The following is a 115,343-nucleotide window of genomic DNA, read 5'->3' on the forward strand; positions in this document are numbered from 1 at the left end:
TGAAAGTTTAAGAAGAGAGTGCAAAATACGTGGTATATCTTACGAAGTGCTTAGCGATGCAAAAACAGAAAGTATTCTCGCAGAAATTGATAGTCCGTCTCAAAATATGGAAGCTGTTGTTCTAGAGAAAGCTCCTAAAATTGCGGTCTATACTCCAGATGGTTCGGTGCCCTGGGATGATGCGGTTACTATGGTTTTAGAATATGCAGAAATACCCTATACTAAAATTTATGACAAAGAAGTTCTGGGAGACGAGTTGGTACTTTACGACTGGTTGCATTTGCATCATGAGGATTTTACAGGACAATACGGTAAATTTTATGGTACCTATAGAGCCACACCCTGGTATATAACCGAAAAGCAAAATGCCGAGGCCTTAGCGACAGAGCTAGGTTTTAATAAAGTTTCTCAAGAGAAGCTTGCTGTTGCAAATAAGATAAGTGATTATGTGATAGGCGGTGGTTTTATGTTTGCGATGTGCAGTGCTACAGATAGTTTTGATATTGCACTTTCTGCAGCTGGTGTAGATATTTGCGAACCTATGTTTGATGGTGATGCTTCTGATGCTAATTATCAGACATTGATAGATTATGAGCGCACGTTTGCTTTTAAAGATTTCACCTTAGAGCGCTCTCCCATTAAATATGAATTTTCGAGTATAGATACCACTCCTGTACGTAATGTAAATCCTGATACCGATTATTTTGGTTTAAAAAGTTTCTCAGCAAAATGGGATCCTGTTCCTACCATGTTATGTCAAAACCATACTGCTTTAGTAAAGGGTTTTATGGGACAAACCACGGCTTTTAATCCTTCAGAGATTAAGGCTACCGTTTTAATTTTAGGAGAAAATAAGGCAAACGGCGAGGCGCGATACATACACGGCATTAAAGGCAAAGGTTTCTTTACATTTTACGGTGGTCACGACCCAGAAGATTACCAGCATAGGGTAGGAGATCCTAAAACCGAATTAGAGTTACACCCTACAAGTCCCGGATATCGTCTAATCTTAAATAATGTCTTATTTCCGGCTGCAAAGAAGAAAAAACAAAAGACCTAAATGCTTCGATTATTTTATTTGATAGTTTGCGCTGGTATATTTATTTCGGTACAAAAGAAAGAATATCGTTTTGCCTGGAATGCAAATAAGCCTCTAGAATGGTCAGATTTTAAAGCTACTCCAGATCGAGGAAGCGCTTACGCTGCAACTGCAAATTCAGGTTTGAGTCATAAATATACCATTAATAGTAAAGGCTATCTGGTTAAAAAAGCTTCTATAATTTCGGCAAATTTTTACCCTAATTTATCATGGTATAAGCCCAAATTGATAGATGAAAATACACTGGCGCACGAGCAAACTCACTTTGATATATCTGAATTGCACGCTCGTTTGCTTAGAAAAGCTATTGCTGAATACCAGTTTACACAAAACTCTAAAGCCGAAATTCAAAAAATTTACAAAGGTATTGAAGCGCAACGTAGAGCTATGCAAATTCGGTTTGATAAAGAGACCAATCACTCTCAAAATAAAGAGGTCGAGCAGCAATGGGAAGCTTTTATAAAGTTCAATCTTCAAAAATTAAATTCTTATAAATAATCAAATCGTATTTAGATTTTTAAGGCCTAACTCGTTAATCTTCTGTTAGAATTGCTCTGTAAAATAACGAGCTCTGTTAACTTTAGAAAAAAAACTATGATACGAGAAGGAAGTGAAGTAAAATGGAAATGGGGTAATGGGACTGCCACAGGTAAGGTTGAAAAAACCTATACTAAAAAGATTACCAGAACTATAGATGGTTCTGAAATTACCCGAGATGGGGAAGAGGGCAACAAAGCGCTTTATATTAAACAGGGCGATGGCTCTGCGGTTCTTAAACTTGAAAGCGAGGTTGAAAAAGCATAATTATGGCAGAATTTATTAAACTATATAACGATAATCCCAGCGAACGCGAAATTAAGCGTATTGTAAAGATTTTAAAAAATGATGGTGTTATCATTTACCCTACAGATACTGTTTATGGTTTAGGCTGTGATATTACGAGTACTAAAGCGTTAACCCGTGTTGCTCAACTACGAGGGATTAAACTTGAAAAGGCAAATTTTTCATTTATATGCGAAGATTTAAGCAATATTTCTGAATATGTAAAGCAGATAGACACACCTACATTTAAGCTGTTAAAGCGTGCTTTGCCTGGTCCTTATACCTTTATATTACCCGGTAACAATAACTTACCTTCAGTATTTAAAAAGAAAAAAACGGTAGGGATAAGAGTTCCTGATAATAATATTGCACGGGCAATTGTAAAAGAACTGGGTAACCCTATTATATCTACATCTATTTATGATGAAGATGAGGTTGTGGAATACACTACAGATCCCGAGCTTATTTTAGAAAAGTGGGATAAGCTTGTAGATGTTGTAATTGACGGTGGTTATGGGGATAATGTACCTTCTACCGTAATAGACCTTACCAGTGGAGAAGCTGTTTTAATACGGGAAGGTAAAGGCTCATTAACTATTTAAATCACTAAAAAATTAGTAGTTCATAATCTGAACTTTATTTAAGTCTGATTCATAACTTAAAAAGTACAGTAATAAAAAAGCTTTCAGTTATTTATTAAGTTTGTGATTTAAAAACTATAAGGCAATAAAAAACCCGGTCAATTGACCGGGTTTTTCGTTTTCTAGAATTAGAAAAACTTATTTTGCTTTTGGCATTCCGTCTTCGATCATTTTGTAGAATTGATCAAGTTTAGGAAGAACTACAATACGAGTTCTACGGTTACGAGCACGACCATCTTCTGTATCGTTGCTTGCAACAGGAACATAATAACTTCTACCTGCAGCTACCATACGCTCTGGTGGTACACCAAATTCTTTTTGTAAAATACGTACTACAGAAGTTGCACGTTTAACACTTAAATCCCAGTTATCTTCAATAACTGCAGTGCTAATAGCTTTGCTGTCTGTATGACCTTCAACCATAAACTCAATTTCTGGTTGGTTTTTTACAACTGTTGCGACTTTACCTAGTACTTGTTTAGCACGGCTAGTTACATCCCAACGTCCACTGTTAAATAATAACTTGTCTGATATAGAAACGTAAACAACACCTTTCTCAACGTTGATCTCGATATCCTCATCATTTAAGTTACCTATAGCACCTTTTAAGCTGGTAACTAAAGCTAGAGTAACAGAATCTTTCTTGTTTAAAGCGTCACGGAAAGTTTTGATCTGTAGATCTTTTTCTTTCATTTGCTCTAAAGACTTCTCTAAGTTTTCTGCTCCTTTAGTAGATAAAGTAGTTAAATTTCCTTGAGTGTCAATTAAACTATTATTTGTTTTTCTTAGATCACCTATTTGTTCGCGTAACGTTTCACTTTGAGCTAAACAAGAGTTCAATTTGACAGTTGCTGAATTTAGCATGTCTTGAGTTTCTTGTTGTTTTGCCTCTAATGCAGCATATTTTTTCTGAGATACGCAAGAGGAAAGTAGTATCAAAGCAGAAGCTGATACAAGCATTAATTTTCTCATAATTTAGTTGTTTTCTATTTAATTTATTGGACCCAAATATACCTAAAATACGATGCAAAAAGCCAAACTTAACAATACTTTAAATTTTGTTAAAAGAGTTCGTTGTAGTGCTTAATTTTCCGTATGAAATACGTCCAAACTATAGTGTTAATCTTTGAATAGTGTCTGATTTTCTTGGTGTTACGTCTTTTTTGAATAACTAAAAATAATTTTGAGTAAAAATCAAAATGAGCTTTTAAAATAGCAAAAAAGTGGTCAGATTTTCCTTCTAAAAGAAATTTTAGTGCAGCAACTCCATCTAGACACATTCTAAAAAATAGAATTATCCAGACTTTAAAACCAGATACGTTTTTGAGTAGTAGTATAAGATTATTTCTAAAGTTTAGAAACGTCTTTTGCGGGTTCATTTGTTCTAGTGTCGCACCGCCCAAATGGTATACAGCACTCGTTCCTACACTTTTTATGGTAAAACCTTCTGCCTGAATACGCCAGCATAAATCAATTTCCTCCTGATGGGCAAAAAAGAGCTCATCTAAAGCTCCTGCTTTCCAAAAGAGTTCGTTTCTCACGACTAAACAAGCGCCACTTGCCCAAAATATAGGAAGCGTGTCATTATATTGGCCGCGATCTTCTTCTACAGTATCAAAGATACGACCACGACAAAAGGGATATCCCAAAGCATCAAGAAAGCCACCGGCTGCACCGGCATATTCAAAATGTGTTTTGCGTTTTAGGTCTAGTATTTTTGGCTGTGCAGCACCTAATTGATCATCATTTATAAATTCTTGAATAATAGGTTTTAACCAGTCTTTTGTAGTGAGAATGTCACTATTCATTAAAACCAATAAATCTTCAGAAAGACCTTTAAGAGAATCATTATAACCTTTAGCGTACCCGCCATTGCTTTTGTTTACTATGCAGGTAACCTGCGGAAAGTGTTGCGTTATAAATGCAACAGAGTCATCTGTTGATGCATTATCTGCAACATATATATGAGCCGCATGTGCACTGTGCGCAATTACTGAAGGTAAATATTCTTCAAGCAGGTGTCTGCCGTTCCAGTTGAGTATAACTATGGCTACTTTCAAAAGATGTGTTTAAGGGTTATAGGTAGGAAGGTCTGGAAGAAAAATATATTTTTCTGCTTCATAATCCATCTGGCAATAGTAATGATTAATACCATTTGTTACCATAAGATACTCTGCTTTTAATGCCAGATTGTATCGCGCAATCTGATCAAAAGTATCTTGATTGATTTTAATTTTAGGTGCTTTACACTCAACGATAAGCTTTATGCTTCCGTCTGGGTTAAAAATAACAACGTCATACCGTTTAGAAAGATTATTAACCTTGAGCTCTTTTTCTACATTTATTAGAGAAATGGGATAGTTGTAAGCTTGCAGCATATGTACGACAGTATGTTGGCGCACCCATTCTTCCGGCGTTAGCCGAACAAATTTTTTGCGAATGTCGTCAAATATAAGCGGTTTATTTTCGCTATTTTTGACCCGAAATGTATACCTGGGAAAATTCAATTGCTGCATCGTTTCAAAGGTAATCAACCTTTATAATTTTTACCAAGTTTATACTGCTAAGCCTTATTAAATAGATCTTTTGTGGAAGAAGTTACCCGTATAGTTAAGGATATTAAAAATGGAAATCTAAAACCTATTTATTTTTTAATGGGGGAAGAGCCTTATTATATAGATCAGCTGGCAGATTTTATAGCAGATCAGGTTTTAACCGAAGAGGAACGCGGGTTTAATCAAATGGTCTTATACGGTCGTGATGTATCGCTAGATGATGTAGTAGCTCAAGCCAAACGCTACCCGATGATGGCTGAACATCAAGTGGTAATTGTAAAAGAGGCTCAGGATATGGCTCGTGAGATTAATGCACAGAGCGAGGATAAGAAAAACAAACTCGAGGCCTATGCCGAAAATCCGCAGCATACTACCGTGCTGGTTTTTTGCTACAAATACAAAAAGATAGATAAGCGTAAGAAGGTTTACAAAGCCTTAGTCAAAAACGGTCTCGTATTTGAAAGTAAAAAACTGTATGACAACCAGGTAAGTGACTGGATCAGGAAAGTGATGAGCAGCAAAAATTATACGGTAGAGCCTAAAGCGGCTCATATGCTTGTTGAATTTTTAGGTACAGATCTTTCTAAAATAAATAATGAACTTCAAAAATTGATGCTGATTCTGCCGGCGGGTAGTGCAATTACACCACTTGCTATTGAAGAAAATATAGGAATTAGTAAAGACTATAATAATTTTGAGTTGCGCAAAGCAATAGGTAATAAGGAGATTGTGAAAGCGCACCGAATCATTAACTATTTTTCTCAAAACCCTAAGGATAATCCTATGGTGGTTACTATAGCATTGCTTTTTCAGTATTTTCAAAAATTGTTAATGTATCACGGTTTGCCTAGTAAAGACAAAAGTTCTGTAGCAAAAGCCTTAGGTGTGAGTCCGTATTTTGTTGGGGAATATGTTGATGCGGGCCGCAATTACCCCATGAAAAAAGTAAGCTCTATAATTAATCTCTTACGTGATGCCGATATGAAAGGAAAAGGTGTGGGCGCAAATCAATTACCACAAGGTGATATTTTAAAAGAATTACTGGTTAAGATTATGGGCTAATTTTAAAGCTTATTCATTAACAAAAGCGACGCTGTGCACGGCAACTACCGCAGCGGTTTCAGTACGTAATCTACTTTCCCCAAGCATAACGGGGATAAAACCTGTTTCTAAAGCATTCTCAATTTCTGAAGTAGAAAAGTCGCCTTCGGGACCTATTAAGATGAGATTAGAACCTCCTTTTTGTAACTTTTGCTTCAGTGAGAATTTAGAAGTTTCTTCACAATGCGCAATATATTTTACACCTACATAATTTGTAGTAAGCGCAATAAATTCAGAAAAAGAAATAGCAGGATTTAATTTAGGAATATAGGCTTTTAGCGACTGCTTCATAGCGCTTTGTAAAATACGCTCGTATCTATCTTCTTTAATTACTTTACGCTCGCTGTGATCACAAATTATGGGTGTGATTTCAGTGATGCCTATCTCGGTAGCTTTTTCAAGAAACCATTCAAATCTATCATTCAGTTTAGTTGGGGCAACTGCCATATGTAACTCATAGGGAAGGGGATTTTGAGTCGTGACTTCGATGATTTTTACAATACATCCAGACGGACTTGCAGTTGTGATTTCGGCTTTAAAAAAGTTTCCTGAGCCATTAGTGATATCAAGAAGGTCTCCCGCTTTTTTCCGTAGAACTTTTACTATATGTTTACTCTCATCTTTAGGAAAGGTTGCCTGTGTTGCTTCTGCAGCAATATCTGGATTATAAAATAACTGCATACTTATATTTTAAGACGAGATTGCGCCATTACACGGGTTTCTTTAAAACCTGTATTTATAAGATTTTCTGACATGTATTTTAAATAACCTACAATTCCTATCATTGCTGCATTATCTGTAGTGTATTCAAACTTTGGGATAAACGTTTTCCAGCCGTATTTAGCTTCCGCTTTTTTAAGCGCTTCCCGAATTCCACTATTTGCAGAAACACCACCTCCTATAGCAACTTGTGTAATGCCGGTTTCTTTTACCGCTTTTTTTATTTTATCCATTAAAATCTCAACAATTGTATATTGAATGGAGGCACATATATCGTTGAGGTTTTCATCTACAAACGTAGGATTTTTAGCAATCTCCCGTTGAAAAAAATACAGAACAGCAGTTTTAAATCCGCTAAAACTAAAATCTAAACCATCAACCTTAGGCTTTGTAAATTTATAAGCTTTAGGGTTTCCTAGCTTGGCATATTTATCAATTAAGGGTCCGCCGGGATAAGGTAGGCCTAATATTTTTGCACTTTTGTCAAAAGCTTCTCCTACCGCATCATCAATAGTTTGCCCCAAAACAGTCATTTTAAAATGATCATCAACACGTACAATCTGCGTGTGACCACCAGAAATTGTCATAGCAAGAAACGGAAATGTAGGTTTGTCATACCCATCCTCATCTATAAAATGAGCCAGAATGTGTGCCTGCATATGGTTTACATCTATTAAAGGGATATTTAGTCCCATCGCAAATGATTTTGCAAAGGATGTGCCTACCAGGAGGGAGCCCATTAGACCGGGACCACTGGTAAAAGCAATCGCTGAAAGATCTTCTTTTTTTACATTTGCAACGCGTAGCGCCTCGTGAACAACGGGAACAATATTTTGTTGATGTGCTCTAGAAGCAAGTTCAGGAACTACGCCACCATATTGTTTATGCACTGCCTGGCCGGCGACAACATTTGAAAGCTTTTTGTCGTTAAGAAGCACAGCAGCGGCAGTATCATCGCAAGATGATTCAATAGCTAGGATGTAGGTATTATTTTTTGGCATAATGGAGTTAAGCATACCGATTGTTAATGTACTTTTACCCATAATAAAATCAATGCCGAAAGGCAGATCTTAAACAGGTTCAATTTATGAGCGCGCTACTTCTTAAGAGGTATTTTGAGATTTTGTAGATCGCATATTGTGCAAAGTTAAAACTTAAAAACGTATCAGAAAATTTAGAAAAATAGTTACACGTACCCTATTCTTAGTGATAGGTGTGTTTGCGTTGCTAGTCGTCATATTTTCGATACCTACTGTACAAACATTTATCGCTAATAAAGTTACTACTTCACTCAACGAAAAATATGGCACTCAAATTTCGGTAGGTAAAATTCATATAAAATATAATGGTTTTGCTTCAATTAAGGAAGTTTATATTGCAGATCACCATAATGATACTTTAATCTATTCACAGAAAGTAGAAACGAGTTTGTTAAGCTTAAAAGCTTTGATGAATAGTCAAATGAATTTAGGAGATATAGCTTTAGAAAATTCTAAGCTGTATGTGCGTAAGTATAAAGGTGAAGAAAATGACAACCTGTATGTTTTTTTTCAAAAATTTAATACAGGAGCACCACCTTCTACACCTTTTAGACTCTCATCTTCTGAGGTAGAGTTAATCAATATGCATTTTAAATTTACCGATGAAGATTTAGATACGCCTACCGTAGTAGATTATACTAATCTACAATTGCTGGCAGAAGATTTTAAACTTGACGATGTCACAGTTACCGCTCAGATAAAAGATTTACAGCTCGATGCAGCAAGAGATTATCATTTGCGCGGGCTGCAGGCAGATTTCAAATACAATCCAGAAACCATTATTTTAAAAGATCTTAGACTAACTACAGAGTATTCGGTATTGAAGGGCGATGTGGTTATGGATACTAAAGATGACGCTTTTCAGGATTTTAATAACCGGGTGATCTTTAATATCGATTTTGACGATACTCAAATATCAACGACAGATTTACAGGTTTTTTATGCGGAATTTGGAGCTGATAAAACCTTATCGCTTAACGGAAAAATGAAAGGTACACTCAATGATTTTAGACTTTCAGACTTCGATTTAAGCGGCCTGAATACAAGTCGTATACAGGGAAATGTACGTTTTAGAAATTTGTTAGGTGATAACAATACATTCACTATTGAAGGTGATTACAAGCAATTACAAACTTCATATTTAGATTTAACAGCATTATTACCTGGTGTTTTAGGAACAAATTTACCCGAAGAATTGGTGCGTTTAGGAGTCGTTGATCTTGAGGGAGTTTTAAATGTTACCGAAAATACGATATACTCTAAAACAACAATCAAAACAGATCTTGGGCTTATTGAAACCGATATCGATTTAACAAATACCAGTAATATAGACCTGGCGACTTATGTAGGTATGGTGCGTGCTGAAAATTTTAATTTAGGTAGGCTTTTACAGGTTCCTAAACTAGGTGCTGTTACTTTTAACTTTCTGATAAATGGAGAAGGTATAGAAGCAGCTACATTAGATACACACGTAGAGGGTGTAATTAATAGAATAAATTATAACAAATACAACTATCAGGCTATAACAGTATCAGGTGATTTAAGTTACCCGGTTTTTGATGGTCGCCTAAGTATTAGAGATCCTAATGCAGATCTAACTTTTAATGGTCTTATAGATGTTACCCAGGCTGTTAATACATATGATTTTACTGCAGAAATTGATCACTTAGATCTGGCGAAACTCAATTTTTTAAATGACAGTATTGCGCTCTTAAAAGGACAGGTTGTTATAGATATGCAGGGTACAAATATTGATGATGCAGCTGGTAGTATCGTGTTTAGCAAATCTAGTTTTGAGAACACTAACGATCTGTATGAGTTTGAAGATTTTGAGATCACATCTACCTTTAAAGATAGCTTACGTACAATTACCATAAACTCTCCAGACATCATATCAGGTGAGGTTTCAGGTAACTTCAGAATAGGTGATGTACAAGCTCTTTTTAGAAATGCAATAGGAAGTCTATATACAAACTATGAGCCGCAGACTATTACTACAGATCAGTTTATGGATTTTAATATTCAGATCTACAGTAAGATTGTTGAGGTTCTTGTACCAGATATAGAGTTAGAGCCTAATACTTTTGTAAGAGGGAGCGTGATTTCTGACGATTCAGACTTTAAACTTACATTTAGATCACCACGTATAAAAGCATTTGGTATTCTCGCAGAATCTATAAATGTACGGGTAGATAATAAGAATCCGCTGTTTAATACCTTTATTGAAGCAGACAGTATAGGTAGTGGTATTTATGGAGTAAGTGACTTTAATCTCATTAATGTTACATTAAAAGATACGCTATTTATGCGCTCTGAATTTAAGGGCGGTCCGCAGAAGCAAGATGTTTACGATTTGAGTTTTTACCATACGATCAATCCTGATAATAATTCGGTATTAGGATTTAAGAAGAGTAGTCTTAAATTTAAAAATAACCTTTGGTTTTTAAATGAAGCAGATAATAAAGACAATAAAATAGTCTTCAGTAATAACTTTCAAAACATAGATGTTAGAGAACTTATTCTTTCTCATGAAGAAGAGCGCATTTCTGTTGAAGGTATTTTAAGAGACAGTACTTTTAAAGACATTAAGACAAATTTTGAACAGGTACGTCTATCGCATATTACACCTTATATAGATAGTCTTAGCCTACGCGGTCTTGTAAATGGAAATCTTGATATTTTACAGAAAGAAGGAGTGTATCTGCCTAATAGTAATGTGAATATCAGCAATTTTACGATAAACGATATTCTAATGGGCGATCTCGACCTTTCAGTAAAGGGTAACGAGAGCTTAACGAGTTATAAAATTGATACTCGCTTGCGTAATGAAAATGTTGAAACACTAACCGCTTTAGGAACTATAAATTTAGAAGCTGCAAACCCTGCAATAGATTTAGATGTACAGCTTCGGAAATTAAATCTGCAAGCATTTAGTCCGTTAGGGGCGATGTGATTTCAGCAATACGAGGTCTAGCAAGTGGTAGAGCGCAAATTACCGGAGATTACCGTAATCCAGATATTGATGGGGAATTACTTCTTAGAGATGCCGGCTTATCTATACCTTATTTGAATACTAATTATGACTTTAAAGGCACTGCGCGAGTAACCTTAAGTGATCAAGAATTTAAATTTAACTCGGTCTCCTTATCTGATGTTAAATACAAGACTACGGGAACTTTAACCGGTACTATAAGTCATCAATTTTTTAGAAACTGGGATCTTGATCTTGATGTAACCACAGACCGCTTACTGGTTTTAGATACAAAACAAGATGATTTTGCTTTATATTATGGTACGGCTTTTATAAGTGGTGACGCGAGTTTAAAAGGGCCTACAGATGAGCTGGTAATAGATGTTGCGGCAACTACAGAGAAGGGAACTATTTTTAAAATTCCACTAAGTGATACAGAATCTTTTGGAGATAGTAGTAATATTTATTTTTTAAGTCCCGAAGAAAAACAGGCGCGTTTAGACGGTGAGGAGATTGTTATTAAAGAATTTAAGGGACTCGAACTTAATTTTGATTTAGAAGTTACACGTGATGCTGAAGTAGAAATTGTCGTAGACGAGACAAACGGAAGTACGCTTAAAGGCCGTGGTGCGGGTTATTTATTAATACAGATTAATACTAATGGAAAGTTTAATATGTTTGGTGACTTTACACCCTACGAAGGTTCCTATAACTTTAGATACAGTGGTGTAGTACAAAAGCAATTTGATATTATTCCAGAAGGTAAGATTAGCTGGGATGGTGAACCTACTGAAGCCTTGCTTGATATAAGTGCTGTTTACAGAACACAGGCAAACCCGTCTATACTTTTAGAAAACCCTTCAGTTAATCGAAAAATACCGGTAAATGTGATTATTAATCTCGATGGCGAATTAATGCAGCCGGAAATCACTTTTGACTTTGAGTTTCCGAATACCAGTTCTATTGTGACCTCAGAACTTAACTACAGACTAGATAACAGAGCAACCCGAGAATTGCAGGCCTTTTCACTAGTGACTCAAGGATCATTTTTTAGTCAAAATGGTATTGATGCACAATCTGCCGCCTATGGTAATTTAATAGAAACAGCATCGGGCATATTTAATGATTTATTGTCTGATGAAGATGGTAAATTTAGTGTGGGGCTTGACTATGTGCAGGCAGACAATCGGCCAGATTTGCAAACTTCAGGACGTTTTGGTTTTACACTTTCTACACAGATTTCTAACCGTGTTATAATAAATGGTAAAGTAGGTGTACCCGTAGGCGGCGTAAGTGAGCGTGCCGTTGTGGGTAATGTAGAAGTTAATTTTCTACTTAATGAAGACGGGTCTCTTCGCGCAACTATTTTTAACCGCCAGACAGATATACAATTTGTAGCCAGCGATAATGATGGTTATACGCAAGGTGCAGGAGTATCGTATTCTGTAGATTTTGATACATTCAAGCAGTTAATTCAGAAAGTATTTAAAGGAGAAGCTCGCGAAGTCGAAGAAGAAATCAAAATAATTCAATCAGATTCTGATTATCCTATCGAATAGGGATTACCTGATATCTTCATATTTTAATAAGAATATGCTATTTTGAGCCGTTCTTATTTTCTGATCCTTTAAAAACTACCCTTTTAGATTGTAAAGTCCCTAATTTGACGTCTTAAAAAAAATAAGTTGTTAACGATAACGATTGAAATTGAGGATACCTTTAAATTCATCGCTAATGCCTTAGGAAAGTGCTTAGAGATTCCTATTTTTACTGTTCATTCAATAGTAAATGGCAAAAAAAATTACAAAAATCGGAGTTCTTACTTCCGGTGGGGATTCTCCGGGAATGAATGCTGCAGTTAGATCTGTGGTGCGTACGTGTGCATATCATAAAGTTGATTGTATTGGTATATATAGAGGGTATGAAGGTTTAATTGATGGTGAGTTTGCACCCATGGATGCGCGTAGTGTACGTGATATAATAAACCGAGGTGGTACGATGCTTAAATCTGCTCGTTCAGACCGTTTTAGAACCCCTGAAGGTCGTAAAATTGCTCACGACAATCTACTCGAAAATAATATTGACGCGCTTGTTGTCATAGGTGGTGATGGTACCTTTACCGGTGGTCTTCTTTTTAATACAGAATTTGATTTTCCTGTAATAGGAATTCCGGGCACTATAGATAATGACATTAGCGGTACAGATCGTACATTAGGTTATGATACGGCATTAAATACAGCTGTAGAAGCGATAGATAAAATACGAGATACTGCAAGTTCGCATAACAGACTTTTCTTTGTTGAGGTAATGGGGCGTGATGTAGGTCACATTGCATTAAATGCAGGAGTAGGAGCGGGTGCTGAAGAAATATTGATTCCGGAAGAAAATCTAGGTCTTGAACGCTTATTAGAATCATTACTGCGCAGTAAAGCCAGTGGTAAAATGTCTAGTATTGTAGTAGTGGCTGAAGGTGATAAAACTGGTAAAAATGTTTTTGAGCTTAAAGATTATGTAGATGAGCATTTAGAAGGCTATGATGTGAGAGTCGCAGTTTTAGGTCATATGCAACGTGGTGGTTCACCAAGTTGTTATGATCGAGTTCTGGCAAGTAGAATGGGTGTAAAAGCTGTAGAATCGTTACTTGCAGGAGAAAGCAATTATATGGTAGGAATACAACATGAAAAAATGATATTGTATCCTATAGAAAAAGCGATTAAAGGAAAAACTGAAATTAACAAAGAGCTTGTGCGTGTGTCTGAAATAATGACCACATAATATTAATTCTAATTAAAAGTAATTTAAAATGGGAAATTTAAAAATAGGTATCAATGGTTTTGGCCGTATAGGTCGTATCGTATTTAGAGCAACAGTTAAACGTGATAACGTAGATGTTGTAGCTATTAATGACCTTTTAGATGTTGAACACCTTGCATACCTTTTAAAATATGATTCTGTTCACGGTAACTTTGACGGTACTGTAGAAGTAAAAGACGGTCATCTTGTTGTAGATGGTAAAACAGTACGTATCACTGCTGAGCGTGATCCTAAAAACTTGAAGTGGGACGAGGCAGGCGTAGATGTTGTTGCTGAGTGTACCGGTATATTTACTACACTAGAAACTGCAGATTACCACATTCAGGCTGGTGCTAAGAAAGTTGTTATTTCTGCACCTTCTAAAGATGTGCCTATGTTTGTAATGGGCGTTAATCATAAAGATGTTAAAGCCAGCGACAAAATTGTTTCTAATGCATCTTGTACTACAAACTGTTTAGCTCCTTTAGCTAAAGTATTAAATGATGCTTATGGTATTGATGAAGCATTAATGACAACCGTACACGCAACTACTGCTACTCAAATGACAGTAGATGGTCCTTCTAAAAAAGACTGGAGAGGTGGTCGTTCTGCATTATTAAATATTATACCTGCTAGTACAGGTGCTGCAGTTGCTGTAACTAAAGTTATTCCTGAATTAAAAGGGAAATTAACGGGTATGGCTTTCCGTGTGCCTACAGCAGATGTTTCGGTTGTAGATTTAACAGTACGTTTATCTAAAGAAACCAGCTACGAAGATATTAAGAAGACGTTTAAAGCTGCCTCAGAAGGAGAGATGAAAGGTGTTCTTGGTTACACAGATGAAGATGTGGTTTCTCAAGATTTTATAGGTGATCCTCGTACAAGTATTTTTGATGCTGGTGCAGGTATTGAATTAAATTCAAAATTCTTTAAGATCGTATCTTGGTATGATAATGAGTTTGGTTATTCAAACAAATTAGTTGACTTAGCAGAATACGTTAACACGCTATAATTGATTTATAATTTTAAGCCCTTTAATTCAACTTCTGAATTAAAGGGCTTTTTTTAACTCTTACATCAAAAAAATATGATATTATTAGTAGATAGCGGATCAACGAAAACAGATTGGATCGCATTGAATGCTGAGGGAGCTGAGATTTTTCAAACACAGACTTTTGGTTTAAATCCACAAGTATTGTCTGCTGAAATCTTAACTGAGAGAATAATCAATAACTATGAATTGTATAAACATCGTCACGAAGTGACTCACGTTTACTTTTACGGTGCAGGTTGTGGTACTACTAAACCTAAAGAATTGATTAAAGGTGTTTTTGATGAATTTTTTGACAAAGCGCAACTTATAGATATTAAAGAAGATACCTATGCTGCTCTTTATGCTACTACTAAAAAGAACGAACCCGGAATTGTTTGTATCATAGGTACAGGCTCTAACTGCAGTTTATATGATGGAGAGAATATAGAACAAAAGGTAACTTCTTTAGGTTATATTTTGATGGATGACGGTAGTGGTAATTACTTTGGACGTCAATTATTACGTGACTTTCATTTTAACAAAATCCCAAAAGAACTAGCTTACGAGTTTGCTAAGCAATTTGATCTTACTGCAGAAAGCATTAAAAATCATTTATATAAAATGCCTAATCCTAATACATATTTGGCGCAATTTGCACGTTTCTTAATTACAAATAAAGATCACGAGTATTGCAAAAAGCTAATACGTAAAGGCTTTAAATTATTTATTGAACACCAGATTCTTCAATTTAAGAATGCTAAAGAAATACCAGTTCACTTTGTAGGCTCTATTTCTTTTTATCTTCAGGATGAATTAAGAGATTTATTAAAAGAGTATGACTTGAAAATAGGAAAGGTTTTAAAGAGACCCATAGAAGGTCTTGTAGCTTACCACAAGAATTATATTATGGTTTAATAAAAACCTTAAAACTAAATTAAAAAAGCTGCTAATGAGGATAATTTCTCATTAGCAGCTTTTTTTTATGCGTGTTTCAGACTACTTAACAGCAATCATAGAAATTTCTACATTTACAAATTTTGGAAGATTTGCTACTTCTACAGTTTCACGTGCGGGTGCTGTTTGCTCATCAAAAGCTGTGGCGTAAACTGCATTTACAGCAGCAAAACTATTCATATCGCTTAAAAAAATAGAGCTTTTAACTACGTGCTCAAATGTAAGTCCTGCCTCTGTTAGTATAGCTTCTAAATTTTGCATAACCATTTTAGTTTCTTCAGCTATATCACCACTTACTAGCTCGCCAGTTTTAGGGTCTAATGGTATTTGACCGCTTATATATAAAGTGTCCCCGGCAAATACAGCTTGGTTATATGGGCCTATAGGAGCGGGAGCATTAGGGGTACTAATTATTTTTTTCATAAGTCTATATTTAAAAAAATTAAATTAAAGTCTCTGATCTGGTGAGCGACGCTTCTCATATTTTAAATCGCTCAATACACTTGATTTTATACCTATAAAGAAATTCCAGGAAGCATAGGTGCCAAAAGGAGTCCAGGCAAACGTCATATTAAAACTTTCTAGATCTCGTGCAAACCGCAATTGAGTAGGTGTAAATTTTCCGGTAGTTAAGTCAACTCCAGAAGACGCTCCTACAAACCAGCGCTCGCCTAATTCTACATCACCACTAAAATTTACAGCATGAGAGGTTATCATATTTTGGCGTGTAAGATTTCCGTAATTCACATTATAATTTACGCGTAAATTCCAGGGGATTTTATAATTAAAAAGTTCGCGTTTTACGTCATCGTCTTCTTCGCCCTCATCTTTATCATTAAATTTATTTCTTAGCTGATCACCATCTTCACCAAGCAAATTATCCCGCCTGGCGCCATTACGTGCAGTCTGGGTATCTTCTCCGTCATTGTTTTTTTCAAAACTTTTACTGCTAAAGGAATAGCCAAAGTTGGCGCTGGCATTAGTTAATCTAAATAAACTTCCACCGTTTTGAATATTCAATTTATCAATACGTCTGTTATTGTTATTTAAGGCATACGGGTCTAAAGTCATATTGAAGTTAACACTCAATTTACTTTGAATTATAGGAATCGTTCCGCGTACCGAAATAGGGCTCAGTTTTAAACTATCTGCCAGAAAATTATAATTTGTAGATATCGCAAGGTTGCTAATAAGATCTATTTTTTTAGGCTCTACAGCGGTGCTGTCTTTATCTCTAACTTTTGCCTCTACCGTGTTGTTTATACTTAAGCTGACGCCACTCGAACTAAAATTACCCGGCGCACCGTAAAAGCCACCATCAAATCTTGAATAGGTTACCTCACGCGTTAAATCTCCATTAGGATCATCTAATTCTGGTGCTAAGAACGTTTCATAATACTGATCAAAAGCCGGGTTGTAATTAAAAGAAACTGAAGGTTTAATTACGTGACGTATGGCTTGTATCTTTTTGTCTTCTCCAAAATTAAACTGGCCATATAACGTAGTACCTAAACTTGTACTGAAGTTATAGGTATTAAAACGATCAAAACCATTTATAGTATCCTCAACAATTTTTCGTTGTTCTGTGTCAAAACTCTGGTTGATGGTTTCAAAAACCCAGCTTTCCTGATAGTTTGTACTTGCAGATACGCTTAAATGCTTAAAAAGTTTAAAGTTTGTTGTAATAGGGATGCTGTGTCTTACTCCTAATTCTGCATCTCTAAACATTTGAGCTGTAAAAAACAAACTGTCTGTGGTTTCAAAACGGTTTTCCCCACTACCGGAGTAGTTGAAGTTGATGTTTTCTATAATTCCTTTTTTGGAGCCGGTCTTAGGCGCAAATGGGTAAATACGATCTACGTTTAACTGTAAGCTAGGTAAGGTCATATTAATAACCTGCGTCTGCGTATTTTGTGTATGTCTTGCTGTAAGCGCAAGATTAACTTGTGGTACGGTCTGAAAGGTTTTAGAATAGGATACCGAAGAGCTTAATGTGTTTGTAAGCCTACTGGCGACATTATCAATGTTTGTAGATTGCCTAAAATAGTTACTACTTCCTAAGTTTACAGATGCAGAAAAACGCGAATTAGGACTCGACTTGGTGTCCTGGCTATGTGACCACTGAATATTATAAGTATTTGTTTCAGAAAAATCGGGTAAACCACGCTCGCTATTGAGTAGTCTTTCATATCTGATGTTTACGTTTCCACTAAACTTGTATCGCTTTCGATAGGCACTGCTTCCGCGTAGCGCATAACTACCGTTTGTATAATAATCACCGGTAAGTGTAAGATCTGCATAATCGCTTAATGCAAAATAATATCCTCCGTTTTGAAGAAAATAACCACGCTCGTTATTTTCTCCGGGCGATGGCATTATAAACCCGGAAACACTGGTTTCTTTTTCCATTGGAAAATAAGCAAAGGGCACTCCTAAAGGAATAGGAACATCATAAACAAACATGTTAACCAGACCGGTAACAATTTTCTTTCCCGGTACAAATTTTACTTTTCGGGCATAGAAGTAATATTCGGGGTCATCCTCATTCTCGCTGGTTGTAAAACGCACATTGCGCATAAAAACAACCGAATCATTAACCCGTTTACTTACCTCATTTTTAATGTAAAACTCCTGTTGCTTTGTACGAGATCCGTAAATAAGCGCTTTTTCGGTCTTAAAATTGTATTTGATCGAGTCTGGCTCTACGGTGTTTTGCGCCTGCACAAAAACGGGACCTTGAGTGTAAACACCAGCAGAATCTAAAATACCCTTTGCAAAAACAACATTGTTTGTGTTATCTACAATAATTTGACCTGCTTTGATGTTGATGTCGGTATAGTTAATCTCTGCCTCGTTGTATAAATACAGTTTGTTAGTGCGTTTATCAAACCGAGAATAATCAGTGGCACTGTATTTGACAATATCGGTAAGCGGCTCGCGGGCAGGTTGTAAACTGTCTGTCTTTGTGCTGTCGCGTTGTGTAGGCGCAAGCATATGGGTAAGTTGACTGCCTTGAGGTTTGTTAACGGGCTGTTTGTAAGACGTATCTGCAGGTATGCTTTTAAGAGTATTTACTGATATCTCCTGAGCCTGTAAAGACCCACAGCAGATAAGGAATACGCCTAGAATTTGCAGTACGATAAGGATCTTTGTTCGCAATGGGATTAGTACTATTTTTGTAAATGAAAGGGCAAAAACCAATGTGCCAAAATTACATCTATTTTTTAGAAGCCATAAGTAATGAAGATTAAAAATGGCTTTGTAAAATTGCATGATATTAAATGACGTTCCCCAAATATGAAAACGAATATATCTTTTATAATTGTATTTACCCTGAGTTTGCTATGTAGCAATTCTTTTTCTAATGATAAACCTATTGATTTTAAGAAGTTTGTAGTTGTTATAGATGCCGGTCACGGAGGTAAAGATCCCGGGAAACCTTCAAAAACCGGTATAAAAGAGAAGGATGTAGCCTTAAAAATCGCTTTATTAATAGGAGAAGAGTTAGGGAAAAATAAAGAGATTGAAGTTTTATACACCCGTAAAACCGACGTTTTTGTAGAATTAGATCGTCGTGGTGAAATTGCTAATAAGGCAAAAGCAGATCTTTTTATCTCTATTCATTGCAATGCGCATACCTCTCAGGCTTCTGGTGCAGAAACGTATGTGCTGGGTTTACATCGAAATAATACCAATTTTGAAGTTGCAAAGGCTGAAAACGAAGTGATCTTTCTGGAAGATAACTATGAAGAAAAATATGCACAGTATAATTTAAACTCACCAGAGTCTTTAATAGGTCTTACACTTATGCAAGAAGAGTTTTTAGACCAAAGCATTCAATTAGCAAGTTTGGTTCAGGATAACTTCAGAGAAAAACTGAATCGTAAAGATCGTAGTGTTAAACAGGCGGGATTTGTTGTGTTACATCAAACAGTGATGCCCAGTGTTCTTATTGAAACGGGCTTTATTACCAATAACGAAGAAGGTAAGTATTTAAATTCTTCAACAGGACAAAAAGAAATAGCGCACGCAATAGCCACAGCGATTGAGGAATATAGAGAAAATGTAAGTGCAAATGACTTTCTGGGAATAACTAAAGTTGTCCCGGCAGTTGAGGTAAAGGATATTGTTTCAGACGGTGAGGTGTATATGGTGCAGATAGCGGCAAGTAGTAAAAGCGTTGAGCCCAAATCATATAATTTTAAAGGTTTAGGGGAGATTACCAGAGCTAAGGAAGGAAAACTGTATAAGTATTATTATGGCGATACCTCAAATTACAGTGAAATTCAACGTAAACTTTCTGAAGCAAAAGCTAAAGGGTATAAGTCTGCTTATATTGTTTCCTTTAAAAATGGGGTAAAGCGAAAGGTCAACTAAGTTATAAATAAAAGTTAGCGTAGTAAGTCCTAATAGATTTTATTCCTAAATTTGAAGCTCATCAAAAATAGTACACATTGAACATTTCTAGAGAGGTAAAAACAGGTCTGTTAGCCGTAGTGGCAATAGCTCTTTTAATTTTTGGTTATAGCTTTTTAAAAGGCAATAATCTTCTTCAAAATGACCGTACTTATTATGCGATTTACGATAACGTAGAGGGGCTTTCTCCCGGCTCTACTGTGACTATTAATGGTCTGGTAGTAGGTAAAGTATTATCTATAGATTTTGCAGACAAGCAGGGTATGCTATTAGTAACCTTTAATGTCAAAAATGATTTTCAATTCTCAAAAAGCAGTAAGGCACAAATATATGGAGGTGGTTTAATAGGTGGAAAATCTCTTTCTATTGTGCCAGATTACGAGCGCGGTGAAGTTGCTAAGTCTGGTGATACTCTAGAGGGTACTATTGATGAAGGTATTTTTGAGCTGGTAAATGAGCGTCTAACACCGCTACAGAAAAAAGTGGAGTCTGTGATAAACAGTACAGATTCTGTTTTAACCGGTGTTGCAGATGTTTTAGATCAAGATACCCGTAAAAATTTACGCACAGCTATTGCAGATATTACTGAAACAGCCGCATCGTTTAAACAAGCTTCGCAGGGATTAAATAAACTATTGTCTGATAATGATAAGAAATTAAGCCGCACATTCACGAATCTTGATGAGATGTCTGCTAATTTTAATCAGATGAGCGATAGTCTTTCTCAGGTTAACGTGGGTCAGCTAGTTACTAAAATGGAAGATATGATTGCAGAAGTAGAAAGCATCACCTCTAAGATAGATAATGGCGAAGGTAGTTTAGGGCAATTGATTAATGATAAGGATATGTATAATAACCTGGAGCGCGCTACCAAGCAGATGGAAGAGCTTATGCAAGACATAAAACTTAATCCTAAACGTTACGTACATTTTTCAGTTTTTGGTAAAAATCCGGGTCCATATAACGAACCGAAAGATTCACTTAAATAAATTAAATGCAATACCTTCCTAATATATTGTTCATAATCGCACTAGCGATTGGAGTTGTTTTTTTTGCTAAAAACGTTCAAAAGCTAATCCGCAATATAAAATTAGGCCGCGATGAAGATCGAAGCGATAATAAGCCGCAACGTTGGCGCAATATGGCTAAGATTGCTTTAGGGCAATATAAAATGGTACGTAGACCGGTTTCTGGTATAATTCACGTACTTGTATACCTGGGTTTTATAATCATTAATATTGAAGTTCTTGAGATTGTAATTGACGGGATTTTTGGTACACACCGTATATTCAGTTTTATGGGTGGTTTTTATAACTTCCTTATTGCTGTTTTTGAAATTTTTGCACTCCTTGTTTTAGTAGGCGTTATTGTTTTCTGGATACGTCGTAACATTTTACATATAAAGCGTTTTTTAAATCGAGAAATGAAAGGTTGGCCTAAGTTAGATGCCAATCTCATTTTGTATTTTGAAGTGGTACTTATGCTGTTGTTTCTAACTATGAACGCTGCAGATTATACACTTCAGCTTAAAGGAGCAGAGCATTATGCGAGTGCTTCAGGTATTCTAGGGTCGTTTCCGGTTAGTCAGTTTATAGCTCCTTTATTTGAAAATATGAGTATCTCATCATTAATACTCGTGGAACGCGCGGCCTGGTGGATTCATATTTTAGGAATACTGGTATTTTTAAATTACTTATACTATTCTAAGCATTTGCATATATTACTGGCTTTCCCAAATACATATTTTGCAAGACTAAAACCACAGGGACAGTTTGATAATTTAGATGCGGTTACACAAGAAGTAAAATTAATGATGGATCCTGATGCAGATCCTTATGCAATGCCAGAGGAAGGTGCGGCTGATGAAGTGCCGGCAAAGTTTGGTGCTAGTGAAGCGACAGATTTAAGCTGGGTTCAATTATTAAATGCATATACCTGTACAGAATGCGGTAGATGTACCAGTGAATGTCCTGCAAATCAAACCGGAAAGTTACTGTCACCACGTCGCATTATGATGGCGACACGTGATCGTCTTGAAGATATAGGAAAAAATATAGATGCTAATAAGGGAACCTTTCAGGATGATGGGAAACAATTATTAGATGATTATATTACCCGCGAAGAATTATGGGCGTGTACTACCTGTAATGCTTGTGTAGAAGCTTGCCCGGTGGGTATAAACCCACTTTCTATTATTATGGATATGAGACAGTATCTTGTAATGGAGCAGAGCGCGGCTCCTACAGATTTGAACAATGCGATGACCAATATTGAAAATAACGCAGCACCATGGCCTTTCAATCAAATGGATCGTGCAAATTGGATCAACGAACTTTAGAAACCAACCAATAAATTTTAAAATAGAAAACTCATGAAAAAAGAGGAAGTGGACAAAATGTTAAGTGAAAAGCTGCAGGATGGGGAACATGTAAGCCCGGTTCTGCCAGAAGGTGTGAAGAACTACCTCATTGATATTGATGGAACCATTACCGAAGATGTTCCTAACGAGGAGCCTGAGCGCATGGGAACTTGCGAACCTTTCCCAGATGCATTGGCAACCTTAAACAAATGGTATGACGAGGGGCATATTATATGCTTTTTTACTTCTCGTACTGAAGAACACCGTGAAGTAACTGAAAACTGGTTAGACAAGCACGGTTTTAATTACCACAGCCTTTTAATGGGTAAACCACGAGGCGGTAATTATCACTGGATAGATAATCACCTGGTACGTGCAACCCGTTACAAAGGGAAATTTACAGATCTTGTTGAAAAAGATGTAACTATAGAAGTGTTTAAAGACTAGGCATTTTAAAAAACTAATAGGAATAAAAATTAGATTATGGCAGAAGCTATCAAAGTCCCTACGATGGCAGAATTTATGGCACAAGGCAAATCTCCGGAAGTTCTCTTTTGGGTAGGCTGCGCCGGAAGTTTTGACGACAGAGCAAAAAAAATAACCAAAGCATTTGTAAAATTATTAGCAAAGGCGGGAGTAGAGTTTGCTGTATTGGGTACTGAAGAAAGCTGTACCGGTGATCCTGCAAAACGAGCCGGTAACGAATTTTTATTCCAAATGCAGGCGGTAACAAATATCGAAGTTCTTAATGGCTACGATGTAAAAAAAATAGTTACTGCGTGCCCACATTGTTTTAATACAATAGCTAATGAATACCCTGGTCTTGGGGGTAATTACGAAGTCTTACACCACACTCAATTTTTAAAATCTTTAATTGACGAAGGTAGACTCACTGTTGAAGGGGGTAAGTATAAAGGTAAGCGTATTACTTTTCACGATCCTTGCTACTTAGCTCGTGCTAACCGTATTTATGAGGCTCCGCGAGATTTACTTCGTAAGTTGGAGGTAGAGCTTGTCGAGATGAAACGCTGCAAAACGAAAGGTTTCTGTTGTGGTGCAGGAGGAGCTCAAATGTTTAAAGAACCTGAGCCGGGTACAAAAGATGTTAATATAGAGCGTACAGAAGAAGCTTTAGAAATTAAACCAGACGTTATCGCTGCAGGATGCCCTTTTTGCAATACGATGATGACAGACGGTGTTAAGAATAAAGAAAAAGAAGATTCTGTAGAAGTTTTAGATATTGCAGAGATGATTGCAAATGCAGATGATCTATAATGCGATTAAATAATAGGTTTTATAAAGCATCGGTTTTACCGATGCTTTTTTTATTTAAAATCTAAGGTACCGTTGCTTATTAGCATTAATTTGAAAGAGAAAGATCCTTTCAGTCGATTTTTGAATCTTTTATTCACTCCTTAATCGCGATTAAAATAGTGAGGGACGATTCTCAAGGTAATTTTACTTCAATTAAATTGTGATAATTACATTTTTAAAAGAATTTGAAGGCTTTTAACACTATCTTTTTTAAGGACCGCCTTTATATACATTAAGTTTGTGCTACTAATTTTTATATACGTATATGTTAATTCCTTTTCAAGATTTACCTGCTAATTCCCGACTTTGGATTTATCAAAGTGACCGCAAATTTGCTGAAGAAGAACTTGTGAAACTTCAAGAACAATTGGAAAGCTTTCTTAAAGAATGGACAGCTCATGGCGCAAGTTTGAATGCCGGTTATGAGGTGAAGTACGATCGTTTTATCGTGATAGGCCTTGACCAAAGTGCAAGTGCTGCCAGTGGGTGTTCTATAGATACACAGGTGCGATTTATACAACAACTTGAAAAAGATTTTGAAGTACAATTATTAGATAAAATGAATGTTACCTACATTCAGAATGATCGGGTTCATTTTAAGCCTTTAGCAGATTTCAAAAAGATGGCAAAAGAGGGTGCTGTAGGTAAAAAAACCATAGTATTTAATAATCTCGTAAATACTAAAGAAGAATATCTAGAATTTTGGGAAGTACCTGCAATAGAAAGCTGGCACAACCGTTTCTTTAAATAAAATATACCGCTTATGATGCGTGAACACTTACTCGTTGGAGTATTTCTTATACTTGCCTTTCAAGGCTTTTCACAATCAAAAAATCCATTACTGGCAAAACAATTAACTGAGCAACAAGCCTGGGTTGATAGCATTTACAATAAAATGACCTTAAAAGAAAAAATAGGTCAATTGTTTATGGTAGATGTTTTTTCTAGTGACCCAAAATCAAAAACAGACGCTATAAAAACGCTCATTAAAAATAACCACATAGGTGGTGTTATTTTTTCTAAAGGAGGTCCTATGCGTCAGGCAAAGCTTAATAACGAGTATCAGTCGTTGAGTAAAGTGCCTTTAATGGTGGCTATGGATGCAGAATGGGGTCTGGCAATGCGATTAGACTCTACCTATGCGTTTCCATGGAATATGACTTTAGGAGCTATTAAAGACAATAATATTGTAGAGGAAGTAGCTAAGCAAATAGGTTTACACAATAAACGAATGGGCGTTCACATTAACTTTGCTCCTGTTGTTGATATAAATGTAAATCCTGAAAATCCTATAATAGGAAACAGATCATTTGGAGAAGATCGTAATAATGTAACCGATAAAAGCGTGGCTTTTATTAAAGGAATGCAAGGAGCCGGCGTGCTAGGAAGTGCAAAACATTTTCCGGGTCACGGGGATACTAATCAGGATTCGCATAAGACGCTTCCTACGATTCCATTTAGCCGAAAGCGTTTAGATTCCATAGAAATGTATCCGTATAAAAAAGTTATTGATGCGGGTATCGCTAGCATTATGATTGCACATCTTAATGTTCCTGCCTTAGAAAGCAAACCGGGTTATCCTACGTCGTTATCTCAAAAGGTTGTAACCGGCTTGTTAAAAGATAGTTTAGGTTTTCAGGGATTGATATTTACTGATGCTTTAAATATGAAAGGCGCATCTAACTTTAAAGAACCGGGTCTTATAGATCTGGAAGCTTTTAAAGCGGGTAATGACATCTTGCTGATGAGTGAAAACGTGCCTAAAGCGATGGCTAAGTTTGAAGAAGCGTATAATGCAGGAGATATTACAGAAACCCGCCTGTCGCGATCTGTTAAGAAAATTTTATTCGCAAAATTTAAAGTTGGTCTCAATAATTATCAACCCGTAAATACTGCAAATCTTATTAAAGACCTAAACAGTGTAGAAGATGATGTAATTTACCGTAAGGCTATGGCAAATGCTTTAACGGTTCTCAAAAATGATCAAGCCATTCTACCGGTTAAAGATTTAGATCTTAAGAAAATAGCATATGTTGAGTTGGGCGATGACAGTGGAGATCCATTTTATAAATCGCTACAGAAATATGCCGAAGTGACAAAAATAAGTGCCTCTAGCAGTGCCGAATATTTAAACAAACTAGATAAATATAATTATGTCATTATAGGTTTTCATCGCTCTGATGATAACCCCTGGAAATCCTTTTCAATGACATCTGCAGATATTGCTATTATAGAAGCTATAGCCAAGTCAAAACCTACAGTTCTCGATGTTTTTGTAAGACCTTATGCACTTTTAAAACTGAATGATATACGCGCGATTAAAGGTATTGTAATGTCTTACCAAAATAGCGCAATTGCTCAGGATTTAAGTGCTCAGTTGATTTTTGGTGCTATAGGAGCCCAGGGCAAATTACCGGTTTCACTAGGAAAAAACTTTCAGATTAATACCAGTTTTGAAACGGGTACTTTGCGCAGATTACAATATGGGGTACCCGAAGAGGAGGGTATGAATTCAGAAAAACTCAAGGAAATTGATGAACTCGTAAAGGAAGGACTTACTAATGTAATGTTTCCGGGGGCGCAGGTTTTGGTGGCGCGCAATGGTAAGGTAATCTATGAGAAAGCATTTGGTCACCATACTTACACTAAAAGAGAGGATGTAAAACTCACCGATGTGTATGACCTGGCTTCAATGACTAAAATTCTTGCTACGTTACCTTTATTAATGGAGCGTTATGATGCTAACAAATTTAAACTTAATGACAAGTTAGGTAGTATTCTTCCTATTTTGAAAGGAACTAATAAAGAAGATATAACTATCAAACAGGTACTTTCTCACTATGGAAAGTTGAAACCCTGGCTTCCGTTTTACAGAGCCACTTATGATGAAACCGGTCACATATCAAAAAAATACTATCGCTCTTCTTCCGAGGGCGATTTTTCTATAAAGATTGCTGAAGATATGTATTTGCGAAAAGATTATCCTGACACTATAGTTAAGATTATTGCAGATACAGATTTATTACCATCTCGAGTCTACAAATACAGTGACTTATCTTATTTTCTGTTTAAAAAATATCTTGAAGATACTGCTTTAACTGATCTTGATACGCTTACCCAGCGCATGTACTACAAGAATCTTGGGGCTAATTATATGGGATATAAGCCTTTAAATTATACTCAAAAAAGTAATATAGTACCTTCTGAAAATGATACCTATTGGCGAATGCAACAAATACAGGGTTATGTGCATGATATGGGAGCGGCGATGACCGATAACGTGGGTGGTCACGCCGGTTTGTTTAGCAACGCTAATGATGTGGCTAAAATGATGCAGATGTATTTACAAAATGGATATTATGGCGGTAAACGCTTTTTTTCAAAAAATACAATGAGTGATTTTAATACCTGCTATTATTGTAATGAAGGTGTGCGCAGAGGTGTAGGCTTTGACAAGCCGCAGCTAGGAACTGTGGGCGGCACGTGTGGTTGTGTTTCTAAAGCTAGTTTTGGCCATTCAGGATTTACAGGAACTTTTACCTGGGCAGATCCTGAAACGCAAATCGTGTACGTTTTCTTATCAAACAGAACCTTCCCTGATGCAGAAAATCGAAAGTTAATACAGTCAGATCTTCGCAGTCGTATTCAAGAGGTAATTCAGAATGCTATAATTCCTTAGTAATTCTTCTTAAATAAAATCTAAAACCGCTTTAGAGATATCGGTGCTGGCTTAATAATTGGTAATTTTAAGCCATGAAAATAGCTATAGTTTGTTATCCCACATTTGGCGGTAGTGGTGTTGTCGCTACCGAGTTGGGTATTGCATTATCTAAAAGAGGACATGAAGTTCACTTTATTACTTACAAACAGCCGGTTAGGCTTGATTTGCTTAATGAAAAGATCTTTTTTCACGAAGTAAATGTTCCCGAATATCCACTTTTTCACTTTCAGCCTTATGAGTTGGCGCTTTCTAGTAAACTTGTAAACATCATCAAGGCTTATCATATAGATGTGTTGCACGTGCATTATGCCATACCACACGCCTACGCCGGTTATATGGCAAAAAAAATGCTTCAGCAGGATGGTATAACCATACCGATGGTAACTACTTTGCACGGTACAGATATCACGTTAGTAGGAAGTCATCCGTTTTATAAACCTGCAGTTACCTTCAGCATTAATAAAAGTGATGTGGTAACTTCAGTATCTCAAAGTCTAAAAGATGATACAAACCGTTTATTTGATATCAAACGTAAGATTCAGGTAATACCTAACTTCATAGATATAAATACGCTTAAAGACTCTTTTACAGATTGTCAACGCGGATTAATGGCTACCGAAGAAGAGCGTATTATCACCCACATTAGTAATATGCGGGAGGTAAAATGTATTCCCGATGTAATTAAAACCTTTAATGAAATTCAAAAACATATTCCTTCAAAATTAATCATGGTAGGAGAGGGACCAGAGCGTGGCCCTGCCGAGTTACTCTGTGAGCAGTTAGGAATTGCTAGCAAGGTGATATTTTTAGGAAACAGTAACGAGATTGATAAGATATTGTGTTTTTCAGACTTATTTCTGTTACCATCAAAAGCAGAGAGTTTTGGTCTGGCGGCATTAGAAGCAATGGCTCATGGTGTGCCGGTTATCTCATCTAATGCAGGAGGTCTTGCAGAGGTTAATACACACGGTTACTCGGGCTATATGAGCGATGTAGGTGATATAGATGCTATGGCAGCTAATGCCTTGAGTATTTTAAAAGAGCGTGAAACTCTTGATTTATTTAAAAAACAGGCCCGTTTACAAGCTCAGCAATTTGCTATTGAGCGCGTAGTGCCTATGTATGAAGAAGTATATTTAAAAGCTATAAATAGAATTAAACAGGTTGCTTCAAAATCAATTAGTAAATAAAGATTTGATTTTATACCGAACAAAAAAAATCCCGTTAGCGTGAGCTAACGGGATTTTTAATTTATGAGGTTGAGATTAGAATTGGTAACGCAAACCTAAAGCGATATCAAAACCTAAGTCATCATTAAAATCATTAAAGCCTATTTCTGGTCTAAAGTCTAAAGAGATTAAAAGTGGAATATCAAAATTGTACTCGATACCTATATCACCAGCTCCAAAAAGGAAAACTTCAGAATTATCATCATTGTTTCTTCCTGGAAAATCGTCATCGTAGCTTACACTACCTAAACCACCACCTAAACCGGCATACCAGTTAAAGCCACCGTCAATATTCCATACCCATTGGTAAAGACCAGCTAATTTAAAAGCATCGTATCTGTTACCATCATTGATACCTAGATCCAACTCTAAACGATTGTTGTCACCAAGGGCACGTTGATAAGAAATTTCTGCGCCAAAACCATCATTATCTCCTAGTCTAAGACCTAAAGCATTTTTTGAAATCTCCTGCGCTTGAGAAGAGAACGAAAAACCTGCTATTAAAACAAAAGCTATAAATAATTTTTTCATAATTGTATTTGAATTTGTTGTTTGTACGGCAAATGTAAGTTCACAACTCCTTATGTTTAACGAGGCTCCCGCCAATTTTTTGTTAAGCTTATCTTAGAAAATGTTAACACTCTAAAATTAATATAATTGTAACTTTAGCCTATGATTACAGACTTTACAGAAGCACTTGATGCACTTGCGAAAAATTTTGATGGAGAATTATATCTCGATGAACTACATAAAAAACTGTATGCTACAGATGCATCAGTTTACCGTAAGTTACCCTTGGCTGTGGCGTTACCAAAGTCTGAAGCTGATCTAAAAAAAATTATAGTATTTGCAAAAGAACATCAAGTAGGGGTAATACCTCGTACTGCAGGGACTTCTCTTGCAGGGCAGTGTGTGGGCGAGGGTATTGTTGTAGATGTATCAAAGCACTTCACTAAAATCGTATCCTTCGACGCAACTCAAAGAACGGTTACGGTACAACCGGGAGTGATTCGGGATGAATTGAACAGGTTTTTAGAACCCCATGGTTTATTTTTTGCACCTAATACCTCTACTTCTAACCGCTGTATGATAGGTGGAATGGTGGGTAATAATTCTTCTGGGACTACTTCAATACAATATGGAGTAACACGTGATAAAGTAATTAATCTAAAAACTATTTTAAGTGATGGTAGCACTGTTGATTTCAGCAAAATTACTGCTGAAGAGTTTGCACAAAAGCGAAATTTAGAATCTTTAGAAGGGAGTATTTATTCAGCAATATATAAGGAATTATATACTCCTAAAGCGCAACAGGAAATTCACGCTAATTTTCCGAAGCCTGAAATACATCGCAGAAACACAGGTTATGCACTAGATGCTTTGCTTGACAATAATGTCTTTAATGCTGAAAGCAACACATTGTTTAATATGTGTAAACTGCTTACCGGTAGTGAGGGTACACTTGCATTTACTACTGAAATAACCTTAAAACTCGATGAGCTACCTCCTGCGGAAGCAGTTATGGTTGCAGCACATTTTGAGAGTATAAATGCCTGTCTTGAAGCCGTTGTACCTGTTATGAAACACAATTTGTATGTGTGTGAAATGATGGATAAAGTAATACTTGACTGTACCTTAAATAACAGAGAACAACAAAAGAACAGGTTTTTTATAGAACAAGATCCTGCAGCTATTTTAATGCTCGAGGTGCGCGCAGTAACGCTAGATGAAGCACGTATAAAAGCCCTACAGCTTATTGAAACTTTAAAAGAGTCTGGTCTTAGTTATGCCTATCCTACATTAGAAGGTAACCAGATCAATCAAGCGCTAGAGTTACGTAAGGCAGGTTTGGGCTTACTGGGTAATATTGTGGGAGATCGCAAAGCAGTAGCGTGTATAGAAGATACCGCTGTCGCCTTAGAAGATCTAGCATCCTATATTAAAGAATTTACAGCCCTAATGGCACATTTTAAACAGGATGCGGTTTACTATGCACACGCAGGTGCGGGTGAAATACATTTACGACCTATTCTAAATCTTAAAAATAGTGACGATGTAACTCTTTTTAGAACCATAACTACAGCGGTCGCAGATCTTGTTAAAAAGTATAAGGGTTCTATGAGCGGTGAGCACGGTGATGGTCTCGTACGTGGAGAATTTGTGGAGTTTATGATTGGCAAAACAAATTACGCAGTTTTAAAACGCATTAAACACACATTTGATCCTGATAATATATTTAATCCCGGTAAAGTAATTAACGCTAAACCTATGGATGGGCAATTGCGGTATATACCAGACCGTAAAGAGCCTGAGATAGATACCCTGCTTAATTTTGAGGATTCTCAAGGTATCTTACGTGCTGCAGAACAATGTAATGGTAGTGGTGATTGCCGCAAGTTACCAGAGGCAGGCGGTACCATGTGTCCCAGTTACAGAGCTACCCGTGATGAAAAAGATTCTACACGAGGAAGAGCAAATACGCTGCGCGAATTTTTAACTCATTCTGAACGTAAAAACAGTTTTAATCACAAAGAACTTAAAGAAGTTTTTGATTTGTGTTTGAGCTGTAAGGCCTGTGCAAGCGAGTGCCCCAGTAATGTAGATGTGGCTACTTTAAAAGCAGAATTTGAATACCAGTATAAGAAAGAAAATGGAAGTTCGCTACGTACGCGCGCATTTGCATTTAACGCATATCTCAATAAATTTGCTTCGGTTTTACCGGGTATTACAAACGGACTCTACAAGGCAAAATTGTCTGGGAGTTTTATTCGTAAAACGCTTGAGGTTGCCCCAGAACGTAGCCTTCCGCCACTGTCTAAAAAAACATTACGCGCGCGTTTTAAGAAATTAAGAGCTTTCAATCCTAAAAAGCCTATAAAAACAGTTTATCTGTTCGTAGATGAGTTTACAAATTATCTTGATGCCCAGATAGGGGAAGACGCTGTGGTATTGTTACAACGTTTAAATTATGAAGTGCGTGTGATTACGCATGCAGAAAGCGGGCGTTCGCTAATTTCTAAAGGATTCTTAAAACAAGCCCGAAAAATTGCTCAAAAAAACATTAAAACATTTAAAGATCTTGTAGATGCAGAACATCCTTTAATAGGTATAGAGCCTTCTGCTATTTTAGGGTTTCGGGATGAATATTTGCGATTGTCTAAGAATGTGGAAGAAGCTAAAATACTCGCTAAAAACACATTTATAATTGATGAATTTTTAAATGCTGAAATTAAACTGGGTAATATAAAGTCTACCTCTTTTACTACGGACGCTAAGAAACTGAAAATACATGGGCATTGTCACCAAAAAGCTTTGAGTGGGATAGAACATACCTTTAATTTACTCAATTTGCCTGCAAATTTTAAACCTACAATTATACCTTCGGGCTGTTGTGGTATGGCAGGTTCTTTTGGTTATGAGAAAGAGCATTATGCGCTAAGTATGCAAATAGGAGAGCAGACTTTATTCCCCGCTATACGTAAAGCGGCACAGGATACCATAATTGCTGCCCCGGGAACCAGTTGCAGGCATCAGATAAAAGACGGGACACAACGCGAGGCATTGCATCCCGTAACGATTTTAAAAGAAGCTTTAGTTTAGAATCAATTCTACACTGAATTGAGCAGCAGATTCTCCTAGCGTCATAAAACCTTCGTGCAGGTTTTTTTGATCAACAGCGTAGGGGTAGAAACTTATAGGTTCTATACAAACCATATTGGTTACTTCGGTCCACAACATAAAGTTGCCAAAACCATTAGATTTTAGAGTTATAGACTTTTTATCTTTTAAAGTAATTTCTGTACAGTCTGCTACTTGATAGGCCCGGCTGCCTACAGCTAAAACTTCTTCTAAAGTAATTTCTTTGGTAGTAGTCTCTATTACCGGTTTTTTAGTTTGTAGGTTAAATGCCGGATGATAACCCAGCATAAATGGCATTCCATTTTCTCCGCTTATTATAAATGCAACTTCTAAAGCATTCTCACTTAAGGTAAATTGCTTTTTAAAATTGAAATCATACGGCCAGGAAAGCCATTCTTCAGTAGACTTATCCGGAAATTTTGAGTTCCTAACTTTTATATTTGCCGAATATTTTTTTTCAAATACAGCTGTGGTTTCCGTGGCCTCTATACAAGTATAGGTAAGTTCACGTAACAGGCCGTGTTGATCTTGAATAGCGGCTCCTTTAGGTGTTTCTACTCTAAAATTTGCCTGATCTGTAGGACCTATTACCGGAAACATTTCGGTATCTGCACTACGCCATCCAGGAGTTCCTTTTTGATGTATATATTGATAGTCGTCTTGCAGAAAACTAACAAGTTCGCCTTTATCAATAGTTACGTTAAGGTTTTTTAAATGTAGTTGAGTCATTTAGTTTAGGTTTTCTAATGCGTTATAATAATCGAGTCGCAGATCTTCGTGAAGACCTTCAACCTTCTTGGTGATATATTCCACTTGTCTCAGATAGAGATTTCGTAAGGTGTTGTTGTTGCGAATAGACGGTTCAAACGCGTCCATCTTTTCGCAGAAATAAATAAGAAGCTGTACTTCAGTTTCTTTGTTGCCTGAATATCTGATGTATTTTTTTGTTTCCTTTAAAATTTTACGAATTGCCTTTTTAAGCCAATAATAATTTTTAGTATTCGCTGCTTCAAATTGTACATCGATTAATTCTTTTACAGAATCTACGTAGCCCACCTCATAGTCAGATTCAAAAAGCAGATAGGTTAGAAGTTCTTTATTTTCCTTTTTAAAACGAGAGAGCTTAAGGCATAGTTGCAGTAATTCTTCAGTATCTTTTTCTTTAAGTTCTTTTTTAAGTTGTGTTACTGTAGCTGTCTTCATAGTTGCAATTTAGCGAAAATGCTGTTAAGGCTTGTTAATACTAGCCTTTCAAAAGCTAAAATAGATTTAAAAAGTTGTGGTTAGTGGGATTGATTGTTAGTTTTAGATATAATTAAAAAATAAAAAACAACGATATGAAATTTTCAAGAAACGCATCTGCAAACTGGAAAGGAAAAATTAAAGAAGGACAAGGTACTATCTCAACCGAGAGTACTGTTCTAGATGAAGCAAAATACGCTTTTGGTACCCGTTTTGAAGACGGAAAAGGAACCAACCCCGAGGAGCTATTGGGCGCAGCACATGCAGGTTGCTATACAATGCAGCTTTCTGCGTTTTTAGGTGAAGAGGACTATACCGCAGACAATTTACACACTGATGCGAAGGTAACTTTTGAGGATGGAGAGATCACAAAAGTACATTTGACTTTAAAAGGTAAAGTGCCTGGAATTAGCGAAGAAGAATTTGTGAAAATTGCAAATAAAGCAAAAGAAAACTGCCCGGTATCAAAACTGTTTAAAGCAGAAATTACATTAGATGCGACATTAGATTAGTCAAATTGCATTTATAAAAATATAAAGTCGCCTAAGGGCGGCTTTTTTTTTTGGAGTGTTACTGAAATACTGAAAGTGTATATTTGAGGACCAAAAGGGGTTCTCTTTAATGCAAATGATTTTATTTTTTCTACCGGCACTTCTAGCTTTTGCATTGACATTTGCATTAGGGAAATTGTTATGTAAACCCGTTTTTGCCCGGTATTTTATAGTAGAAACGGGTGGGAAAAAATTGCACAAAACAGCTGTGCCTGCATCGGGAGGTATTGCGTTATTTTTTGGTATTTTTTGTACCGCTTTCGCTTTTGAGGGAGATTATTTAATTCGCAATCATTTGTATTTAATCTTAGGAGTTTCAGCGCTCTTTGTTTTAGGACTTGTAGATGATTTGAAATCTTTAGGATGGTTGCCAAAGCTAATCTTTCAGGTATTAATCATTAGCATTGTAGTTGTTTGTGCAGATTTGCGCTTGCAATCTGTACTGTTAGAGCACAGCTTTTTTCAAATACCTTATTACGCAAGTGTAATTTTAAGTATTCTACTACTCACATTTCTTACCAATGCTTTTAATTTTATAGACGGCATAGACGGTCTTGCAACCACAGTTGCTTTACTCTTTATTTTGGGTTTGTTGTATTTTCAAATTCCATTCTCTAGTGTATTTTTAATGTGTGTAGGAGCCGCACTTTTTGGATTCAGAAGAATAAATAAAGAGCCTGCAGCTATATTTATGGGAGATAGCGGTTCGTTATTTTTAGGATTTTTGTGCGCCGCGTTTTTGATAACTTTTATTGAAGCAGATTTATCGGCTTCAAACATCAGACTTGATAGCTATCAGCAACGTTTACCTGTAGTTATAGCTTTGTTTTGGTATCCTATTTTTGATACATTACGTGTTTTAGTACTTCGTGTCATTAGTGGTGTCTCTATTTTTAAAAGAGATAAATTACACAGTTATTCCCTACTGCTACGTTTGGGGTATAGCCATAGGCAAATCGTAATTCTGGTTGTTATGTTGACCCTCGTTCAGGTAGTAGCCGTTCTATTTATAGAACCTAAAATAGGATTAGCAGTATTTTTTATCGTGCAGGTAGTATTCTGGTTAGTACTTCATTTGTTTCTCGATAATTTGATAAAAAGATTTAAGAGGAGAAATCTAAATAAGTAACTATGCCTAAACCCAAAAAAATAGCACTTTCCTTACCAAAAATTAGTGAGCAGGATGCTGCTTCAATAACTGAAGCATTAAGGGCAAATTGGGTAACTTCTGGTGGACCGTTTGTAGCTGAGTTTGAAACAAAATTAAAAGCGACTTTAAATACAAGCCGTAGTATAATAGCGTTAAACTCTGGTACTGCTGCGCTGCATCTTGCTTTGACGTTAGCAGGTGTTAAACGTGATGATTTAGTCTTATGTCAAACGATGAGTTACGTTGCAAGTGCTAACCCCATTCAATATTTAGGAGCACGACCAGTTTTTGTAGATAGTGAGCAGGACACTTTTAACTTATCACCTAACGATCTCAAAACTGCACTAGAAAGCTGTTTAGAAAAAGGCAAATTACCGGCTGCACTTATTGTGGTGCATTCTTACGGAATACCTTGTAAAATAGAGGAAATTGTTAAAATCGCAAGACAGTATAAAATACCCTTAATTGAGGATGCTGCAGAAGCATTAGGAAGCACGTATAAAAATAAGTCTTGCGCACTTTTTGGAGATTATGGTGTTCTATCTTTTAACGGGAATAAAATTATTACCACAGGAGGTGGCGGTGCATTAATTTGTAAGTCTGAAGATGATGCGCAACGTGCACGTCGTTTGGCTAGTCAGTCAAAAATAAGTCAGGCAGGTTTTGAGCACGACGCTGTGGGATTTAATTACACCATGCCGGGACTAAATGCAGCTTTAGGAATAAGTCAGTTAAAAGCACTTAATTCACATATTGAGGCAAAGCGTAACACTCATTTTTTTTATAAGGAAGTCTTTGCGCAAATTCCCGGTGTTGAGTTGTTAGAAGTACCTGATGATTCTTACTATTCAAATTATTGGTTAAGTTGTATTCAGTTAAATTCTCAACTATTAAAGAATAAGTCTTCGCAAGGTTTACGCAAGTTTCTGGAGCAACACGAAATTGAGTCTCGTTTTCTATGGAAACCGCTACATTTACAGGGTATTTATGAAAATCAGGAATACTATGGCGAAGATGTGGCAGAAAACTTATGGAAATCTGGACTTTGTCTACCTTCAGGTTCTGGTTTGACAGCATTTGATCTAAATAGAATTAAAGATGCTTTGCTTGATTATTTTTTCAATTAGATATGAATGATATCTCCTTATTAACTAACGAAACATTACTTATTACCGGAGCTGCCGGAAGTATAGGTCGTGAACTCGTTTTAGGGTTTGCTTTTAAAAAGCCTAAACGACTGATTTTAGTTGATATTTCAGAAACCGGTTTGCATAGTTTGCTTGAAGAATTAACTGTTAAGTTTTCTGAAGTCACGGTTTCTTATTTTGTAGAAAGTGTTTGCAATGCAGATTTTTTAAATCATCTTTTTGCAAATTTTAAAATTACATCTGTTTTTCACGCTGCAGCCTATAAACACGTTTCTTTAATGCAGGAAAATACCTGTGCTGCTATTACCACAAATATTTTAGGAGCACAATTACTTATTGATTATAGTATAAAACACAAGGTTAATCAAGTAGTGGTGATTTCAACAGATAAAGCGGTGAATCCTATAAATACGATGGGGAGAACAAAAAAAGTAGTTGAAGATTATTTAAAGTTCAGGCTAAAAGATTGTGTAAATACTAAGTTGATTGCATTAAGACTTTGTAACGTATATGGGTCAGCGGGATCAGTAGTGCCGGTCTTCAAAAAGCGTATAGAACAAAACTTACCTATTGAGATAAAAGATAAAAATCTTGTGCGTGATTTTATTTCATTGACACGCGTGCTTGAAATATGTGAATATTTACTCGCTAATAAAGAACTTGAGGGACTATTCATTCCGAAGAAAACTGAAAAAAAAGCCATTACGCAAATTGCCACAGAAGTACTTCATGCATTTGCTGTTGATGCTAAAAGTTACCCCATTGTATTTACTAAACTTCCTAAAATAGAAAAGTTAGAAGAAGAGCTTTGGTCTTCAACAGAATCGAGGAACTTTATAGATAATTCACCTGTAGCAGCAATTGAAAGCAGTACAGATTTTCAATTTGACTTTAAGATGCTGCTAGACTGTCTTGCAGCTGCACAAATTTATTCAGTAGAAAATGCAGAAATTAAATTAGTTGCGCTTACTTCGTTTTAGCTGCTAAAAGTAGCTATAGTATTTGAAATAATGCGATCTAACGCAAGTTCATATTTGCCCGCAAACTTTACCTTTTTCAAACCCTCAATATGTCGCATATGATGGGTGTCTGTTCCTAAAAATTCGTATTTACCATCATTTAAAAGTTGAAGCGCTACTTTTTCAATTCCCGGGCCGTAATACCCACTAATAGACAAAGCATTAAGCTGAAATTTACAAATAGCACCTAATTCAGTGTAAACATCCATAGTTTTGTGATAAAACGCATAACGCTCGGGATGTGCTAAAACCGGGATAAAACCTGCATTGCCCAACTTAAAAAGTATTTCTCTAAGATTAATAGGTGGTTGCAGATAAGACATTTCTACAAGAACATAATTATCTTTTAAAGGAAGAATATTTTTTGCATCAATTAGATCTGCAAAAGAAGAGTCCATCATATATTCTGAAGAAGCTCTTATTTTAAAATCATTTTGATTTTTTTCAACTAAAAAAGCTTCTAGCGTATGCTTAGCATCTAAAATTGTTTGAGGATTATTAGGGTAGTAATCGCTTATGGTATGGGGAGTACAGATAAGGTCTGTAATGCCTAATTCTTTAAAATGAGTTAAAAGCTGTAAAGAATCTTCCGGTGTTTTCGCTCCATCGTCAATTCCGGGTAGTATATGATTATGAATATCTGTAAATTCGCCCAGCTTAGAGGCTAAAAATTTTTTAGAATTAAATATAGAGAACATGCTTCTTTATTTTTGGCAAAAGTAAACAATAGATTGAGTTAAAGCCTACACTTAACAGAGCTTTAGAGTTAAAATACTTATGATGAAAAAAATACTGATTTTACATATATTTCTTGGTTCATTATTTCTTAATGCTCAGGATAGTATCGTTACATCTATAGAGACACGAGGAATGATTTCTAGCGGTGATACGCAGCCATTTTGGTTTTATGCCAATCAAAAAGGGCGATTGGATGCCGAAACAAACTTTATGGCATTAGCAGAATTAAAATACGCTAATCAATTTAATGAGTCAAATAGTTTAGAAATAGGTGGAGGGTTAATGTATAACGATGGTATATATAACGGTGCTAAAATTGATCAATTATATGCGACTTACAGGTGGAAGATAATAGAAGCAAGCGCAGGTTTAAAACACAGAGATGAAAAATTAAAAGGAATATCAAGCGTAGGTGGTGACATTATATGGAGCAATAATGCACGAGCGCTGCCCGGTTTATATATAGAAATGAAAGAGCCTGTAAAAATATTTAAGTGGTTTGAAGCTAAGGCAACTTTTGGACATTACTTTTTGGAAGAGGATCGTGTCGTGCAAAATGCGATGGTACATCATAAGAGTTTAGAATTAGCCTTAGTTTTTTCTCCGGGAGATCGTTTGTCTGGGAGTATGAAACATTATGTGCAGTATGGTGGAACTTCTATTAATCCACGATTTGGGAAACAGCCTAGTGGTTTTAGAGATTATATCGATGTGTTTTTTGGGCAGGGTTCTAGTAATGCTTCTTCATTTGACGGAGAACAGGTAAACTCTCTGGGTAATGGCTTAGGTTCTTATGAGTTAGCTTATGATTTAACTCGTGAAAATTATTATTTACGCCTGTATCACCAGTCTCTTTTTGAAGATACTTCAGGAATCGAATTGAGCAATTTTCCTGATGGGGTCTGGGGAGCATATTTGGAGCCTAAAAATTCTAATTTTATTGATGCTGTAATTTATGAATATGTGCAGACCGTTTCTCAAAGTGGTAGATTTGGTAATTCTAGTAACGGTGGTACATTTAGTGGTGGAGATAGTTATTTTTGGAACGGTATTTACAATACCGGCTGGCAGTATCAAAACCGTATTATAGGATTGCCTTTTATACTTCCGGGTGAATTTGGACAACGTTTCAAAAACGATCGTAGCTTTGTGCATCATCTGGGAATGACGGGTTCTGTAGGAGCTTTTAACTATAAAGCAAAAGGTACTTATGTAAAAAATCTAGGTACTTATGTAAATCCTTATCCTAAAAAAGAGCAGGCAATATATTCATTCCTAGAACTGGAGTATCCTACTCAATTTGGTTCTTTTACAGGTCTTTTTGCTGTAGATTATAGTAATCTGAGTAAAGAGAATCTTGGTTTAGGATTAAAATATAATTACAGGTTTTAAGAGCAACAGCTAATTTCATAGATTTTAGGGTAATTGAGTATATTGCTTTAAAATCTATGCTTCATTGAGATTTCTTAATTTATATATCTGTATTGTAATTGTTCTGACTTTTAATTTTTTAAATGCTCAGGAACTTCCTCCTGTACTTAATTTTTCACCAGATTACTACAATGCCGAAAATCAAAATTGGGCTTTAGCTCAGGACGATTCTGGTTATGTTTATTCAGCAAATAATAGCGGTCTATTGCAATTCGACGGTGCAAAATGGCGTTTATATCCTTCACCTAACAATACAATCATACGATCTGTAGCAACTGTAGGTAAGCGTGTTTATACAGGGAGTTATATGCAGTTTGGTTTTTGGGAAGAAGACCATACAGGAAAACTTGTTTACAATTCACTCAGCGATTCTTTAAAAATACCCATTTTAGAAGATGAGCAATTCTGGAATATAATACCACTAGACCAATGGGTAATATTTCAATCGTTAAATCGAATCTACAGCTATAATACAAAAACCAAGGCTTTTGAAGTTATAACTAATGAAGCTACTATTAGCAAATCCTTATTGCTTGACGGAAAGATTTATTTTCAAAGTACCGGAGAGGGTTTATTTTGTATTTTAAATGGAAAGAAAACCTTAGTTTCAGATTCCTCTGTTTTTAAAGATAAGCTGCTTGTAAATCTTTTTAAAGTAGCTAATTATAGTGTAGCTGTGACTCAGCATTCGGGTTTTTATAAATTAGTAGGCGACGAGATTTCTACCTGGAATACTTCCGCAGATCAAGAACTTTTAGATAAGACCATATATAGTAGTAAACAGCTTAAGGATAAAACGCTCATTGTAGGTACCATTTCTAATGGTGTTTATCATTTAAGTGAAAATGGGACTATTTTATATCAAATTAATCAAAATGCTGGTTTAATAAATAATACGGTTTTGAGTATTAATGAAGACCGCAATGCAAATGTATGGTTAGGTCTTGATCGTGGTATTGCTTTAATAAATAGTAATTCACCGTATCGGGTGTACAAAGATAATAGTGGAGAACTTGGAGCTGTATATAGTGCAGTTGTAAACGATTCAACACTATATCTGGGCACAAATCAAGGTTTGTTTTACAGAGATTTATACAAACCGGAAACCGCTTTTAAGCTCGTTCCTAATACCAAGGGGCAGGTATGGTTTTTAAAGAAATTAGGTGACGATCTATTTTGTGGTCATCACGAAGGTACTTTTTTAGTTATTGATAATCGGGTTGAACGCATCTCTTCAGTACAAGGGACTTGGCAAATACAGTGGCTTAACGAAGAAAAAAAGCTGGCCTTGCAAGGCAATTACAATGGGCTGTATGTATTAGAAAAAAAAGGTGATGATTGGAGTGTACGCAACAAAGTAGAAGGTTTCAATATTTCTAGCAGATATTTTGGTTTAGCAGATACGTATACATTATATGTAAGTCACGAGTACAAAGGAGTCTTTAAATTAGAATTTGATAAGAATTACCAGCAAATAATCAAACAAGAACTTGTTGAGAATTTAGAGAAAGGCGAGAAATCGGGTATTGTAACTTACGGTGATGCGCTTATCTATGCTTCAGATAATGGAATTTACAAATTAACCGAAGAGAATCAGGAATTTATCAGAGATTCTGTCTTAAGCCGTGGAATGCTCAAAAATGGAAATTATACCAGCGGGAAACTTACGTATGATGAGGCGAACAAAAGACTTTGGGGTTTTAATACAGAGGATATTTTTTATTTTGAACCCGGTAGTTTTGCTTTAGCACCTAAAGTAACTCATATTTCTTTTTCTGCGGAAAAAAGACGTGATGTAGCAGGTTTTGAGAACATAACTTTTCTGGAAAACAACAAATACCTTTTAGGAAATTCATCGGGATATACCATTTTAGATTTAGATAAAGATCTAGAATATGAATATGAAATACGTCTGCGATCTGTGCAGAATGGAAGTGTCGATCAGAATTTAAAAAATATTTCTTTAAATGATAATTCAACATTTAAATCAAAGGATAATAATTTTCTGTTTAATTATAGTGTAACTAATTATGATACTTTTAAAACTGTAAAATTTCAATATAGACTTCTAGGTCTTTATGAAGAATGGAGTAATTGGAGCAGTGCCTCTCAGGTTTCGTTTGAAAATTTACCCTCAGGCTCTTATACATTTGAAGTGCGTGCTCGGGTAGGCGATCAGGTTACTACTGAAGCTACCTCGTATACGTTTAATATTAAACGCCCTTGGTACTTATCAATAACCCTACTCATAATCTATGTTATACTACTGCTTATAATATTTATAACGATTCATATTTTCAACCGAAAATTCTACAAAAAACAAAAACAACGACTTATTGAGATTAATGCACGTAAAATTGAACTATCGCGTTATGAAAATGAGCGTAGAATTATGCAACTCGAGAACGAAAAACTCATTCAGGATGTAGAAAGTAAAAATCGAGAACTTGCTGCTTCTACAATGAGTATTGTAAAAAAGAATGAATTGCTTAATGCAATTAAAAAAGAATTAAAGCCATCTAATGATGATGGTGATATGAAATCTGTTATCAAAATCATAGATAAAAACTTAAACCCTAAAAAAGATTGGGAATTTTTCAGTCAGGCTTTTAATAATGCAGATAAAGACTTCTTGAAAAAGATTAAGAGCAAGCATCCAAAGCTTACTCCAAACGACTTAAAATTGTGTGCGTATTTAAGACTTAATTTATCTTCTAAAGAGATCGCACCTCTATTAAATATTTCAGTACGCAGTGTTGAAATTAAACGATACCGTTTGCGTAAGAAAATGGACTTAGAGCACGAAGAGGGGCTTGTAGAGTACATATTATCTATCTAAACGACTACAACAATTTTTAAAATTACCTATACATTACCTATACGAAAACGATAGTAGTAGTGTGTTTTAATGCTAAAACTGACTTCTTGTAAACTTTAACACAATGGCTTGACGTGGCTTTACGCATACGTTTTCGTTGAGATTTTCGCATTACCATAGATGGTTTTTTCTGTTGTATATTTTTTGTTGAGGTCTTTTTTAATAAATCTGCAAAACTCTTATATAGATTTGATTTACAAATTAAATTTATATGAAATCATTTTTATCCTTGATCTTATTTGGGTTCTTAAGCACTGCTATTTTTAGCCAGGCTACAACTACTCAGGTTCGTGTCTCTGGTACTGTTACTGATGCAACAGGAATGCCCTTACCCGGTGTCAATGTTTTAGTAAAAGGTACTAATAGAGGTACAAGTACAGATTTTGATGGTCTGTTTACTATTGATGTCACATCAGGAAACCTATTACAGTTTTCGTATTTAGGTTTTGTAACTAAAGAAGTATCGGTTACAAATGCAACAAACTTGTCTATTACGCTAGATGAAGATGCCAGCACACTTGACGAAGTAGTTGTAGTGGGTTACGGTACTCAAAAAAAGAAAGAAATTACCGGTGCAGTTAGTGTTGTAAGTTCTGAGACTATTGAAGATCAGAATCCCGTGCGTGTAGAACAAGCTTTGCAAGGTAGAGTTGCAGGTGTAAACATAAGTTCAAACTCCGGTTCTCCGGGTAGCGCATCTACGATATCAATTCGTGGTATTTCTACTAATGGAGATAACAGACCTTTAATTCTTGTTGATGGTGCCGTCATCGAAGATTTGAGTGTAATTAACCCTAACGATATAGAGAGTATAAATGTATTAAAAGATGCTACGGCAGGTATCTATGGTGTGCGTGCCGCAAACGGTGTTATTTTAATTACAACTAAAGGTGGTCGTAAAAACACAAATTTACGCGTTGATGTAGATTCTTATGTAGGTCTTCAGGAAACTACACGCAAACTTCCGGTTTTAAATGCTACTGAATATGGAGCAATTATTAACGAAGCCTATGTCGCAGGAAATCAGGCCCCACCTTTTCCAAATCTTGCTTCTTTAGGGCAGGGAACAAATTGGCAAAATGAAGTGTTTAGACAAGCTTTATTATCTGATGTAAATGCAACGGTTTATGGAGGCGGCGAGAAATCTACATATTCAGTAGGTGCAGGGTATTTAGATCAGGATGGTATAGTAGGTGGTGGTGCTGTAAACTTTAATAGACTTACAGCAAGAGGAAGTTATAATCTTGATATTTTAGAAAATTTAAAGCTTTCTACAACAGCAATCTATACAAATTCTAACCGAAAAACACTTTCTGAAAATGCATTGGGTTCGGTATTGTTTAATGCGGTAAATATGGCGCCTACGTTTAATGTACGCGATGCTAATGGAGACTTTACTATTGCAGATAATTTAGGTTTTGAAGTAATTAATCCTCTAGCACAAATAGCAAATACATTTAATACGAATGAGGTTGATAAAATTACCGGTACAGTTGGACTTTCATATAATTTCTGGGATCATTTTACAGCAGAATCACGCTATCAGTTTAATTATTCTGAAGTGCGTGGTCGTAGTTTTTTACCTGAAAATTTAAATTTCGGTTTTGGTAAAGTATTTAATAACACAGGTGTTAATCAATACTTTGTAAATGATAGTTTCTTTAGAGATTATACATTTGATAACTTTTTAACCTATAAAAATACATTTGCAGACGATCATAATCTAACAGTGTTGTTAGGTATGTCTGTCTTTAAAACCAGTGGTGAATTTTACAATTTTACGGGGCGTGATGTTCCCGGTAACACCTTTGCTGAAGCTGGCTTAGATGGAGCAGCAGTAGTTATCGATGCACGTGATATTAATGGTCCAGCAGAATTTGACCAGCGTTTACTATCCTATTTTACCCGTGTTCAATATAATTATAAGGAGCGGTATTTGCTTTCGGCTGTATTGCGTCGAGATGGTTCTTCAAACTTTGGTCCTGAAAATAAATTCGGTTATTTCCCTTCTGCATCTATTGGTTGGGTGATTAGTGACGAACCTTTTTATGGCACAAGTGATGTTTTAAACTTCTTCAAGATGAGAGCGAGTTACGGGATATTAGGTAATGACCGTATAGGGGCTTTTGGTTATATCTCTACGCTAAATGCTGAAGGTACTTATGTTTTTGACAACGAGCTTGTAAATGGTGTGGCTGCTGGCCAACTTTCTAATCCCGAAATTAAATGGGAACGCCAAAAAACATTTGATGTAGGTTTTGATTCGCGTTTGTTCAACAATAAAATTGATCTAACAGTAGATTACTTCAAACGTAGAACAGATGATTTACTTCTAATTCCACAAGTTTCTGGTATTCTGGGTGTATATGCACCTGGCGCGGGAGCACCTATTGTAAATGCAGGTAGTGTTGAAAATAGCGGTTTTGAATTTTCAATCTCTTATGATGAGAATATAAGTGATGATGCGAGTTTCAATCTAAGTTACAATTTTACGACACTTAAGAATGAAGTAATTGCTGTGGGTAATGAAAGCGGTTTTATTCCCGGAGGCAGTTTCGGTTTCGGTCAGGAAGCGCCTGCACGTATGGAAGCTGGTTTCCCAATCGGGTATTTCTACGGTTTACAAACTAACGGAATCTTTCAGTCTCAGGCAGAAGTAGATGCACACGCTACACAAACAGATGCAACACTCGGTGATTTAAGATTTGTAGATCAGAATGGCGACGGATTGATAGACGGTAACGACCGCGTTAACATAGGCGATCCTATACCAGATGTTACGATGGGTCTTAATCTAGGCTTTAAGTATAAGAATTTTGATTTTACGGCATATGCTTTTGCTTCTATAGGTAATGACATTGTACGCTCATATGATCGTAATCAAAATCTTACTAATAAAACAAATTATGTATTAAATCGCTGGACGGGACCAGGATCAACAAATACATATCCTCGAGTTACAATAGGGCCCAACTCTAACTTATTGTTTTCAGATTTTTATGTTGAAGACGGCTCGTATTTAAGACTACAAAATGTACAGTTGGGATACAGTTTAGGTAATGATGTTTTAGACCAGTTAGGTATACGCAAATTACGTTTTTACCTGGCAGTAACTAATGCATTTACGCTTTCAGAATATAATGGGTATGATCCTTCTGCATCGTCTGGAGCACCTATAGGTGGTGGTATTGATCAAGGTTTCTACCCGGTACCCAGAACGTACACAGCAGGAATGAACTTCAAATTTTAATAGAAGAGCGATGAAAAAAATAAAAATACAATTAGGATTTATTGCGATGCTGGCTTCAGCTGTACTTGTGGCTTGCGGTGATGATTTTGTTGAAGTTGACCCTATAAATGAAAATTCTGAAGATTTCTTTAATTCTGAAAAAGATTATCAGGATGCATTAGTAGGAGCTTATGATTTATTACAAGCGACATACTTAAATGTAATGGTAGGTGAGATTGCTTCAGATAATACATTAGCCGGTGGCGAAAGCGCTACAGATACTCCGGGTATTCAGCAAATAGATAATATGACACACACGCCGGTAAATCAGCAACTACGAGATATCTGGGGATGGATGTTTGCCGGGGTAAACCGCGCAAATTATATTTTAGAATTTCAAAATAAAACAGAATTTGCCGGAAAAGATCAGGTAATTGCCCAGGCACGTTTTTTAAGAGCATACTATTATTTTGAATTGGTAAAATGGTTTGGTGACGTGCCTCTGGCGGTAGATCAGCGTCTGCTTTTTGGAGATCAGTTTACTATAGACCGCACACCTAAAGCTGAGGTGTATGCACAAATTGAACAAGATTTGATCTTTGCTGCAGAAACGCTTCCGGCTACTCAGGCAGAGCAAGGTCGCATTACTAGCGGTGCGGCACGTGCACTTTTAGGTAAAGCCTATTTATATCAAGATAAATTCGCAGAAGCAGCGAGTGCATTAGATCTTGTAATTGCCGGCCCTTATGATTTGGTAGATGATTATTCAACCATTTTTGAGCAGGAAGGAGAAAATAGTATAGAATCTGTTTTTGAAGTTCAGTATACAGATAAAGAAGGAGCTGGTTTTGGCTGTTTGCAGTGTAGTGAAGGTAATGTGGCTGTAGGTTTTAATGGAATACGTAATTATAGCGGACCTCTATTTGACAGCGGGTTTAGTTTTAATGTACCTGTAAAGGAAGTTTATGATGCTTTTGAACCCGGCGATTCGCGTAGAGATATTGCCATATTAAATATTGAGGAGTTTTCAGCAGCTAATGGCGCTACATTTAATGAAGGCTTTGAGCATACTGGTTTTTATAATAGAAAGTACATCGCCCGTAAAGGTGATGCTAACTTGGGTGACGCTAACCTTACTAATCCTAATAATTACCGTTCTATACGTTTTGCAGATGTATTACTTATGGCTGCAGAAGCACATAATCGTAAAACCACTCCTAACGATGGTTTAGCACAACAATATTTAAACCGTGTGCGTAGAAGAGCATTTGGTGATACTAACCACGACATAACGGCATCAGGAGCTACTTTAACAGATTTTATTTATGCAGAAAGAAGACTTGAGCTGGTAGGAGAAGGACACCGCTTTTTTGACTTAGTACGTACTGGAAGAGCAGCTCAAAATATTGACGGTTTTACGCCAAATAAGAATGAGGTTTTCCCTATACCGGCGATAGAAATTCAACTTACAGGAAACCGTTGGGAACAAAATCAAGGATACACTAATTAATACACTACAATACGATGAAAATTTTAAGATTAATAGTAGCATTTTTAGCGGTTATTACAGTTTTTACAGGTTGTGAAGATGATGTTATTACTAATTATGCATTTCAGGATATTTCTGCACCTACAGGCGTGACAGCAAATTTTGGTATTACGCAAGATGATACTGGCTTAGTGACAATTACACCGGTAGGTGAGGGAGCATCAACCTTTACAATCTATTACGGAGTAGAGGGCACAGAACCAGAAACCATTAATGCGGGTGAAACAACCTCTTTTACCTATACAGAAGGTGAGTATTCAATACGTATTGTAGCGACGGGATCTACAGGATTAACTAGTGAGTTTAATCAAGTCATTAGAGTGTCATTTACAGCACCAGAAAATCTTTCTTTTAAAACCGCAGTAAGTGGTTTAACAGCTGTAGTAACCCCTGTAGCAGCTAATGCAACTATGTTTGATGTGTATTTTGGAGCTAGTGATGACGAAGAGCCGGTTACAGTAATGGCAGACGCATCTGCAACATTTACTTATAATGAACCGGGTGAATATAGTGTACGGGTAGTGGCCAAAGGGGCAAGTGTAGAAACGATAGAATTGACAAAAACGGTTAGTATTACCGGTGCTGTTGATCCGGTTGTATTGCCTATCACTTTTGATAACCCAACAGTAAATTATGCGTTTGGCATGTTTAATGGTGCTTCTTTTCAAGTGGTAACAAATCCTGATCTGTCTGGAGCAAATACTACAGAATCTAATGTGGGAGCAATTACAAACTCTGGAGCACAATTTGAAGGTGGAGCGTATAATCTGGGTGAGCCAGTAGATTTTAGCGCAGCTAATAAGACAATTTCAATGAAACTTTGGTCTACGGTTGAAGTACCAGTTTTATTAAAATTTGAAGGTGGTGTTAATGGCGAACGTCAAACTGAAATTACAAAAACACACAGCGGCTCTGGATGGGAAGTTTTAACTTTTGATTTTGCTACTGAGGCTGTTAAAAGTTATATCGACGGAAGTCAGGGTGTTGGCGAACCTTTTGTACCTACAGGACAGTATGCAACCATGGTAATTTTTGTTGATGGTCCCGGTACTACTGCAGGAACATTCTATATTGATGATGTTGAGCAAACCGGTGGAGCAACAGAACCTATGATGGCCGCGCCTGCTCCGGAAGCTGCAGCAGCAGATGTACTTTCAATTTTCAGCGACTCATATACAGATCCAGCTTCAGTAAATTACTTTCCTAATTGGGGACAATCAACAACTTATGAGCAAGTAGATCTAGGTGAAAATGCTGCAATTAAATATGCTAACGCAAACTATCAGGGAATTGACCTAGGAGGTGAGTATGATGCTTCAGGATACGAATTTGTACATATTGATGTATGGTCTGCAGATTATGCAAGTATTCCGTTTTTTATCATTGATACTTCAGGAGAACGTCCAGTAAACTTAGAAGTTACTGCCGGAGAATGGACGAGTATAGATATTCCACTTTCAGCATTTACAGATCAGGGAATTTCGTTAAGTAACGTATTCCAATTTAAGTTTGATGTACAACCTAATAATGGAGGTACTTTTTATATAGATAACCTGTACTTCTACAATGCGAGTGCTTCAGTAGCAGATAGCCCGCAAGCAGCTGCACCGGCACCTTCGTTTGACGCAGCAAATGTGATCTCATTATTTAGTGATGTGTATTCAGATGTAAATATGGCTACCTGGAGAACAGACTGGTCTGCTGCGACTTTAGAAGATGTGAGCATTGCAGGAAATGCTGTTAAAAAATATTCAGCATTAAATTTTGTAGGAGCAGAACCGGTGTCACAAATTAATGCCAGTGCAATGACACATTTTAGTACAGATGTCTGGACGGGAGATGCTACTCAAATCAGAATTAAATTGGTTGATTTTGGAGCTAATGGAACCTACCAGGGAGGTGATGACAGTGAGCACGAGATTGTATTAAATTTTGATAATGGTGATTTTATACGCAACAGCTGGGTAACGTTAGATATTCCATTAGTAGATTTTACAGGGCTTACCTCACAATCTAACATTGCACAATTGATTTTTTCTGGAGGACCAGCCGGTGAAACAACGGTTTATATTGACAACGTATACTTTCATAACTAGAATTTAAATAGCAAGATATTATGAAAAAGATAATTCAAATCGTATCCTACTGCTTAGTACTATTTACTGTATTAAGCTGCCAGGATGATGATTCCACATTAGAGCAGGTTCTGGTTCCTCAAAACCTAGAGGTAACCACAGATATAACCACAGACGGCTCGGGCAATGTAACCTTTACTGCTACAGCAGATAATGCTGTAACGTATAGATTCTCTTTTCCTGACGGCTCTACGGTAGTTGCTCCCGCTGGAGTTTATACCAAGCGTTTTACAAAAACCGGTTTAAATAGCTATCAGGTTACTGTTTTGGCTTACGGTCAGGCAGGTGTGAGTAGTTCTAAACTCGTAGAAGTTTCGGTAGAAAGTGATTTCTCAGATCCCGATGCTATTGAGTTATTAACCGGCGGGGGATCCAAAACCTGGTATTGGGCTGCAGATGTTCCCAATCATCTGGGTGTAGGTCCTAATAATAATGATCCTAATCAGAATTATTTCTGGGCATTCTTTTCATTTACAGAACCTTTTGCATTGGCAGATATTCCGTCAGCATCCTGTGCATACGATGATGAGTTTATCTTTAGTACATCTAATGGTGAAAATTTAACCTACGTGTACGATAATAAAGGTGCATCTTTCTTTAACAGAACATACGCCAGTGTTGTAGGTGGGCAATCCCCAGATGACAGTTGTTACGAGTTTGATACTACCGGAGAAAATGCTGTTACATTGGCCCCGTCTGAGTCTGTAGTTGCTGCAGAGCGTAAGCGCGGTACAGTAATGACACTTGGGGATAATGGTTTTGTAGGTTACTATATAGGTACTAATGAATATGAGATTATGTCTCTTACCGAAAACAGAATGGTTTTAAGAGCAGTACAGGGTAATGATCAGGGTTTGGCCTGGTATGTTATCTTAACCTCTCAAAAACCCGTACGTGGAGCCACTGGTCCTGTTGCAGAAACAGATACATTTCCTAATCTATTGTGGTCAGACGAATTTGATGTTGATGGAGCTCCTAATCCTTTAAACTGGACTTATGACATAGGTAATGGTCAGGTAGGATGGGGAAATAATGAACTTCAGTATTATACAGATCGCGCAGATAATGTTAGTGTTGCTGATGGAGTTTTAAATATTACAGCCAAACGCGAAAACTTCATGGGACAGGAGTTTACTTCTGCTCGTTTAAAATCTGAAGGTTTACAAGAATTTACATTTGGTCGTGTTGAGGTTCGCGCAAAGCTACCTGAAGGAGTAGGTACATGGCCCGCAATCTGGATGTTGGGAGCAGATTATCAAACCAATCCCTGGCCGGGAACTGGGGAGATTGATATAATGGAACACGTAGGGCGCAATCAAAATGAAGTATTATCTACCTTGCATTTTCCCGGAAATTCTGGAGCAAACGGAATATCTCAAAGTACTATTGTAAACGATGTTGCGGGTACCTTTCACGTATATGCAGCAGAATGGACCGAAACCCAAATTCGTTTTTATGTAGATGATGAGTTATATCATTTATTTGAAAATGATAGTCAAAAACCGTTTGACAAAGATTTCTTTATGATCTTAAACGTCGCGATGGGTGGAAATCTGGGCGGAGACGTAGATCCTGCCTTTACTCAGTCAAGTATGCAGGTTGACTATGTACGCATTTATCAACGTGATTAAAGCTTTATAAATGAAAAATCAACTCATTCTAACCCTGTATATTTTAATGCTTGCGCCTTTGCTAAATGCAGTGGCGCAAGTACAGGGGATAAATAATTTAGATCCTGTTATTGAGCAAAAAATAGATTCTATAATCAGCTTAATGACGATTAAGGAAAAAGTGGGTCAAATGACCCAGTACAACGGCAGCTTCGATGTAACCGGTGCTCCTTCAGATATTGATTCTAAAACCAAACTTGAGAAACTCAAGAATGGAGAAGTAGGATCTATGCTCAATGTACTTACTGCAAAAGCTACACGAGAGGCACAGGAAGTAGTAATGCAAAATTCTCATTTAAAAATCCCTTTGATTTTTGGCTACGATGTGATTCACGGGTATAAAACTATGTTTCCGGTCCCTCTAGGTGAGAGTGCAAGCTGGGATTTAGAAGCTTTAAAATTAAGTGCGCAAATTGCTGCTGAAGAAACAGCTGCCGCGGGTGTACACTGGACGTTTGCTCCTATGATAGATGTTTCTCGCGATGCACGCTGGGGTCGTATTATGGAAGGTGCCGGGGAAGATCCGTATTTAAATAGTGTCATAGGCGTTGCGCGTATTAATGGTTTTCAAGGTCAAGATTTAAAAGCTGTAAATACAATTGCTGCGTGTGCAAAACATTTTGCAGGGTACGGATTTGCCGAAGCGGGCAGAGATTATAATACAGTTAATATAGGGGAGTCTGAACTGCAAAATGCGATTCTATTACCTTTTAAGGCAGCCTCTGAAGCAGGTGTAGCTACATTTATGAATAGTTTTAATGAGATAGATGGTATACCGGCCACAGCTTCTACACATTTGCAGCGAGACATATTAAAAGGAGACTGGGATTATAAAGGATTTATGGTTTCAGACTGGGGATCTATCGCAGAATTAATACCCCATGGGTTTGCACAAGACAAAATGCAGGCAGGTAAACTAGCTGTTGTTGCCGGTAGCGATATGGATATGGAAGGCCGTGTTTATGAGATGGCTTTAGAACCCCTAGTTGCAGATAATCAAATTGAGGAAGAGTTGCTTAATGAGGCAGTGCGTCGTATTCTACGCGTAAAGTTTGCGTTGGGTCTTTTTGAAAATCCGTATAAGTATAGTGATGAAAAGCGCGAGAAGCAGATTTTGCTTTCAAAAGAAAATCTAGAAGCCTCTCGGGATATTGCTCGTAAATCTATTGTGCTTTTGAAGAACGAAAAGGATATACTTCCACTTAAAAAATCGTTGAAAAGTATAGCTGTAATTGGTCCGCTAGCAGATGACAAAGATGCTCCTTTAGGAAATTGGCGTGCCCAGGCAATAAAAAATTCTGCAGTTTCTGTTTTAGAAGGAATAAAAAATGCAGTGGGCAAAAACACGCAAATTAATTATGCTCAAGGTGCTTCTTTAGGTATGGGAGAACGTAGTTTCCTAATGCCATTAACTATAAATGAAACAGATACATCTGGTTTTGCTGAAGCTGTAGAAGCTGCTAAAAAATCTGAAGTGGTTGTTCTTGTAGTAGGTGAAGATGCATTTCAATCTGGAGAAGGGCGCAGCCAGACCACCATAATGTTAAGAGGTGTACAACAAGAATTAATTGACGCAGTTGCTGAGGTTAACAGCAATATAGTTTTGGTTTTAATGAATGGTCGTCCTTTAGATATAAGTAAACCTAATGAGCAGGTTCCTGCAATTTTAGAAACCTGGTTTTTAGGTTCAGAAGCCGGAAATGCAATCGCAGATGTACTTTTTGGAGCATATAATCCATCTGGTAAATTACCTGTTTCATTTCCTAGAAATGTAGGGCAGGAGCCGTTGTATTACAATCAAAAGAATACAGGAAGACCATCAAGTGATATGGTAACCTACTCCGGGTATCAGGATTCTTCAAGAGAAGCTTTGTTTCCTTTTGGTTTTGGTTTAAGCTATTCTACGTTTGAGTATGGTAATGTGAGCCTCGATGCTAACACCTTTTCTGGTGAGGGTATGCTTAATGTTTCGGTAGATATAACAAATACCGGTACTGTAGCCGGTAAAGAAACGGTACAATTATACATTAGAGATCTTGTTGCCAGTCGTACCAGACCTGTAAAAGAATTACGCGATTTTAAGCAGATTCAATTAGAAGCAGGAGAAACAAAAACAGTGACTTTTAAGATTGACTCAAAAACCTTAGAATTTTATTCCGCGAATGCGAAATGGGAAGCAGAACCTGGAGAATTTGAGATTATGATAGGTACAAATTCTGTTGATTTACAAACGGTAAAGATTACCTATGAGTAATTGTATCAAAAATAATGACTAAATCTAAACACCTACGTTTCCCTAGACGCCAGGTGTTTTTTACATATAAAACAATGATAAAACATACGCTAAGTGCCGCTGTACTTATTCTATTACTAGTAAGTTGTAAAGTTCAAAAACAGACACAATTAATCTGGTCAGACGAGTTTAATGGTGACGGACTAGATACATCGGCCTGGAATTTTGAATTGGGTGATGGTTGTCCTAATCTGTGTGGCTGGGGAAATAGCGAACGCCAGATATATACCCAGAATAATCATAGATTAGAAGACGGTAAATTGATTATTACAGCCCGTAAAGATGGAGATGTCTATACATCTACGCGTATTACAACAAAAGGGAAGCACGAGTTTAAGTATGGCCGTATGGAAGCCCGTGCAAAATTAGCTCTTGGTGAGGGTTTATGGCCGGCATTCTGGATGCTAGGTTCAAATATTGATCAGGCAAAATGGCCCTCGAGTGGTGAAATAGATATTTTAGAATATGTAGGCAAAGAGCAGGATATGGTGTATACAACACTTCATGTACCAGCAGGTCACGGTGATTCAGCATTTAGTAAAAAAACAAAGATTGAAAATATAGAAGAAGGATATCATACATATGCGGCAGAGTGGTCTCCACAGCAGATAGAATTTTTTGTAGATGACAAATCTGTATTTACTTACAGCCCAGAAGATAAAACTAAAGAGGTTTGGCCTTTTGATCAGCCGTTTTATTTTATAATTAATCTCGCCATAGGCGGAAATTTTGGCGGTCCTAAAGTTGATGATTCTGTTTTTCCGCAAGAATTTATTATAGATTATGTGCGGGTTTACAAAATGAATTGAGCTGTGTTTAAGATTTAAAAAAAGGCTCCAATCTAAAGTTAGATTGGAGCCTTTTTTTTTTGATTTAAGTTTCTAATTAAAATGAATAACTGAGATAAACTCCCTGAAAACGCGAATCTAAAACCGGTGTAAATGAGAGGTTTTCATATTTTTTCTTATGCAATTCTGGGATTAGGATACCTGAAGCCGCACCCATGGCGTAGCCTAATAAAACATCGCTTAAAAAGTGATTTCCTGCCTCTACGCGTAATACACCTACAGTTGCCGGTATAATTGCAGCTCCCGTCCAAACCAGCCATTTATTTTCCATATCAGGATTGAAGTCGGTTAATACTTTAGCCGCAAAAAAAGTAGCTGTAGCAGAAGCAGCTACGTGACCCGAGTAGAAACTTCTTGTATTGGTAGATTTCATACGTTCATCAAGGTCTAAATCTTCATTGTAAGCACGTGGCCGAATACGATCTGTTAAGCCTGCAGATAGTGTAAATAGCGCGGCAGTTGTTGATAAAGATTCTAGATACAAAACACTTAATTGCCCTATATGGTTATTTTGATCGCCTGTAAAGAGTACTGCAAATGGAACAGCGAATGCTGTATAAAAGGGAATATCACTTAATTTATTTAAATCGTCGTCATAATTTCCGGCAGACCATCTATCAAAAGAAGGAATATTTTTTTTATCGAGATTTAAAATAGTCTCTTCAGAGATATCTTCTTTATTTTGAATTATTAAAAACCCTCCAGCGGTACCTGCAAGACCCGCACCCAGCCAGGTTGCATCTTTTGCCCAGCTTATTTCGTAAGGAGACGGTTTGTTTTGAGAGTGAAGTGTTAACGAGAAGAAAAGCAAAATTAAAAATGTACTGCGCATAGATAGGTTATTTGGTTGTTGGGCTAAATTCTGTAATTTATAAATATGCTGTATGCGATTTAACGATATTATAGCACTTTCTTCCACCGAAGCAATGACTATATTTGCAAGGTATGAGCACACTTATTTCTTTAAATATTCTTCCGGAAGAATTAGAAAATACAGATCTTATTTTGAGGTCTGCTTCAAAAAAAGCAAATATTAAACCAGACCAGATTAGTGATTGGCGTATACGCAAGCGATCAATAGACGCCCGTAAAAAGCCGGTTAAAATGCAACTTCAGATAGAAATCTGGAAAACTGAAGAGCAGCGTGAGCCTCTTAACAAATTTAATTCTCAAGATGTAAGTAGTTGCCCTAGAATAGCTATAATAGGCGCAGGTCCTGCAGGTTTATATGCGGCTTTACGTGCTATTGAGGCAGGTTTAAAGCCTATTGTTTTTGAACGCGGTAAAGATGTACGAGAACGCAGACGCGATCTTGCTAAAATAAATAAAGAACAAATTGTAAATCCTGAGTCTAATTATTGTTTTGGAGAAGGCGGTGCCGGTACCTATTCTGACGGAAAGCTTTATACGCGATCAAAAAAACGCGGTAATGTATTAAAGGCTTTAGAGTGGCTGGTACATTTTGGTGCAGATGAAGATATTTTGGTAGATGCGCACCCGCATATAGGTACAAACAAGCTGCCTAAGCTTATTACAGCAATGCGTGAAACTATAATTGAAGCCGGTGGTGAGGTTCATTTTGATTCAAAACTTACCGATTTAAAGATCGAAGAAAACAGAATAAAGGGTATTGTTATTAACGAAACCCAGATGTATGAGTTTACAGAAGTGATATTGGCAACAGGTCATTCTGCCAGAGATATTTTTTATATGCTTCACGATAAACAGGTAAAGCTTGAGGCTAAACCTTTTGCACTGGGTGTGAGAATAGAGCACCAGCAGGAAGTGATTAATTATATTCAATACCATGGGGAAACTAATAATCCTTATCTCCCCCCGGCTGCTTACAGTCTGGTAGCGCAAATAGATGGCATGGGTGTGTACTCGTTTTGTATGTGCCCCGGTGGGATTATAGCTCCGTGTGCTACAGCGCAGGAGGAGGTAGTTACTAATGGTTGGAGTCCTAGCAAACGCAACAATCCTTATGCAAATTCTGGAATAGTGGTTAGTGTAGAGCCAAAAGATTTACCCAATTACACTCCAGATGATCCTTTTGTATGTCTTAATTTTCAGAAGGAAGTAGAACATATTTGTTGGGTTGCAGGGGGAAAAACGCAGCAAGTGCCGGCACAACGTATGACCGATTTTGTAAAAGGAATTAAATCTAAAGATTTCCCTAAAACTTCGTATCAACCCGGAATTGTAAGTGCAGATCTTAATAAAGTTCTGCCGCATTTAATAGCCAGTAGGCTGAAGAAAGCATTTCTAAATTTCGGTAAAAAAATGCCGGGTTATTTGTCTAAAGATGCCGTTTTACATGCTCCGGAAAGCAGAACTTCATCACCGATATCTATACCCAGAAATAATGAAACTTTAGAACACGTAGAAATTCACGGACTTTACCCTTGTGGAGAAGGAGCAGGTTATGCCGGTGGTATTATGTCTGCTGCTATAGACGGTATTAATTGTGTAGATGCGATAGCTTTAAAATATAAGCTTTGAATAAACAATCGCATAACTCTATAAATTACAAAAGCCCTGCAATTGCAGGGCTTTTGTTTGGATCTTTGTAGTTTTTTGAATTACTCAGCAGCAGGAGTTTCAACTTGAAGAGTGTCATTAACAACTTCTTCAACTTCAACTTCTTGAACAGGAGCTTCAGGAGCAACTTCTTCCATAGAAGTTTCTTCCATTACTTCTTCTGTCTTCTCTTCAGATGCTTCTCTGCAAGATGCAACTGTAATCATTAGACTCAATGCGAAACCAGCTAATAAAATGCGTTTCATAATTATAAATTTATTGCGTTTAAAATGCGTGCGAATGTAATCTAAATCTTAATACGCCAAACAAATTAATTAAAAATTTTTTTATTTTTTTTAGGCGTAAGCCTGAGTGATCATTTTGATTCTTCGATCTAAAAATTGTTTCTCATTTATATCGAGATGAGATGCAGAATTATTGATGTAAAGTTTTGAATAATTTTTAATAATTTCTTGTAAAATTTGACTTCTAGATTTCTTTAGAATTGCTGTGTTTAAGCCTATTACCATATTTTTAGGTTCGATAATACATATCTTTTTAAAAGGATTCCAGAAGGTGGTAATCTGCACGTTATCTGAGGCAGAATTATTCATATTATCAATGATATTCTGAAACTTTACAGCATCTTTTTGATTTAAATTATTAAGTAATTGTTGTTGGAAAAACGGACTGCGCAGTATTAAATCTGCTCTACTAACTGCGCTTTTAACCAAAGTGTTTGTGCCCTCATATATTAGGTTCATATTATTAAGATTTAAAAATGGTATCGAGATTTTAAATCGATATAATTTGAGATTATTTTATGTTATTTAAAGAGGGGTAAAGGGGCGTATAATTGTAAAATGAACTTTGTGAAATTTTATCAAATAGGTGATAATATTCCTACTCACATATCATTTTTATCTTACACGATCTATCAAATCTAAAGATATAATTTGTCATTTAGGATACGGTTAGTTGATAATTAGATACGTTACAGAAATAAACGATTAAGTGTAATTATATACACTAATTATAGGGGGTTTTCTTAAAAATTGAGATAATACTTAGAAAATCATTTATTTAATTAAAGAATTTAAATATTAAACAAGTACAAAAACTCAGCTACTCGAGTTTATATTTAAATCACTTATTAAATGATAATTTGTATGAATAATCAGGTTTTCAAATAAGGTCTCCTTTTAATTAAATCTAATAGAAATCTTAAAATCTAAGAATTTGCATTAAATCTTGGGAAATAATTAATAATAGCTATTAAAGTATTTGTAATGAATATAATTTTATGAGAATGGTCTTGTAATTTAGGTGTACTAATTAAAAGATTATGAAAACTCTTATTACCTTATTCAGTATATTTTTAATTTCCTTTAGTGGGACTACTATAAATGAACCATCTGCAGAACTTGTTCAGGACCAACTCGTTTTTGACGGTTACGAAGGAAATTATTATTTCTTTTCAGATGAAAATTATCAGGCAGTTGTATTAGAAGTTTCTAATAAGGAGACTCTAAAAAATTATGATCTTATTAATGGAAATTTAGAAGGTAAAGTTTTTAAAGTAGCCTATACCGCAACTGAAAATCCAGAAAATTCTTCAGCAATAGGAATCATTCAGTACATAAAACCCTTACCATAAAAATAAACACTTATTTAAAAAGCCCTCTTGGGCTTTTTTTATTGCTATAAACGATTAATTCGTAAATGCTTAATTAATTTTGTGGAGAATTTATAAACGCTTTAGAACAGAGTTATGCTGAATACCATACGTGTTGAAGAGAATTTACAGGCAAAGCATATTCGACCCACAGCTATGCGTATTTTGGTTTACAAATTATTAAACAGTGCAAATAAGGCGCTGGCCCTAGCAGATATTGAACACACATTTAGTACAGCAGAGCGTACCACATTATTTAGAACACTTAAAACTTTTGAAGAGAAAGGTATTGTACATCAAATTCAGGATGGTACGGGTATTACTAAATATGCATTGTGTGAACCTAATTGTAATTGCGAACTTGATCGTGATTTACATTTGCACTTTCACTGTACTATATGTGACGATACCGTATGCCTTACAGAGCATAAAATACCCCATATCAACTTACCAGCAGGCTATAAGGCCGAAGACGCCAATTTAGTTATAAAAGGAGTGTGTGATAAATGCAATTCGCTGTAAATGCACTTCTGTTGCATTGATTTTATAGAGACCTTGCAACTATGAAAACTCTAAATAGAACTCCAAACAAAGTTAAAGATTGCTGCAGTACAGGCGACGAGCATTCAGAACAAGATAACCCTAATGAATCAGGACATAATCATTCTGTAAATAGTGGATTTAAATCCTATTTACCGGGTATTTTCAGTTTTGTACTTCTGGTAACCGGCATTGCATTAGATTTTTTTGAAGTTGGTTTTTTTAGTGGATGGGTGCGGCTTGTCTGGTATCTAGTAGCATACGTTCCGGTAGGGCTACCTGTAGCCCTAGAAGGATGGAATAGCATCAAAAATGGGGATTTTTTTACCGAATTTCTCTTAATGACCATTGCAACAATAGGTGCTTTTATTCTGGGAGAATATCCAGAAGGGGTGGCTGTAATGGTTTTTTATGCGGTAGGTGAAGAGTTTCAACATACCGCGGTGAGTAATGCCAAGAAAAATATTAAAGCATTATTAGATGTGCGTCCTAATGAGGCATTGGTTTATCGCAATGCTCAGTTTATTTCAGTAGATCCTGATGCTGTAGCAATAGGTGAAAAGCTACAGGTGCGTGTGGGGGAGAAAATTCCTTTAGATGGAATTTTAACTTCGGAAAAAGCAACGCTCAATACTGCTGCACTAACAGGAGAGAGTACGCCTGCTTTGGTACGAAAAGGAGCTAAGGTTTTTGCCGGAAGCATTAATCTTGAGCAGGTAATTGAACTGGAAGCTACCGCAGTATTTAAAGACAGTTCGGTAGCACGTATTCTAGATCTGGTTCAAAATGCAACTTCCAGAAAGTCAAAAACAGAATTATTTATTAGAAAATTTGCCCGTATTTATACGCCAATTGTAGTTTTTCTGGCGATAGGGGTAACCTTGTTTCCGTATTTTATTGTTGAAGACTATGTGTTTAGAGATTGGTTATACAGAGCATTAATCTTTCTGGTAATTTCGTGCCCTTGCGCTTTAGTAATTTCTATTCCACTGGGTTATTTTGGAGGTTTAGGAGCTGCATCCCGCAACGGAATATTATTTAAAGGCGCAGCGTTTTTAGATACGATGACTAAAATTAATACCATAGTTATTGATAAAACGGGAACGGTAACACAGGGAGTTTTTAAAATCAAACAAATTGTAAATCATACAGATTTTAGTGAAGCAGATTTTATGGAATATCTGCTGGCACTAGAAGAAAAGTCAACTCATCCCATTGCAAAGGCACTTTTAGCCTATAAGCGTGAAACTTCAGAATTTGAAGCGACCTCAATTGCAGAAATTGCTGGTAAAGGTTTATCAGGAACGGTAAATAATAAAACGGTTTTGGCAGGAAATAAAGCATTAATGGATGCGCACAACATAATCGTACCCAAAGAAACTGAAACAATTGTTGAGTCTTTAATCTACGTTGCTATAGCCGGAAATTTTGCAGGTTATGTAGTTATAGCAGACGCATTAAAAGAAGATGCACACAGAGCAATTGCTGATCTTCGTAAGGCAGGCATTTCAAAAATCATTATGCTCTCTGGCGATAAAGATTCTATAACTCAACAAGTGGCTAACGAACTTAAACTAGATTGGGCAAAAGGAGGTTTATTGCCCGAAGATAAATTGAATGAAGTAGAATTACTTAAAAAGCAGCCCGGTGTTTATGTAGCATTTACAGGTGATGGTATCAATGATGCTCCGGTGCTTGCTGTGAGTGATGTAGGTATCGCAATGGGAGGATTAGGAAGTGATGTTGCTGTAGAAACGGCAGATGTGATTATACAAACAGACCAACCTTCAAAAATTGCAAAAGCAATAAAAATAGGACATTCTACCCGTAGCATTGTTTGGCAAAATATAGCCCTGGCCTTTGGAGTAAAAGCCGTAGTTCTGGTGCTAGGAGCGGGTGGTCTTGCTACAATGTGGGAAGCTGTATTTGCAGATGTAGGCGTTGCATTTTTAGCAATACTGAATGCGATACGTTTACAAAAAATGAACTGGTAACTAACAAACTGTATTAGTGTTTTTAATGTCGTAAAGTTTAAGGTTACAAAGTATCCCTGTCTTTTTCCGCTCTGCGTTCTTCCCGTTTTTGTTTACGTTCTTCTTTTCGGGCAGCTCGTTTTTCTTTAGAGGTTAAATCTTCATCGTCTTTAAAAGCATCTTTAAATTCGATTTTATCATCAGTTTCTCCTTTAAATGCTTTGATCCAGGCATTTTTAAATATTCCGCCTATAGTAGGCCAGACACCTGCTTCTACATTGTTTAAATCACCTTCAAGAGGGATTTCGGTGGCCAGAGTATCTGTACGTTGATTTTTAAATGCAAATTTAAAAAAGCCTACAAAGCCTTCCCATAAGGTTTCCAGAAAGCCATCTTCTTTGCCTATAAGTTTAGTATCTATAAGTAAGGGTTTCATATATCCCTTAAGATAACCGTCTGCAATTGCAAGCTCGCTATACAATTCTACCGTACCGCTATCAAAATCGATACCTGCATAGTAGTTTGTAAAATCATTTAGTGCCGTCGCATTAGCTTTTTGTAGTGAGAAGGCAAGATCCATATCAGGAACTTCTTTTATGATATTGATGTTTCCGTCAAGTTTCACGTTTCCACCTCCAAAAGAAATACCTGTGGCACTTATAGGAGAGGGGAGCACACGTTCTTTTTCAACCACATTGCGCAGGTTGTCTGCGGTAAGTTCGAGCTTTTCAATAGCAAGGTCTACGTTAGGATCTGCAGTCAATTGTACAAAAGCCAGTTTACCATTATGCACCTCAAAATGGTTAATTTCTAAAGGAACAATTTCGGTGATCGCTTTTGTCCAGTCATCAACATCTGCAGTTCCACCTTCAGGAGTTGTTTTCTGATCTTCAAAAACATAGATAATTTCGGGGCTGTTCATGGTAATTTCAGCAACAATTTTACCTTTGATTATAGATTTCCATTCTATAGAAATATCAGTCTTCGGAAAATTTAAAAAAGGAACCTGAGTTCCGGCATCTACTTTATTTAAATAAAGTTTGTTAAGCACATAGGCGCCTCTGTACAGTGCAATATCCACGTCATTAACCTGCCCATAGTAGCCCGGGATATCTGCTAAAGCTTTATTGATAGAATTTTTAACCAGAGTGGGTAAATACAGTCTAAACGCTATAAGTAGTATGAGTAGCGTAAGCGGTAATACATAACGTTTCTTTTTATAACGCGCTCTTTTTGTGGTAGCCATAAATCTTATTTTAATGCTTAATGGACTATGCGTGGATACTTCCGGGAATGTCTCGCAGCGATTTTATTTCTTTATTTCTCACGACAGCTGTAATTTCAGAAATTATAGAATTTGCTATTTCTTGTGGTGTAATGGCTCCAATGTCAAGACCTGCCGGACCGTAAATTTTGTCAATAAACAAATCGGCTTTATCAGGGCGAAATTCGATTAAATCATTGAACAGTTTTTCACGACGTTTTACAGAACCTAACGAGCCGATATAAACCGGATTTTTTTCCAGAATGTGTAAGAGGAAATTAAGGTCTGTAGCGTAATTGTGATTCATCAAAACAACCGCCGAATTCTCATCAATAGACAGGGTGTGACTTTCTTCAGGACTAATATGAAGTAGGTTTGTAACGCCCGGAAAATGTTGTAAAGCTTTCTGATCTTTAATTGAAGCAATTACGGTGACTTCCCAGCCCATAAGGCTTGCTAATTGACCCAGTTGTACCGCGTCGTGTTCTGCACCAAAAAGGAATAACTGAAATAACGGACTCAATTCTTGCTGAAAAAAGAGTAGTGCTTCTTCATTTTCAGGTTTAAATTCTTCCGGTTCTGAATAGGTCTTAATCTTTTCTCCGTTACTCAATAGGATTTCAGAACCCAAACCAGGTATTGGGTTTTCAATATCTAAGGTATAGTGTGAGGCAATTTTAAAGGGTGTGCGCTTCTCAAATTCTGAAGCGAGACTTTTAAAAATCGTCTCGTTTACCACAAAGGGTTCAATAAGAATATATAAAATACCCTCACATCCTAGGCGGTAACGACCATCGTAGGTCATCATTTTTGACTGATTAGTTTCAAAAACTGAAGCAGCTTGAAATAAGACTTCTTTTTCTACACAACCGCCACTTACCGCACCGGTCATAGTGCCATCTTGAGCGATTAACATTCTAACGCCGGGTTTGCGGTAAGAAGAACCTTTGAGGTGAACTACAGTCGCCAGAACACAGGAAATGCCTTTGGTATAATACGCAAAGGCATTTTCTACAATTTTTTTAAATTCGTGAGTCATTGAATAGCACTAGATTCTGAAAACTTCAGAATTAATTTTAGATTTCTTAACCGTTTACCGAATTTACGAAAGAAAGCCTGAAACCAAATTTTTTAGCATTTAATTGACATTAGACTTTAATAATATGATGAGACTGTTTGTTTTAATTTAGCTCTTTCACAAACTTTTTAAACACCTCTTTGTGAAGCTGTAAGTTTAAATTTGGAGACAAAGATACCCGTACGATATAATCTTTGTCACCTTCTTTAGTCGTTCCCTGCGTTGAGGTGGCAGGTATCGTCCAGTAACATCCTTTTAATTGACCATAACTCACACAATATTTACTCTCTTCTGGAATAGCCGTGATCATCATATTAATGAGTTTAAGATTTAATGCTCTCTTGTAATTCTCTTTCTCTTCTGCGGAGTCTCCTTTTGTAGGGAGATCAAGTGAAAAAACAGAGGGTGTGAAGCCTTGTTGCGCCAGTTCTTCGGAAACAAAATTAATTTTAGCAGCTGGTAAGGTTTCTTTTATAAAATTTACAAATTCACGGGTGTTTTTATAAGCTTCAGTAATACGAGAATTCATAGAAGGCAACTGTTCTGCAAGAATTTCAACCTGAAGTGCTGTAGCCTCGTTATCGCAAATTTTAAAGTGTTTTTCTATTTTTTCGAGTAGGTATTCTGCTTTTTTATTGGCCACGCAATATCCTGCAGTACACTTTCCACCACTGGGAAATTTAGATCCGCTTACGTAGGATATGGTTTTTACATCTGCTAGTATACCGCTCTCACTTAAAAACTGAACATTAGGACAAAAAGTTTGATCTAAGATAAAAACAGGATTAATCGCTTCAGTTCCTTGAGGCGTTTTACGTTTTTTACTTAAGGCTTCTCGTAGCTTATCAAGATCTGGAACCTCAACACGCGGATTAGTTGGGATTTCAGCAATTATGTAAGGCACAGCATCTTCGCGGGCAACCTGATCTAAAACCTGATCTGTACTTTTGACCATGTCGTTATCCCCATCTACAGGAAGATCTAGTATTTCTACCCGATCAACACTTGCTGCCACACGTCTTGCCTGATCGTTTGTACCCCCATAGCAATTAGGCGGAACTATAATTTTTATAGCCTTACCGGGATGCTTTTCCAGCGCATCATCTATAAGCCCCATCATTATCGCGTATTGAACCGATAAACCCGACGAACCCAATAGCACTTTAGCCTGAGTCGCCGTAATTTGCTGTATAGTGCTTACGACTTTGGTTTTATTTTCATTATAATCACTTTCAGCAGAATTAGCTACGGGTTTCCCAATTAATAGTTGTAGCATTTTAAGACTGTCTGCCGGCGTCATCGCTATAGATTCTCTTCTTCGTACGTGCTGTATGGGAGCTACATAATCTGCATTTTTGGCTCCGTTAATCAACAGAATACTTCCCAGTTTATCGTGAAGACTTACTAAGAAATCAATAGACTTATGGATATGTGTTTCAGCAAGATTTATATTATCAGAGATAAAAATAGTGCTCCCTTCAAATTGAGGTAATGCAGCAGAATTCTCAACTTGTATGAGTTTAAAATCGTAGCCGTAAACCTGTTCTAGACTTTCGGTATTAAAATGTGCGGGTAAATTACCAGTGTAGGCAATTCTCGTTTTTTTATTAGCCAGCGCATTGGTTCTTAAAATGGCTAAAACCGGCATTGTTTGAGAAGAAAAACTAATTACACCTTCCGCTTCAAGTGTATTCATTTTAGCAACACTCCACTCAAGAATACTAGATAACGGATGCCCAAGCCTAATATAATCGTATGCGGTAGGTAACTGGCTTAGATTTTCAGTACTGATCGCACCAGAATTCAGCAGGTTTTCAAATTCTTCTATAAAGTGACTTTTGGCCCGTTCTTCATTATAAATATCAAGTCTGTGAGTAGTTAATCTTAACCAGTCTCCCGGCATATCAGCTAACACCTCTTCTATAGATTTAAGTAAATTGTTATCGTTCAAAATAGTTTATTTTAAAGTTGATCGCGCGATGGACCTGATTTAATTTATTTTATAAAGCAAAAAATATACGTCTTTTTTACTGTTGCCAAAGGTCTTAAAAGTATGACGCTTTTGCAGCTACAAACTAACAAAGATCGTTTTTAAAAAAGAGGTTGTTGTATAGAGTCATTTGATTACATGATCTAGTGTGACAATACTTGTGGAAGCATTAGATTTTGATGTGTTACTTTCCAATACAAAAATTAGCAAAAATATTACCCAGAAGTTCGTCGTTTGTTACCTGACCGGTAATTTCCCCAAAATGATAAAGCGCTTCTCTAATGTCAATTGCCATTAAATCACTGCTCAACCCATCATTAATTCCTTGTTGTACTTTTTCGATTTCTTCAAGGGCTTTTAGTAGTGCGTCGTAGTGGCGGGAGTTCGTCACTAAAGTCTCGTTATTGCGAAGAGCGCCCAAGTTTACAAATTGCAGCAATTGTTCTTTTAACTCATCTACGCCAGTACCGGTTTTAGCAGAAATTAGAAGTATTGCAGATTTAGAATTTTCGGGTATTAATTGAGATAATTGTTCATTAATGCTTTGTTGTTCCGCTTCGGTGAGGTGGTCTATTTTATTTGCGACCAGTACTAAAGGTTTATCCGGAAAACGGTTACGTATTTTCTGAATTTCAACAATAAATAGATCGGGTTGATTTCTAAACTTATCAGCATTAATGAGGTAAAGAACCACCTGAGCCTGTGTGATTTTCTCAAAAGTTTTTTTGATTCCCAGGCCTTCTATGACATCAATGGTTTCACGTATTCCTGCAGTATCTATAAAACGAAATCCAATTCCGCCTATTGAGAGTTCGTCTTCAATGGTATCTCTGGTTGTACCTGCAATATCGCTTACAATCGCGCGCTCTTCATTTAAAAGCGCATTCAGCAAAGTTGATTTTCCCACATTGGGTTCGCCTACAATAGCCACAGGAATCCCGTTTTTAATGACGTTTCCTGTGGCGAAAGAATCGATAAGTCGTTTTAAAACACGTGTTATTTTTGTGATCAGATTCTGAAATTCTTCACGATTAGCAAACTCTACATCTTCTTCTGCAAAATCAAGTTCAAGCTCGATAAGTGAAGCAAAATCGAGCAATTCCTGACGTAGCTGAGCGATTTCGTTAGAAAAACCACCACGCATTTGCTGCATAGCAATTTGATGTGCTCCGGCATTATCACTGGCGATTAAATCTGCTACGGCTTCAGCCTGGCTCAAATCCATCTTACCATTTATAAATGCACGTAGGGTAAATTCACCGGCTTTAGCAGCCCGACAGCCTTTTCTGAATAAAAGCTGTAGAATTTCCTGCTGAATATATGAGCTTCCGTGACACGAGATCTCAACAGTAGGTTCTCCCGTATAGGATCGTTTTCCTTTAAATATGGAAACTAAAGCTTCATCAATGATTCGGTTTCCATCTATAATATTTCCTAAATGCAGGGTGTGAGATTCCTGATCGTTGAGAATCTTTCCGCTTTTGGCACTAAAAATAGAGGATACGAGGCTTAAAGCATTTTCCCCCGAAACGCGTATTACGGCTATCGCACCCGCTCCCGGTGCAGTCGCTAGTGCGGCTATTGTGTCTTGAATTTGCATAGCGGTAAAATTACGAAATATTGCTGTGGCGATGTACCAAAAAAAAATCCCTTACAAACGAATTTGCAAGGGATTCATCAACTAACCAACCAAAAAATCAAACTAGATCTCGCTAATCAGGCGAGTCTTTTTTTTACTCAACACTATGCTTAAAATCCGTCTCCGTATACATTATGATCTGCGACTGCGGTCTCCATATACTTCAATCACTTCAATTTTTTTATCTTTCTTATATTTCCCGTTATAGAAATCACCGGTTTGTTTGTAAATACGACCACTTCTGTCGTAATGCATTTTTACATTACCTAGTTTATCTAAACGACCTTGTTTGTACTTTACAGGAATATCCCCAATACGCGCCACCTGGCCGTTGCGTAAATAGTCTATTTCTATAGTGCCTATTTGGGTAACCTGACCGTTTCCGTTGTATTGTACATAACCTCTTCGGTAATTTGCTCCGGTGCCATAATTCACAGCATAATTACCCGGATAATAAATCTCTTTAACATATTTACCATTTAAACGGGTAGAAGAGGGTGTTACGTTAAAATCTAAAGTTCCATCAGGATAAACCAGAAATTCTACACCACGCTCTATAAAAATCACCGGACTCATAGTCGTATGATTTAGTAAAACTTTATCGCCATTAGCATTTATTGGTGCTAAATCTGCTGCCTGCGCAGTTGCTCCGATTACGAAACTTGCTGCTAAAAAAAGTAAAGTGCGTTTCATGTCTTTCTGTATTTTAAATCAATTATTAAAAATTAATCTTGTTATACTTAAGACTTTTCAAACGCCGTGCCAAACTCAATATAAGCTCGTTATTTCGCTAAAGCGGAATACTTAATATTGGTTTATATTGTTTTATATCAGTATGTTACGTATATTTTGTAAATCACATAAATAACAAACACCGAATAACAAACACCGAATAACAAACACCGAATAACAAACACCGAATTACAAATACCGAATTACAAATAACCCCTAAGGGATTAGAGCTTCTCTTTTAAATATTGAGCCGTGTACGACTTTTTGTTTTTAGCCACTTCTTCAGGAGTTCCCGAAGCGATTAAATAGCCGCCGTTCTCGCCACCTTCAAGACCTAAGTCTATCACGTGATCTGCACATTTAATTAAATCTAGATTGTGTTCTACAACAAGAATAGAATGGCCTTTTTTAATTAATGCTTCAAACGAAGTCAATAGCTTTTGAATATCGTGAAAATGAAGACCGGTGGTAGGTTCATCAAAAATAAATAGGTTTTTCTCTTTGGTGATTCCTTTTACTAAAAAAGAAGCCAGTTTAATACGCTGCGCTTCTCCACCAGATAAGGTAGATGAGCTTTGCCCCAGTGTTACATAACCTAAGCCTACATCTTGTAAAGGTTTTAGTTTTCGCGTGATCTTATCCTGTTTAAATTCGGTGAAAAAGGAAATCGCATCATCTATCGTAAGATTTAAGATATCGTCAATATTTTTACCTTCAAACGTAACTTCTAGTACTTCTTTTTTAAAGCGCTTTCCTTTACAGACTTCGCATTCCAGATGCACATCGGCCATAAATTGCATTTCTATGGTTACTTCGCCTTCACCTTTACAGGTTTCGCAGCGCCCGCCATCTACATTAAAAGAGAAATGTTTTGTCTGAAAGTTGCGTATTTTACTCAGTTTCTGACCTGCAAATAAAGATCTGATATCATCGTACGCTTTGATGTAGGTTACCGGATTTGAACGTGAAGAGCGACCTATGGGGTTTTGATCTACAAATTCAATATGATTAATATTATCAAATTTACCTTCAATCCCTGTCATTTGACCGGCTTTTTCTCCAAAACCACCGGTTTCTTTGAGCATAGAAGGGTAGAGGAGTTTTTTAACCAGCGTACTTTTACCACTACCAGAAACACCGGTTACAGCTACAAACACACCTAGCGGAAAGCGAACATCTATATTCTTTAAGTTGTTTTCACGAGCTCCTAAAATAGTTACATAATACTTTGAAGTACGGCGTTTTGCAGGAACTTTAATTTCCATCGTGCCGTTGAGGTATTTAGCGGTTAAGGAGTCGCTTTTCAATATTTTGTCATACGTACCCACTGCAACCAGGTCACCACCAAATGTTCCGGCTTCTGGGCCTATGTCAATAATCTCATCTGCCGCTTTCATAATATCTTCATCGTGCTCTACCACAATTACGGTGTTGCCAAGATCACGTAGGTTTTTGAGCACTTCAATAAGACGCTCTGTATCTTTAGGATGCAGGCCTATACTGGGCTCATCAAGTATGTACATAGAACCTACCAGACTACTTCCTAAAGAAGTTGCAAGGTTAATACGCTGCGATTCTCCACCAGAAAGTGTATTTGATTTTCGATTGAGCGTAAGGTAGGTGAGCCCCACTTTCGCTAAAAACTCCAGCCGGCTTTCTATCTCTGTAAGCAGTCGTTTTGCAATTTTAGCATCGTGCTCTCCTAATTCTAGATTTTTGAAGAAATCAGCAACTTTATTTAGAGGAAGCCCTACCAAATCTGTAATTGTAGCGCCGCCTATTTTTACGTAGTTAGCCTCTTTCCGCAGGCGTTTACCACCACAGGTTTTACATTTTGTTTTTCCGCGATAGCGCGAAAGCATTACTCTATTCTGAATTTTATAAGCTTTAGATTCCAGATATTCAAAAAACTGATTAATGCCTTCAAAATGACTGTTACCATTCCATAATACATCCTTTTGTTCTTCGGAAAGTTCGAAATACGGTTTGTGAATGGGGAAATCAAATTTATAAGCTGTATTAACTAGTTGGTCCCTATAGTAGCTCATACTATCGCCGCGCCACGGAAACACTACATTTTCATAAACTGAAAGCGCTGTATTAGGAATAACCAGATCTTCATCTATACCTATAACATCGCCATAACCCTCGCAGGTAGGACACGCCCCATACGGATTATTAAAACTAAACAAATGCACATTAGGCTCTAAAAAGGTAATGCCGGCTAGTTCAAAACTATTACTGAAGTGACGCTGCTTTCCGGTTGCCAGGTCTTCAATATAAGCTTCTCCTTTTCCTTCAAAAAAGGCAGTTTGTACGGCATCTGCCAGCCTATTCTCAAAATCCTCATCATCTTTGGTAATGATTCGGTCTACCACCAGAAAAAGTTTGTCTGAAGATTTTATGCTTCCGGCTTCTTCAATACGTATTACTTCATTATTTACTTTAATACGAGCATAGCCTTGTTGCTGTAAAATATTGAGTTTTTCTTCAATTTTTCGGCCTTTTTCGACAATAAAAGGAGCTAAAAGCAACAATTTACTGCGCTCTTCAAAACTTTTGACGTAATCAACAATATCGGTTACGGTGTCTTTTTTTACGATATCGCCAGAAACGGGTGAATAGGTTTTACCTATGCGCGCAAAAAGAAGTTTAAGGTAATCGTATATTTCTGTAGAGGTCCCTACGGTAGACCGCGGATTTGTACTGTTTACCTTTTGCTCAATGGCAATCGCAGGTGCAATACCTTTAATATAATCTACTTTAGGCTTATTAAGGCGTCCTAAAAACTGCCTTGCATAAGATGATAAACTCTCTACATACCGGCGTTGACCTTCTGCATAGAGCGTATCAAAGGCGAGGCTTGACTTACCGGAACCCGATAAACCGGTAATTACAACCAGTTTATTACGAGGTATGATAACATTTATATTTTTTAGATTGTGCAGTTTTGCACCTTTAATAATGATATTTTTTTTAGGATCTGCTTTAGAAACGTCAATAATCATAGCGATGTGGCCGCAAGCGGCATTTAAAACCCCATAACAGACTTAATTTCTAATTGAAATTATTGGTATTAGTCTCTTACAGGAGGTGAATTCTTTTGATACAAAGATAATTTATAGTAGCGATAACACCTCAAAGATTTGCCCAACGTCCTGTTAATGTTAAAATTGTATCGGGGTAGTTGTTTATTTGGAATGAAAGTTGTTATATTTGGCTCACTATAAACCACTAAGCGGAAAGCCTATTCTTGAAAATTACTTTTTAAATTATTGAATTGATCCTAAGGGTCTTTAAACTACAAAAGTAATTTTATGGAAGATTTATTAAATTCTGACGCTGCTTTAGTGAGCAAATATATCAAGGGCGAAGAAAGTGCTCTTTCTGTTCTTATCTCAAGACATCAACAACGCATTTACAGTTTTATTTATTCTAAGGTCTACGACCGCGACGTTACCGAAGATATTTTTCAAGACACATTTATTAAGGTTATACGCACATTAAAACGTGGAGGTTATAATGAAGAAGGTAAATTCTTGCCCTGGGTTATGCGTATCTCACACAATCTGGTAATAGACTATTTTAGAAAGAATAAGCGTATGCCGAAGTTTGACAATACAGGCGATTTTAATATTTTTTCGGTTTTAGGAGATCCAGATTTAAATGCAGAGAAGCGTATAATAAAGGATCAGGTAGAGCAGGACGTACGTAAACTTATAGACGAGTTACCCGAAGATCAACGCGACGTTTTAGTGATGCGTATCTATAAAGACATGAGTTTTAAAGAGATTGCAGAATCTACAGATGTGAGTATAAATACAGCTTTAGGGCGTATGCGATATGCGTTAATTAATCTTCGGAAAGTAATTGAAAAGAACAACATAATTTTAACAAATTAGATTAGACTAAAACTAAGAAGTGTGCGTTATAGAAGTCAATAATCTTCTAAACCACATTTAATGGAAAACATTTACTCTAAAAAATCTCTTTTACAAAACAACAAAATGAATCCTTCGGAGGATACCGTAAACCGGATTTTAAATTATTCTAAGGCTTTAAGTGTTATGAATACCAAGATTGGGAAGGTAGATAACTTTCTCAACTAACAGAAAAGACCCGCTTTTAAGCGGGTCTTTTTTATTTTAGATTAATTCTCGTAGTAGCTGTATTCTGAATCAACACGCTCGGGATCGCCAAATTCCTGTAAGCCGTCGCTTTTTATATTTAGTGCTTCTTCATTTGTAGGATTAAAATCTTTAGGTAAGTAATATGATTTTTTAAGATAGCTGGTTAAACTGCCATAGGTATCGGTTTTGCGATTAGTCATAAATGATTTTCTATAGGGAAGATTATCGCCTTCATAATATTCTACAATCGCTTGTAAACCTTTTGAATCATACAACTCGTAAGAGGTAGGCATGTCAGACTCCGGCACATCATAATTTTTAACCAGTGTAGCACTGGTATCTCTGCAAATTAAAGCCTTCTCGTTCTCGTAAAAGCAAATCCTGGTTCCCGTTATTTTTTTATCGTATTCCGGGAAGTCACTTATGGTATCTTTAGGTTCGCTTAAATGGTCTATATATAAAATCGGATTTTCTTTTCTGTCAAAGTGTATTTCTGAGTGTTCTATAAGTTCTTCTTTAGCGTCTGCTAGTAAGGCGTAATGTTTGTCTATACGAGTTTTTACAGGTTTTGAAGTTTGAGGTGTGGGCAAAGTATTTTTTTGTGAATTGCACGCTGTCATCAAAATAACCAGGGTTAGCAGAATATATTTCATTTGGAGATTATAATTTTTATAAAGGTTTGAAAGCGCAAATAAAAGATAATGTTAGAAGATTGAGCTAGACATTAAGTATTTGATAACGCTTTTAAAACATTCATCGCTTTCTCTGCATCTTCCTGAGCTACAAAAATATGATCGTGGTAATAACCGGCAATCACGTTACAACTAATTTGCGCCCGTGCCAATGCAGTTGAAAAAGCTGCTGTTAAACCTACCGCTTCTAACGAAGAATAAATTTCTAACGTGATCCAGGATGAACAATAGCTATAATTTAAATGTAGTGCGTCTGCCTTGGCCTGTTCAAGAACAATGGTAATACCTTCGGGTTCTTTAAACTCAAAGAGCGTTTCATTGCGGTTAATAGCGTTGAGATCACCCACCGAACAAAAAATAAAAGTACCTGTATTCAATTTAGGCTTCATACCCTTAATGAGTTTTTTTAAATTTTTCTCTCCTGTCATCACGCTGTTTATAAATGAATGTTTGAATTTTAACGATACTCAGAATCATCTAATTTTGAGGCTTGCTTCAATAAGCTACTCTAAACGACTAAGCGCTCCAGAATTTCTTAATAAAAATACATACTGAAAGTACGCAGTGGTACTCAAATCGTCTTTGGGATTTATAGATTCTCCAAATAAGCGGGATTTTATTTGTACTAAATCCTGTGAGTTATCGTAAGGTGATGCTGCGCCATCTAGTTTGAATAAAGTTATTGAGTTGGCCATGCTCACTTCTTTTAAGTCTTGTATACCTTTTACCAGCATTAACGGGCCATCTGCATTAACCCAATCAAGCTGCTCATGAGGTGGTGATGGAAAATTAGGATTCTTAGGTAGATACATGGCACTGTTGAGCGTAAAACTTACCATACTCGTAGTCTTAAATTGAGAGGCCAGCAGGTGAGTCGCAAATGTAGTTTTGCCCAGTTCTGCATTACTCTGCAAAACGTGATTAAACCCAAAAAAGCCGTAGAATTTTTTATGCTGAAGGTTTAGCGTTTGTACGGTATGTTTAAAATTAAGAACCATCGCAGAATCTCGGGGAATAGCGGAATCATAATTCTCAAAACTTGTATCTATTCCTAATACTTTAATTTTTAAAGAATCGTGTTGTTTTAAATTGTAGTCGTATAAAGTATTCCATTTTTCAAACAATTGACGGCTCGCCTGCTGCGGAATACGAGTACCTACAGCCGTTACTACATTTTTTAGTAAGCTGGTATCTTTAGGTGTACGCGCTAAAAACGTATTTAATATACCAGCTGTTGTACTATCCATTTCAGCAAGATAGTGGGTTACCCCTAGCTTTTTATGAAGGAATAAAAAAAGCGTTTTATCTAAGGTTTGATTGTCTGCATAACCGTGTATTTCTCCCAATAAAAATACTTGCGAATTGTAAAAATCAGCATCAAATAAGTGGTCATTTAAGGTTGTATCTAGTACCGTATTATGATTCTTGAGATAGGCGATATGTTCTTTGCTTTTAGAACCTAGAAACAGGCTATTACTGATGTAGATATACAGACCTAAAAGTAGTAGAAGTGCTAATAAGCCACCTATGAATTTCAGCAATAGCGTAAAGATTTTTTTCATAATGCGTAGTAGTGATTTAATTTAGGCACAATACTACGGTCTAAAAACTAACAGCTGTTTTTTAAATTACCCAATGGTGAATTTTTGATGCTGACGTGTCTTTTTTAGGGAGTGAGCGAAATTTGTGAGTCGCTATTGCAACCGTTTTATTTTTAAACATGATTAAACTGTCGTGGGCTTAAGTAACGCATAAGGCATTTTAAAACTGAAACTTATGCTCTTACTTACTATTATAAATTTCAGGAGTTACTGAAATCTCTAAAGCAAAATCACCATTTTTATCGTAGTATTTATAGTCCATTGTGATATTATTAGCTCTGAAGTCTTTTAACTCCTTGCTATTTTTAACATTATCGACAATGTTAGATCTAATGTATTTATTAATGGTGTCTAAGTTTAATTCAGCCTATTCGGTATCTACAAGTGTGTAGTAATAAATAAAATTGGTTTTTCCTTTATGTGAAGCACTGTCCAGACGTACATACTGGTCAATCTGCATTGGGGTTTCCTTATTAACTTCAATTGCGGCATCTTTTAATTGTGATTCTAAATCTTTTTTAAAAAGTTGCTGTGCTCCATAATATGAAATTGCAAATGCAATACTTCCTGCTACTATTCCTATTAATTTCCCTTTGTTACTTTGTTTGTCTTGTGCCATAGGTAGGAAGCTATTTAATGAAGAGGTTTTAAAATAAATATAGGTTTTAGAGTCTATCTTCTACCTACAATTTCTAAATCGTAGTGAACATCTTGCGTACCGTGATATTCTCTACCAAATTTCACCTGCATTTTGTAATCTATTTTATATAATTTAAGAACATCATCTACATCTCTTTTTCTCCTTTTGGCTAGAGCAAACTCATTTAAATGAGTATTTAGCGTGCCAAAAGCTAAACCTAAAACGGGTAATCCCACAGTCATTATAAGAAGGGGCACTGTAGAAACCACTCTATTATCAAAACCGAATTTTCCCAATAGAAAACCTCCAACAATTACGCATAAACCTATAAATAAGAAGATTACAAAATAAAGGTAGGTAAGCAATCTATTACCTTTAAATTTTTCATATCTCACATTTACATCTTTGAGAATTTCTTCAAATTTGATATTGAGCGCGATTTTTGAACAAGTCCTATTAAATTCGGGTTTGCGGTTTGTAAATTCACAGACCGTTCCTATTTTAAAGTCTTTTAGTTGATGATCACAAAGCGCACAATGTTAGCTAAATCAATTGAAGTAGTGTTCAACATTTTATTATTTTATCAATTTAAACAAAAGCATATCAAAGACTCTATTTGAGATATCCTATACAAAGACCTTAAAGTATTTCTGTTTTACGCAGCAACAAGTAGAAATGCATCAATAAAAGTCCACACACCATTTTCTTTACGGCAGTATACAAAGCCGCCATCTCCACAAAGACCCCCGCACGCATTCCAAATTTCAAAAACTGCCTGATCTTTATTTTCAGAATAGGAAATAAGACTTAGGCTCACATAGCCCTGTGATTGTGGGTGTATTTTATAAAAATAATCCCAGAATCCCTCAAGATTTTTATAGGTATTAGTTTTAGAAAGTTCACTAATATAGTTAAGCTCAGGTTCTGTAATTAGTGTTATCATTTTATTATTAACACTAAATTTATCATCAAAAAATTTAGTCTTAAGGTTTACTTCAATTAGATTTGTGAATAAGCTAGCTTCAAAATCGGGATATCTACTTTCTAAATTTTTTTTAACATCTTCCGTAGTCTCAGTAAAAGCACTTGCGTAATTTTCTTCACTAGACTCTTGAGATACAGCTACATTGGGTGTATTATATTGCTCTAAAAACGAGCTGTAAACTTTATAATCTTCGTCAGAAAATTCATCGGGTGTACTCAATTCAAATTCCGGAAAATCGTCGACGTTATCATCTTTAGAACAACCGGTATTTAAGATAATAAGTAAAAAAAGGATTGTGTATTTAAAGTAATTCATTGGTTTTAGATTAGCTATTAGGCATTAACTAATATTTACGTTTCTCAGTCAACTAAGATAACTAATAATTATATCTTAGCATTACAGATAACCTCATTTAGGCATAAAAAAAAGCAGCATACAGCTGCTTTTAGATAGTTTACTTCCTATTCTTATACCATTCATCTACCACAGATTTTCTCCCTATAGTAGCAGTAATAATATCCTTATGTAAATCCCAACCGCGAGCTGGGCTGTATTGGCGGCCGTACCAGATGATTTGCAGGTGCAGCTCGTTCCACAGGTCTTTAGGGAAGAGGCGCTTGGCATCTTTTTCGGTTTGCACCACGTTTTTCCCATTAGTCAGATTCCAACGGTACATAAGCCGGTGAATGTGCGTATCTACAGGGAAAGCGGGTATGTTAAAAGCTTGAGAAACCACCACACTGGCGGTTTTATGACCTACCGCTGGCAGTTCTTCAAGAGCTTCAATGCTTTCAGGAACCCTCCCGTTATATTTGTCAATTAAGATATGCGACAGGCCGTGAATTCCTTTAGCTTTCATAGGCGATAACCCTACGGGTTTGATGATTTCCCGTATTTCTTCCACAGAAAGTTTTATCATATCATATGGGTTATCTGCGATTTCAAAAAGCAGGGGTGTGATTTGATTTACTTTTACATCTGTGCTTTGTGCACTCATCAGTACAGCGATCAATAATGTGTACGGGTCTTTGTGATCTAACGGAATGGGAATTTGGGGATAAATACGCTTTAACGTATCTATAACAAAAGTTACCTTATCGGCTTTAGTCATTATCTGTAATTTTAAGGCTAAAATACAAAGAAGCACAGGTTTTAAGTAAACTTAAAAAGTGCTTTCTGGACTTAAAAATAAAAATTGAAAACTATGAATACATTAAAGGCAGGAGACCAGGTACCTAATTTTACAACGACAGACCAGGATGGCAACGTGATTAACTGGAGTGATTATAGCGATAAAAAAGTGGTGGTATTCTTTTACCCAAAAGCATCTACGCCGGGCTGTACGGCAGAAGCATGTAACTTAAGAGATAATTACACAGCGCTTCAAGAGCAGGGTTATGTCATTTTAGGGGTAAGCGCAGACTCAGAAAAAAGACAGGCTAATTTTAAAACGAAATACGAATTTCCGTTTCCATTATTAGCAGATGAAGATAAAAAGGTAATTGACGCTTTTGGCGTTTGGGGGCCTAAAAAATTTATGGGTAAAGAGTATGATGGCATTCACAGAATGACCTTTCTGGTAGAAAACGGTACAGTTACGCGCGTGATAGACAAGGTAAAAACCAAAGACCACGCTGCTCAGATTTTAACTGAAGCCTAAATTGACGTTTTAATACTTACTAAAAGAAGACCGCTGTTAAGCGGTCTTTTTCGTTTATAAAAATTTCATTTTCAGCACTATAATGTATGTTGAGTTTACATTTAATACGAGAATAATTCTAAATAGTAATCTTTAGGTAACATTTTTAACAGTGTGGTTAATTAAACTTAATCTAACCAATACACCGGGTTAACGCCTTAAGTCTCTTGTCTAGATAGCTTTGTCACCAGACTAAATAACTAAAACTATGACAATGATTACTCTAAAAAAATTGCTTCTTAATTGTATGATGCTTGCTTCGGTAGGTGTTGTATTTATGGCGTGTGAGGGCGAAGATGGCCTTGACGGAATCGACGGTGTTGATGGTGCAGACGGCACAGATGGTGTTGACGGAAATGATGGGAGTGACTTCACTCCAGAACCGGGTATGTTTACAGATAAATCAAACCTGGCTCCTTTAGTGGCAATGATGCCTCAGTTTAATTACGTAAAAGCCTACTCACTTTTGAGTTCGTCTGATACGTTAAGTAACCAATTTAAATTAGTAGGTGCTCAGGATGGTGCGGGATTTTTAAAAGATCCTAACAGCGACGGGTATATTTATGTGGTAAATGCAGAAGATACCTATGCAGTATCTCGTATTATGCTCGATAAAAATTTAAAGCCGTTAACGGGTGAGTGGTTATTAAACTCTAGTGTAGGAGATTATGCGCGCCAATGCTCCGGTACGATGTGGGAAGCTGCTATTCACGGGGGTTCTCAAGATTTGTTTCTTTCTGCTTCAGAAAGCATTAATTACGATGTAAAAGGTATCGACCCGTATATGACTCCAACTCCGGGAGCAGACTTTGGTTTAGATGCTTTAGGTGAATTCTCATGGGAAAATGCAGTGCCGCTTCCTAAAGATGCGTATACCGGTAAGACGGTGATTATAGGAGGCGATGACGATTCTAGTGGATCTCAAGGTCAGGTGACTATGTATCTTTCAGAAAATGGCGACGCAGATTTAGAAAACGGTAAAATCTATGTGCTGCGTTTTAAAGAAGTATCTAATGGCGCAGGCGGAAAAACTGCAGTTACAGCGGGTCAAATTTACAACGAGAGCAACCTTGATTTTCAAAAGTCATACGCGGTAGAATTTGTAGAAATCGCCGGCGGAAAAGACCTCACTAAAAACGAAATGGAAGATGCATGTGTAGCGGTACAGGCTTCAGCATTTATGCGTGTTGAAGATGTAGATTATCAAAAAGGTTCTGATGCTAAAGGGCGTAATGTATTTTTTGCGGTTACCGGTCGTGGTCCGGGAGCAGGTACCTACAACGATTGGGGTACGGTTTATAAATTAGAATTAGATGCAGCTAACCCATTACAGGGTAATTTAACTCAAATTATTAGCGGAAATACAGATACCAATAAAGCAGATGGTAACGTAGCCTTATTACAAAGCCCAGACAACATTTGTGTTACTGAAAACTTCGTGTATTTTCAAGAAGACCCTAACTCATTTTCAAAAGGACACAGTGCATTTATCTATCAATCAGACTTAAATGGTAATAACTCACGTCCGGTTTTAGAGCTTGTTATTCGTCAGGATTTAGTAGAAAACGGCAGTAGCGGCTTTAGTGGAGAATTTGGTGCACTAACAGATATATCTGATAAAGTAGGGGTACCGGGAACTTTTATCTTAAACCTACAGCCTCATTACTGGACAAACACTTCCTTTAAAGGCCGTGATGGTCATAGTTTTTCAGACTTAGGTGACGAAGACGATCAGGGAGGACAAATTGTTTTATTACAAGGTTTACCCAGATAGATTTATTCATCAATCAAAATTACAAACCTCCGTGTATTGCGGAGGTTTTTTCCATTTATAAAGCGAAACCATTTATGAATAGTAGAATAACCCTGCTTCTCATCTGCAGTATGCTGTTGCTCAGTAGCTCCTGTAAAAAAGAAACCACTACTGAAGCATTAAAACGACGTATTGACTGGTCTGCAGCCCACAACTTTTATTTAGAGAATATAACCCTATCCCTAAGCTATCTTGATAGTTTACAGACTGTGCAATCATCAGATATAAAAGCTAAAACCTATTTTATTAAGGCTCGGGAAGCCTTTAAACAGGCAGAGCCTTTTGCGTCGTATTTAAGTCCCGAAGTGGGGCACCAGGCAAACGGTCCTGCATTACCCAGACTTACCGATGATACCCAGAAAGTATTGCAGCCCATAGGCTTTCAAAAGTTAGAAGAATCTATTTACGAAGGTGGCGTAAGTGAAGCGCAATACACAGAAGAAGTGCAGCTTACAAAAGGATTACTTTCGGTTTTAAAAGCGAGTATAGAAAAGCGCGATTTAAATGCGCAGCGGTTTTTTATTGCGACACACCAGCAGTTGATGCGAATTTTAAGTTTTGGGATTACCGGTTTTGATACGCCTGTAAGCGAACTGGGATTAAATGAAACGCAGATTTCTTTAAACAGTCTTGTACAGGTGTATGAATTGAGTTTGCAAAACACTGTACAGACCGTAGATGCTGAGCTCGATAAGAAGTTTAAAAACGAAGTAACGAGTGCCGTTGCTTTTATAGAAAAGAATAAAGATTTTGCAAGCTTTGACCGCTATACGTTTTTACGGGATTACTTTAATCCCATTACCCGCAGTTGGGTTAGTATACGCCAGGTTTCTGATATCTGGGAACCTGTAAAAAATAAACCCTTCAATTTTGATGCGCCCACTTTTTTTGAAAGCGACGCGTTTAATGTAGATTTTTTTAGACAGGCAACAAATAATAATCCTACGCAGCAACAGATCGCTTTAGGAGCACGTTTATTTTTTGATAAAAAGGTTTCTAAAGGGGAGACTATGGCTTGTGCAACCTGCCACATACCCGAGAACGCGTATGCAGATGGTTTAAAACTCAACTTTTCTAATGCAGGTGCACTTTTAAAAAGAAATACCCCCACACTTATAAATTCAATTTTTCAGCAGGGGTTTTTCTGGGATGGTCGCGCCCCAGATATGATGTCTCAAATTTCGGGAGTGTTTACTAATGATGCCGAGTTTGATAGTGCGGTGCACGAGTTTTCAGAAGCTATTTTGAAAGATTCGTCTTATGTAGACGCTTTTAAGGAAGTTTTTGGCGATCGTAAATGGACGAATGATGAAGTAATTAAATCCCTTTCAGCATACATCTCTACCTTAAATTCTTTTGATTCTAAATTTGATAAAAATATGCGTGGGGAAGAAGACACATTCACTTCCGCAGAAAAACAGGGGATGAATTTGTTTATGGGAAAAGCGCTCTGTGCTACCTGCCACTTTATGCCGCTTACCGGCGGTACCGTACCGCCCTTTTTTACAGAAACCGAAAAAGAGGTTATAGGAGTTCCTAAAACTGCAGCAAATAAAACTGTAGACTCAGATACCGGTTTTTATTTTATGTACGAAGAGCCTATACAATTTGGGATGTTTAAAACACCTACCGTGCGTAATGCGGCAGTAACGGCACCTTATATGCATAACGGAGTATATGAAACGCTCGCACAGGTTATGGATTTTTACAATAAAGGAGGGGGAGCCGGTCTTGGGTTTGACCTACCACACCAGACTTTACCTTTTGATAATTTACAGTTAACCGAAGACGAAATGCAATCGCTGGTTGCTTTTGTAGAAACATTAACCGCAATACCTATTCTTCAAAAAGAGTAGTCTAAACCCATTTAAAAATTCGTAAAATTTAGCAGCAACTTAACAGGTTGCTGTTTAACTTTGTACCCATAATGAAAACATTTTTGAAAACCATTTTTATCACCATGTTGCTGTTTTGTACAGCACAGGCGAGTTATGGGTTTTCAGTAGATGATGATTCTACCATTACGGTACCGGCAGACAAACACCGTGCTCAGCTTACAAATAACAATGATCAGGCGCTGGTTATTGAGCATATTGTTTTAGGTATTCCTGAAATTGCTTCCCGCACTCAGGAAGAGTCTTTAACCGAAAATTTTCCCTTACCCGGGTTAACTCTAGAGGTTGCAAATACAGCTTCAGAAAATGACGTTGATCGCGATTACTTAAACTACGCTATCACCATTTGTCCTGCGTTGAGCGGACTGGTGATGATATTTCCTTTTCATCTTTTTCCCTAGTATTTAACTGCTTATTAGAATTTGTGAGTGTCCCTAATGGGTATGACTCCAACACCTGATGCTTTGCATCAAAAAATTCCTATAAAAACAGTTTAAATAGTAAGTATGAAAGTAGATATGATTTTAGTTTTTGCCATTGTAGTTGGCCTGGTAGCAGTTCCTTATGCATTGTTTATAATTTTTGGGTCAGGAAATTCAAAGAAAGTTGCCAATCAAATTAAAGAGGAATCTAAACAACACAACCTAAATATTAACCAGCAGGAAAAATGGTCGTCTCGCCATATTGCTTTAGACAGTGTAGCTAACAAGTTGCTTTTTGCAAGAACCGAAAACAAAGAGTTAATTTTTAAGTACGTAGATTTAAATAGCATTAGTCGGGTTGCGATACTTGAGCACGTAGAGTCTAAACGTATAGACGGAAAAACCCACAGTACATTAGAAAAGCTTTCTTTAGAATTTATTTCTGCAGAACACGCGCAGCCGGTTGTTTTAAATTTTTACAATTCTGAAACAGACGCAACTCAAAATTATGAGGTTGCTCGTGCTACAAAATGGAAAACCTTAATTGAAAACCAATTAAATCTGGGCTTAAAAAAAGCCAAAGCAGCCTAATACAAAATAAGTTTGGTTAGTGAGAAAAGCCCTGAGCGTTTGAATGCTCAGGGCTTTTTTAATGGTTTTATGTAGAACTTTTATTTATCGAGTCTGTTTTTGACGTATTCGATCTCAGTTTTGCCGTGAGGTTTAGCATTACCGTCTTCATCAAGACCTACCATAACAATTTTGTCAATTGTGATTATAGTTTCACGGGTCATTTTATTACGCACTTCGCATTTAAGCGTAATGGATGCAGTACCAAATTTTAACGGTTCGAGACCTATCTCAATGATATCTCCCTCGCGGGCACTCGCTTTGAAATCTATTTCACTAATATACTTCGTTACCGTACGCGGATTCTCTAATTGAATGATGGCATACAAAGCAGCTTCTTCATCAATCCATTCTAAAAGTCTGCCTCCAAAAAGGGAGCGATTGGGGTTTAAATCCTGAGGTTTGATCCATTTACGGGTGTGGAAATTCATATTTAATAATTTTCAGATTCACCAATAAAACTAAGGAAAATCAAGCTTTTAAAGCGAAATTGAGGCTTGTAATCACTTATAGTATCATAATCAATTTAGATGCATTTCTAAACGCAAGTCAGATTTTAAACCACCGTCAACGAACTGTATCCCTGTCCGTTTTGAGTGAGTTGTATTTGTGTAGCGATGCGTTCTTTTAAACTGTCTACGTGACTGATGACACCAATCATCTTAGACGATTCGGCCTGTAACACATCAAGCGTATCTAAAGTCTGATCTAAAGTTTCGGGATCGAGCGTTCCAAACCCTTCATCAATAAACAAACTATTGATTTCTATATTCCGCGAAGCGAGATCAGATAAGGCTAAAGCCAGTGCCAAACTTAAAATAAACGTTTCTCCACCGCTCAATGTTTTAATTGAACGGCGTTGACCGCCCATATGCTCGTCTATCGCCACCAGACTATCGTCTTCATCGCCTGTGGGTTGATCTATGCGGTAACGGTCTGTTAATTGAACCAGGCGCTTGTTTGCCAACTGTAATAGCTGTGCCAGCGTTAGGTCCTGTGCAAAATCATTGAACTTATTCCCGGTAGCATCCCCGATGAGGTCAAACAGTACCTGCCAATGTTTTGATTGTTCCAGCTCGATTTCTATCTGATTGCGCAATTGGGCGATGAACTCCAGGTTTTGTTTTTGATTTTTAAGAATTCGGGAGAGTTCATTCCCGGTATTTTCATTGATCGTTAGGGCTTCGTTTTTTTGAGCTTGCTCCTCCTGAAGTTTTTCTAAAGAAACGGTACCAGTAGTTTCTTTTAAAATCTTGATTTCATCGGAGAGTTTTCGTTGCAAGGTTTTAAGACGCACCAAACTACTTTGCAACTGTTGCAATTCGCTCGTCCAGGTTTGTGCTACCGAAGCGTTCAAACGTTGCTCCAGGGCTTTTTCTATGGAAACATAGCCTTTCTCCTGCAAGTTGCCGAGTAAGGAAGTGGTAAGAGTTTTTAGACGCTCTGTGATTTCTGCAGAAGTTTGTTGCGCAATTTTCAAGAGCTGCTGCTGCTGGCTTATGCTTTGTTCATTACGATTCCAGGTGGTTTCAATAATACTGATTTGACTTTCGAAATTCGGGATTTCACCAGAATAGAGCCGTTGTATTGCAGCCGTATTCTTTTTACCCTGATCAATAAGTGTATTCAGAGTTTCAATTTGTTCTTTTAAAGTTTGAAGCAGGGTAAACTCATCTTGTAGTTTTTTGGCAAGAGCTAAATCGTTTACCTGCTTTTCTAAACGCGTCTCCTGGGCTGAAAACGAATAGTTTTCTTCCACATCGTACATTCCTTTAAAACGAGCATCAAATTCACGTTGAGCGGTTTCCAATTGGGTGTTTAATTCTTCGATTTGCCGATTCAAAACCGAAGTTTGCTGGGTAAACTGTTTTAGTTCTGCTTGTTTTTCAATGTGTTCTTTTTGCAAGATTTTAAGCTCCTGCTCAAGATGTTCTACAGCAGATTTCAGTCCGTTTTCCTGCTCCGGAAGGTGTGTAGCAAATGGATGTTCTAAAGAGCCACACAAGGGACATGGAACATCCGGCTTGAGTTCGTTACGGTAATCGTCGAGCTGTTTTTGAAGGTTTTCAACTTCCAGCGTTTTTTGCCTGGCAACCAGTTGAGCATCCTTGAGCTCTAGTTGCTGTGTAATTTTTTCAATCGTTTCCGGTAATCCTTTTTGTTGGCTAGTGATAGTTTCTAGTTCTGCCGTTTTTTTAGTGCATTCGGTTTTTAGATTGCTAAGCTGAATGTTTGCTTTTTCTGCAAGTCGCAGTTGGCGTAGTTGTTCCTGAGTAGCCGTTTGCAGGGTTTCTATGGAATGCTTTTGAAAATCAAATTGCTCGGCTATGTTTTTGTAGTGTGTATTTTTAAGCGCTTGCTTCTCGTTGAGTTCGCTCTGAAAGGCTTCTGTTTTAGAAGCTTTTGCAATAAAATTTAAAGGGACCGCGACGCTGTCGATGTGCTTTACACTGTTAGTATATGTAGCACCAATGGTACTGCGTTCTGCGATGAGTTGACGCACTTCACGTTTATAATTTTCCAGCTTTTCAGCGAAATTGGCTGGTGAAACTTCTAACCTAAAACTTGTAGCAATTTCTTGCTTTAGTGTTTCGCGTTCGGTAGTTGCATGCTGTATGGCTTCAGTCGCAGCAGTGATTTCTTTAGCTTTTTCTGCTGCTTTTTCGCGAAGCGTTAACCAGCGGTTCAATTCTTCAGCAAACAGTTGTAGTTCCAGATGGCGTCTAAGCCTACCGCCTTTTTCCTCTTCAAATTTCTGATGCTGTTTTTCCGCTTCGCGTAATTGTTTTTGAGTTTTAAAGTGTTCGTTTTCCTGTTTTTCCAGTTCGGTTTTTAACTTGATTTCGTTGCTTAGGGCATCAAGCTCTTTCTTTAATTTTGTCCGTTCTGACGCTATTTTTTCAGCTTCCTGTTGCTTTTCAGCATAAACAGTTTCCTCAATTAATTGCTCTTTGAAGGTTTCTATTTTGGCCCGTTTCAAGTCTAATTCTTTGGCCCGCTCTTTATGTTTTAGATACACTTCCATACCTATTCTTCGGTAGATTTCGGTACCAGTTATTTTTTCTAAAAGAGCGCCACGTTCTTTTTTCGGCACCTGTAAAAATTTGGCAAATTCGCCCTGTGCCAATACCACACTTTTGATAAACTGATCGTAATTCAAACCGATTAATTCTTCATTTTTTGCCGGAACATCAGACTTTTTCAGATCGAGAATAGCTTCGGTTTCCACATTAGAAATTTCCATATGGTAGTCTCGTAAATTGCCGTTACGGTTGGTAGATATAGACCAGGTAGAAGCAAACACTCCTTCTTTACACCGGTAGGTAATTTGTGCATAAGCTTCGGTTTGGTTGCGGGTTAAAATCGCTCCTTTTTTAAGAATTTCGCCCGTACTCATCTTGCCCAGTCTTGGCACATGATTAAATAACGCCAGAGAAATCACATCAAGAATCGTTGTTTTTCCGCTACCGGTAGGGCCGGTAATCGCAAATAAACTGTTCTGCAAAAAAGGTTCTTTAGTGAAATCGATATGATGCTCACCGCGAAGAGAGTTGATATTTTGAAAGTCTATTTTTAATATTTTCATCAATTAAAAATTGAAAGTGACCTGAGGTCTGTAGTGTTTTTGTTTGAATGGCAAAGTGCCCTTATGCGTGATCTAACGTATGTATTTGCTCAACAATCTCCTGAAAGGCCTGCGTTACCTGTGCTTTAGTTTCGGCATCATAACTGTGTTGCTCCAGCATTTTTTCAAAAACCTCCTGAGGTTTTAAATCTTCGAGATGTTGATGCGTGGCAAAAAGTTGCCCCGTTTCTTTTAGTCGGTTTTTAAAGGTAGCACGGTGTTTTACAATCTCGAGTTGAGGTTCTTCAAACGAAGTCACCAGGTCATCCAGTTGGTTGATGAGGTTGGCATCAAAATTTTCTTCCAGAAGTTCGACTTCGATGAGATTAATTAAGTCGCCCTCAGCGGTTAAGTTGCTGAGTTTGGCTTTGATTTCGTCTAAAGATCCGCTTACTTTATTCAATTTCCGAAACGCAGGAATGCCAATACTTGTGGGTCCAAAACCGGTTGCAGTATCTAAAACCAGCACGCGTTTTTCATCTTTGCGCTCGCTAAACGAAAGCGGAAGTGGAGACCCGCTGTAAAAAGTAGGAATCGCTGCCGTTACACGCTGTGGTTTGTGAATGTGACCCAAGGCTACGTAACTGAAATAATCCCCAAACTGACTCGCCTGAAAGGCCGCCTGATTGCCAATTTGTATATCGCGCTCGCTGTCTGAACTCTCAATACCTGCTGCATACAAATGTCCCATTGCTACCGCGGGTAGACCGGGAAAATTTTGTTTACAAAGTACTTCTGCCTGTGTAAATGTAGCTTCAATACCTTTACGAATAGCCTCAATACGGTTGTCATACACAACACCTTCTTCAGCAGAACGAATGTCACTGTCTCGTAAAAATGGAATTGCCGCCACCACGAGTTCGAGTTCACCTTGCTTATTATTAACCGGAATCAAACAATCTGATAGTTCCTGAGGCATCCCGCCGATAATATGCACATTAAGCGCTTCCAGAATTTCACGAGGTGCATCGAGCATACTGGGCGAATCGTGATTGCCGCCGGTGATGATGATCTTGCAGTTAAGCTGACTTAGTTTTTTAAGCGCCAGATAATACTGCCGGCGCGCCTCTGCAGACGGATTTGCCAAATCAAACACATCGCCTGAAATCAACAACAGTTCTATTTTTTCATCACGCATAATACCTGTGAGCCAGTTTATAAACAGCTCAAAATCTGCGTGTAAATAGTGCTTGTGTAGTTTTTTACCGATATGCCAATCGGCAGTATGCAAAATTTTCATGATTCTGACTTTTGTAACGTAGGAGGAAAGTCGAAGTTACGAAAATTAGAAAGTTGCAACGGCTATAAACAAACTAAAGAAGGGAAATCTTAATCCTCAAATTTAGTATTTGAAGGGTAGAGCTTTATGAAACCAAAAAAATTACTTTAGAAATAGGAGGCCGAAGTAAATAAAATCTAACAAGATAAGAAGGTACATTAAATCTCATCTTATTAGATTTTTAAAGAGGAGCATTAATTGAAATGCTGTAGTAAAAACGCATTATAATTTTCTAATTCTTTAGGAACGTCTGCATTTTTCTCCATATCGTGAAAGTGATGTGTGTCTAACAATTGCATACCGGTAAATGCATTCATTTTATGAAAACCAAATAAGGCACCATCATCTACACTACGTTGATTAAAAAACTCATTCTCTAGTGTAAACGCAGCTTTAGGAGCATTCCAGCTAGTGGTTAAAATATAGCGTTTTCCGTGTAGTAAGCCTCCAGTTCCATAATTAATATCCGGGTTTTTGCGGCTCCTTCCATCACTGTTGTAGATACCATTTTGATGCCCCTCTGTAAAAACAATGTCAATGTATTCTTTAAAGCCAAAGGGAATCTGGAACCACCAGATTGGAGTATGATAGATTATAATATCTGCCCATTTGTATTTCTCAACTTCTTCTTTAGGATCATAATTAGATCCTACCTGAGTAGTTTTTAGGGCAAAATCTTCGCGATCCTGAAAGAATGATTTTGTATTGTCAAAGAGCGTTTGATTAAACTTTCCGCCAGAATGAGCGAAAGGATGACTCCCGTTAATAATAAATATGTTTTTCATTACTTGTATTTTATTTATGCCAAAATTAGGAAGCGTTCTTGTATTTATAAAATAATACAAATCATACCTTTGTATTATAATATTAATAGTATGGTAAATTTAGAATGGTATAGAACATTTAAAGCGATTTATGATCACGGCACCCTTACAAAGGCTTCTGTGGCCCTATATTCATCGCAACCTGGAGTAAGTGTTCATTTAAATGCACTAGAATCTTATGTAGGAAGAAAGTTGTTTGAGCGTACTTCTCGTAAAATGATTCCTACGGAAGAAGGGAAGTTTCTATACGAGTTTATACAAGAATCTCTTAGTAAACTTGAAACGGCAGAGCAGCATTTTAAAAAAACAACACAAGAGAAAAATCCTTCATTAAACATAGGGATGTGTTCAGAAACCTTTCAGCTTATAATTGAGCCAGAACTAGCTACACTCGATTTTGATCTGGTAGCGAGATTTGGTGCCCATAAAGACCTTATTAAAGATCTAAATAATGGTATTCTTGACCTCGTTATAACTCCTAATGAGCAAACTGATAAAAAATCACCAGTAACCTACACAGCGTTTTCAAAAGAAAAAATCATTCTTGTCGCAGGAAGTAAAACTGATATTAGACCCATTGAAAATCTTTTAAGAAGTCAGGATTTAAAAGGGCTTGAAGAGGTTCTTCAAAATTATAGTTGGTACAGCTCTTCTAATGAAATGGAACATTTTAGAAGATTTTGGTATGATAATTTTAAACAGAATGCCTCCTTTAAGCCAAACTATATATTGCCAAGTATCACTTCAATCATACGAAGCATCAGCAATAAAGACGGTCTCGCCATTGTGCCTGACTTTCTATGTGAAGAAGCTATAACCAATGAGGAAATTAAAGTGGTATGGGAAGGAACCAAAAAAACAGAAAACACCTTATACTTTGCTTCAAGAACCGATTTAAAATTTAAAAAAGAATTAGCGGTTATTCAAGACATTTTTAAATCTAAAATGAAAAAGATTTCCTAAAAATCTCGAAGATCATTTTGGCTACGCCGAACCTCCACTGCCGGAATTTCTGTTGAATATGAGCGGCTATATGAGTATGGACATGGACCAACCCGAAAAAACTAAATTTTACTTTGAGCAGGGTATTAAGTACTATCCCAACAGTGCCAATACCTACGATTCTCTTGCTGATTATTACGAGCGCACCGGTGATAAAGCCAGTGCGCTACAAGCAGTCACTAAAGCTTACGAACTCAATCCTGACCCGTATTACAAAGAACGGATGGAGTCATTAAAAGGGAATTAAATACTTTGGAAACAGGTTTTACATACAGAAAGGTTTTTTGTATTTTGCATAGAATGAACAAATTATAAACGATCAACTATAAAGTTTATGAATAAATCACAAATTAAAGGAATTGCAATACTGTGTCTTGCACTAATAGCCAGTTTTTTAATAGACAACAATTTTATTCAAACCCTTACAGGCGCGCTTTGTGCCATTGGTTTAGGGTTTATTTTCAAATGGATTCCGTTTAAAAAACGTATTAATTAATAATTTAAGATCTGAACAGTTTGTAAGTGTAAATAGGTATATACGTATTGCTAAATATTCAGTTTAAAAAAATAGAGTATCGTTTGATTCTGAACTCGTTTAAAGCGTTTTACCTAATAAATTTTGAGTTTTAATTTTTAAAATACTTTGTACTCAAGTTTAGGTATAGATCGATTTCGTTTAATTCAATCATAAAAAAAAGCGAACGTAACCCGTTGGCTTTTTTCTAAAATTAAAAAATAAGGCTTACCTCACAATCACTTTAACTGCCTGTGTTTCGGTATCACTTTCTATGTGTACTACATACACGCCTGTTTTGTAAAAACCCAGATTTGTAGTAGCAGTATTTGAGAAATTACCAGAAGTTAGAAATTGACCATTTATTGTAAATACGCTATAGGCTGTGTTTTTTGTGCCTGTATAATCGCAATATAAGGTGTGTTCCCGGGTGTAAAACAAATGATCTGCCGGATTGTTTTTCTTGGGACCTATTGCACTTAAAAAGCCGGTGTCTATAAGGTTTTTGATAGCATCTTCGGTTAACCCATAGTTGAAGATGGTAAACTCATCTACTAAAGCTTCAGTCACAGGGTCGCTGTACTGAGATTTACCCAGATAATTAGCTGTAGTTATTCCTAAATTTGAGGGATTCAGAGTAAAGCTGCTGCTGCCTACTTCGTTTCCGTTTACATAGAGTTTTACAGCATCAGCCGCTTGTACTACTGCAACGTGTACCCATTCATTTACAGGTAAAACATATTCTGTTGTCACGCGGTTACGAGTGCCGCCGTGTTCCATTTCATATTGAAACTTCCCACTTCCGTTTGCAGCTTCCAGCGCCATCCAGTTTGTGGTGCCACTTCCAAAGTCAAAAATACGGTTCCAGTTTGCGAGGTTGTCAAGCTTAATCCATGTCGTAATACTAAAATCAGATAATGTACTCATAAGTCCGTCTTTAAGTTGCACAAACGAGTTGCCACTACCCAAATGAATTCCCATTCCCCGATGACCGGCTTCCCGCACGTATGCACCACTGGCAACACCGTCTAGCAAACTCCAATGATCCAATATAGCATCGCCTTCAGCTTCTTCAAAACCATAATAAGCGTGCCGCCCGTCTTTAGGAGCACCCATTAAAGATGCTGAAGGATTGCTTTCACCGGCATCATTTGCGGCAAGTATTTGATAGTAGCGTTTGGTGTTATTTTTAGTTTCCGTATCAATATAAGGTGCGCTAGTAACCGTAGCAATAGTCTCAAAATTTCCGTTTTCTGAAGCAGCTCGCTTTATAAGATATTGCTCATCAAGCCGTACATCCCAATTTAAAAAGACCTGATCATCTGAAGAGCCTACGCGCATACCTGTAACCGCTTCGGGTACGGTAAGTGCGGGCGTTGTAATGGTTACAAGATCTGTATATGCACTGGTGCCTCCTGTATTTGTCGCAGCAAGACGGTAATAGTAAACAGTCTGCGGAGTTAAGTCGGTATCCTGAAATGTGAGTTCTGTATAATTTGTAGCTATATCGGTAAACGTTCCGGTAGGTGTGCCGGCTCTTTGTAAGGTATAGGAGTTGGCATCTGTAGAAGCGTCCCAACTCAAATTAATACGTAACGCCGAGAGTGCTTCTCCCTGTAATCCCTGCGGAACTTCCGGTACTTCTTCCTGCTCAAAAAGAACTATGTTAGACCAGGGTGAGGCGGTACCGTCTTTACCAATTACCCGAATGCGATACGCTGCTGTGCTGTGAATATCGTCGTTTTTAGTGAGTACTGTATAATCGTCGCTTTCATAAAATGCTGAAAATTTGGTTTCTCCTTCAAGTTTGCGTTCAACCACATATTTTGTGATCAAATCAAAATTTGTGTTAGTCCAGTTGAGATCAATAGAAGTATAATCTTCAGCAACTTTATAACTCAATTCTGGTGCCAGTGGTTTCCAGCTTCTTAAAAACTCAAAATCTGCATCATAAGCTTTATTTGAAGTATTTGTAGCATAGTATGCTCCTGCAGGCGTAAGAACCACATTAGAAAACCCTGTATCACCTTCAACAGTGCGCACGATGGTAGCTGTTTTCAACCATTCATAAGATTCCCAGTTAGGGTTGCGGGTTTTAAAGTTATCATCTATAGTTACAAACATCGCTCGCGCATCCTGCACCCAGTTGTAAATCGAATAGCGTTCTACATAATCTGCGTTGTCCAAAACATTTAAAACCGCGATAAGATCGTTTTTATGTTTGGTTGCATTCGCATCTGTTAGGAGTGTAGGACCATCGGGAAAGGAGTGACCCGTCCAGTTGGCTCCTATATTCCATTCGGTTATCCAGATAGGTCTTTTATACTTGTCATAGATGTATTTGAGATCATTTGCCCATTGTGTGGCAGATTTATACCAGTAACAATGTAGGGCCATATAATCTACGCGGTAATTACGCGCTTCTGCTTTAGTCATAAAGTCAGCCATCCACGGGTTAAAGGGATCTGAAGTTGCAGGTGAACCCAGTCGTAATCCAGACTGCATCAATTGTGGCCAGGCGCCTATAGCAGCATCTACAGACATATTTGCCTGGTCAGGACGGTCTGGTTCATTATAGCCTAAAAGATGTGTGTACCCTGCCTTAGTGTTTGCGGCATCAAGAGACGGCCAATATTGAGTTTGGCGTATGGGAACGTATTCAATGTCTGGCGTACTCTCACGACCGGTGTTCCAGTTGTAATACCAAGTAATATCCAGAGAAACATGCTCTGCATTAGTTCCTGATGCAAGCCCTTTTTTAGTAACCTCGTGCCACGGCATTGTACGTATAAAAGAAACCGTCTGGTTGAGATAAGGTTCTAAAACAGCAATCTCAAGATCTTCATCTTCCGCAATAAAAACCTTACTGTAACCCGTACCGTCTGCATTTGATGCCAGGGTTGCCATATAGCCTTTTTTCAGCTTAATAGACCGGATCGCATTGTCAAAATCTCCCAAATCTTTATAGGGAATCACCGTCTGCATTTGTTGCGAATTACCGCTAAAGTTTTCTTCGGAATATACCGTTAGGGGCCTATAATCTGCGGAATGCGCTAAAATGACACTACCAGTCCCCGAACTGCTTACTACGATATTGCTGCCATTAATTGCAGGACTTCCTGAAACGTTAATGTATTGCAATTGAGAAGCGATTACGGCTGAAGGGCGCATCCCGTCAAAAAATAATTGCGCATCAGCACTTGTGAGGTTAATTGTGGTATTGATTAAGGGGTGTATAGGATTGCTTAAATGCAAAACCGCATCGGTATCTAATGTTAGCAAGGTTTTAGAATAGGTCAGTGTAGAAATCGTCTGTGCTGATAAAGTCTGTGACTGAGTTGCTGCTGCAGGAAGTGGAGTAGGGGCAAACAACCCTTCGTCAAATTTCACTGAAGTAACCTCGACATCAATAGCACCATCTTCATAATCTTTACCAATTACCAGTTGTGCCTGTTCTTTTTTGAGTACTGAAAGATTGGCCAATCCAATTGTGCCGCTGGCTGCAGTAAATTTTAAATAATAGGTAGCATCAGCTTCTGGTGTAACTAAAAGTGAGGCTTGTTGTAAAGTATTTGAAGTCGTAATTGTTTGAGAAACCAGTGTTGTACTACCCTCTGGGGTGGTTGCCAGTGCAAGCTGCAAATCAGCAGTACCACCGTCAACCTGATCAATTAAGCCTGAAAATTGGTAAGAAACACCTGCTTTTAAAGTTACAGGAAGTGAAAAAACACGATTTGTACCTGAATTGAAATCGAGATTAAGCAGGCGCCCGTTAAATGTGCTGTTGTCTTCCGCGAGTGTATGACCGGTGGTCACATCTTGATAAGCTACACCCGCTGCTGTATTCGCTGGCGCCCAATTTACCGTATTGTCTGAACTTGCCCAGCCGTATTGATTAGGTGCGCCGTTATTGTCTGCATAAAGGCCATCCCAGTTATTGATAAGATTAGATGATTTTAATTGAAGATTTCCAATACCAAAAAGACCCCAATCTCCGGTAATGCTGAGGTAATACGTTCCGGTATATTGTGATAAAAATGAAAAATTTCCTGTGCGCAAGCGAAATGCATTGCCTGAAGTAAAGGTTTTAGAAACCAAATTGTTTGTGCCCTCACGGTCTGTAGAAACCGCAACGGTTATTTTTGAACCCGGGCCGGCATTAGCAATCAACTCATATAACCACGAGAAGGTATAATGCGTACCTGTATGTAATTGTATCGGATAACTGTAAACCGAGCTGTTGTAACTATTGCCATCCCAGCGTATATACATAAGTCTACCGTTAAATGTAGAGCCGTCTGACTCGATGAGGTGTCCCGAAGATAAATCCATATAACGAACGCCAGAACCCCCATTTGCGGTATTGAAAATAGTACTGATCTTATTATTTTCCCAACCATAATCTGTAGGTTTCCCGGCATTATTGTTGGGTAAGCCTGCCCAGGCTCCAAGAAGGTTATCAGAACCGTAGGTAAGATCATCATCATTTGAAGTTGCATCAGCTATTTGTTCTAAAGGTAGTGACGTGAGAAAATAACCATCAAGATATACATATACCTCGCTGCCGGTTACGATATACCTGTAGGTTTGTTCCTGAGCATTATTTACAGAAGTACTTAAGTTTTTAGGAGTTGTAAGCAACGTGGTTGCATTGAAGGTTGTTTGGTCTAAACTCGTACGAAAACCTGTACCCAATTTATTTTTGTAAAAAACATCTAAACCGCGATTTGAAGCTGCATTTACTTTCGCTTTCAACTCAAGACTAAACGTTTCTGCACTGCGAAGTGGTATATGTAGGGTATCTACGGCTGTAGGGTTTGTAAACTGTAAGCCTGTGTGAAGGGTCTGGTCTAAAGTGGTTTTTTCAGGGAGTTGCGGCACTTGTGCAAAGAGCGAGCAGTAAAATAACTGAAAAAGTATGCATACAATAAGATAGTTCTGCTTCATAAGAAATGGTTTGAATTACGAAATCGATATAGTTAAAGGAACGTGCCTATATAAATAAATTAATGTATTTAATACATTTATAATAGACATTACAATATTCCTAAAACTGAAGCCAATAGTTAGGGGGTATAGTGGTAAAAATAGGGGTGTAAATCGTTCAGTTCGGGTTAAATGACTGAATATGAATAGTTGGCGGCTGTATTCTAGTTTAGTAGAAATTGATTCAATTGAAGTATAACAGAACACCAGGCTTTGTAGTGAAAGAACTTTGTATAATCAACTTTTAGATCAAAGTCAGATTTTGCCATTTCGTTTTAGGAGCTGTATCACAAGAAACAGAAGTCAAAAGTAGAATTAATACCGTTAATGTTCTTTTTAGTTCTTAAATGTGATATAACGTGTTTGGCTATGAGTAGTTGCGTGGGTTAGCCCTTAATTTAGCAAGTACACACCAAACTGAAAATCCGTGAGGATTTTGAGAAGTATGCCACGACAAGCAATTAGCTATATCCATAAAGGACGTGTCGTTTTTTTATTCAGTCAATAGTTTTTTTCTGTATTCTATCATTCGGATGATCAATTCAATCGGTAATGGTCTGTCTAATGGAAATTGAACCGAGCCTTTCCCGCGCTTGTATTCAGTTAATTCAGGTTCAAACTTTTCTATAGTTGTAGGGCTTGGATAAAGTCCAATGTGTTTTTTATATCCTGCAATCATTATTTGTTGATCCCTTTTTCCGTTTTCGACTAAAGCATAAGCTGGTATGTTATAGTTCAGAAGTTCAGTTGCATTAGGCTCAACTTTCAAAATACATTCTCTAAGTTCCAAAAGTGCCTTTTTGGTTGGTTCGGGTTGAGCATTGATGTAGTGGGCTACAGAATTGTATTGGGTTGTCTCGCTCATTTCTGATGTTTTACTATGTTTCTACGTACTTCTTGAAATTCTCAAGAATCGCTTGCCAACCTGCACGTTGTTGTTCATCTGTATTTGTTCCCTCTGCATCAAAAGTTTCGCTCACATTTACATGATCTCCATCTTGCGAAAATTCAATATCTACTTTCCGTCCGTCTGACATTTTATACGAAATTAATTCTTTGTCAATTATTGTGTCATAGGTGCCCGTAAAGTCAAATCCCATACTTCCGTCTTTTGCTTCCATTCGCCAGGAGAAATTTCCATTTGGTTTAAGGTCATTTTTAGCGTTTGGGCAGCACCACTCGTCAGTCGCAAAATTCCAATTTGTGATATGTTCAGGTTTAACCCAATAGTCCCAAACTTTTTCAATGTTAGATTTGATTGAAGTTTGAACTGTTATTCTTTGCATTTCTATTAATTATTTTAAGTTCTACTTAAATAAACTCCAATGTTTATGTGTATGAGCTGTGGCGTGTCTCGGTACGAACCATTAAAAGTACAAAACTGCGCTGGAAAATCCGCAGGATTTTCCAAGTGATGACTGACCAAGCCATAGCTTTTATACTGTGTTGTAACACGTTTTTTATTTATTCATAAGTTGAGTGGCTTCCCAGACATATTCTTTTCCAAATTCGCCGAAATAACTAATGTAGTTTCCGTCTTTTGATATCACTACAAAACTGTCACAAGGATAATGATATTCAAAAAACAACCTTTCAACTGTTCCTTCTGGGTCTTTATGCCAAGTCAAAACTCCATCGTATTTTTCCAAACCATCATTATCTTTATAAATATAAATCGGTTTAGTTTGAGCAACTTGATTGATTCCGTCTTCTAATTGTCCGAACCAAATTTTGCTTGATTCTTTTGTAGCTGAACCACTTGAATTACAACCGTCTTTTCCTGGATAGTAAATTATAACTATTGGTTTAGTGGAATCTAATTCTTGATTTGTTTCTTTCTCAAGTAGTGATTCTAATAAAGCTCTGTTTGTTATTTTTCCACGTTTTTCTCTTAAAGTTAATTTTTTATGATTAGCGGAATCTCCGGGAATATCTAATAATTTATTTGTAGAACGAATTCGGTCGAACTTTGATTTACTTATTTCTACATTGTTCTCGTCGAAGTATTTAATTCTGTCATTTCCAACCTTCGAGGAAGAACAAGAATAAATTAAAATTCCAAAAGTTAATGTTAGCAGGATTTTTCTCATATGTTTTACAACGGTTTTGTGTATGGTTAGTTGCGTGTTTAAGCAACTAATTTAGTAAACAAAAACGAACGCGAGAAAATTCCGTAGGAATTTTCCAAATAAGCAACGACCAAAGCAATTAATTATACACGTTGTTGGCAACAGTTTTTTAATTCTTTTTATTCACAGTATTTGGGTCAAATCCATAATAAAAGTCATTCAACTTTCCATTCGAACTTTGAAGTCCAACTATGTCCATTATTTCCTGAAAATAAAGTAAAATCCTTTCTCTATCTTCAGAATCATATCTTAATTCCATTTCCGGGAATTTTAAAAGTCCGATTCTAATTGCTTCTTGGTATTTCTCGTCAGTTGGTTTTTCAGATTCCGCAATTTGTTTAAAATCAGTTGCGACTTCGTTGATTTTTTCGGTCAATATTGGTCTCAATTTTTCATCCGATATATTTGGTGAATGATTTTCCGCATAGAATTTTTTCTTTGCAATAAATTCTACAAACTTTTCATTCGCATTTTCAGGTGTTTTCATTTCGGTTGCATTTTGTCCGCAAGCAGATAAAGTTAAAAACAGAACTAATATTTTGATGTATTTCGTCATTTCTCAAATTGTTGCCAACTAGTTATATCAATCCTAAATATACTGTTATTACGCAATATTTCTTAAAATAATAGTATTTTAAACTGTGCGCAAATTGCCGTTGCGATCTCAAATTATTTATAGAATTCTGTATTCAGCGAAAAATAAACACATATAAAAAGCGAACTTTTTTAGGTTCGCTTTCGTGTAATATTAGTTTTTAATCTCTTTTTCAAGGAAATAAATTAGTGTATTCGTATTAGTTTGTTCGCGTAAACCGAGGGTTTATCTAGTCTAAAACTATCATGTCTGATTTAGTATCTCCCAGGTTAAAGGATATAGCTTTAACTTTTATTTTATTAGTGCCATTTAACGAATAATGTGCAGAAAATCTAAATGTTTGAGAGTAGTTATTTAATTCACCAAAATTTATTGCTGTTGTTAAATTACTAAATACCGCTATTCCATCATTATCAGATGCAGCTTGAAAATCGGCAAATTGAGGATCATCTCCAATTACACTCCAGGTTGTTTCGTTATAAGCATAGATAACAATTCCTGAAACAGCTTCCCCATTAGAATCTGTTAAGGTTATTGCTGCAGTAGTGATTTTGTTCTCTGAAGCATTATCATCAGATGAACAGCTTGATAGTAAACTGATTGTGACTAATACAAGTAATAGTTTTTTCATTTTTACACTATTTACTTTACAATTATTGAAGTAGTACGACTTTGTCCAGACTTAACCAAGAAGGTGGGATGCGTTATGCTTTCTAAACTAAAGCCATTAGAGGTTTTTAGAAATGCCTCAAAAAAATAGGGGCCATTACCATTTTTTGCAATATAATCTTCTAAATCAAAACTTACATTACCCTCAGAATTGCTTGTTTTTTGAAATAGAATTTCCGGTAATGGTTGGTTTTCTTTTACTTCCCGATTAAACATCATAACGATATATCCACTTTGTGAAGCACTCGAGCTGTTAATTACATTGAGATTTACGGTGGCTGTTGTGCTACCAGAGGTAGATTCGTTAGTTGTAATTTCTGTTTCAGAGTCTTCTGTAGTACATGAGATTAATGTTCCTGTGAATAGGAAAAGCATAAGCATTTTTTTCATTGTCTAAATTTTAGCTTCAGTTTATAGTTACGGATTTTTCAAAAATTTTTAATCCGTGCGCAAAATACCGTTACGATCTCACACTATTTTACAGAATTCTGTATTCGGCGAAAAATAAACACAAAAAAAAAGCGACCCTTTTTTAAAGATCGCTTTTGGCGTGAAATTAATTTTATGTCTTGTGCCGGGCTTTATAGCTTATTGATTGATAGTAATACGTTTTTTAAGCCAATAACTTAATTCCAGATTTCATTAGATTCGGTTAAAATTATAGGCAGATTATCTGTAACAAGAATGGTATGCTCGTGTTGCGTTACATAGCCACCTTTATTTCCTACAAGAGTCCAACCGTCATTTAGCTCGACAGCAACAGTAGATTTTGTCGAAATAAACGTTTCTATGGCTACTGTGGTATTTTTTTTAAAGCGCTCACGGTTACTTTTAACCCTGTAATTTAAAATGTTCTCAGGGGCTTCGTGTAAACTTCTACCCACACCGTGACCGGCGAGATTTTTAATTACTTTAAATCCAGATTTCTTGGCTTCTGTTTCTATTAAATAACCAATTTCCGAAATTTTAACTCCGCCTTTAATGCTGCTTATTGCTTTACTTAAAATAGTTTTAGAAGCATCTACAAGCGGTTGGTGCTTATGAATGTCTTTTCCGAGTATAAATGAACCTCCATTGTCAGACCAGAAGCCATCAAGTTCTGCAGAGACATCAATATTAATTAAATCTCCTTCTTTCAGTATTTTTTTCTCAGATGGGATTCCGTGTGCTGCTTCTTTATTTACGCTAATACAGGTATAACCCGGAAATCCATAGGTTTCAAAGGGTGCAGATTTTGCACCATAACTTTGTAAAATACCACCTCCGTAGTCATCTAATTCTTTTGTAGACATACCTACTTTAGCGTATGCTCTCATTAGTTTTAGTGTAGAACCCACAACTTCACTAATTTTTTGCATTCCCCGTAATTCTGATTCTGTTGTTATTGACATAGGGTTTGTTTATTTAGGATCAATACTAGCGCTAATAAATGAAATATTTTAATTTTTTAGGAAGCTGTTGCGAATTATTTGAGTTTTAAGTAAAGTAAAACTTGAAAAGTGAGGATTGTAAAATATTGAGAATGAGCGTTAATTAAACGAATTACGGTATTCTAAAGGCGATAAATCTGTTTTATTTTTGAAAAGTCTATTAAACGATTGTGAGTGTTCAAAACCAAGCTGAAAAGCAATTTCGCTAATAGATTTAGATGTGGTCGCCAACTCTTCTTTTGCAGTTGAGATTAATTTAGAGTGAATATGCTGTTGTGTATTCTGTCCGGTGATGGTTCTCAACATATCACTCAAATAATTTGAAGAAACGTTTAACTCAAGTGCGATACTTTTAACTGTAGGTAGTTTTCTTTGTGTTTTCGTATCAAAATAGCTAGCTAGTTTAGTTTCAAAATTGGCAAGCAAATCATTACTCGCCATTTTTCGAGTTATAAACTGTCTACTGTAAAAACGATTGCAGTAATTAAGTAGTAGCTCAATATTTGAAATTATAACATCCTGACTATACAAATCAATTGTGGAGCTATACTCATCTCTAATATTCTGTACTAAATTTTCAATTATGCCTTCTTCTTTTTCAGATAGGTGTAAAGCCTCATTAACACTGTAAGAAAAGAAGCCATAACTTTTAATAGACTTTGATAAAGACGTGTTTGCTAATAAATCTGGATGAAACAGTAAAGACCAGCCGTTAGTATTTTGATCGCCTTTTTCATCAATTGTTAATACCTGGTTAGGCGCAAGAAATGATAGTGTTCCCTCATCAAAATCATAGTTACTTTTACCATATTTTAGTTGCCCTTGAAAACTTCGTTTAATCGTAATATTGTAGAAGTTCAATACCATTTTCTGGTTATCTACATCGTTTTGTTCTCGTTCTTGAGAATGATCAATTAGTGTAATTAAGGTATTGGTGGGTTTAGGTAGACCTAAAACCCGATGCAGTTCGGTAATTGAATTTATGGTTTTAGGACTATTCTTTTGTTCCATAGCTATTAAATTACGACAAAAAATCACGACCGTTACTTCTGTCTGCGGTCATCACTTCAACCACATTTTTAGGATATTCAATGGGTAACGCACTTACTTCATCTAACATATTTAATTCATCTGTAGTAAATTCTACGGTTATCGCTTTTAGATTGTCTTGAAGTTGTGACATTTTTGTCGCACCTATAATACTACTTGTAACTACCGGTTGCTGTAGTAACCAGCCTAAAGCTAATTGAGCAACTGTAAAACCTTTTTGTTTTGCCATAGGAATAAGTACATCTATAACGTCAAATGCTCTTTCTTTATGAAAAGGTTCAAATGGGAAGTCGTTTAATCTACCTTTTTCATTGATGCCATCTCTCTTGTATTTTCCTGTGAGAAGGCCGCCACTCAAAGGACTCCACACTAACAATCCAACTTTTTGATCCTGCAATAAAGGTATCATTTCGCGTTCTAAATCTCTGTTATCTAGCGAATAATTGGCTTGTAAAGAAGCAAATTTCTCTAAATTATTATGAGTAGAATGCCCTAAGGCTTTCATTAAATGCCAGGCCATAAAATTACTAGCACCTATATAACGCACCTTACCGCTACGTACTAAATCATCTAAGGCTCTTAAGGTTTCTTCAATGGGCGTTAATGGGTCTGATGTATGCAACTGATATAAATCTATATAATCTGTATTTAGTCTTTTGAGACTTTCATCTACCTGCTGAATAATATGTTTTCTAGATAAGCCTCTGTCGTTTTCTCCTATTCCCATACTACCTCTAACTTTGGTTGCAATAACAAAATCGTCCCGTTTGATAGAAAGATTTTTTATTGCTTTTCCAATCATTAGTTCTGAAAGTCCTTCAGAATAAATATTAGCAGTATCTATAAAATTTACTCCCGCATTAATTACAGTTTTTATCTGCTCATCTACTTCTTGCTGTCCTAAATCTCCCATATAGTTAAAAAAACCCTTTCCGCCATAATTCATTGTTCCTAGACAAAGCGTTGAGACTTTTAATCCTGTATTTCCTAAAATTTTGTAATTCATTAGTTCTAATTTTTGTTCTAGGCAAAGTTGACTAACGATCACAATTCTAATGTAACCAGATTGGGGTTTGTTGTAACCAAAATGAAGAGTAGCGTTTAAGCTTTATGATGCGGAGGTGAGTTACTCACATTCCTGTTAAAATATCTTATAGTAGGAATGTGATTTCTATACAATACAGGTAATGTTTTAATAACCGTGCTTTGAGTAGCATTATCTATTTTCTTTTTTCTTTAGATCTCGCATCGTAACTAACATAGCCATAATTAAGAAGAAATTTGAAAGTATACCGGCAAAAGATCTAAAATCACTATTTTCAAAATCAAGCTCATAAATATTGTAGATTATAAAAATGATATTTACTGCGATTATTAGGTATATAAAATAAAGTTTTTTCATTTTTAGTTTTGAATTTGGGATGTTTTTTACCTCATTTTCTAGTTAACAACCTATTTCTCTTATTTCAATATTTTTTTCTAGATAGCTAGTTCTTGAAAAAAATCCTTTATGTCTTTTGCCAACAAGTTTGGCTGTTCCATTCCAGCAAAATGGCCACCAACCGGCATTTCGGTCCAATGCGTGATATTGAAACCTTTTTCGATATAGGAGCGTGGTGGTGTAGGCAATTCTTTGGGGAATTTTGCGAATCCAACAGGAACATTTATAAAATCGTTTTCGCCAAATTTTAAGGGATGCTTACTGTTTTCATTATACATTCTAATTGATGAATGAATAGTTTGAGTAATCCAATATAGGGTTACGTTTGCGAGTAATTCATCTTTCGTAAACACAGAATAGATTTCTCCATTATTATCGCTCCACGAATTAAATTTTTCAATAATCCAGGCGCATAAACCTATGGGAGAATCATTTAATGCAAAAGCTAATGTTATAGGTTTTGTACTTTGTATGTAAGAATATGCAGCTTCTTTAGAAGCCCAATCTGATGCGTATTTTTGGAAGGCTACCACTTCATCTGTCAATTGCTCACCGTCTTTTAAAAATGGCGTATAAGAGCCAGAAATGTAATTCAGGTGCAAACCAATTAGGTTTAGAGGATATTTTAAAGCGAGCCAGGAGCTAACTCCAGAACCAATATCTCCACCTTGTGCCCCATAGCGGTCATATCCTAATTCTAGCATTAACTTGTGCCATAAATGAGCAACGAATTCTGAATTACAACCTTCAACCTGACTTTTCCCGGAATATCCAAATCCAATAATGGAAGGAATCACTAAATCAAAAGAAATTTCAGCATCATTTGTCAGCAAAGGTATAAGCTTAAGCATTTCGATAAAGGAACCGGGCCAACCGTGAGTTATGATTAAGGGTATGTTTTTTTTTCCTTTTCCTTTAACGTGTATAAAGTGGATATCATAACCATCTATGGTTGCAATTAAATTTGTGAAAGAATTTATTTCAGCCTCTACTTTTCTCCAGTCGAATTTGTACAACCAATAATTGGATAATTCTTTCATAAAAGAAAGGTTAGTTCCGTACATCCAGTTTGAGTCAGATATTTCGTCTGGCCAACGTGTATTCTTAATTCTATTCTTTAAATCGTCAAGAATTTCTTCGGAAATATTTGCTGAAAATGGTTTTATCATTATAATTTTTTTGGCCAATTGAAATGAAAGTTAGCTGCGGTGTCGGCTACGCGTATTGGCGTGATTTAATAACCTAAATTAGCAAATAAATCATAGATAAAAAGTCCACAAGGACTTTCGTAAATTGGCGAAACCCGCAATTAATTTAAAACGGTTTTTACAAAACCTTATTAATTTAGGTTCTGTCTTTGACAACCAGTACTCCTTTGTTCTTGAGTTAGCGTCCAAACATTTATTGCTTTTCTATCAAGTTTGTTCTCAGAATCAGGTTCTACTAATTCAATTTCAATAATACTTTCAGAGGCAATTTTGTAATCAGAATGTTCTATTAAATAACCATTTACAAAAATTCCATTATTTTTTTCAATTCCGAAAAATTTGTTCAATTCAGATTGTGTTTTAAAAGCAGTTTTTTTCTTTAAGCTCACAAAATAAATCCCATTTGCAGTCAGGTTGAAAAACTTATGCTCTTTCCGATTTGGTTTGTCTTTCAAAAAGCTTATTTCTGCAATCAATTCTTTTGCTAGTTCTATAACACGTTCGTTCGCAATAATGTCTTTTTCAATAATTACTGTAGGACAATTTCTTCCACTCACTGGTAATTTTACATAGCTATCTTGAGCATAGCTATTCGATAAAAAGAAACTGAAAATTATAGTTGTAATTATTCTTTTCATATGTGTCTTGTTAATGTTTACTAACGGTTCTGTATAAAAAAAAAGTAGGCGTGCGAAGCAAGAAACTTACAGTTAAGTATGAAGTTTAAAACAAGCATTTGCCATTGATAAATGTGGTTTGCCCTATGATGAAAACTACGTCTCTCTTCTTACTAAAGCCTAGGTCAAAAAAACAATAAATTAAACAGCTAGAATCTGTAGCTACAGATTTTAGCAAAGTATATGAAGGTTTACAATTTATTGCAACAAGGAGTTGTTTTCACCTTAGTACTTTATTGTGCGTAGTTATTTTTTCAATTCTATATTTTTCTTTTTAGTGGGATTTTTTTTAATAGGAACTTTTTTAGAAGGTGTTTTTTTTGCTGGAACTTTCTTTTTCGTTATTATTTTTTCTTTTTTTTCTTCTATTATTTTAGGGTTCTTTTCAAACAGTTCTTCAATTAACTCTTGAATCGGTTTTTTAGGAATTTCTAGAACTTTATAATCTTCCTCAAAAATTTCTTTAAACAAGTCTATGAATTCTTTTTCTCTTCTTAATTTATAAAATAATGGCCAAGTTTTATAACTTTCTTTATCTATATCTCCGTCTTTTCCTATTTTTTTCATTAAAACGTATACATCCTCAACTTTTTCAGATAGTATTAAATGAGCCATTTTAAAATCATCACTACTAGCACTCCAATCTTTACTATTAATTATTTCTAAAGCGTTTTCATTATTATTTTGTAAAAATTGAGAGAGAGACTTATTTACGATATATAAATTTTTTGTTGCATCGTTGAAGTGTTTTGTTTGTTTACAGGCAAAATCTAAAAGAATATCTGCTAACTTATATTGACCATCAGTTAATAATTGATAACAGATTTCATTCAGTTCCTCATCTGCTAATTTAATATCTTCATTAATTAATTTTCTCCAAATTGTGTGAGTTAATTTTGTTGTAATTTCATAAAGGCACTCATAAGCTAATTGGAAATAATCTAACTTAACCGTTAGACGTTCATTTAGTTCTATATCTTTTTGGAAACATTTATTTTCCTTACAAACTTTTATATATTGACTTGAAACAATTCCATCACAGTGTACAAATAAATTTCGCCTTTCAGTTATTTCTATGAATGTTTTCCATATCGGCAAATCCTTTTTTAAAGGCATTCCTATTTTGTTTTCTAAATATGTGAAATGTTCACTGTGACTTTTTCGTAATACACTTTCAACCTCTTTCTCAATGATAAATTCTCTAGCTTCTTCTATAGATTTAAAACTGTTTAAATCAGCAAAAGTCAATTCTCTTTCCGACTTGTTGATGTATTCTGGTCTTATATTGAATAAAATTTTCAATAATTGATTTAAATAAGAGTCGTATTGAGAAATTAGAGAAACAAATAGACTTTCAGGTATTATTTTTGAGCCTAGAGAAGATGTTTGAGCATTTTTAGATAACTGTTCAAAAGTTCTCGATTGCTCATATGGTACTGAAACAGATTTTCTTCCATCTTCATCCTCTATTTCTTCAAGATTTTCCTTTATAAAATTTTCAAATTTAAGATTAGCCTTCTTTTGATATGGACGCAATAACAATAATGTCATTGGTAAAGTATCTTTAATTGAATCTAAATGTTGTAAAAAATTATGTAAATTATTATTTAATTCTTTTCCGTTCATAGTTTGGGTTTAATTACGCACAACGGTCTCGTATAACCGTCAGTTACGGGTTAATATGCGTCAATATTCGGTTTGGCACAAACGTTAGCAATTCCGAGTGGATTCGGACGCAGTCGAATGCGCCTTAATTGCGGTTATGCATTGTTGTAAACAGTTATTTTTTTAGCGATGTATTTTTCAATCAGTTCTTTGTCCGTTTTATTTTTTAAAATCAATAATTCATTGTTTTTATGAGTCCGATAATTCATAAAGAATTTCGTTTTTCCACTCCGATTTAATTCCGAATATTCAAACCGGTTTGGGTCAAATTTATTAGTAATTAATTCCGTTTTTTGAGTTCGGTCAAGTATTTTTTTGAGTCGAGTTATTTTCCCAGTTTGTTCATCAATTTTTAATTCCGTGTAGTAAATCCACGAAGCAAATCGGTAAAATGTATATCCGATTAAAGTTAGAATTGCGACAAAAAATCCGACTCCAATTCCGAGAAACCAAATCAGGAAAATGAATGAAGTAGAAGTCCAAATCATCAGTTCTTTCCAGTTAAATGGAATTCTGTCACTCAACGTATGAATATTTCCATTTTTAGATATCCTAAAATAATCTTCGTTTTCGTTCATTTAAAATGAGTCGTAAATTAGTCTTATACCAATTGCTAAAAGGATAAATGCACCTAAAATGAATTCAATCGTAAACGACATTCGCATATAATCTTCATTTTTTCTTTGAGCAACGAATTTCTTTCTTTCGTAATTGTACCATATAATTCCAAGTGCTATTAACAAAGCTCCAAGTAAAAATGTTAGTACGTTTTCCATAATTGTTTACAACGGTCTCGTATAAATTTCAGTTACGGTTTATTATGCGTTAATTTTCGTTTTAGCACTGACCTTAGCAATTCCGAGTGGATTCGGATGTAGTCGAATCCGCCGTAATTGCGGTTATACATTGTTGTGGGTAGTAGTTTATTCATCGTGATAAATATCGAATACTATTTCCAGATTTCTTTCCGCAATTAACTTCATAGTTTCAGGTTTTAGAGTAAATCCTCTATTCCAATTATCCATATATCCAGCAACATCAATCCAGCTTTCATATTTGTTAGTCAAAATTTTCCATTTGTTCAAATCATTGGTGAAATTGCTCAATAATTCTTCCAGTTTGATGTTCAAATCAGTTTTATCTCGTTTAGATGTAAAATACCATTTTCCCCAATCTGTTATTCTGGATTTTTTGGCATTTCCGATTGGATGTTTTTCATAAGCATTCCACGCTTTGGTTGGTTCCGCTCCTAAAAGTTTTGTAATTTCTTTTCTGTCAAGAGATTTAGAATAGAAATTTAGTCCGACGCTAAATTCCTCAAAACCACCACCAATTTCCGCAATATGTTCCATTTCATCAGAGCTAGTATTTTCTCTAATAATTTCATTGTCGTTTTCATCAAACCACCTTGTTGAATTCATTTGCGATGTTTTTTTCTATTACCCACAACTACTTATATCAATCCTAAATATACTGTTATTACACAATATTTCTTAAAATAATATTTTTATTCCGTGTTCAAGATACCGTTACGATCTTAGAATGTTTTACAGAATTCTGTATTCGGGGAAAAATAAACACATAAAAAAAGCGACCCTTTTTAAGGATCGCTTTTGAGGTTTTAGACAACCAGTGCTCTTCAGTTGTTTTCCACAAGATCATTTTGATTGCGAAAAACAAGTTCGTCATCAAAGGCATCCAGTAAAATAATACTGTCTGTGGTAATTTTACCACTCAAGATCTCTTTAGATAGTTTGTTAAGCACCTCTTTTTGTATCGTACGTTTAACCGGTCGCGCACCAAACTCGGGCTGAAAACCTTTAGTTGCCAGGTGTGCGATTGCTTCAGTGGTAGCATCTAAAGTAATACCCTGTTTGTTGAGCATTTTAGTGACTCCTTTAAGCTGTAAACTCACAACTTTCTCGATATCTTTTCGCGTAAGCGGGGCAAACATCACAATGTCGTCTATACGGTTTATAAACTCGGGGCGTATGGTTTGTTTGAGTAAGCCCAGCACTTCAACTTTTGCACCTTCCATCGCGGTCTCGGCATCTTTTATGGCTTCAAATTTTTCCTGTATAATATGACTTCCCATATTTGAGGTCATAATGATAATGGTATTTTTAAAGTCTGCAAGACGGCCTTTGTTATCGGTTAAGCGCCCTTCATCAAGCACCTGTAATAAAATATTAAAGGTATCTGGGTGTGCTTTTTCAATCTCGTCTAGTAAAATCACACTGTAGGGTTTGCGACGTACGGCTTCGGTTAACTGTCCGCCTTCATCATAACCCACATATCCCGGAGGTGCACCCACAAGCCGACTCACACTGTGACGCTCCTGGTATTCACTCATATCTATACGCGTAAGGTTATTCTCATCATCAAACAGATACTCAGCCAGTGCTTTTGCAAGTTCGGTTTTACCTACACCGGTAGTCCCCAGAAATAAGAACGAACCTATAGGGCGTTTTTGATCTTGCAGGCCTGCGCGGCTTCTGCGTACCGCATCACTTACCGCAATAATCGCTTCCTGTTGACCCACCACACGTTTGTGCAGTTCGCCTTCAAGATGCAGCAATTTCTCACGCTCACTTTGCAGCATTTTAGTCACGGGTATACCGGTCCATTTTGCAACCACCTCGGCGATATCTTCGCTGGTAACCTCTTCTTTAATCAGTGTATTTTCTCCCTGGTTTGCCAGTGCTACCTGTAATTTTTCAAGCTCTTCCTGAGCTTCTTTGATCTTTCCGTAGCGCAGTTCTGCTACCAGACCATAATTACCTTCCCGTTCTGCTCGTTCCGCTTCAAGCTTAAAGTTTTCAATATCCTGTTTTGCATTCTGAATATTGTCAACCACTTCTTTTTCGCTTTTCCACTTGGCATTAACCTCGTTGCGCTCTTCTTTAATATTCGCTAAATCTGCGTGCAGCGCTTTTAATTTGCTCTCGTCTTTCTCGCGTTTAATCGCCTCAATTTCAATCTCGAGTTGCATTATTTTACGATCTAAAACATCAAGCTCTTCGGGTTTAGAGTTGATTTCCATACGCATTTTTGAAGCCGCTTCATCCATAAGGTCAATCGCCTTATCGGGTAAAAAACGGTTTGTGATATAGCGTTGCGAAAGCTCTACCGCCGCGATGATGGCGTTGTCTTTAATACGCACTTTGTGGTGCGTCTCATACTTCTCTTTAATTCCGCGTAAGATGGAAATTGCAGATTCGGTATCGGGTTCAAATACATTCACCTTCTGAAAACGTCGCTCTAAAGCTTTATCTTTTTCAAAATACTTCTGATACTCATCTAAAGTTGTTGCACCTATAGCACGCAGTTCGCCACGTGCAAGAGCAGGCTTTAAAATATTTGCAGCATCCATCGCTCCCTGACCGCCACCGGCGCCCACGAGGGTGTGAATCTCATCTATAAAGAGGACAATATCGCCAGCACTTTCGGTTACTTCTTTAATAACAGCTTTAAGGCGTTCTTCAAACTCACCTTTGTATTTTGCACCGGCAATTAAAGCCCCCATATCTAGCGCCCAGATTTGCTTTTCCTGAAGATTTTCGGGAACGTCACCGTCTATAATACGATGGGCAAGACCTTCTGCAATTGCGGTTTTACCGGTACCGGGTTCACCTACCAGAATCGGGTTATTCTTCGTTCTACGCGATAGAATTTGTAAAATTCTACGTATTTCTTCATCACGACCTATCACGGGATCGAGCTTGCCATCACGTGCAAGTTGGTTTAAGTTCTTGGCGTATTTGCTCAAAGAGTTATAGGTTTCTTCTGCGCTTTGTGAAGTAACACGCTCTCCTTTGCGCAACTCTTCAATAGCGGCTTTAAGATGTTTTTCGGTAACGCCCTGGTCTTTTAAAATCTGACCTATTTTACTGCTCGATTTAAAAATGGCGAGTATAAGATGTTCTAGAGAGACATACTCATCGGTCATTTTTTTAGCGATGTTTCCAGCTTCAGTTACTGTTTTAGCAGCCTCACGTGAAAGCATAAGCTCGCCGCCACTTACTTTAGGAAAACTGTTAAGCGTACTTTCTAAAATCTGTTTAAGCAGATTAATATTTACATCCAATTTTTGAAGTAAAAAGGGAGTAACATTCTCATCAACTTCAAGAATCGCTTTAAAAATATGCTCGTTCTCAATTTGCTGATGCCCATAGCCTTGAGCAAGCGCCTGGGCTTGCTGTACAGCCTCCTGAGATTTTGTTGTAAAATTATTAAAGTTCATTTCTTCTATTTTTTAGGCCCATTAAATGGGATTTGATGTTTGTTTCAATGCACCTTATAGATTTTAAGATTTGATCAGATTCTTAAAATTTCAGTGCTTTTGTAGATGCTATGGCAATTTATATACCAGTCGCAAAACCAGTCATAATGGCGGTTAGGCTTTGTTTTTACGCTGTCTTTTTGTCGGTATAGGTGTTTGGTTTTTCTTAATAGAAAATACCGGTATCTTTCCTTAAATTTACGCCACGCTTTTGACAACAGGCGTTAATTAAAATTAAAAGATAAACGACGATGGGTTTTTTTGATAAGTTTAAAAGTGCGAGCGATATCGCAAAAGAAGAAATAAAGGAAGTGAAGTGGATACAACTGGAGCGTCTGGAGCAACTTGACGAAATTGTAGAGATTTCTAATGCGGTGCCGGTTTTAATTTTTAAACACAGTACTACTTGTGGTATTAGCCGTATGGCATTACGCGGTTTTGAGAAGAACTACGATTACGATAAAAAAGAGATCGAACCTTATTTTTTAGATCTTAAGCAATACCGCGATATCAGCGCAGCAATTGCTACAAAATTCAACGTGCGTCATGAGAGTCCGCAAGTGTTATTGATTAAAAATGGAGCAGCCGTTTATAATACCTCACACAGCGATATAGATGCTTCAGTATTGAAGCAAAAGATTTAATAGGACCTTAATTACAAGCAAAAACCCGGAGCAGCGCTCCGGGTTTTTTTATACCTATGAATTTTTTAAATTCGGTTGTAGTGCTATGAGAAGGCTAATTCAAATTAACAAAAAACAGATTATTTCGTTCAATAGGTAAATAGTATTAAAGTAAGTACACGTATTATTTAGAACATTCCGCCACCTTCAACTTCATTATCTTCTCTGTTTTTTCGGCGTTTAGCGCGGTATTTACTATCGCCAAAACGGTAGTTGAAGCCTGCGTAAACGGTATTGCTTTCCCAGTTAAATTGTCCTTGTATGAGGTAGGGGTTGGTTCCGTTAAATCGCGCTTTCATCGTATTAAATACGTCATTGTAGTTTAAACTAATCGTGCCTTTACCATCAAAAACCGAATAGCGCGCGCCAACATTAGTCATAAACATCGATTTGTTTTCAAACTGAATTCCTTTATTAGGGCCTCTAAACATCGCAAAAGCTGTGAACGTTAGTTTTTTTGTCGCTGTAAAGTTGTTGATTACTCGTGCGTTGTACACCGTATTTTCAACTTCAATACGGGTTTGGGTAATATCAGATGCCGTAGGATTTTCAATAGCCGGGTCTAGTGACTCAGTAATACCGGTTTGTGTTTGATTAAATAAATCGAAACTCGCATTAATGCTCCACCAGTCTAGCGGTTTGTAGTTGCTGCTCAATTCAAAACCATAGGCAGTAGTGGAGTCAAAATTATCGTTAGTCAACACGATACGATCCAGGTTAAAGCGATCTACAAATACAGCTTGATTGATCTCATCTTCGATAATGCGGTAAAACACTCCGGCTGTAATACTTCCTTTCTCCAGAGTTCGTGTGTAGTTGGTTTCTAACGAATTTGTAAACTGCGGTCTCAGATCTACATTTCCAAATTGCGTGATTAAGGGCGAACTCCATTCGCGTATGGGATTAACCTGGCCTACGCCCGGGCGATCTATACGACGGCTGTAACTTACCTGATACTGGTTTTTTTCTGAAGGATTAAAGGTCACGTAAGCTGAAGGGTATAATTCAAAATAATCGTTTGTAAACGCACGTACCGCATTAGTATCTGCAGCTACATGCACCTGCTCAGCTCGTAAACCGGCCTGATACGACCATTTCTCATAGTTTTTTCCGTAAGTCACATAAGCTGAATAAATATCCCGACTGTAATCAAATTGCGTGTCTGGTGTGGGAATCAAATTTCCAGATGCATTAAACGACTGCCCGGTACTGCTGTAGGCAATATCTGTATTGAATAAAATGGCTTGAACACCCAACTCTAGCTTTTCACTTTCAGAAAGCGGATTCACATAATCTAAATTAAACGTGGTACGGTCTCTTTTTGTAGCTACAAAATCTTCATAGTCGGCAAGGGGAGTAGATCCTGTAAAGTCAAAAAACGTATCCTCATCTGCATCAAAGGTGTTGTAATCAGCTTCAAACTCAATATTATGACCTTCTTTTTCAAAATCAAGTTTATAATCGAGGTTGTATTGCTGCGAGTAGTTGCTCATATCTGCGCCAAAATCCTGCATCAGATTGCGGGTCGTATCATCTGCGTAGATTATATCTATGTTACCGCCGGGCATTCCGTTAAAGCTGTTTTGAGAGGTAAAAACAGAGAGGGTATTTTTGTCATTTAAATACACATCTAAGCCCAATTTTAGCAGGTATGATTTTTGGTCATTAAGCATATCAAAATACTGGGTAGAGTTATCGCCTTCGCGAAAAATCGTCCCATAATTAGCATTCTTAGAAATGTTATTACTGTAGTTGGAGTACAGATTGAATTTGCCGTTGCGGTAATTGAGATTTAAACCGCTATTAAATTGGGCGTTTTTTTCATAGGAAAGTCCGGCACTTACATCCCCGTTAAATCCTATGTTTACATTTTTATGCAGTACGATATTGATGATTCCGCTCATTCCGTCAGGATTGTATTTTGCTGAAGGATTTGTGATTAATTCAATCTTCTTAATAGAGCTCGACGGAAGCTGTTTAAGCAACTGATCTGCCGGAATGTTAGAAAGCTTACCATCTACCATTACCTGTACGTTGCTGTTTCCGCGTAGCGTAAGTGCACCAGATTGCTGATCAAGATTTACAGAAGGAATATTATTCATTATATCTGCCGCGCTTGCTCCTGCAGTAGTCAAATCTTTACCCACGTTGATGACTTTTCGGTCTATTTGCTGCTCTATTGTGGTGCGCTCAGCAACGATGTTTACCGCATCAAGTTCTGCTGGGACAGCACTCAGTTTTATAGTGCCAAAATCACTCTGGCGATGCTCACGGTCTATTACCAGATCGCGCTGGGTGCTTTCATACCCTATAAACTGAATTTTAAGCGTGTAGATACCTTCAGGGATTTTTGAAATTTCAAAGGCACCGTCGTCATTTGTAATTCCGCCGGTAACCACATCACCCGCATTTTTACTAATTACAATGGTTGCGTAGGGTATAGGTTGATTGAGGTCTGCGTCTAGTACCACCCCACGTACGCTACCGGTAATTACCTCAGGAGGTTTAGGTTGCGCAAAAGAGAAAGTGGTAAAACTTGATAATAATAGGCATAGTAGCCAATAGCTAGGTTTCATAGTGTTCGATTTTGATTGATGTTTTAAATAATACTTTGCATAACATACTAGTTAAAACAAAGTACTCCGTGATTAGCGGATATAGAATAGACGAACGTGTTTGAAATCTGTTACACTTAAAATCAATTTATTTTAAAAAAGAAAACCCGGGATCGCTAAATCCCGGGTTTTCAAGTTTGAATGTTAGAAACTAACACTAACCATCAAAATAATTAATAAGCATTCAAACTTAGAAGTCGACTTCTATACCTATAGACCGCTTGAGATAGGTATTGTTACACAAGAAGTAATCATTTAACTTTGATTTATGATAACAAAGAAAACACTGGTCCTGGGCGCATCACTTAAACCCATACGATATTCATATATGGCAATTAACCGCCTGGTGCAGAAAAAGCACCCTGTTGTAGCTCTGGGTTTGCGTGCAGGTGAAGTTGCCGGTGTATCTGTAGATACGGGTTTTCCTGATTACGAGGCTGTAGATACGGTGACCTTATACCTTAATGCTATAAATCAAAATCCGTATTATGAGTACCTCATAGGTTTAAACCCCAGGCGTATCATTTTTAACCCCGGTACCGAAAACCCGGAATTTTACAGGCTTTTAGAAGAGGCAAATATTGAGATCGACAATGCGTGTACCTTAGTTCTTTTGAGTACGAATACTTACTAAACCTAAAAAGGTTAATAGGCCGTTGAGAATGAGAATAAAGAAGCCAAATTCAAAATCAAGATACTTCAGCGTTAGTTCGCTTATTGTATAAGCCAGAATAGGAGCGGCGACACAAACTAAGGGTACAATTTTGTCTTTTACATTCCATTTTGTAAATAAACCGAACGCATACAAGCCTAATAAAGGACCATAGGTATACCCCGCAAAAACAAAAAGTTTAGCAATCACGCTCTCATCTGCAATAATATATTTAAAACCTATAATCACCAGAATTATTAATAGGGAAGCAGCAATATGTATTCTTTTACGAATGACGATTTGCTTTGCGGCTGTGTATTTTTTTTCAATCTCTAGAATATCTATACTAAAGGAAGTCGTAAGTGCTGTAAGGGCACTGTCTGCACTAGAATAAGCAGCAGCGATAAGTCCTAAAATAAAACAAATCGCGATACCAAAACCTAATCCAGACTGGGTTGCAATAAACGGAAATAAATCATCTTTAGAAGCTTCAATCCCGTTATTGCGGGCGTAAACGGTAAGTAAAACACCTAAAGCCAAAAAGATGAGATTTACAATAGTAAGTACAATGGTAAACCAAAACATATTTTTCTGAGCATCTTTTAGGGTTCTGCAGGTGAGGTTTTTTTGCATCATATCCTGATCAAGACCGGTCATTACAATAGCGATAAACGCACCACTTATAAATTGTTTAAAGAAAAAGTCTTTACTCTTCCAATCCTCAAAAAAGAACATTTGAGACATATCACTTTCTGCAATAAAATTGAAAAAAGATCCCGGAGTCAACCCTAAATCTGATGATAAGAAATATATGGCAACACCCAATGCGGTTAGCATAAATAGGGTCTGCAGCGTATCTGTCCACACAATAGTTTTTATCCCACTTTTAAAGGTGTACAGCCAGATTAGTAAAATAGTGATGGTAACGGTCACCCAAAAAGGTACGTTCATACTGTCAAAAACCAGCAGTTGTAACACATTTGCTACCAGATATAATCTAAAACTGGCGCCTACAACGCGGCTTAACAGAAAGAAAGAAGCACCTGTTTTATAGGAGTTGATACCAAATCGACCCCCTAAATAGGCATAAATGGAGGTTAGGTTGAGTTTATAATAAAGCGGCAGCAATACTAGACCTATCACAGCATAACCTAAGGTGTAGCCTAAAACTACCTGAAAGTAGCTAAACTGTGAGGCTTCTACCCAGCCCGGAACAGATATAAACGTAACGCCAGACAGGGAGGCGCCTATCATCCCAAAGGCGACTAAATACCATGGCGATTGCTTACTGGCTTTAAAAAAATCATCGTTAGAACCTCCTTTTCCTGTAAAATAGGAAACCAGCATTAGCGTAATAAAATAGCCGGCAATGAGTAGGAGTATGGTGGTGGGTTGCATAAATTAGATGTAAAAATTGGAGCTGTAAAATTGCAAAACGAATATAAGGTATAAAACTTCAATTGGCATAATCTGAAAAATTTACAAAGTAAACTTACCTTTGCGCAAAATCAGGACGTTCCTGAGCCTGAATTTTTGGTATTAATACAAATTCAGGAATTTAAATTCGCTGCTTTGAATGCGAATTTTTTGAAAAATAATACATTGAATTTATGGAACTTCCCAAGTTTATATTAGGTGATAACACAGATTATCCCGAATCAATATTTGTCATTCATACCGACTTCCCTCGTTTTGTTATAGACTTAAAAACAGACGATGTAGAATGGTTTGAAGATTTTGATGAGAATGATGAAGATGAACTTTCTACAGAAGCCGAAGGCTTAATTCTTAAAGCAACCGAGTTTTACGAC

General features: G+C 36.7%; 97 protein-coding genes (2 of these 97 only partly in view). 47 read left to right on the top strand and 50 right to left on the bottom strand.

What is annotated here, in order from left to right:
- The 4 genes from P164_RS01020 to P164_RS01035 all read left to right on the top strand — a co-directional run.
- Window positions 1-1,060, top strand: partial view of a hypothetical protein gene (locus tag P164_RS01020; protein WP_035899274.1) — the 3' portion only. 176 nt of this gene lie to the left of the window's left edge; the window shows 1,060 of its 1,236 coding nt (coding positions 177-1,236); its start codon lies beyond the left edge, outside the window; its stop codon occupies window positions 1,058-1,060.
- Complete coding sequence (locus P164_RS01025; protein ID WP_035899275.1) at window positions 1,061-1,597, top strand: DUF922 domain-containing protein; 537 nt, start codon at window positions 1,061-1,063, stop codon at window positions 1,595-1,597.
- 96 nt (window positions 1,598-1,693) lie between these two features.
- Window positions 1,694-1,903, top strand: coding sequence for a DUF2945 domain-containing protein (locus P164_RS01030; RefSeq protein ID WP_028374629.1), 210 nt, complete (start codon window positions 1,694-1,696; stop codon window positions 1,901-1,903).
- Window positions 1,904-1,905: 2 nt separating this feature from the next.
- On the top strand, window positions 1,906-2,523 hold the full coding sequence (locus P164_RS01035) for an L-threonylcarbamoyladenylate synthase (RefSeq protein WP_028374630.1): 618 nt from the start codon (window positions 1,906-1,908) through the stop codon (window positions 2,521-2,523).
- 177 nt (window positions 2,524-2,700) lie between these two features.
- Here the strand turns inward: P164_RS01035 and P164_RS01040 are convergent, their stop codons facing one another.
- From P164_RS01040 to P164_RS01050, 3 genes are all read right to left on the bottom strand, one after another.
- Window positions 2,701-3,534 (bottom strand): OmpA family protein, encoded by an 834-nt coding sequence (locus P164_RS01040; protein ID WP_028374631.1) that lies wholly within the window; start codon window positions 3,532-3,534, stop codon window positions 2,701-2,703.
- 89 nt (window positions 3,535-3,623) lie between these two features.
- Entirely contained in the window at window positions 3,624-4,622 is a 999-nt protein-coding gene (locus P164_RS01045; RefSeq protein ID WP_028374632.1) for a glycosyltransferase family 2 protein, read from the bottom strand.
- A gap of 9 nt (window positions 4,623-4,631) precedes the next feature.
- Window positions 4,632-5,078 carry a type I restriction enzyme HsdR N-terminal domain-containing protein gene (locus P164_RS01050; protein ID WP_028374633.1) on the bottom strand — a complete coding sequence of 149 codons (447 nt, stop codon included), beginning with the start codon at window positions 5,076-5,078 and terminating at the stop codon, window positions 4,632-4,634.
- A 72-nt stretch (window positions 5,079-5,150) separates the two neighbouring features.
- On the opposite strand from P164_RS01050, the gene holA reads away from it, so the two are divergent.
- Window positions 5,151-6,179: a DNA polymerase III subunit delta gene (holA, locus tag P164_RS01055; protein ID WP_028374634.1), complete on the top strand. Its 1,029-nt coding sequence runs from the start codon at window positions 5,151-5,153 to the stop codon at window positions 6,177-6,179.
- Between the two features lie 9 nt (window positions 6,180-6,188).
- On the opposite strand, the gene P164_RS01060 is transcribed toward holA, so the two are convergent.
- Complete coding sequence (locus P164_RS01060) at window positions 6,189-6,899, bottom strand: 16S rRNA (uracil(1498)-N(3))-methyltransferase (RefSeq protein ID WP_028374635.1); 711 nt, start codon at window positions 6,897-6,899, stop codon at window positions 6,189-6,191.
- A gap of 2 nt (window positions 6,900-6,901) precedes the next feature.
- Window positions 6,902-7,939, bottom strand: a complete 1,038-nt coding sequence (tsaD, locus tag P164_RS01065) for a tRNA (adenosine(37)-N6)-threonylcarbamoyltransferase complex transferase subunit TsaD (RefSeq protein ID WP_028374636.1) — start codon at window positions 7,937-7,939, stop codon at window positions 6,902-6,904.
- A gap of 214 nt (window positions 7,940-8,153) precedes the next feature.
- Here tsaD and P164_RS18905 point away from each other — a divergent pair, with 214 nt between their 5' ends.
- The 5 genes from P164_RS18905 to P164_RS01085 all read left to right on the top strand — a co-directional run bounded on the left by P164_RS18905 (window position 8,154) and on the right by P164_RS01085 (window position 15,690).
- A complete protein-coding gene (locus P164_RS18905) occupies window positions 8,154-10,931 on the top strand; it encodes a hypothetical protein (protein ID WP_234405804.1) in 2,778 nt (925 codons plus the stop codon).
- Window positions 10,928-12,508: a translocation/assembly module TamB domain-containing protein gene (locus P164_RS18910; RefSeq protein WP_234405805.1), complete on the top strand. Its 1,581-nt coding sequence runs from the start codon at window positions 10,928-10,930 to the stop codon at window positions 12,506-12,508. Before P164_RS18905 ends, P164_RS18910 begins: the two co-directional genes overlap by 4 nt.
- Window positions 12,509-12,737: 229 nt before the next feature.
- On the top strand, window positions 12,738-13,724 hold the full coding sequence (gene pfkA, locus P164_RS01075; RefSeq protein ID WP_028374637.1) for a 6-phosphofructokinase: 987 nt from the start codon (window positions 12,738-12,740) through the stop codon (window positions 13,722-13,724).
- Between the two features lie 28 nt (window positions 13,725-13,752).
- Complete coding sequence (gene gap, locus P164_RS01080) at window positions 13,753-14,754, top strand: type I glyceraldehyde-3-phosphate dehydrogenase (RefSeq protein ID WP_028374638.1); 1,002 nt, start codon at window positions 13,753-13,755, stop codon at window positions 14,752-14,754.
- Between the two features lie 75 nt (window positions 14,755-14,829).
- A complete protein-coding gene (locus P164_RS01085) occupies window positions 14,830-15,690 on the top strand; it encodes an N-acetylglucosamine kinase (RefSeq protein ID WP_028374639.1) in 861 nt (286 codons plus the stop codon).
- 81 nt (window positions 15,691-15,771) lie between these two features.
- On the opposite strand, the gene P164_RS01090 is transcribed toward P164_RS01085, so the two are convergent.
- Together P164_RS01090 and P164_RS01095 are read right to left on the bottom strand one after the other, a co-directional pair.
- A complete protein-coding gene (locus P164_RS01090) occupies window positions 15,772-16,152 on the bottom strand; it encodes a RidA family protein (protein WP_028374640.1) in 381 nt (126 codons plus the stop codon).
- Window positions 16,153-16,176: 24 nt separating this feature from the next.
- Window positions 16,177-19,002 (bottom strand): putative LPS assembly protein LptD, encoded by a 2,826-nt coding sequence (locus P164_RS01095; RefSeq protein WP_081817291.1) that lies wholly within the window; start codon window positions 19,000-19,002, stop codon window positions 16,177-16,179.
- Window positions 19,003-19,026: 24 nt separating this feature from the next.
- On the opposite strand from P164_RS01095, the gene P164_RS01100 reads away from it, so the two are divergent.
- From P164_RS01100 to bshA, 8 genes are all read left to right on the top strand, one after another.
- On the top strand, window positions 19,027-20,106 hold the full coding sequence (locus P164_RS01100) for an N-acetylmuramoyl-L-alanine amidase (RefSeq protein WP_028374642.1): 1,080 nt from the start codon (window positions 19,027-19,029) through the stop codon (window positions 20,104-20,106).
- Between the two features lie 77 nt (window positions 20,107-20,183).
- Window positions 20,184-21,134, top strand: a complete 951-nt coding sequence (locus tag P164_RS01105; RefSeq protein ID WP_028374643.1) for an MlaD family protein — start codon at window positions 20,184-20,186, stop codon at window positions 21,132-21,134.
- A gap of 5 nt (window positions 21,135-21,139) precedes the next feature.
- Window positions 21,140-22,483 (top strand): (Fe-S)-binding protein, encoded by a 1,344-nt coding sequence (locus tag P164_RS01110; RefSeq protein WP_028374644.1) that lies wholly within the window; start codon window positions 21,140-21,142, stop codon window positions 22,481-22,483.
- 33 nt (window positions 22,484-22,516) lie between these two features.
- Window positions 22,517-22,951, top strand: coding sequence for a phosphoheptose isomerase (locus P164_RS01115; RefSeq protein ID WP_028374645.1), 435 nt, complete (start codon window positions 22,517-22,519; stop codon window positions 22,949-22,951).
- Window positions 22,952-22,987: 36 nt separating this feature from the next.
- On the top strand, window positions 22,988-23,779 hold the full coding sequence (locus tag P164_RS01120; RefSeq protein WP_028374646.1) for a (Fe-S)-binding protein: 792 nt from the start codon (window positions 22,988-22,990) through the stop codon (window positions 23,777-23,779).
- A 304-nt stretch (window positions 23,780-24,083) separates the two neighbouring features.
- Window positions 24,084-24,569 (top strand): hypothetical protein, encoded by a 486-nt coding sequence (locus P164_RS01125; protein WP_028374647.1) that lies wholly within the window; start codon window positions 24,084-24,086, stop codon window positions 24,567-24,569.
- A gap of 15 nt (window positions 24,570-24,584) precedes the next feature.
- Window positions 24,585-27,497: a glycoside hydrolase family 3 N-terminal domain-containing protein gene (locus P164_RS01130; protein WP_028374648.1), complete on the top strand. Its 2,913-nt coding sequence runs from the start codon at window positions 24,585-24,587 to the stop codon at window positions 27,495-27,497.
- A 74-nt stretch (window positions 27,498-27,571) separates the two neighbouring features.
- On the top strand, window positions 27,572-28,729 hold the full coding sequence (gene bshA, locus P164_RS01135) for an N-acetyl-alpha-D-glucosaminyl L-malate synthase BshA (protein ID WP_028374649.1): 1,158 nt from the start codon (window positions 27,572-27,574) through the stop codon (window positions 28,727-28,729).
- A gap of 75 nt (window positions 28,730-28,804) precedes the next feature.
- Here the strand turns inward: bshA and P164_RS01140 are convergent, their stop codons facing one another.
- Window positions 28,805-29,299: a hypothetical protein gene (locus P164_RS01140; protein ID WP_028374650.1), complete on the bottom strand. Its 495-nt coding sequence runs from the start codon at window positions 29,297-29,299 to the stop codon at window positions 28,805-28,807.
- A gap of 141 nt (window positions 29,300-29,440) precedes the next feature.
- Here P164_RS01140 and P164_RS01145 point away from each other — a divergent pair, with 141 nt between their 5' ends.
- Window positions 29,441-32,368: an FAD-binding and (Fe-S)-binding domain-containing protein gene (locus P164_RS01145; RefSeq protein ID WP_028374651.1), complete on the top strand. Its 2,928-nt coding sequence runs from the start codon at window positions 29,441-29,443 to the stop codon at window positions 32,366-32,368.
- On the opposite strand, the gene P164_RS01150 is transcribed toward P164_RS01145, so the two are convergent.
- On the bottom strand, window positions 32,360-33,136 hold the full coding sequence (locus P164_RS01150) for an aldose epimerase (RefSeq protein ID WP_028374652.1): 777 nt from the start codon (window positions 33,134-33,136) through the stop codon (window positions 32,360-32,362). The two genes, P164_RS01145 and P164_RS01150, sit on opposite strands and share 9 nt — an antisense overlap.
- Complete coding sequence (locus tag P164_RS01155) at window positions 33,137-33,610, bottom strand: hypothetical protein (RefSeq protein ID WP_028374653.1); 474 nt, start codon at window positions 33,608-33,610, stop codon at window positions 33,137-33,139.
- A gap of 134 nt (window positions 33,611-33,744) precedes the next feature.
- Between P164_RS01155 and P164_RS01160 the strand changes: the two genes are divergently transcribed.
- The 4 genes from P164_RS01160 to P164_RS01175 all read left to right on the top strand — a co-directional run bounded on the left by P164_RS01160 (window position 33,745) and on the right by P164_RS01175 (window position 37,478).
- Window positions 33,745-34,161, top strand: a complete 417-nt coding sequence (locus tag P164_RS01160; RefSeq protein ID WP_028374654.1) for an OsmC family protein — start codon at window positions 33,745-33,747, stop codon at window positions 34,159-34,161.
- Window positions 34,162-34,270: 109 nt separating this feature from the next.
- A complete protein-coding gene (locus P164_RS01165) occupies window positions 34,271-35,329 on the top strand; it encodes a glycosyltransferase family 4 protein (protein WP_028374655.1) in 1,059 nt (352 codons plus the stop codon).
- A 2-nt stretch (window positions 35,330-35,331) separates the two neighbouring features.
- Entirely contained in the window at window positions 35,332-36,477 is a 1,146-nt protein-coding gene (locus P164_RS01170) for an aminotransferase class I/II-fold pyridoxal phosphate-dependent enzyme (protein ID WP_035899277.1), read from the top strand.
- Window positions 36,478-36,479: 2 nt separating this feature from the next.
- Window positions 36,480-37,478 (top strand): polysaccharide biosynthesis protein, encoded by a 999-nt coding sequence (locus P164_RS01175; RefSeq protein ID WP_028374657.1) that lies wholly within the window; start codon window positions 36,480-36,482, stop codon window positions 37,476-37,478.
- On the opposite strand, the gene P164_RS01180 is transcribed toward P164_RS01175, so the two are convergent.
- Window positions 37,475-38,215, bottom strand: a complete 741-nt coding sequence (locus P164_RS01180; RefSeq protein WP_028374658.1) for a tyrosine-protein phosphatase — start codon at window positions 38,213-38,215, stop codon at window positions 37,475-37,477. The two genes, P164_RS01175 and P164_RS01180, sit on opposite strands and share 4 nt — an antisense overlap.
- A 79-nt stretch (window positions 38,216-38,294) precedes the next feature.
- Between P164_RS01180 and P164_RS01185 the strand changes: the two genes are divergently transcribed.
- From P164_RS01185 to P164_RS01220, 8 genes are all read left to right on the top strand, one after another.
- A complete protein-coding gene (locus tag P164_RS01185; protein ID WP_081817293.1) occupies window positions 38,295-39,647 on the top strand; it encodes a capsule assembly Wzi family protein in 1,353 nt (450 codons plus the stop codon).
- A 64-nt stretch (window positions 39,648-39,711) separates the two neighbouring features.
- Window positions 39,712-42,525 carry a triple tyrosine motif-containing protein gene (locus tag P164_RS01190; protein ID WP_051621112.1) on the top strand — a complete coding sequence of 938 codons (2,814 nt, stop codon included), beginning with the start codon at window positions 39,712-39,714 and terminating at the stop codon, window positions 42,523-42,525.
- A gap of 250 nt (window positions 42,526-42,775) precedes the next feature.
- A complete protein-coding gene (locus tag P164_RS01195) occupies window positions 42,776-45,814 on the top strand; it encodes a SusC/RagA family TonB-linked outer membrane protein (protein ID WP_028374661.1) in 3,039 nt (1,012 codons plus the stop codon).
- 10 nt (window positions 45,815-45,824) lie between these two features.
- Window positions 45,825-47,303 (top strand): RagB/SusD family nutrient uptake outer membrane protein, encoded by a 1,479-nt coding sequence (locus P164_RS01200; RefSeq protein WP_028374662.1) that lies wholly within the window; start codon window positions 45,825-45,827, stop codon window positions 47,301-47,303.
- Window positions 47,304-47,317: 14 nt separating this feature from the next.
- Window positions 47,318-49,438, top strand: coding sequence for a hypothetical protein (locus tag P164_RS01205; RefSeq protein ID WP_028374663.1), 2,121 nt, complete (start codon window positions 47,318-47,320; stop codon window positions 49,436-49,438).
- Between the two features lie 20 nt (window positions 49,439-49,458).
- On the top strand, window positions 49,459-51,108 hold the full coding sequence (locus tag P164_RS01210; protein ID WP_028374664.1) for a family 16 glycosylhydrolase: 1,650 nt from the start codon (window positions 49,459-49,461) through the stop codon (window positions 51,106-51,108).
- A gap of 10 nt (window positions 51,109-51,118) precedes the next feature.
- Window positions 51,119-53,401 (top strand): beta-glucosidase BglX, encoded by a 2,283-nt coding sequence (gene bglX / locus P164_RS01215; RefSeq protein WP_028374665.1) that lies wholly within the window; start codon window positions 51,119-51,121, stop codon window positions 53,399-53,401.
- A 74-nt stretch (window positions 53,402-53,475) separates the two neighbouring features.
- Window positions 53,476-54,249 (top strand): family 16 glycosylhydrolase, encoded by a 774-nt coding sequence (locus P164_RS01220; RefSeq protein WP_028374666.1) that lies wholly within the window; start codon window positions 53,476-53,478, stop codon window positions 54,247-54,249.
- A 76-nt stretch (window positions 54,250-54,325) separates the two neighbouring features.
- Here the strand turns inward: P164_RS01220 and P164_RS01225 are convergent, their stop codons facing one another.
- A complete protein-coding gene (locus P164_RS01225) occupies window positions 54,326-55,120 on the bottom strand; it encodes a phosphatase PAP2 family protein (RefSeq protein WP_028374667.1) in 795 nt (264 codons plus the stop codon).
- Between the two features lie 113 nt (window positions 55,121-55,233).
- Between P164_RS01225 and P164_RS01230 the strand changes: the two genes are divergently transcribed.
- Window positions 55,234-56,790, top strand: coding sequence for an NAD(P)/FAD-dependent oxidoreductase (locus tag P164_RS01230; RefSeq protein ID WP_028374668.1), 1,557 nt, complete (start codon window positions 55,234-55,236; stop codon window positions 56,788-56,790).
- 80 nt (window positions 56,791-56,870) lie between these two features.
- Here P164_RS01230 and P164_RS18635 read toward each other — a convergent pair whose 3' ends face one another.
- Window positions 56,871-57,035: a hypothetical protein gene (locus P164_RS18635; protein WP_159105997.1), complete on the bottom strand. Its 165-nt coding sequence runs from the start codon at window positions 57,033-57,035 to the stop codon at window positions 56,871-56,873.
- A 129-nt stretch (window positions 57,036-57,164) separates the two neighbouring features.
- Entirely contained in the window at window positions 57,165-57,572 is a 408-nt protein-coding gene (locus tag P164_RS01240) for a hypothetical protein (protein WP_028374669.1), read from the bottom strand.
- Window positions 57,573-58,153: 581 nt separating this feature from the next.
- On the opposite strand from P164_RS01240, the gene P164_RS01245 reads away from it, so the two are divergent.
- From P164_RS01245 to P164_RS01255, 3 genes are all read left to right on the top strand, one after another.
- Complete coding sequence (locus P164_RS01245; RefSeq protein WP_028374670.1) at window positions 58,154-58,465, top strand: hypothetical protein; 312 nt, start codon at window positions 58,154-58,156, stop codon at window positions 58,463-58,465.
- 114 nt (window positions 58,466-58,579) lie between these two features.
- A complete protein-coding gene (locus P164_RS01250; protein WP_028374671.1) occupies window positions 58,580-59,005 on the top strand; it encodes a Fur family transcriptional regulator in 426 nt (141 codons plus the stop codon).
- A 41-nt stretch (window positions 59,006-59,046) separates the two neighbouring features.
- The gene (locus P164_RS01255) at window positions 59,047-61,017 is read left to right on the top strand and encodes a heavy metal translocating P-type ATPase (RefSeq protein WP_028374672.1); all 1,971 of its coding nucleotides are present in this window, start codon (window positions 59,047-59,049) and stop codon (window positions 61,015-61,017) included.
- A gap of 43 nt (window positions 61,018-61,060) precedes the next feature.
- On the opposite strand, the gene P164_RS01260 is transcribed toward P164_RS01255, so the two are convergent.
- The 6 genes from P164_RS01260 to uvrA all read right to left on the bottom strand — a co-directional run bounded on the left by P164_RS01260 (window position 61,061) and on the right by uvrA (window position 70,707).
- Window positions 61,061-62,242 carry a DUF748 domain-containing protein gene (locus P164_RS01260; RefSeq protein WP_028374673.1) on the bottom strand — a complete coding sequence of 394 codons (1,182 nt, stop codon included), beginning with the start codon at window positions 62,240-62,242 and terminating at the stop codon, window positions 61,061-61,063.
- Between the two features lie 25 nt (window positions 62,243-62,267).
- Entirely contained in the window at window positions 62,268-63,299 is a 1,032-nt protein-coding gene (locus P164_RS01265) for an XdhC family protein (protein WP_028374674.1), read from the bottom strand.
- Window positions 63,300-63,441: 142 nt separating this feature from the next.
- Entirely contained in the window at window positions 63,442-65,289 is a 1,848-nt protein-coding gene (locus P164_RS01270) for a PLP-dependent transferase (protein WP_028374675.1), read from the bottom strand.
- A gap of 223 nt (window positions 65,290-65,512) precedes the next feature.
- Window positions 65,513-66,928 carry a tRNA uridine-5-carboxymethylaminomethyl(34) synthesis GTPase MnmE gene (gene mnmE / locus P164_RS01275; protein WP_028374676.1) on the bottom strand — a complete coding sequence of 472 codons (1,416 nt, stop codon included), beginning with the start codon at window positions 66,926-66,928 and terminating at the stop codon, window positions 65,513-65,515.
- A gap of 171 nt (window positions 66,929-67,099) precedes the next feature.
- On the bottom strand, window positions 67,100-67,660 hold the full coding sequence (locus tag P164_RS01280) for a hypothetical protein (protein ID WP_028374677.1): 561 nt from the start codon (window positions 67,658-67,660) through the stop codon (window positions 67,100-67,102).
- A 263-nt stretch (window positions 67,661-67,923) separates the two neighbouring features.
- Entirely contained in the window at window positions 67,924-70,707 is a 2,784-nt protein-coding gene (uvrA, locus tag P164_RS01285; RefSeq protein ID WP_028374678.1) for an excinuclease ABC subunit UvrA, read from the bottom strand.
- Window positions 70,708-71,016: 309 nt separating this feature from the next.
- On the opposite strand from uvrA, the gene P164_RS01290 reads away from it, so the two are divergent.
- Entirely contained in the window at window positions 71,017-71,601 is a 585-nt protein-coding gene (locus P164_RS01290) for an RNA polymerase sigma factor (RefSeq protein ID WP_028374679.1), read from the top strand.
- A gap of 248 nt (window positions 71,602-71,849) precedes the next feature.
- Here the strand turns inward: P164_RS01290 and P164_RS01295 are convergent, their stop codons facing one another.
- The 7 genes from P164_RS01295 to P164_RS01325 form a co-directional block, all read right to left on the bottom strand.
- Complete coding sequence (locus P164_RS01295; RefSeq protein ID WP_028374680.1) at window positions 71,850-72,482, bottom strand: hypothetical protein; 633 nt, start codon at window positions 72,480-72,482, stop codon at window positions 71,850-71,852.
- A gap of 71 nt (window positions 72,483-72,553) precedes the next feature.
- Window positions 72,554-72,949: an ACT domain-containing protein gene (locus P164_RS01300; protein ID WP_028374681.1), complete on the bottom strand. Its 396-nt coding sequence runs from the start codon at window positions 72,947-72,949 to the stop codon at window positions 72,554-72,556.
- A gap of 75 nt (window positions 72,950-73,024) precedes the next feature.
- Window positions 73,025-74,083 carry a hypothetical protein gene (locus P164_RS01305; RefSeq protein WP_199907762.1) on the bottom strand — a complete coding sequence of 353 codons (1,059 nt, stop codon included), beginning with the start codon at window positions 74,081-74,083 and terminating at the stop codon, window positions 73,025-73,027.
- Window positions 74,084-74,489: 406 nt separating this feature from the next.
- Complete coding sequence (locus tag P164_RS01310) at window positions 74,490-74,741, bottom strand: hypothetical protein (RefSeq protein ID WP_028374683.1); 252 nt, start codon at window positions 74,739-74,741, stop codon at window positions 74,490-74,492.
- Between the two features lie 53 nt (window positions 74,742-74,794).
- The gene (locus tag P164_RS01315; protein ID WP_028374684.1) at window positions 74,795-75,157 is read right to left on the bottom strand and encodes a hypothetical protein; all 363 of its coding nucleotides are present in this window, start codon (window positions 75,155-75,157) and stop codon (window positions 74,795-74,797) included.
- A 260-nt stretch (window positions 75,158-75,417) separates the two neighbouring features.
- On the bottom strand, window positions 75,418-76,062 hold the full coding sequence (locus tag P164_RS01320) for a hypothetical protein (RefSeq protein WP_028374685.1): 645 nt from the start codon (window positions 76,060-76,062) through the stop codon (window positions 75,418-75,420).
- A gap of 139 nt (window positions 76,063-76,201) precedes the next feature.
- The gene (locus P164_RS01325; RefSeq protein WP_028374686.1) at window positions 76,202-76,858 is read right to left on the bottom strand and encodes an endonuclease III domain-containing protein; all 657 of its coding nucleotides are present in this window, start codon (window positions 76,856-76,858) and stop codon (window positions 76,202-76,204) included.
- Between the two features lie 93 nt (window positions 76,859-76,951).
- Between P164_RS01325 and bcp the strand changes: the two genes are divergently transcribed.
- The 5 genes from bcp to P164_RS01350 all read left to right on the top strand — a co-directional run bounded on the left by bcp (window position 76,952) and on the right by P164_RS01350 (window position 82,167).
- The gene (gene bcp / locus P164_RS01330; protein WP_028374687.1) at window positions 76,952-77,407 is read left to right on the top strand and encodes a thioredoxin-dependent thiol peroxidase; all 456 of its coding nucleotides are present in this window, start codon (window positions 76,952-76,954) and stop codon (window positions 77,405-77,407) included.
- Between the two features lie 253 nt (window positions 77,408-77,660).
- Window positions 77,661-79,220 (top strand): hypothetical protein, encoded by a 1,560-nt coding sequence (locus P164_RS01335; RefSeq protein WP_035899279.1) that lies wholly within the window; start codon window positions 77,661-77,663, stop codon window positions 79,218-79,220.
- Window positions 79,221-79,294: 74 nt separating this feature from the next.
- Window positions 79,295-81,115: a cytochrome c peroxidase gene (locus tag P164_RS01340; protein WP_028374689.1), complete on the top strand. Its 1,821-nt coding sequence runs from the start codon at window positions 79,295-79,297 to the stop codon at window positions 81,113-81,115.
- 71 nt (window positions 81,116-81,186) lie between these two features.
- Window positions 81,187-81,555: a hypothetical protein gene (locus P164_RS01345; RefSeq protein ID WP_028374690.1), complete on the top strand. Its 369-nt coding sequence runs from the start codon at window positions 81,187-81,189 to the stop codon at window positions 81,553-81,555.
- Between the two features lie 105 nt (window positions 81,556-81,660).
- Window positions 81,661-82,167, top strand: a complete 507-nt coding sequence (locus P164_RS01350) for a hypothetical protein (RefSeq protein ID WP_028374691.1) — start codon at window positions 81,661-81,663, stop codon at window positions 82,165-82,167.
- A gap of 80 nt (window positions 82,168-82,247) precedes the next feature.
- Here the strand turns inward: P164_RS01350 and P164_RS01355 are convergent, their stop codons facing one another.
- From P164_RS01355 to P164_RS01370, 4 genes are all read right to left on the bottom strand, one after another.
- Window positions 82,248-82,637 (bottom strand): acyl-CoA thioesterase, encoded by a 390-nt coding sequence (locus P164_RS01355; RefSeq protein ID WP_028374692.1) that lies wholly within the window; start codon window positions 82,635-82,637, stop codon window positions 82,248-82,250.
- Window positions 82,638-82,762: 125 nt separating this feature from the next.
- Complete coding sequence (locus P164_RS01360) at window positions 82,763-85,792, bottom strand: AAA family ATPase (protein WP_028374693.1); 3,030 nt, start codon at window positions 85,790-85,792, stop codon at window positions 82,763-82,765.
- Between the two features lie 61 nt (window positions 85,793-85,853).
- On the bottom strand, window positions 85,854-87,071 hold the full coding sequence (locus P164_RS01365) for an exonuclease SbcCD subunit D C-terminal domain-containing protein (protein WP_028374694.1): 1,218 nt from the start codon (window positions 87,069-87,071) through the stop codon (window positions 85,854-85,856).
- A 233-nt stretch (window positions 87,072-87,304) separates the two neighbouring features.
- Window positions 87,305-87,895: an NAD(P)H-dependent oxidoreductase gene (locus P164_RS01370; protein ID WP_028374695.1), complete on the bottom strand. Its 591-nt coding sequence runs from the start codon at window positions 87,893-87,895 to the stop codon at window positions 87,305-87,307.
- A 90-nt stretch (window positions 87,896-87,985) separates the two neighbouring features.
- Here P164_RS01370 and P164_RS01375 point away from each other — a divergent pair, with 90 nt between their 5' ends.
- From P164_RS01375 to P164_RS18640, 3 genes are all read left to right on the top strand, one after another.
- On the top strand, window positions 87,986-88,897 hold the full coding sequence (locus tag P164_RS01375) for a LysR family transcriptional regulator (RefSeq protein WP_028374696.1): 912 nt from the start codon (window positions 87,986-87,988) through the stop codon (window positions 88,895-88,897).
- Window positions 88,898-88,967: 70 nt separating this feature from the next.
- Complete coding sequence (locus P164_RS01380; RefSeq protein WP_028374697.1) at window positions 88,968-89,183, top strand: tetratricopeptide repeat protein; 216 nt, start codon at window positions 88,968-88,970, stop codon at window positions 89,181-89,183.
- Between the two features lie 87 nt (window positions 89,184-89,270).
- Window positions 89,271-89,432, top strand: a complete 162-nt coding sequence (locus P164_RS18640) for a hypothetical protein (protein ID WP_159105998.1) — start codon at window positions 89,271-89,273, stop codon at window positions 89,430-89,432.
- A gap of 246 nt (window positions 89,433-89,678) precedes the next feature.
- Here the strand turns inward: P164_RS18640 and P164_RS01385 are convergent, their stop codons facing one another.
- From P164_RS01385 to clpB, 17 genes are all read right to left on the bottom strand, one after another.
- Entirely contained in the window at window positions 89,679-94,397 is a 4,719-nt protein-coding gene (locus P164_RS01385) for a glycosyl hydrolase (RefSeq protein WP_028374698.1), read from the bottom strand.
- Window positions 94,398-94,929: 532 nt separating this feature from the next.
- Complete coding sequence (locus P164_RS01390; protein ID WP_028374699.1) at window positions 94,930-95,301, bottom strand: iron chaperone; 372 nt, start codon at window positions 95,299-95,301, stop codon at window positions 94,930-94,932.
- Between the two features lie 13 nt (window positions 95,302-95,314).
- Entirely contained in the window at window positions 95,315-95,722 is a 408-nt protein-coding gene (locus P164_RS01395; protein ID WP_035899282.1) for an SRPBCC family protein, read from the bottom strand.
- 174 nt (window positions 95,723-95,896) lie between these two features.
- Window positions 95,897-96,526: a hypothetical protein gene (locus P164_RS01400; protein ID WP_028374701.1), complete on the bottom strand. Its 630-nt coding sequence runs from the start codon at window positions 96,524-96,526 to the stop codon at window positions 95,897-95,899.
- 148 nt (window positions 96,527-96,674) lie between these two features.
- The gene (locus P164_RS01405; RefSeq protein WP_234405806.1) at window positions 96,675-97,052 is read right to left on the bottom strand and encodes a DUF4844 domain-containing protein; all 378 of its coding nucleotides are present in this window, start codon (window positions 97,050-97,052) and stop codon (window positions 96,675-96,677) included.
- Between the two features lie 337 nt (window positions 97,053-97,389).
- Complete coding sequence (locus P164_RS01410) at window positions 97,390-97,791, bottom strand: hypothetical protein (protein WP_028374703.1); 402 nt, start codon at window positions 97,789-97,791, stop codon at window positions 97,390-97,392.
- Window positions 97,792-97,802: 11 nt separating this feature from the next.
- Window positions 97,803-98,219, bottom strand: a complete 417-nt coding sequence (locus tag P164_RS01415) for a hypothetical protein (RefSeq protein WP_028374704.1) — start codon at window positions 98,217-98,219, stop codon at window positions 97,803-97,805.
- Between the two features lie 236 nt (window positions 98,220-98,455).
- Window positions 98,456-99,220: a type I methionyl aminopeptidase gene (gene map / locus P164_RS01420; RefSeq protein ID WP_028374705.1), complete on the bottom strand. Its 765-nt coding sequence runs from the start codon at window positions 99,218-99,220 to the stop codon at window positions 98,456-98,458.
- Between the two features lie 138 nt (window positions 99,221-99,358).
- The gene (locus P164_RS01425) at window positions 99,359-100,270 is read right to left on the bottom strand and encodes a helix-turn-helix domain-containing protein (protein ID WP_028374706.1); all 912 of its coding nucleotides are present in this window, start codon (window positions 100,268-100,270) and stop codon (window positions 99,359-99,361) included.
- Window positions 100,271-100,280: 10 nt separating this feature from the next.
- Window positions 100,281-101,315, bottom strand: a complete 1,035-nt coding sequence (locus P164_RS01430; protein WP_028374707.1) for an aldo/keto reductase — start codon at window positions 101,313-101,315, stop codon at window positions 100,281-100,283.
- A gap of 210 nt (window positions 101,316-101,525) precedes the next feature.
- The gene (locus P164_RS01435; protein WP_028374708.1) at window positions 101,526-101,711 is read right to left on the bottom strand and encodes a hypothetical protein; all 186 of its coding nucleotides are present in this window, start codon (window positions 101,709-101,711) and stop codon (window positions 101,526-101,528) included.
- A gap of 77 nt (window positions 101,712-101,788) precedes the next feature.
- Window positions 101,789-102,919 (bottom strand): epoxide hydrolase family protein, encoded by a 1,131-nt coding sequence (locus P164_RS01440; protein ID WP_199907763.1) that lies wholly within the window; start codon window positions 102,917-102,919, stop codon window positions 101,789-101,791.
- Between the two features lie 170 nt (window positions 102,920-103,089).
- On the bottom strand, window positions 103,090-103,596 hold the full coding sequence (locus P164_RS01445) for a hypothetical protein (RefSeq protein ID WP_028374710.1): 507 nt from the start codon (window positions 103,594-103,596) through the stop codon (window positions 103,090-103,092).
- Between the two features lie 285 nt (window positions 103,597-103,881).
- Window positions 103,882-105,261 (bottom strand): hypothetical protein, encoded by a 1,380-nt coding sequence (locus P164_RS01450; RefSeq protein ID WP_028374711.1) that lies wholly within the window; start codon window positions 105,259-105,261, stop codon window positions 103,882-103,884.
- Window positions 105,262-105,395: 134 nt separating this feature from the next.
- Window positions 105,396-105,878, bottom strand: coding sequence for a hypothetical protein (locus tag P164_RS01455; protein ID WP_028374712.1), 483 nt, complete (start codon window positions 105,876-105,878; stop codon window positions 105,396-105,398).
- 345 nt (window positions 105,879-106,223) lie between these two features.
- Window positions 106,224-106,721, bottom strand: coding sequence for a DUF4279 domain-containing protein (locus tag P164_RS01465; RefSeq protein WP_028374714.1), 498 nt, complete (start codon window positions 106,719-106,721; stop codon window positions 106,224-106,226).
- A 218-nt stretch (window positions 106,722-106,939) separates the two neighbouring features.
- Complete coding sequence (gene clpB, locus P164_RS01470; protein ID WP_028374715.1) at window positions 106,940-109,543, bottom strand: ATP-dependent chaperone ClpB; 2,604 nt, start codon at window positions 109,541-109,543, stop codon at window positions 106,940-106,942.
- Window positions 109,544-109,833: 290 nt separating this feature from the next.
- Between clpB and ytxJ the strand changes: the two genes are divergently transcribed.
- Entirely contained in the window at window positions 109,834-110,226 is a 393-nt protein-coding gene (ytxJ, locus tag P164_RS01475; RefSeq protein ID WP_028374716.1) for a bacillithiol system redox-active protein YtxJ, read from the top strand.
- Between the two features lie 167 nt (window positions 110,227-110,393).
- Here ytxJ and P164_RS01480 read toward each other — a convergent pair whose 3' ends face one another.
- Window positions 110,394-112,841: a TonB-dependent receptor domain-containing protein gene (locus P164_RS01480; protein WP_028374717.1), complete on the bottom strand. Its 2,448-nt coding sequence runs from the start codon at window positions 112,839-112,841 to the stop codon at window positions 110,394-110,396.
- A 307-nt stretch (window positions 112,842-113,148) separates the two neighbouring features.
- Between P164_RS01480 and P164_RS01485 the strand changes: the two genes are divergently transcribed.
- Window positions 113,149-113,514 (top strand): CoA-binding protein, encoded by a 366-nt coding sequence (locus tag P164_RS01485; RefSeq protein WP_081817294.1) that lies wholly within the window; start codon window positions 113,149-113,151, stop codon window positions 113,512-113,514.
- On the opposite strand, the gene P164_RS01490 is transcribed toward P164_RS01485, so the two are convergent.
- Complete coding sequence (locus P164_RS01490; protein ID WP_028374719.1) at window positions 113,485-114,930, bottom strand: sodium:solute symporter; 1,446 nt, start codon at window positions 114,928-114,930, stop codon at window positions 113,485-113,487. The two genes, P164_RS01485 and P164_RS01490, sit on opposite strands and share 30 nt — an antisense overlap.
- A gap of 212 nt (window positions 114,931-115,142) precedes the next feature.
- On the opposite strand from P164_RS01490, the gene P164_RS01495 reads away from it, so the two are divergent.
- Window positions 115,143-115,343, top strand: partial view of a hypothetical protein gene (locus P164_RS01495; RefSeq protein WP_028374720.1) — the 5' portion only. The gene runs 30 nt beyond the window's last position; the window shows 201 of its 231 coding nt (coding positions 1-201); it begins with the start codon at window positions 115,143-115,145; the stop codon falls past the right edge of the window.

Origin of the sequence: Leeuwenhoekiella sp. MAR_2009_132, assembly GCF_000687915.1 — a bacterium.
Classification (GTDB): domain Bacteria; phylum Bacteroidota; class Bacteroidia; order Flavobacteriales; family Flavobacteriaceae; genus Leeuwenhoekiella.

Excerpts from the sequence above, each read along its gene's own strand:
- P164_RS01025 (WP_035899275.1), top strand. The coding sequence starts at position 1,061 with ATGCTTCGATTATTTTATTTGATAGTTTGCGCTGGTATATTTATTTCG.
- P164_RS01030 (WP_028374629.1), top strand. The coding sequence starts at position 1,694 with ATGATACGAGAAGGAAGTGAAGTAAAATGGAAATGGGGTAATGGGACT.
- P164_RS01035 (WP_028374630.1), top strand. The coding sequence starts at position 1,906 with ATGGCAGAATTTATTAAACTATATAACGATAATCCCAGCGAACGCGAA.
- P164_RS01040 (WP_028374631.1), bottom strand. The coding sequence starts at position 3,534 with ATGAGAAAATTAATGCTTGTATCAGCTTCTGCTTTGATACTACTTTCC.
- P164_RS01050 (WP_028374633.1), bottom strand. The coding sequence starts at position 5,078 with ATGCAGCAATTGAATTTTCCCAGGTATACATTTCGGGTCAAAAATAGC.
- P164_RS01060 (WP_028374635.1), bottom strand. The coding sequence starts at position 6,899 with ATGCAGTTATTTTATAATCCAGATATTGCTGCAGAAGCAACACAGGCA.
- tsaD (WP_028374636.1), bottom strand. The coding sequence starts at position 7,939 with ATGCCAAAAAATAATACCTACATCCTAGCTATTGAATCATCTTGCGAT.
- pfkA (WP_028374637.1), top strand. The coding sequence starts at position 12,738 with ATGGCAAAAAAAATTACAAAAATCGGAGTTCTTACTTCCGGTGGGGAT.
- gap (WP_028374638.1), top strand. The coding sequence starts at position 13,753 with ATGGGAAATTTAAAAATAGGTATCAATGGTTTTGGCCGTATAGGTCGT.
- P164_RS01085 (WP_028374639.1), top strand. The coding sequence starts at position 14,830 with ATGATATTATTAGTAGATAGCGGATCAACGAAAACAGATTGGATCGCA.
- P164_RS01090 (WP_028374640.1), bottom strand. The coding sequence starts at position 16,152 with ATGAAAAAAATAATTAGTACCCCTAATGCTCCCGCTCCTATAGGCCCA.
- P164_RS01095 (WP_081817291.1), bottom strand. The coding sequence starts at position 19,002 with ATGCAATTTTACAAAGCCATTTTTAATCTTCATTACTTATGGCTTCTA.
- P164_RS01100 (WP_028374642.1), top strand. The coding sequence starts at position 19,027 with ATGAAAACGAATATATCTTTTATAATTGTATTTACCCTGAGTTTGCTA.
- P164_RS01110 (WP_028374644.1), top strand. The coding sequence starts at position 21,140 with ATGCAATACCTTCCTAATATATTGTTCATAATCGCACTAGCGATTGGA.
- P164_RS01115 (WP_028374645.1), top strand. The coding sequence starts at position 22,517 with ATGAAAAAAGAGGAAGTGGACAAAATGTTAAGTGAAAAGCTGCAGGAT.
- P164_RS01120 (WP_028374646.1), top strand. The coding sequence starts at position 22,988 with ATGGCAGAAGCTATCAAAGTCCCTACGATGGCAGAATTTATGGCACAA.
- P164_RS01125 (WP_028374647.1), top strand. The coding sequence starts at position 24,084 with ATGTTAATTCCTTTTCAAGATTTACCTGCTAATTCCCGACTTTGGATT.
- P164_RS01130 (WP_028374648.1), top strand. The coding sequence starts at position 24,585 with ATGCGTGAACACTTACTCGTTGGAGTATTTCTTATACTTGCCTTTCAA.
- bshA (WP_028374649.1), top strand. The coding sequence starts at position 27,572 with ATGAAAATAGCTATAGTTTGTTATCCCACATTTGGCGGTAGTGGTGTT.
- P164_RS01140 (WP_028374650.1), bottom strand. The coding sequence starts at position 29,299 with ATGAAAAAATTATTTATAGCTTTTGTTTTAATAGCAGGTTTTTCGTTC.
- P164_RS01145 (WP_028374651.1), top strand. The coding sequence starts at position 29,441 with ATGATTACAGACTTTACAGAAGCACTTGATGCACTTGCGAAAAATTTT.
- P164_RS01150 (WP_028374652.1), bottom strand. The coding sequence starts at position 33,136 with ATGACTCAACTACATTTAAAAAACCTTAACGTAACTATTGATAAAGGC.
- P164_RS01155 (WP_028374653.1), bottom strand. The coding sequence starts at position 33,610 with ATGAAGACAGCTACAGTAACACAACTTAAAAAAGAACTTAAAGAAAAA.
- P164_RS01160 (WP_028374654.1), top strand. The coding sequence starts at position 33,745 with ATGAAATTTTCAAGAAACGCATCTGCAAACTGGAAAGGAAAAATTAAA.
- P164_RS01165 (WP_028374655.1), top strand. The coding sequence starts at position 34,271 with ATGCAAATGATTTTATTTTTTCTACCGGCACTTCTAGCTTTTGCATTG.
- P164_RS01170 (WP_035899277.1), top strand. The coding sequence starts at position 35,332 with ATGCCTAAACCCAAAAAAATAGCACTTTCCTTACCAAAAATTAGTGAG.
- P164_RS01175 (WP_028374657.1), top strand. The coding sequence starts at position 36,480 with ATGAATGATATCTCCTTATTAACTAACGAAACATTACTTATTACCGGA.
- P164_RS01180 (WP_028374658.1), bottom strand. The coding sequence starts at position 38,215 with ATGTTCTCTATATTTAATTCTAAAAAATTTTTAGCCTCTAAGCTGGGC.
- P164_RS01185 (WP_081817293.1), top strand. The coding sequence starts at position 38,295 with ATGATGAAAAAAATACTGATTTTACATATATTTCTTGGTTCATTATTT.
- P164_RS01195 (WP_028374661.1), top strand. The coding sequence starts at position 42,776 with ATGAAATCATTTTTATCCTTGATCTTATTTGGGTTCTTAAGCACTGCT.
- P164_RS01200 (WP_028374662.1), top strand. The coding sequence starts at position 45,825 with ATGAAAAAAATAAAAATACAATTAGGATTTATTGCGATGCTGGCTTCA.
- P164_RS01205 (WP_028374663.1), top strand. The coding sequence starts at position 47,318 with ATGAAAATTTTAAGATTAATAGTAGCATTTTTAGCGGTTATTACAGTT.
- P164_RS01210 (WP_028374664.1), top strand. The coding sequence starts at position 49,459 with ATGAAAAAGATAATTCAAATCGTATCCTACTGCTTAGTACTATTTACT.
- bglX (WP_028374665.1), top strand. The coding sequence starts at position 51,119 with ATGAAAAATCAACTCATTCTAACCCTGTATATTTTAATGCTTGCGCCT.
- P164_RS01220 (WP_028374666.1), top strand. The coding sequence starts at position 53,476 with ATGATAAAACATACGCTAAGTGCCGCTGTACTTATTCTATTACTAGTA.
- P164_RS01225 (WP_028374667.1), bottom strand. The coding sequence starts at position 55,120 with ATGCGCAGTACATTTTTAATTTTGCTTTTCTTCTCGTTAACACTTCAC.
- P164_RS01230 (WP_028374668.1), top strand. The coding sequence starts at position 55,234 with ATGAGCACACTTATTTCTTTAAATATTCTTCCGGAAGAATTAGAAAAT.
- P164_RS18635 (WP_159105997.1), bottom strand. The coding sequence starts at position 57,035 with ATGATTACAGTTGCATCTTGCAGAGAAGCATCTGAAGAGAAGACAGAA.
- P164_RS01240 (WP_028374669.1), bottom strand. The coding sequence starts at position 57,572 with ATGAACCTAATATATGAGGGCACAAACACTTTGGTTAAAAGCGCAGTT.
- P164_RS01245 (WP_028374670.1), top strand. The coding sequence starts at position 58,154 with ATGAAAACTCTTATTACCTTATTCAGTATATTTTTAATTTCCTTTAGT.
- P164_RS01250 (WP_028374671.1), top strand. The coding sequence starts at position 58,580 with ATGCTGAATACCATACGTGTTGAAGAGAATTTACAGGCAAAGCATATT.
- P164_RS01255 (WP_028374672.1), top strand. The coding sequence starts at position 59,047 with ATGAAAACTCTAAATAGAACTCCAAACAAAGTTAAAGATTGCTGCAGT.
- P164_RS01260 (WP_028374673.1), bottom strand. The coding sequence starts at position 62,242 with ATGGCTACCACAAAAAGAGCGCGTTATAAAAAGAAACGTTATGTATTA.
- P164_RS01265 (WP_028374674.1), bottom strand. The coding sequence starts at position 63,299 with ATGACTCACGAATTTAAAAAAATTGTAGAAAATGCCTTTGCGTATTAT.
- mnmE (WP_028374676.1), bottom strand. The coding sequence starts at position 66,928 with ATGCAAATTCAAGACACAATAGCCGCACTAGCGACTGCACCGGGAGCG.
- P164_RS01280 (WP_028374677.1), bottom strand. The coding sequence starts at position 67,660 with ATGAAACGCACTTTACTTTTTTTAGCAGCAAGTTTCGTAATCGGAGCA.
- uvrA (WP_028374678.1), bottom strand. The coding sequence starts at position 70,707 with ATGATTATTGACGTTTCTAAAGCAGATCCTAAAAAAAATATCATTATT.
- P164_RS01290 (WP_028374679.1), top strand. The coding sequence starts at position 71,017 with ATGGAAGATTTATTAAATTCTGACGCTGCTTTAGTGAGCAAATATATC.
- P164_RS01295 (WP_028374680.1), bottom strand. The coding sequence starts at position 72,482 with ATGAAATATATTCTGCTAACCCTGGTTATTTTGATGACAGCGTGCAAT.
- P164_RS01300 (WP_028374681.1), bottom strand. The coding sequence starts at position 72,949 with ATGACAGGAGAGAAAAATTTAAAAAAACTCATTAAGGGTATGAAGCCT.
- P164_RS01305 (WP_199907762.1), bottom strand. The coding sequence starts at position 74,083 with ATGAAAAAAATCTTTACGCTATTGCTGAAATTCATAGGTGGCTTATTA.
- P164_RS01310 (WP_028374683.1), bottom strand. The coding sequence starts at position 74,741 with ATGGCACAAGACAAACAAAGTAACAAAGGGAAATTAATAGGAATAGTA.
- P164_RS01320 (WP_028374685.1), bottom strand. The coding sequence starts at position 76,062 with ATGAATTACTTTAAATACACAATCCTTTTTTTACTTATTATCTTAAAT.
- P164_RS01325 (WP_028374686.1), bottom strand. The coding sequence starts at position 76,858 with ATGACTAAAGCCGATAAGGTAACTTTTGTTATAGATACGTTAAAGCGT.
- bcp (WP_028374687.1), top strand. The coding sequence starts at position 76,952 with ATGAATACATTAAAGGCAGGAGACCAGGTACCTAATTTTACAACGACA.
- P164_RS01335 (WP_035899279.1), top strand. The coding sequence starts at position 77,661 with ATGATTACTCTAAAAAAATTGCTTCTTAATTGTATGATGCTTGCTTCG.
- P164_RS01340 (WP_028374689.1), top strand. The coding sequence starts at position 79,295 with ATGAATAGTAGAATAACCCTGCTTCTCATCTGCAGTATGCTGTTGCTC.
- P164_RS01345 (WP_028374690.1), top strand. The coding sequence starts at position 81,187 with ATGAAAACATTTTTGAAAACCATTTTTATCACCATGTTGCTGTTTTGT.
- P164_RS01350 (WP_028374691.1), top strand. The coding sequence starts at position 81,661 with ATGAAAGTAGATATGATTTTAGTTTTTGCCATTGTAGTTGGCCTGGTA.
- P164_RS01355 (WP_028374692.1), bottom strand. The coding sequence starts at position 82,637 with ATGAATTTCCACACCCGTAAATGGATCAAACCTCAGGATTTAAACCCC.
- P164_RS01360 (WP_028374693.1), bottom strand. The coding sequence starts at position 85,792 with ATGAAAATATTAAAAATAGACTTTCAAAATATCAACTCTCTTCGCGGT.
- P164_RS01365 (WP_028374694.1), bottom strand. The coding sequence starts at position 87,071 with ATGAAAATTTTGCATACTGCCGATTGGCATATCGGTAAAAAACTACAC.
- P164_RS01370 (WP_028374695.1), bottom strand. The coding sequence starts at position 87,895 with ATGAAAAACATATTTATTATTAACGGGAGTCATCCTTTCGCTCATTCT.
- P164_RS01375 (WP_028374696.1), top strand. The coding sequence starts at position 87,986 with ATGGTAAATTTAGAATGGTATAGAACATTTAAAGCGATTTATGATCAC.
- P164_RS01380 (WP_028374697.1), top strand. The coding sequence starts at position 88,968 with ATGAGTATGGACATGGACCAACCCGAAAAAACTAAATTTTACTTTGAG.
- P164_RS18640 (WP_159105998.1), top strand. The coding sequence starts at position 89,271 with ATGAATAAATCACAAATTAAAGGAATTGCAATACTGTGTCTTGCACTA.
- P164_RS01385 (WP_028374698.1), bottom strand. The coding sequence starts at position 94,397 with ATGAAGCAGAACTATCTTATTGTATGCATACTTTTTCAGTTATTTTAC.
- P164_RS01390 (WP_028374699.1), bottom strand. The coding sequence starts at position 95,301 with ATGAGCGAGACAACCCAATACAATTCTGTAGCCCACTACATCAATGCT.
- P164_RS01395 (WP_035899282.1), bottom strand. The coding sequence starts at position 95,722 with ATGCAAAGAATAACAGTTCAAACTTCAATCAAATCTAACATTGAAAAA.
- P164_RS01400 (WP_028374701.1), bottom strand. The coding sequence starts at position 96,526 with ATGAGAAAAATCCTGCTAACATTAACTTTTGGAATTTTAATTTATTCT.
- P164_RS01405 (WP_234405806.1), bottom strand. The coding sequence starts at position 97,052 with ATGAAAACACCTGAAAATGCGAATGAAAAGTTTGTAGAATTTATTGCA.
- P164_RS01410 (WP_028374703.1), bottom strand. The coding sequence starts at position 97,791 with ATGAAAAAACTATTACTTGTATTAGTCACAATCAGTTTACTATCAAGC.
- P164_RS01415 (WP_028374704.1), bottom strand. The coding sequence starts at position 98,219 with ATGAAAAAAATGCTTATGCTTTTCCTATTCACAGGAACATTAATCTCA.
- map (WP_028374705.1), bottom strand. The coding sequence starts at position 99,220 with ATGTCAATAACAACAGAATCAGAATTACGGGGAATGCAAAAAATTAGT.
- P164_RS01425 (WP_028374706.1), bottom strand. The coding sequence starts at position 100,270 with ATGGAACAAAAGAATAGTCCTAAAACCATAAATTCAATTACCGAACTG.
- P164_RS01430 (WP_028374707.1), bottom strand. The coding sequence starts at position 101,315 with ATGAATTACAAAATTTTAGGAAATACAGGATTAAAAGTCTCAACGCTT.
- P164_RS01435 (WP_028374708.1), bottom strand. The coding sequence starts at position 101,711 with ATGAAAAAACTTTATTTTATATACCTAATAATCGCAGTAAATATCATT.
- P164_RS01440 (WP_199907763.1), bottom strand. The coding sequence starts at position 102,919 with ATGATAAAACCATTTTCAGCAAATATTTCCGAAGAAATTCTTGACGAT.
- P164_RS01445 (WP_028374710.1), bottom strand. The coding sequence starts at position 103,596 with ATGAAAAGAATAATTACAACTATAATTTTCAGTTTCTTTTTATCGAAT.
- P164_RS01450 (WP_028374711.1), bottom strand. The coding sequence starts at position 105,261 with ATGAACGGAAAAGAATTAAATAATAATTTACATAATTTTTTACAACAT.
- P164_RS01455 (WP_028374712.1), bottom strand. The coding sequence starts at position 105,878 with ATGAACGAAAACGAAGATTATTTTAGGATATCTAAAAATGGAAATATT.
- P164_RS01465 (WP_028374714.1), bottom strand. The coding sequence starts at position 106,721 with ATGAATTCAACAAGGTGGTTTGATGAAAACGACAATGAAATTATTAGA.
- clpB (WP_028374715.1), bottom strand. The coding sequence starts at position 109,543 with ATGAACTTTAATAATTTTACAACAAAATCTCAGGAGGCTGTACAGCAA.
- ytxJ (WP_028374716.1), top strand. The coding sequence starts at position 109,834 with ATGGGTTTTTTTGATAAGTTTAAAAGTGCGAGCGATATCGCAAAAGAA.
- P164_RS01480 (WP_028374717.1), bottom strand. The coding sequence starts at position 112,841 with ATGAAACCTAGCTATTGGCTACTATGCCTATTATTATCAAGTTTTACC.
- P164_RS01485 (WP_081817294.1), top strand. The coding sequence starts at position 113,149 with ATGATAACAAAGAAAACACTGGTCCTGGGCGCATCACTTAAACCCATA.
- P164_RS01490 (WP_028374719.1), bottom strand. The coding sequence starts at position 114,930 with ATGCAACCCACCACCATACTCCTACTCATTGCCGGCTATTTTATTACG.